Here is a 115,343-nt window from a genome sequence, read left to right as displayed (position 1 = left end):
GGCTCACTAGCCCTCTGCGGTTAGCTGTACGGTCTTTAATGTTATAAGGTTTATTGGCATCAAGATTAATGACTCCATCTTCAAAATAAGCGACATCTTGGTCGATGCCACAAATACTTTTTGATGGCCACGCATAAATAACATTGCGTAATTGCCCTTCGTTTTCAAGCAAAGGGCCAAGTTTCATTAGCTCTGCCTGCTGCCAAACCACCGCCATGCTTTTCCAAGCGTTGGTCGCATCAATATAGGCGGTATCGCGCTGATTTTGGCTTGTTTGAAAATCAGTTAGTTGCTGTTCAAGCGCACAATAGGTGGTGATTTTTTCAACTGCGCTACTTGTTTGTACCGAAAACTCAACAAATGTTGGGGTGATTACATTGTCAACTAGGTTTTTTAATAAAGCCTTTTCATCAAACGTGGTGTTTCCCTTGCCAGGATCAGGCAAATTAGGACCAAAATCTGGCCCTTGGGTACTTGAGCTTTGTTCACCACATCCGGTTAATACTAAGCCCAATGCACATACCAGTACGAGGGGTTTTAATTTAACTGAGAACAACATTGTTTTTCCTAAATATCAGTTCGTAATATACGATAAAAGGCTAGCCGTATTTATCGGCTAACCTTTTAATAAAATCAGATGGTTATGATGGTTTTACCAATTATTTGTAATCAGCTCATCAAACTCATATGCCTGTTGAAGTAAATTACGAGCAGTCGCTAAATCTGCTTTATAAGCTTCAATTTTTTCTGCGTTAAGTACCGGAGCATCTTGAAGTAAGGCATGTAACTGGGCAAATTGCGCTGCGCCTACGGTGTCTTTTTTCGGGTTTAACGCGCTGTCACTAAATGGTGAGTAAGGGCTAAATTGGAAATTAAGTGCAAACCCTTTCATTTCAGCCCAATGTTTAGCGTAATCTGAATAATTCATCGAGTCATTACCAAACTTAGCAATGTCAGCTGTTACATCATTAATATAATGGATCACCGTAGCTGCAATGGCTTTTTCCCATGCTAGAGAAGCCGCGGCAGCATGTACTTTTAGTTGCGCCATCTGCTCTGTCGTAAGGGCTGTACCAACAGTTTGAGCTAGTAATTGGCGACCTGCGATAAAGTGCGTCATTGCCTCTGCAGTAAAATCAGTTAAACCATTTGCGCCTAAATCACGTTTTGCTGCATTTGAAGAGTTACCCCAAACATATTCAGCAGTTAAGTCTACTTTGCCATCAAAATTGAGATCTGTACTGGCATTACCAGCTGCAATTTCACTATCGGTCATCTCGAGGTAATTTCTTGATGCACCGAAATAACCAAAACCTTCGTCAAATTGATGCTCTAATTTTGAATATGATTGGCTGCCATCTTGCGTATGTTCAGTATTGAGACCTTCTTCTAAGTAGTCATCAGTACCTTGAGAAAACATCACGGCACCTAAAGTATGTTTTTGCACTAGTTGAATTAAATCTAAGCCTTCTGGTGTTACATGTAGCGGTAATAAAGTATCACTACCTGCAAGCTGATTTAACTCACCATTATTACTTTTAGTAACTTGCGCAACAAATAAGTCAAAATAATGTTTAATTAAACCTTCAGGCGTTTTAGCTTGAGTGCCAAAATCAGTCCAGCCTACAAAGCTACCTTGCGCCTGCCAATCTTTGTACATTTTAGCGCCGTCATTACCTGCGATTTTTCCGCTTAACTCTTTACCTGAACTTGAAATATCAGCAAGTGTTGTTTGTAATGAAGGAAAATCAGCACCTAAAAAAGTTAAATCGCTGTCAGCCACAGCGGCATAGTCGCTCCACATTGCATTTAATTTTGCAGCAACATCAGCAGCTTGAATATTATTGAGCTCAGCATTTTTAGATACATCGGCCATGTAGGCTTTTATTTCTGCTGACAATGCATGACGAGCAATTTGCCCTGTATAAGAAACCGATGATTTACCTGCAATAAAGGCTGAGTCAAATTGGTAAATATTTACACCAGCTTGGTTTTCAATATCAGTCACTGCGATATCAAGATCTTGGCTAAAAGTTAATCCACCAGCATCGGTTACTTTAACGGCAACTTTGACACTGCTAGCCTCTTCATAGTTAAGAGCAAGATCAGCTTTTAATTTCAATTGGCCTGCAACAATCTCAAAACGTGCATCGTCGGTACTAAAAGTATGGCCTGTTGTAACATCATCAGTTGCTGATAATGAGCCAACTACCGCACCAAGTGAATCTTCTACAATTGCATTTGCACTTAATAAAATAGCTGTTGGTGCTTTATTTACAGGAGTTGTTGTTACAGGTGTATTTTTTTTATCGCTACCTGAACCACCACAGGCAGTTAAGCTTAATGTTGCAGTAATCACTGCTGTGGCTAATAAAGTTTTACGCATGTTTAACATCACAAACCCTTAAAAAATAAATAGTTGAAACTCTTTAATGGCGATGATTATATATAAGCACCAATGATAATCAATCTCATTAAGTTTACTTTTTAATTGATTTTGGGATATTTAAACTAATTTTCAACTTAAGTATATGATAAGTATTATTTTTATTTTTTATAAATATAAAAAAACAATCACACTAACCAATTGATAAAATTAAGTTTAAGATAAAGTAAATAAAGACTAAACTTAATTTAAACTTGGTTTTAGAGGAATGGTAATCATAAAAGAAGCCCCGACTAAGGGACCCTGCTGCACGATTATTTCACCTTGATGCCAATGAACTATTTTTTCTACTATGGCCAACCCTAGTCCAAAACCCCCCTTTTCTTTATCACGGCTTTTATCAAGGCGAATAAATGGCTTAAACACCTGAGGCCAATCTTGCTCTGCAATACCGATACCATCATCACTGATAGTCACTTGTAATAAAGAGCCAACAAGAGTAAAACGAACTTCAATGACTTGATCAGCGTATTTTATCGCGTTTCCAATTAAGTTTTGCAGCGCTCGCGTTATAAAATGGCTATCACACTGGCAAACTAACGCAGACTCCCCCATAAACTTAAACTTAGGTTTATCACCTTGTTGTAGTTTTTTTACTAATTGCTGAGTAAGTTCAACTAAATCAACACTGCTGTAATTAAGCTTTGGTGTTTCTCTGTCCATTTGAGCAAATTTAAGCATCTCTGAAACCAAAGCCTCAAGCTCGGTAATATCACGCTTCATACCATCAAGATAAGCATATTGTGCCTCGTGAAGATCATCTTCTTCTATCATTGCAATGGCAAATTTGAGTCGTGCTAACGGGGTGCGAAATTCATGAGATACTGCTGAAGTGAGCTCTTTTTGTGAGCTTAACAATTGTTTTATCCGTTGTTGCAGCGCCTGTAATAAATCGGTGATTGGTAATAACACAGAACTGTAACCGGTCACAAAATTAGCTTGCTCAGGCGCAGCCATGGTTTTACAGGCTTGCTGGAGCTGATTAAAGTCACGCAGCAGTAAAAAACTCCAAAGCCCAATTGGGACACTAATTAAAAGTAACATAATAAAATAGGGCCAGCTCGAATCAAAAGTCGCAGAAACCACATCAATCGGCCCCACGCGAACAATTTCATCACCAAGCAGAAACGACCAATAGGCTTGCTGTTGCTGATTAAACGAGATAACACCCTGCTGATTGGCTAATTGTTGATGCTGCTCTTGTAAAAATAACACATCAACCGCTGCAAATACCTCGGTCGGATAATGCGCTTTTACTTGAGCTAAACCATTGGGGGTATTTAATAATAACGCAATGCTTTGGCTGAACTCCTCTTGTAACAAAATGGCTTGTTCACCCTCTTTGTGTGGCCATAGCTTTTCAACCGCACCCGTTAAAATCAACAGTGATAAAATGATATAAATGTAAAGGCTGCCAAAAAGCTTACCCATTTAATCCCACCCGTGATCGTGCATGTTTAACCCCAAGCATCCGAAACAAATAAATATCCTTGGCCCCATACGGTTTTAATTCGATAAGGTTTATCTGTATTATCAAGTAGTTTTTTACGTAAACGTGAAATGCGCACATCAACTGTACGGTCGAGCCCATCGTATTCTCGGCCGATCATTTGCTGGTGTACATAATCACGATTGAGCACTTCACCCGCATTGGAGGCCAATAACCACAACAGCTCAAATTCATGAGACGTTAATGTGATTTCCTCTTGATTTAAAAAGACTAACCGGCTGGTTTTATCTATTTTTAACTGACCGAATACCAGTTCTTCGTGTTGGCGATGTGGTTTGTGTCGACGCAATATCGCATTTATTCGAGCAACTAAAACACGCGGCTCAACCGGTTTAACAACATAATCATCTGCACCAAACTCTAAACCCACCACTTGATCGAAATCTTCGCCCTTAGCGGTTAACATCAAAATAGGTAAGCTGTGTTTATCTCGTACTTCACGGCACACACTAAAACCATCTTTACCCGGCAACATTACATCTAGAATCATTAAATCAGGCTGTAACGATTGAACACTACTTAGCACCTCACTGCCATTGCCAAGTACAGATACGGTGAATCCATTATGAATTAAATACTCTTTGGTTAACTGCTGTAATACTAAATCGTCTTCAACTAACAATATATGCGCCATAACATTCCTTTAATGGGTTAAAAAAAGCTCCAAGGTGACCGTAATCGTCGCCGTGTTGGCTTTAAATCACTGGTCTGAACTTGCACATAAGTCTGTGCGAGTTTTTTCCCCTCATCGCTATGAGCGAGCCAATATAACGTATCAACCTGAATATGCGCTTTATAACGAAACGTAATCTCACTTTGCTGCCAACATTCTATTTTATTGTTATTTTCAAACAGGCACAGTGACTCACTGCTTGGTGAAACCCAGTGCAATTCCAAATTGATTTCACAATTTGGTTGCTCACGCTCAACCACACACACTTTAGGAGTCACTGTTAATAATGTTGCTGGTGTAGTTTTAGCATGGCCCAAATCAGGCAAGAGCAAAAACAACACCGCACCAAAGTACTTAAAAGATATACTTCATTCCTACAAAAAAGCTCATCGCCGCATTCTCTTTAAACAGTGGGCTGCGCCGAAGTGATGAATAATCATCGTAACTGGTTTTAATAAATAACGCGCTACTTTGCGTCAAAGGCCACGTTAACTGAAGTTTAAAATAGGGTGAAAGGCTCGAACCGCTTCGATAACCATCATAAAATAGGCTTTGTTGCTCCACGCCATAATAATACTGATTTAAACCTTGGCTTTGATAATGTAATCCAATCGCGGGGCTAATAATGATAGAACCAAACTGTGATTGACCTTCAAACTCAATGGCTGCACGGTCATCGTTATACACGCCTGAAATATCAAATAGCCAATTTAACTTTAGGGTGAAATTGTCGCTGAAATATTGATACTCGAGCCCTGCATCAAGCGCCCAGCGGCGCTTTTTTACCTGATTAACCGTTACCGATTCAGCAATTTTAGTTTCAGAGTTCAGTGCCATCGGTAAAAAAAAGTTACTTGGGTGCCAAAATACAAAAAAGCGTTTTTCAGGATTTAATTCGCTGATCATACTCAATGAATAATGAGAATCTTGCGATAGGCTATAACCCACTTGACCATTATCAAAATAAAAACGCTCACCGTAATAAGCGATATCAGGTAATACCACCAAGGGAATATCATCGCCACCATGCAGAGGATTACTCGCTTTACCAAGCCCAACCCCAACAGCAAGATGCCAAGTATTCACGTCTATTTGGTTGTCCTTTGCGTGCGCCGCCACAGCAAACAATGCCAAAATCATTAGCAAACGTTTTAACATGCCACACTCCAAAGTAATAATTTGGCGCTACTTTAACAAGTTATGATCTTGGCCGCATCCATCCGTTACAAACAATAACAAAATTGCTAAAGCGCTAATGCTTGCGCAGTTTGATACATGGCTTTAATGAGCGGGTCTTGTAAACGATTGCGCAATACACATAAGCCAATTTCAAATGCCTCTGGTTGAAAAGGTGCCGAAAGGATTTGTACTTTGTCGAGCAACGGGCTGTTATCAAGCACAATTTGTGGCACCAAAGCAACGCCAAAACCCAAGCTCACCATAGAAACAATGGCCTCATTACCCGCCACTTGCGCATAAATAGGTGGCTTGATTTGCATTTTCTTCCACCAGCTTTCCAAGCGTTTTCGGTTTAAACCCAGCTCAGGCACAATAAAAGGCAAGGTATGCCATTGGATTTCTTTATTATTGTTCGCACAATCGGCTAAATATGTCGCAATGTCACCATGACCAATCGGTGCAATAAACTGCAAACTTGAATAGCCAATCGAACAAAATGCTAAATTGGCTGCCAATTGATCAGGCCGCGCTGCAATCGCCATATCTTCATGCTGTTCAATGATGCGATCTAATGCAAGCGCAGGGTCACCCGTATGTAGCTTTATTTCAACCTGCTGATATTGCAACCGAAACTGCTCAAGCAACTTATACAAAAAACTATAAGATGCTGTCACCGAACAAAACAAGCTAATTTCACCCACCAATTGCTCTGATGACTGCTCAAAAGAAAGTTTTAATTTTTGCCATTGCTGTAATGAAGTATGGGCATACTCAATAAAAGCGAGGCCATGCTGAGTCAAGCGGACAGTGCGATTATCGCGTAAAAACAAACTCACACCTAAGGTATCTTCGAGTTGTTTAATATTACGACTTAAAGTAGGTGCACTAACATGGCAGCGCTCACTCGCCCTACCAAAGTGTAAGGTATCGGCTAATGCTAAAAAGACGTGTAAGGAGCGTTGATCTATCATGGCAAAAATACAGAGCGTTTCACAATATGAAATACTCTAGTGCAAATATATCATTTTACGCAAGAGAATTAATTCTTTACATTCAATTCATAGCGCAACTCATATCGAGTGTTGCCAAGATTTTCAAGGATTTAAACATGACGACTAATTATTTTAATACACTAAGTTTACGTGAGCAATTAGCGCAATTAGCGCAATGCGAATTTATGAGCCCATCTGAATTTACTGATGGCGTTAACGTACTACTTGGTAAAAAGCTCGTTATTGTTGGTTGTGGTGCACAAGGTTTAAATCAAGGCTTAAACTTACGTGATTCAGGATTAGATGTGAGTTATGCATTGCGTGAATCTGCAATTGCAGAAAAACGTCAATCATTTTTAAACGCATCTGATAATGGCTTTGTTGTTGGAACTTATGAGCAACTGATCCCAACGGCCGATTTAGTGTTAAACCTAACACCCGATAAACAACATACCTCAGTTGTAACCGCCATTATGCCACTGATGAAACAAGGTTCTACCCTTGCCTACTCACATGGCTTCAACATTGTTGAAGAAGGCATGCAAATTCGTAAAGACATTACCGTCATTATGGTGGCACCAAAATGCCCAGGTACTGAAGTACGCGAAGAATATAAACGCGGTTTTGGTGTGCCAACACTGATTGCAGTTCATCCAGAAAATGACCCACAAGGCAAAGGACTTGCACAAGCAAAAGCTTATGCCGCAGGTACTGGGGGGCATCGTGCAGGGGTTTTATTGTCATCGTTCATTGCTGAAGTTAAATCTGACCTAATGGGTGAACAAACTATTTTATGCGGCATGTTACAAACTGGCTCAATTTTATGTTTTAACAAAATGGTTGAAAAAGGTATTGATGCAGCTTATGCCTCTAAATTTATCCAATACGGTTGGGAAGTGATCACCGAAGCACTTAAATACGGCGGTGTAACCAATATGCTTGACCGGTTAACTAACCCTGCGAAAGTAAAAGCGTTTGAGCTAAGCGAAGAGCTAAAACAAATTATGCGCCCGCTTTATAACAAGCATATGGATGACATCATCAGCGGTGAGTTTTCATCGGGTATGATGGCTGATTGGGCAGAAGATGATGCTAAATTATTAGGCTGGCGCGCTGAAACAGCTCAAACAGCATTTGAGAAACAAACCAATACAGATGCAACAATCAGCGAACAAGACTTCTTTGATAAAGGCATTTTAATGATTGCGATGGTAAAAGCGGGTGTTGAACTTGCTTATGAAACCATGACAGCAGCAGGGATTAAAGCAGAATCTGCGTATTATGAATCGCTGCATGAAACGCCACTTATTGCTAATACCATTGCACGTAAAAAATTGTTTGAAATGAATCGTACTATTTCTGATACCGCTGAATACGGTTGTTATTTATATAACCATGCTTGTTTACCGTTATTAGCTAACTTTATGCAATCGATTGAAACAGATGTGATTGGTCAAGGTTTAGCGTCAACTTCAAACGCGGTTGATAACGCGACACTGATTAAAGTAAATAAAGCATTACGTGAACATCCAGTTGAAATCATTGGTGCGACACTGCGAAGCTACATGTCAGACATGAAACCCATCATCTAATTTTGTACATAAACTTTTAGTTTGTTAAGTCCTAAGCCTAATAGCTCCCTGATATTAGGCTTTTTTTATTAAAAAGCACAAACTCCCGACAAAATTGCAGTAAACACAACAAAACAAGCATGCTAAAGTAACAGTCTATACATTATTTTAGGTAGTATTGTTTTGCCGTTTAACTTCTCAATCAAACAAAAAGTCGCCACTGTGGCATCGGTTGTCGCTATTGTGGTTGCGCTGCTAATTGGCGCAAGCGCCATTTTCTCTGCTAAAGATATTATTGAACAACGTATGGTTAACTCTGAATTACCCAGTAAAGTTCAAGAAATTAACAATTATTTAAGTAAAGAAATTAACTCCTTACTCATGGCCAGCGAACAGTTAGCGAGCAACGAGTTTATAATCAATTGGGCCAAAAACAGCTCAGATAAAAACGATACCTTGCTGGTAAACGAATTAAACCGTGTTGTTACGCAATACGACTTAGCAACCGCTTCTTGGGCTAATCGCAATACGGCTGAATATTGGAATCAAAACGGTTTTTTACGCGTGCTTACCCCTGAGCAAGACGGTTGGTTTTTTGGCTTTACCCAAGCATCTGAAGAATCACTTATCAGCATTTACCAAGAAAGCCGTGGCGATGTGAAAATGTTTATTAATTATCAGCAACTCAATGGCATTGGCTTAGCCGGATTAGCTAAAAGTGTTGATGACATGCAATCGATTTTAGAAAAATTCACCATTGAAAAAACGGGCTTTGTATTTTTAGTCAATAAAGATGGGTTGGTGCAACTTCACAAAGATGATCAACTCGTCGCCAAAAAAAGCCTCGACCAGCTTTATCAGTCGGGTACTAGCCGCTCACTGCTAACGACCCAAGACTTTAGCCTAACGGAAGTCGTGTTAGCGGGTAAAACCTATCTGCTTGCAGCAAGCCCAATTAAAAATACTGATTTATACGTCATTGCCCAAGTACCAAAAGCAGAAGTATTTGCAGCCCTCGATAGCCTTACTTGGAAAATAATTTCAATTTCAATTGTTGTTGCTGTTTTAGCTAGTATTTTTGGTTTGATTTTAGCTACAACCATTAGCGCTCCTTTGAAAAAAATTACAGTACTTTTCACCGAATTAGGTGCAGGTGATGCAAGGCTCAATTATCGTTTACCACCCATCAATCAACCAGAGCTAAATACGCTAAGCGCAGGATTTAATTTGTTTTTAAACAAAATTGAAAACGCAATGAAACAGGTTTCTAACGAAAGCCATGATATTCGACGTGCCTCTGGTGAAGTACTGACACAATCTGAAATTAATGCCCAACAAATTGGACAACAAAAAGATCAAACCATGTCAGTGGCAGCTGCAATCAACGAAATGGGCGCCACAGTACAAGAAATTGCAGCCAGTGCAGCAAGCACCGCAAAATTAACCGAGCAAAGTAATCAGCAAGTCGGTGCAACCGCCAAACGAGTTGACCGCAGCCAAAGCGACTTGAAAGCTCTCGCATCTAACATTGAATTAGCCAGTGATAAAATACATGCCCTCGCTGAAAAAACTGCACAAATTGGCTCTGTGGTTGACGTTATTCGCAGTATTTCGGAGCAAACTAACTTACTTGCTCTTAACGCTGCCATTGAATCAGCTCGTGCTGGCGAGCATGGCAGAGGGTTTGCTGTCGTAGCAGATGAAGTACGTGAGCTTGCTAAACGCACCTCCCATTCAACTGACGAAATTCAAAAAACCATTGTTGAGCTTAATAACACGTCAAAAGAAGTGGTGAGTGATATTGCTCGCTCAAAAGAAACCGCCAGTATTAGTGTGCAATCAATGGCCGATTCAGTAGCAGAGCTCAATGCGATTGTTAGCACAGTGAACAAAATCAACGAAATGGCCACCATAATTGCAACTGCCACCGAAGAGCAAAATAAAGTAGTAGCCGAAGTCGGTGAAAATGTTGAGCGGATCAGCACACTTAACGAAGACGCTTTGACCAATCAACTGGGAGTTACAGGCGCGATTGCTTCATTAAGTGATTCAGCTCAATCGCTCGATATTCTGGTTGATTCGTTTAAACTTGAGAAAAAATAAGGACAATTATGACACATCCTCAAGCTGGTATTTTTGAAGCTAGCAGTAGCCAATTTCGCGTATTAGAATATAAGTTGACCGCTGATCAAGTGGTTGATAGCCTTATCAAAAAATTAGCCATTATCAAGAAGACAGTCACAGATGTTGAGCTTGTTATAGGCTTTGGCCCCGCTCTTTGGCAACAGATTGACCCGATTAAACCCGCATTACAATTTAGCCAATTTAATACAATAACCAGCCCAAAAGGTCATCAGGCAACAGCAAGTCAAACAGACCTTTTTATATGGCTTCATAGCCAGAATCACGATGCTATCATCGAAGCGCTCCTATTTGTCCAACAGCAACTTGAAGGCACTGCAACACTGGCATTAGCCTGTGATGGTTTTAAGTACCGTGATAACCGAGATTTAACTGGTTTTGTTGATGGCTCAGCCAACCCACAACAATTGGCTGGACAACATCAAGCTGCTTTACTTGCAAACGATCACAGTCATCACAATGGCAGCTTTATTATGGGCCAACAATGGGTGCACAAACTCGCTAAATTTCATCAGTTATCGACCCACCAACAAGAGCAAACGTTTGGCCGTACCAAAGCCGACTCAATTGAACTTGAAGGAGATGCCATGCCTGCTGATTCTCATGTTAGCCGCACCGATTTAAAAGTGAACGATATTGCACAAAAAATGTATCGCCGCAGCATGCCTTATGCAAATGCGAACCAACAAGGGCTCTACTTTTTAGCATTTTGTTGTGATTTAACGCGCTATCAAACGCTCTTAAACAGCATGTATGGTCTTTCAGATGATGGTCTTTGCGACCGCCTAATTGATTTCTCCGATGCAATAACAGGTTCTTTTTGGTTCGCCCCAAGCGAAGAGCTGCTGCAAACAGTCTTATCGACTGATTGAAATTTGGTGTAACACTTAAAAGCGGAAAAAAAACCCTTTTACTTTTATAGTTAAGATTGACTTGAGCAATCTTAACTATTGCTCGCTAGTAGTGACTAAAGCGAGGTCAACATGAAATATCATTTAATCATTAGCTTGCTAACTGTATTACTGTTATCAGGTTGCCAAACAACCTCAACGCCAAGCATACCACAACACCCCTTTGAGTTAGTTAATCAGCCCTCTTTTAAGGTCCTTACAGTCGAAAGCCAAGCTGAAATTTTTAGGCTCGATAACACCATTATCACCAAGTTAAACAAAAGCATCTCTCATTCAAACGACGCTAAATTAATAACCAAAGAATTGCTTCAGTTCATATTTAATTCTGCCGAAAACCAAATCAATTACCGCTCAGGCTCAACCCTCACGGCAAATCAAACCTTCTCACAACAAAATGCCAATTGCTTATCACTGTCGATTTTATCGTATGCGCTTGCATCTGAACTGCAATTACGCTCCGCATTTCAGCGTGTACATATTCCTGAATATTGGTCTTTAGAACAAGGCGTTAATATGTTGACCGGACATGTTAATCTTAAAATTGACTTTGAATCATTTGATCGACTCAATGGCGTTAACCGTTATTATAATTATGCCGATTCCGTTACTATTGACTTTGATCCTAATACCAGACAGCAGCCATTTAAAACTGAGTTCATTTCAAAAGAGGTGATCACAGCTATGTTTTATAATAACAAAGGTGCAATGGCGATGATCAATCAACAGTACGATTTAGCGTTTAGCTATTTTAAAGCCGCCATAGAGCTAATACCGAGTTATTCAGGTAGTTGGGGGAATTTAGGTATTTTATTAAAGATAAATCAGTTAACTCATGATGCAGAGCTAGCTTACTTACATGCAATTAAACTCGATGATAATAACAATACCGCTAAAGGAAATTTAGCAATCTTGTACAACCAAACAGGCCGAGAAATGCTTGCCCGCTCGATAGAGCAACAACTGCTTGAGAAACGTAAAGAAAACCCTTTTTATCACCTAGCCATTGGTAACGAAGCCTTTTTACATCGTGAATATCGTCAAGCAATTAATCATTATCGTAATGCGCTCAACTTAGATAAAAACAATCATGAGTCATATTTTGGCCTAGCTAAAAGCTATTTTGAATTAGGCGATAAAAAATTGGCAACGCGTTATTTAAAAAAGGCCCATAAAAATGCACAATTTAGTGCTGATTTAGAGCGTTATCAAAATAAACTGTCTCATTTAAATGCATTGGTGCAATATTGAAACTCCTTTTATTGTTATTGGTATTCGTAGGGACTCCTTGCATCGCAGAAGAATTGCTAAAAGACTTAGCCTATTTAGCCAGTGATGAACTGGCTGGGCGAAAAACGGGTTCTGAAGGTAATTTAAAAGCAGCACACTATATTAAAACACGCTTTGAGAATTTGGGCTTAGCGCCATTTGATACAAGGTTTGAGCAAGCATTTAGCTACAGTAGTGGCTTTGGTAGCCAAAAGAATGGCAAAAATATTGTCGGGTTAATCAAAGCGAAGCATGCTAATGCTCCCTACCTTGTCATTACGGCCCATTACGACCATTTAGGTAATCAGGGGCGGCGTATTTTTAATGGTGCTGACGACAATGCATCTGGCGTTGCCGCATTATTTGCTTTAGCAAAAACAGCCAAACAATACCCGCTTAATTACAACTGGCTGTTTGTCGCCACCGATGCTGAAGAAAATGGGTTATATGGCGCTAAAGCGCTCGTTTCATTATTGCAAAATAGCAATATTCCCATAATCCTAAATATTAATTTAGATATGCTGAGCGTGAAAGGCAGAAATAAGCGTGTTTTTGCATTCACCGATAAACGTTTAGCGCCCGCTAAATCGATCATTGAGCAATTTAATAACAATAAAAGCCCAAGCAAAATTCAGTACATCACCAGCAATTACCAAGCAAATCGTCGCCAAAACGAAAAAATAGATTGGCGTCGCGCCAGTGATCATGATGCTTTTCGTCGTGCAAACGTGCCTTATGTTTATTTTGGGGTCGGAATACACCCCAATTATCATACTGAAAATGATACCTTTGCCAATATAGACCCGGCATTTTACCAATCAGTGGTAGAGCAAATTAGTTTCATTACCTTGGCATTAGATCAACAAAAGGTACCGCAGTTACTGACTCAGTAACTAATTGCGTATTGACAGCTGCAAACTGCGCAACCCATTGCCTTTTGTTTATTTTTGAGAGGGATTTTATTTTTGCTTCGAGTTTACTGGCCTCACTTCGAGTTCCAACAGGAGTAGAGAAAACCAGTTTTAACGGTGTTTTTCCACGTAAGTTTTTAGCGCCCTTTCCCGATTGATGCTGTTTAAAACGGCGTTCAACATCCGTCGTTATGCCGGTGTACCAATGGCCAATTGGCGTTTCAATTAAGTAAATAAACCAAATTGCCATGCCACAAGTAGGATCAAGCTCAACAATCAGGGAACTTTTATTATTCGATTCTGTCAAATTTAGACTTTTCCGCAATGCCCGCAACAGGTATCATGCTACCAGCAAGCCAATAAGGATTAAAATAAAGAATGCAGTGGTTAAAATATTTATTCGTTTCGTTGTTACTCATATCAGCATCAGGTTGCTCTAATTGGGTTTATCGTATGAACATCCCCCAAGGTAACTTTTTAGAACAAAAAGATATTGATAAATTGAGAGTTGAAATGACTCGTGAACAAGTTATTTATGTCCTTGGTAAACCTGTTGCCGAAGATGCATTTAATAATGCAACTTGGCATTATATTTATTTGCTCAATCACGGTCGCGACAGCGAGCTTAGAAAAGCACTTCAGCTACACTTTGTTGATAACAAGTTAGTTAGCATTAGCGGTGACTACGAGCAACCGAAAGATTTTAATATTCCGCTTGAAGGTTAATACCGTTTAGCGTAAATAAAAAAAGCAGCTTCAGCTGCTTTTTTTATTTAAGTGGTTTTCCACCAGTTATTTTATTAGCCCGCCCTTCTTCTTTGGCTTTTTCTGCCCGTCGGCGCCTTGCATCTTTCGGATCTGCAATCAGTGGGCGATAAATCTCAATTCGGTCGCCGTCTTGTAATTGTTGATGTAATTTACATGTGCGGTTCCAAATGCCAACCGAAAGATTGTCTGCATCTATTTCTGGGCATTTTTCTAAAATACCTGACCCTGAAATAACCTCTTCAACGGTTGTATGCTCTGCGACTTGTAATTTTAAACTGGTTGCAGAGTCCGGCAAAGCAAATACAATTTCAATATTAATCATGTTCTTGGCCCATATACTTGCTTTGCACGCTGGGTGAAAGCGGTGATCATACTGTTTGCCACTTCATTGAATATTTTACCAAATGCAAGTTCAACCAGCCGATTGGTAAATTCAAATTCAAGTTCAAGTGAGACTTTACAAGCGTGATCATCAAGTTCTTTAAATTGCCACCCGCCAATTAACTGTTTAAATGGGCCATCTAGTAGTTGCATTTGCACTGCTTGGCCTTCAATTAAGGTGTTTTTTGTCGTAAACCACTTTTTTAGCCCCGCTTTTGATATTTCAAGCGCTGCTGTCATTTCACTTTGCGAATTAGACACTATTTTCGAATTTGAACAATGTGGCAAAAATTCAGGATATGCCGCAACATCATTTACTAAATCATACATTTCTTTTGCACTGTACATCACCAGCGCATGTCTACTAATTTGAGGCATAACATCTCCATTTCGGGAGATGCGATTCTAACAAGGTTTGCTCATAAACTAAATACGTTCTCTATCCTCTTAAAAAATGGATGTAAATAAAAAATCTTCACGTATAATATTGCCCACTATGGCAAATAAAAAATCAAAACCAGGTAGCAATACCATAGCGCTGAATAAAAAAGCGCGACACGAGTACTCCTTAGGTGACAAATTCGAAGCTGGCCTTGAACTTCAAGGTTGGGAAGTGAAAAGCATCCGAGCTGGGAAAGTGAATATTTCTGATACCTACATTCACTTAAAAAATGGTGAAGCCTTTTTATTGGGTAGTCAAATACAACCTCTTAACAGCGCTTCAACTCATGTTATTTGTGATCCTTATCGCTATCGTAAGTTGTTACTTAAAAAACGTGAAATTGACCGATTAGTTGGTTCAACAGAACGGGACGGTTTTACGCTGGTTGCAACTGCAATGTATTGGAAACAATGCTGGGTAAAACTAGAGTTCCACCTTGCTAAAGGTAAGAAACTTCACGATAAACGTGAAGACGGTAAAGAAAAAGATTGGGCGCGAGAGAAAGAGCGCACTATGAAACATTCAGCGAGATAATTCTCGCTGTTTTTATTTTTAACACTCTAATTTAGGTACATTTTCTGTTATAACTCCCCCTCCTTAAACCGCTTATATTTAGACTAATTCATTGATTTTTTCTTACAATTTAACCCTACGACTTTGTGGTATAACCTTGCAATAACAATTGTTTATAACTTGTTAAAATGATATTTGTATATATGAACGGAACGTTCGTCATGAGTTTACTTTAATCATGAAAAGATAAAAACAATATGACAACAAGGATTTTAAGATGAAAATATCAACACCGCGTAAGCTCAGTGCTGTATTTTGTGCGCTCGCAACAACTGGATTTACACTATCAACCCCAACATTTGCCCAAGATGGCGCTGATGTAGAACGTATCGAAGTGACTGGCTCTCGTATTAAACGTACTGATATGGAAGGCCCTTCACCAGTTCAATCTATTAGCAAAGACGATATTGCTAATATGGGTTATGACAATCTTCAACAATTATTAGAGCGTATGCCTGTAGCAGGTAATGGCACATTTTCTACACGTGGAAATAGCCAAGATTCTACGGCAAATGGCGCAGCAGCAGTTAGTTTACGTGGTTTAGGAGCTGATGCAACTTTAGTTCTTATTAACGGGCGCCGTGTTGCTATTAGTGCATTTGCTGAAAGCATTACCAACTCATTTGTTGATATCAATAGTATTCCTGTTTCTGCTATTGAACGTATCGACATTTTAAAAGATGGTGCATCAGCCATTTACGGCTCTGATGCGGTTGCCGGCGTAGTCAATATCATCATGAAAAAAGATATTGAAGGTATTGAAGTTAATTTAGGTTACGGTAGCGCACAAGGCCCAAGTTATGAAGAAACATCAGGCAGCCTAGTTTGGGGTACGGTTAGCGCAAAAAGTAGTGCGTCAATCATTCTTGATTACTACAAAAACACCCGTTTAAACTCAAATGAAATGGGCCGTTTAGGCACTGCAGATCAGAGACCATATGGTGGTGAAGATTTCCGCTCATCTCGCGGTTTCCCTGGTTATTTTAGAGTTGATGGCGTTAAAACCATTGATCCTAGCTGCCCTTCTGACAGAGCGGCTGACAATGGCAGTTGTTTATTTGATTATGGCCCTTATGGCTTTGTTGCTCCGGCATCAGAACGTATTGGTGCGATATCACAGTTTGAATACCGTTTTGATAACAATATCACAGGCTTTATGGAAATCGCTGTGCAGCATAATACCTCTGAAGCAGGTGGAGCCCCAACGCCGCTTGATGAAGATGCAGGCTTAACAGTACCTGCAAACCATCCTGATAATATCTGGAACAAAGACATTGAAATTGGTCGCTTTCGAACTGTAGATGCTGGCGCACGTCGCTGGGATATCGCTTCTGATTCACTGCGTTTTGTTGCCGGTTTAAAAGGTGAACTTAACGATTGGGCTTGGGAAACAGCGGTACAAAAAGGCCGTAGTCAATCACTTCAAACAGGTGGCCGAGATCAAGGCTGGGTAAGAACTGATTTCTTACAACAAGAAATCAATGCGGGTAATTACAGCCCATTTGGTGGTGTTTATAATGACCCTGCAGTGATTGATCGGATCACAACCAGCTTAGTACGTCGCGGCGAATCTCACATGACATCATTTGACGCCAATATTTCAGGCGAAGCGTTCAAGTTTGGCTCTGAGTCTGTGATGATGGCTGCAGGTGTCGAATACCGTGAAGAAGATGTCAACGATATACCAGATGATCAATTCCAACGCGGTTTGATTTTTGGTACTGAATCTGTATCAGCCCAAGCGTCACGAGACCAATTTGCCGCCTATGTTGAATTCTCAATTCCATTAGCTGAAAATCTAGAGTTACAACTTGCTGGTCGTTATGATGACTACAGTGACTTTGGCACCACGACTAATCCTAAGGTTGCATTCCGCTGGGCACCAGATGATACAGTGACTGTACGTGCATCTTGGGCACAAGGCTTTAGAGCGCCATCATTAGCACAAATTGGTTTAGGCCCATCTGAAAAAAATCTATTTTTTACTGATACTTATCGCTGCGCTGCAACAGGCCAAGATTGTGGAAAATTAGATTACGTTATTCGCTTTGCCGGCAATCAAGACTTAAAACCTGAAGAGTCAGAATCTTGGAATGTTGGTTTTATCTGGGCACCAATCGCTGAATTTGGTTTTGGCATTGATATTTGGAGCATCACTCAAGATAACAAGATTGCAGAGCAAGCCTTTGGCCCGGTTTATGATGCAGAGTGTAATAATCAAAGCAGTACAGTGTGTGTTCGCTTACCAGCACCGCCAGGTCAAAGCTTGGGTGTAATCAAAAAAATTCACAGCTCCTTTGAAAATATTTCTTCACAAGAAGTGGCTGGTATCGATGTGTCAGCCAACTATAACTATTCGCTAGAAGAATATGGTTTACTGAAGTTTAACCTTGAATGGGCTTATCAAAGCAAATTTGAGAAAGATGGCCGTGACTATTTAGGTGAATATAATTTCCCTGAGCATCGTTGGATTTTTTCTACCAATTGGGAAATGGGTAACTTTAATACTAATTTAAATGTGAGTTTTGTTGGTGAGTTTGAAGATACACCTGATATTGATTTTGATGGCACATTAGACTTTGATTCAAATACATCGCGCAAAGTAAAATCACAAGCGTTAGTTGATTTACAAACAGCTTATAATGTTTCTGATTCAACTAAAGTATCATTTGGTATCAATAACTTATTAGATGAAGAGCCACCATTTGCAATTGGTGATGGTGATGGTGACTTATATGGTTACGCATCTCAAGTGCATAATCCTCGAGGCCGTTATTTTTATACTAAAATAACTTACCGCTTCAATTAGTCGTAAAGTTCGTACGCTACTAACACAGCGTATGAGCGATACACGTCGAAAAATGAGCATAAAAAAACCGCCATATGGCGGTTTTTCTCACCGAGGTAAACCTAAAAAATTATAGGTCGCCTTCGTTTTGAGATAAGTACGCTGCAACACCTTCAGGGCTTGCATCCATACCTTTTTTACCTTCTGTCCAACCTGCTGGACACACTTCACCATGCTCACTGTGGAATGCTAATGCATCAACCATGCGAAGCATTTCGTCAATGTTACGCCCTAGTGGTAAATCATTCACTACTTGGTGACGCACGTTACCCGCTTCATCGATAAGGAATGAACCACGGAAAGCTACACCGGCTTCTGGATGCTCAACATCGTATGCTTGACAGATTTCGTGTTTAACATCTGCTACTAATGCATATTTAACCGGACCAATACCACCTTGGTTAACCGGTGTATTGCGCCATGCGTTGTGTGAGAATTGTGAATCAATTGAAACACCAATTACTTCAACACCACGTTTTTGGAATTCTTCAAAACGCTTATCAAAAGCAATTAACTCTGATGGACAAACAAATGTAAAATCTAACGGGTAAAAGAAAATAACTGCTTTTTTACCTTTAATTGTTTCGTGAAGATTGTAGCTATCAACAATTTCACCGTTACCAAGTACTGCTGCAGCTGTAAAATCAGGAGCCTGACGGCCAACTAATACACCCATTGTATTCTCCAATAAATTGAAATGATTATATCCAAATTGGGGATTTCCCCCGCTGAGTTTAATATAGTGGCAAAAAATCAAAACCCAAGCCAATTTCAATGATAAATGTCTTTTATGACATAAAAATCATCAACAATAATTCAAACTTTAGATTTAACTTGTTTTTGTTGATTAAGTGCAGCTAAAAAAAACTCTTGCAAGATGCTACAGAGATAGCTGAAAAAAAGATAATCAGTTTTTACGATGGGTTTGATTGAAAAAATAGAACCAAAAACTAAAACACCCTCGAAGAGGGCGTTTTTCAATCAACTAAAACGAGTATAGTTAATCCATAATATTTTCAGGAATTGAGTTTCGTAACTCATGCCAAATTTGGCCTGAATTTAAACCATATTTACGCATTAAGTAAACAGCTTCATCAAACTTGTTTGTTTGAGCTAGCACCATCAGATCGCGGTAAAATTGACGCGCTAATTCACGTGTTCGCGAGTCTGAAAAATAATGTTGCGCAATTTTAGAATACAAACCTCTAAAACCGTTTAACGTTAATACATAAATTGGATTGCCACATGCTGAAGCAAGCTCATGATGCATTCGGTAATCGTATTCAGCCAATGCTTGTGGAGTATCTTCGATTGTTTCGCTGCGCTGTAAAATCTCAATTACTTTTTCTGGGTTATTTTTTATCGCTGCACGAGTATATATTGCACTGATGTTAGTCCTTGCAGAAAGCAACTGATCAATTAAATCAGGCATTTTATCTTCATCAAGACGAGCTAGAGTTTCTAAAATATTTAAGCCAGACGTTTCCCAAAAATCATTAACTCGCGTTGGTTTACCATGTTGAATAGTAAGCCAACCATCGCGTGCTAGGCGCTGTAATACTTCTCTTAAAGTGGTACGAGTGACGCCAATTAGCTCAGAAAGCTCACGCTCAGCAGGTAGAATTGAACCAGGAGGGAACTCACCATTCCAAATCGATTCCACTATATATTCTTCTGCAAATCCAGCGGGGCTTTTCGCTTTGAAAATTCTCATTAAAATTCCACTTTAATAGTTACACTTTACTTCATCAAAGACTGATTGTACCAGATGATGCGCAACTAACAAGAAAATGTATTAAAGATCTAAAAGGATAAAAATTTTTAATAAAAGCAGGAACATGTCCCAGTTTTGAACTATAAATTAATAGATTTTAACGAAATTCTGACCTCCTTAATTCATTTAAGATAATTTTAGTTTACACATTCTATTGGCTAGATTAAGTTAAATATCATTCCGAATAATAAATTCGTTAAACAAAAAGGAACGCATATGCAGCAAACAGTTTTTACAGCTCTGGCCAAAAACTTTCTCGGTAATGCGCCAAATTGGTACAAACTAACTATTATTGCATTTCTTGCTATCAATCCTGTTATTTACTCTTTCAGCCCTTATCTAGCTGGGTGGGCTCTTGTTTTAGAGTTTATTTTTACGCTTGCTATGGCATTAAAATGTTATCCATTGCAACCTGGTGGTTTGCTGGCTATTGAAGCTGTGATGATGGGTATGACAAGTGCTGGTCAAGTGGAACATGAGATAGCTCAAAATCTTGATGTTATTTTACTGCTTATTTTCATGATTGCTGGTATTTATTTCATGAAAGATTTGCTGCTATTTATCTTTACTAAGTTAGTTATTCGGCTAAAGAGTAAAACGTACTTATCTCTCGCTTTTGCTTTAGCGGCCGCTTTTTTATCTGCATTTTTAGATGCGCTAACCGTTATGGCCGTTATAATTTCTGTCGCTATGGGTTTTTACAGCATTTATCATAAAGTGGCATCAGGTAAAGATTATGCTTCAAATCACGATGTAAATGATGATGAACAAGTCGCGATTTTAAAACGTGAAGAACTTGAAGAGTTTCGAGCTTTCTTGAGAAACTTGCTAATGCATGCATCAATCGGTACTGCACTAGGTGGAGTATGTACTATGGTAGGTGAGCCACAAAACCTCATTATCGCAGAACGTGCAGGTTGGGACTTTGGCGAATTCTTACTTCGAATGGCACCGATTACTGTTCCTGTTGTTTTATCAGGCTTACTCACTACGTTTTTTTTGGAGAAAACCAAAACTTTTGGTTATGGAGCAAAGCTTCCTCAAACGGTTCGTCAAATCCTTGTTGATTTTGATACCCACCAAGACAGTAAACGCTCAAAAAGAGAAAGCGTTAACTTAATTGTTCAAGGCTTTATTGCTGTTTGGCTTGTAATCGCTTTAGCTGGACATTTTGCAGCTGTGGGGCTGATTGGTCTTACCATTATCATCTTTACTACCGCTTCAGCAGGTATCATTGAAGAGCATCGCATCGGTAAAGCATTTGAAGAAGCCTTACCATTTACAGCATTACTTTGTGTCTTCTTTTCAATAGTTGCGGTAATTATTGATCAACATTTATTTACTCCGGTGATCACTTGGGTACTGACTTTTGAAGGAAATATGCAGCTAGTCATGTTCTTTATGGCAAACGGGATATTGTCTATGGTCAGCGATAATGTATTTGTTGGTACGGTGTATATCAATGAAGTTGCAGCAGCGTGGCAATCGGGTCAAATTACTCGTGATCAATTTGATTTACTCGCTGTAGCAATTAATACAGGAACAAACTTACCAAGTATCGCAACGCCTAATGGGCAAGCGGCATTCTTATTTTTATTAACTTCAACATTAGCACCAGTACTTCGCCTATCCTATGGGCGCATGGTTTATATGGCCCTACCTTATACAATTGTACTTACGCTTGTTGGTTTATTTTTCACCTATCAAAGCTTGGCTGATTGGACCAACATTTTATATCACTGGCATCTGATTGAGCATCATGTAGTGACCACAGTATCGGGTGTTACTACAGGACATTAATCTAACTCAATAAAAAAACCGTGCTTTTTAGCACGGTTTTTTTATACTCTCAAAATACGACTGTTCATATACTTTCCCTAAAGTATTAATCACACTGCGCATCTGCTTAATTGATACTAATTATCGTTAAATTAGCGCTTTTATATAAGGATTTAAATGAATTTTTTAGCAAACCTTCCAATGTCTCGATTAGCTTGGTTATCACTTGGCTTAAGTGCTGTTTTACTTGAGATCTGTGCATTATTTTTTCAGTACGCGCTTAATCTTGCACCTTGTATTATGTGTATTTACCAGCGGTGTGCTGTACTTGGACTAACTCTAACTCTAGTGACCGTAATAAATCCATCAAATCTTGTATTAAGATTATTTGGCTATCTCAGTTGGGGAATTTCATCATTTTGGGGATGGCAAATTGCTAACGAACACATTGCCATGCAAACGAATACTGATCCGTTTGCATTTAGTTGTGAAATCGTACCAAACTTTCCAAGTTTTATGCCGCTGCATGAATGGTTTCCTGCATTTTTTGCCGCAACGGGTGACTGTGGTGAAATTAGCTGGTCTTTTGTAGGCTTAAGTATGCCGGCTTGGATGCAGATTATTTTTGCTGCTTATAGCTGTTTGTTAGTCGGTATCATTGTTATTAGATTAATCAAAACCAAATCACTATAGAGAGCCCTAATAATGATTTATTTTACTTCTCGAAATATTCCAACTTTACAGGGGCTTAAATTTACCCAAAGAGCAGATATCATTAAGATTGCTTTGAGTTATTTATCAACACCGCAAAAAACAATTCTAAATATACTAAAACTTTTAATAATCACGCCGTTATTTTTAGTGCTCGCCTCTGTTGATAGTTGGTACGTTTTGCTCTATTTAATTGGTGTTGGGCTAAGTTATCCACTGATCACCAATCCTTTAAGTTACCACTTTATTCGAAACAACGTAGAAAAAGCAAAGGACGATTATTTTAAAAATAAATCATCCCTCTAAAAAAGGGGCTGAAAAAGCCCCTTTTGTTAAAAACTTATTTTGCCATCCAGTTTAGCAATCACCTTATCGCCAATCCCTTTTACATTTTTTAAATCAGCTAAAGAAGCAAATTCACCAAATTGCTCTCTATAAGCAATAATTGCAGCTGCTTTAGTCTTTCCAAGGCCTGGAAGTGACTGTAATGTTTTCAGATCTGCAGTATTAATATTGATAAGGTCTGACACCATCTTAACTGGCATATTTTCTGGTTGGGCAGGTTCATTGGCAAAAGTCATTGCTGGTAATGTTAATAATAAACTCAATACAAAACTTATTAATGTTATAAACTTCATTGTTCTTTCCTCCATGATGTCCATCTTGGACTAACGTTATATTAGCTCGGTTGCTAACATTTAAAATAAAGATCAAAGGAGTAAAAATGTCAAAAACTATCAGCATTGCACATACAGCAAAAATCAAAAAATCTAATTTATTAACAGTTCTAACTTGAAAGTAATGATAAAAGAGATTACTGTATATAAAAACAGTGACTCTTAGGAGAAATTTATGGCCGTTATAATAAAATATGTTGTAGAAAGAAATGGAGTTGAACGCATGACTTTTACCAGTAAAAAAGATGCCGATGCTTATGACAAAATGTTAGATATAGCCGAGTCACTTGAAGCGATTTTATCAACGATTAATGTACCACTTAGTGAGCAACAAGTTGAATCCTTAGCATTAGAAATGGCTAAAGATAAAGACAATATTATCAATGCACTAAAAGGTACTTTAAAAATAAATGATGAGAAGCCAGCTAAAAACGATAATAAGAAAACAGCAGGTGATGAATCTGATAATGTAGCAAAAATTAAAAAAGTAAGCTAAAAAAGCGGGTTAATAACCCGCTTTTTTAATGATTATTTTAATACCGAAGCAACCGCTTTTGAAAAATAATCAATATTAGCATGGCTAACACCTGCAACATTTACACGGCTAGAACCAACCATATAAATACCATATTCTTTTTGTAAACGATCAATTTGCTCTTTGTTAATGCCCAAAAATGAGAACATGCCAAATTGGTGTTTAATAAAAGAGAAATCTTGATCAATCCCTTGAGCATTCAAAGAATCAACGATTAAAGTACGAAGGCCATTAATACGGTCACGCATTTCAGCTAGCTCTTGATGCCAAAGCGCAGTCAACTCTGTACTGCCTAGGATGGTATCAACAATTGCGGCACCGTGTGCTGGCGGCATCGAATAAATACTACGGACAACACTTAATAAAACTGAGTTAGCCACATCAGCAACCTTTGCATCAGAAGATACAATAGAACATGCACCAATACGCTCACGATATAAACCAAAGTTTTTTGAACATGAAGAACAAATAATTAACTCATCTACATACTCAGCTAGTAAGCGTAAACCAGCGGCATCATCATCAAGCCCAGTGCCAAACCCTTGATATGCAATATCTACTAATGGCGTAAAACCAACTTCAACTGCCAGTTCTGCAACTATTTTCCATTGCTCAATGTTTAAATCCATACCACTTGGGTTATGACAACATGCATGTAATAAAACAACATCACCTTTTGGTACTTGTTTTAATGCTGTGATCATTTCATCAAATAATAACCCTTTATTTTCATAATCATAATATGGGTATTCTTTAACTGTTAGACCAGCTGCTTCGAATAAGCTGATATGGTTTGCCCAAGTTGGTGTTGTTACCCATACCGTTGCATTTGGATTGCAGCGCACAATAAATTCAGCCGCAACTCGTAAAGCACCTGTACCACCAGGTGTTTGTGCTGTTCGAACACGATTCGCAAGCAGTGCTTTATGCTCTCCTAATAATTGAATTTCCATTTTGTTACAGAAACCTAAATCACCCGCTAAACCAATATAAGATTTAGATGTTTCATTCTCTAAACGAAAAGCTTCGGCTTTCTTTACAGATTTAAGTACTGGTGTGTGGCCTGATTCATCTTTAAAAACACCGACACCTAAATCAATTTTATTTGGATTTGTATCTTGGCGGTAGGCTGCCATTAAGCCTAATATCGGGTCTGTTGGTAACGGTTTCAAAATAGAAAACATTGAACTTATCTCTTTTATTCGGGGTTAATAAAACGCTAACTTATCTGATGGAATTATAAAATAAGATAGCCTTGCATCGTATATATACTTATATTAAAAACTCGATTTAACTTGCTGGTAAACACTCAGTGATAACTAAACAAGCAGCAACTAGTAATGCTAATGTGTTTTGATCAAAAAAATCTAAGCTAAATGCTTCAGCATCAATAATACCGAGCAACTCACCTGTTTCAGTTAAGATAGGTAAGCATGCTTCTGATTGTACTTTAGGATCACAAGTATAATATTCACCACCTTGCACCAAATACTGTGGAATATCATTTATTATGCGACCTATTCTGGATAAGCCAACTTGAACATTATTACTGATTGCTGAAAATTGAGATGTAAGTGGGAATGTCGCACGACTGGGCTCACCAAAATAAGCAAGTTTAACCAATTCATGTTCTTGGTTTATTAAACGTTTTTGATAAATACCAAACCAATCAACTTTTGTTGTCGCAACAATATAGTTCACAATTGATTGTAATTTAGCGAGTGCCAAACTATTTTCAGGATTAGTCGCATCAATCAAGTTACTAAGCACAAAAGGCTTATCTTGTAATTGTCCAAATAAACTACAACTACCACCTTCGCCTAATTCAGGCACAAAATACTGCCAAATAACATCCGTTTTTTTACTATTAGCTTGTAAGTGGGAAAGTAACTTTTGTTTATGTTCTGCAACAGCAGTAGGATCACAATTAATTTGTGCAATATCTAAATAAGAAGCTGTCATTTAGCCGTCAATACATCTAAAAAATATTGTTTGATACTACCATGACCTAATTACGAAATGTAGTAACAGATAAGGTTAATTATTGTCTAAACAATAAATAATTGTTATTTCATTTCCTACTTCGTTATATTCTACCGAACTTGCAATTTCAGCAATTAAGTTAACTCCACGACCATGTTCATCATCACCCTCTTTAGTAGATTTACTAGGGTGTACTAAAAAACCATCACCTGAATCTTTAACTGAAAAAGTAATGCTGCGAGTTGAAGGGTCGTAGTTTACTCTAATAATAATTTCCCCCTCTGATAAATTATTGAGCAGGTTTAATCGTTGTTCGTAAAATAAACAAAAACCATCATCTTGATCTTTGATTTTCGAGTCAAGTTTCAAAACGCCATGATCTAACGCATTATTAAAAGCCTCAGATAAAAGCAAAAATAAATTTGAACGATGTTCCGAAGCGCCTTCAATCCCAGAAACTAAATTAACTAACTGTAAAACTGGATCAGTACTACGTAATAACTCAGCATCCAGTTGTAGCGAAAAATGCATCGGTACATCGCAATAAACTCGCTGAGATTGTTTGGTTAATGGACTAGGACGACAGCTTAATAGCACTAAGCTAAGATCATCTTGCTGTGCAATGTCGCCACTAAACTCTTTGACAGCAGAAACTAAATCGTTAATGCCTGCATCTGACGAGCTAGCAATCACAGCAAGCAAGCGCTCTTCACCAAAGTACTCATCATTTTTATCTGCAGCTTCAATGATGCCATCAGTAAATACTAATATTCTATCAGAATTATCAACTTCAAAATGTACGATATCGCGCTCAAATTCATGATCATCTAAAATACCCAGTGCCATATGTTGTGATTCGAGTGTTCTTTTTACCGAACCATCAGCCGCGAGGACATAACTATCAGGCAAACCACCAAGCCATGCTGAAAAGCTGCGCCCACTGCTACTAAGCTCAATAATTGTTGCAGCACAAAACATATGTTCAGGTAATAGTTGAGTCAATACACTGTTTAGCTCTGCGGCTATATCACCAACAGATAGACCTTTATGTGCCATTGAATAGAAAACTTTAGAAGTGGGTAATGCACCAATTGCAGCAGCAAGCCCATGACCAGTAAAATCACCTAATAAGACATAAATACCGCCAACGGGACTTGGGGCTACTAAAAACATATCACCATTAAACATCGAAGCAGGTGACATGTGATATTCGATTAAATCAGGAACAACTAAACGCTCTTGTAACGCGTTTGCAAAAATATGCTCAACTATCTCGTGTTCTCGTTCCGTTTCATTTTGATGATATTCTAATAATTGATTTTGCTGATAAGCCTTTTTACTGAGTTCGCGAGTACGGCTATGTGCTTTAATTTTAGCCGAGAGAATCACCTTATCAAAAGGCTTACTTAAGAAGTCATCGCCTCCAACTTCAAGGCAACGTTGTAAACTATTTTGATCATCAAGTGCGGTAATAAAAATAATAGGTAAATAAACGTCCTGAGACATTTCTTTTATTTTTGGTGCGACTTCATAGCCATTAAGTACAGGCATCAACACATCAAGTAGAATAATATCCGGTTGATAATCAGGGATTATATCTAGCGCTAACTGACCATTTTCAACACTTTCAACCTCATAACCTTCTGCTTTTAGCATAAAGGTTAATAAGGTTCTATTGAGCTGCTGATCGTCTACGACGAGAATACGCATATTCAATCAATATCGAACTTTTTATCAAATCGTGATATTTGCAGAATTTTTTTAATTTGTGGTCGACAATTAGCTATCTGAATAGATGTTACTGATTCGCCTAGAAATTTTTTCATATTTAACAACATGCCCAGAGCTGAGCTGTCCATGTAATCTGTTTCGCGCAAATCAACCACCACTTTTGGAGTTTCATTACCAACTTCAGAATATGCAGTACGAAAAGCTTGAACTAAATTAAAATCAAATTTCCCTTTAATCTGAATAGTAAATAACTTGCCATCGGGTGATAAACTTTTATTTAAGCTCATCCATATCTCCTTAATTTTTATGCGATCTATTGCACAACTCTCGAACAAAATTGCTCACTTAACTAAAGCTCTATATAGGAAATTTATCAATACGAATTGAGAAATTAATATTAATACCGCAAAATTATTTTGATTCACTGTTCCTTTTTAATCTCAAAAGACAAGAGCATTGCACCAATGGCACTAAGGGATTAATATCGAAGTAGTAATTTTTATTTCCAGTAAACTTCTGGGACTATAAGGTAGTAATTATGAGTGACTCACACTTAGTGTATTCAACCGACAGCGGGCGAATAACACCAGAACAAGAAAAAAAAACCAGTCCAGTCAAACTATATAGTGATGGATTCATCCGTATCGAACGTCAAACTAAAGGCCGTAAAGGCAAAGGTGTGATGTTGATTGTAGGAATAAACCCCGAAGAACATGACTTAAAAAGTATTTCTAAATCATTAAAAACTAAAATGGGTCAAGGTGGCGCATTAAAAGATAATATCATTGAAATACAAGGCGATGACCGCGAGAAATTAAAAGGGTTATTAGAACAAATTGGCTTTAAAATTAAATTAGCTGGAGGCTAAACATGATTGAATTATCACCTGCTGATTTAAATATCTTACTTGTTGAACCGTCTGCAACACAGCGTAAAGTAATTGCCCGTGAGTTATCCCAAGAAGGGATCACAAACATAGATTTTGCTGACACTATTTTTAATGCGTTAGAGCAAATCCAAGTGAGTGCGCCAGATCTTGTGATCAGTGCACTGCATTTAGCAGATGGCAGCGCGCTCGAATTATTAGAAAATATCAAAAATCACAGCACATTAGCTGCCTTACCTTTCATGTTAGTATCAAGTGAAACAAGAAAACCTCAGCTGGAGGAGTTCAAACAATCCGGAGTCATCGCGATTCTGCCTAAGCCATTTACTCGGGAGCATTTAGGTCGAGCGATTAATGCGACTCTTGATGTACTGAGCCCTCAAGAGCTTGAATTAGACTTTTACGATGTGCATGACATCCGTGTACTTGTTGTTGATGATTCTCGCTTAGCGCGTAATCACATTAAGCGTGTATTAAATAATTTAGGTGTTCAGCATTGTGTTGAAGCAGAAGATGGTCAAGCTGCCATAGAAATTTTATCGACACAAATGTTTGACTTGATCGTTACTGATTACAACATGCCACAAATTAATGGCAAAGAGTTAACAGAGTATATTCGTAACAGTAGCGAGCATTCGCACTTACCTGTATTAATGGTAACCTCTGAGGCGAATGATACTCACCTTTCGAATATTGCCCAATCTGGCGTTAATGCGATGTGTGATAAACCGTTTGAGCCTCAAACAGTGCGTAAATTACTTTATCAATTGCTTGATCAGAACTAACAAATCGCTTTTAGTGCAAGTTGCTTGTAAAGTTCAGGCACTTGCGCTTCAGCTAATGGCGGACTGAAAAAATATCCCTGCACAATGTAACAATTGTTATTCTTCAAAAATGTAATTTGCTCACTCGTTTCCACACCTTCCGCAACCACATTTAAATTAAGCTTTTGCGCCATTGCGATTATCGCGGCGGTAATTTCCATATCGTTAGAATCAGCTGGAATATCCTTCACAAACGAGCGGTCTACTTTTAAGATATCAACGGGGAAACGTTTTAAATAACTGAGTGACGAATAACCAGTACCGAAATCATCAATAGATAAAGATACGCCAAGCATTTTAAGCTCAAGCAGCTGATTGATCGCCACTTCAACATCGCCCATCAGCATACTTTCGGTCAGTTCCAAATGTAAGCTTTGAGCTGAAATCGATGTTTTGACCAAAATCCGAGAAAGCAATGCCTTTAAGTTGCTGTCTTTAAATTGACGTGCCGATAAGTTAATCGAAATATTATTTCCACGACCCTGCTCTTCTAAACGCTTTGCAAAACGACATGCTTCCCATAAAACCCACTCACCTATTTCAACAATAAGTCCGGTCGCCTCAGCAATAGGGATAAATTTAACTGGGGAGATCATTCCTTGAGTCGGGTGAAACCAGCGGATCAACGCTTCAAAACCAACTACCTCATTGGTACGGCAATCAACTTGAGGTTGATAGTAGAGCTCAAACTGCTGCTCTTTAATCGCAATACGCAGCTCATTTTCAATCATTAAGCGCTCTTTTGCAGCGGCGTTAAGCTCTTGGTTATAAAAGTGATAGGTATTACGGCCTTTAGCTTTAGCTTCATACATTGCTAAGTCGGCATGTTTAAGTAATTGGTCTTCTTCAGGGCTATCATCTGGCGCCATTGTGATACCGATACTCGCGCTAATTATAACCTCATTACTACCAAGTTTAATTGGTTGAGAAATGGTTTCTTGGATAATCATTGCCACTTCCGCGGCCTTGCTTTTATCATCGATACCACTGAGTAATACAGCAAATTCATCGCCACCAAGACGTGCAACGGTATCCTCCGCGCGCAACCTTTGCTTTAAACGATTAGCAACTTGTAGCAGTAATTGGTCGCCCGCATCATGCCCTAAAGTATCGTTAATACGTTTAAACTCATCTAAGTCAAAATAAAATAAAGCAAAAGCGTAATGACCACGTTCGGCTAAAGCCATAGATTTTCGCAATTGCATTCTGAAAAATGCGCGGTTAGCTAAACCAGTTAAGGTATCGAAATAAGCTAATTGCTCCATTTTTCGCTGGCTTTCTTTTACAAACGAAATATCCTGCGCGGAGGCGACATAACTTGAAATTGAATTATCTAACTCACGAATTGGCGAGACACTAAGCGAGACCCAAATTGGGTGATTTTCTTTATTTTTTAATACTGTATCACCGCGCCAATGGTGTCGAGAACGAATATCAAGATCAATATCATCAAGCAATATTTGCATATCACTAGAAATAATACTCAGTAGCGGTGCGCCCAAAAAGTGATCATTTTCAAAACCACTCATTTCAATCAATTTTGGATTAACATACTCAATTTCAAAATTGGCATTGGCAATCGCCACGCCACTTCCTGAGAACTCAACCGCTTTTGATAAACGATTTGCCGATTTTTCCGCTTGCTCTTTTTCAATAATGCGCTGGTTTAATCCATCAACTAATTTATTGATATCTAAAGCCATAACTTGGAATGCGCTATTAAGGGAACCTATTTCATCTTTGTTAACCTCTGGAAAAGGCGTATCAAGCTGCCCTTTACCAAAATGAGAAACAGCCTGAACCAAGGTATAAATCCGTTTCAATACAAGTTGAAACAATGCTTGGTGCAGTAATAATGCAACCAAAACAGCATACAAAATAAATAAACCAAAAAACTTTATTTCAAGTTCATCAAGGGCAGACAAAGCCGTAGAGCGTTTTTTGTAAACACCGACATACCAGTTAAGAGAGTTTATTTTTCGGATATTAACTAAATGTAATTCATCATCTTCTAAAAACTCATCAGCAAGTTCGTTTAATCCTGTGCTATTAACCGTTTTAACAAGTGCATCTAACTCTTCTGAAATTTTACCAGACGTTTTTAACAGTTCGTTCATCTTGCCTTCTTGCAGTAAAATCCCTTCATTTAATTTTGGATGTGCAAGAATTTGACCTCGCTGATCAAAAACAAAAAATTGCTGTTCGATATCAGATAATGGAAAACTTTTAATTAAATTACTTAGCTCTAAATCACTGCCAGTTACACCAACAAACTCGCCCTTGTGATAAACGGGCACAATTAAACTTGTTACCCATTTGTGCCAAATATCATCATAATAAACTGGAGTCCAAACAGCTTCACGCGCAGGGTTGTTATCTTCAGCTGCCAATGTAAAAAAAATATCATCAGCAAATTTATGATCAGCTTCTACTTGGAGCGCCCAATTAGGAGGTGAAATCCGAATGAAATTATCTACAGTGATAAGGTAAAAATTAAAAAATTCTTCTGTCAAGGTCGGTGAAACTTGCTGCCATAAAACTTCACTGTTGTGAAATAAGTTTTTGTAATGAGGGTTAAAGGAAACTTGCGGTAAAAATGCAGCTGATAGTCCATCAGGTGCAGCACTTCGGATACTGGAGTCGGAAGCAAATGAAAGTTCTGTTCTATCTCGTTCTTTATTTATAATTTCAAATTCAAAAAGTTGCTTCTTTACCACCTGATTGGCTTTTTGGGCAATTGCTTCTTTATTATGAATTACTCGGTTAAATTGGGTTATGAAGCTATTACTAGCATGTTTTAAGGCATCATGTTCTTCGTAGATGAGCTGCTTGCGTTCAGATTTTAGCATTAATACAGCAGCACTGATCCCTGCGATTAAGCAGATTGCAGAAATAAGTATCGACAACTTTATACTTAACGAATTTATGCCAAAACGCGATGGCAACCGACTGTATCCCAAAATAAAACCTTTACTAATTAAAAAACCGAGGTTGCACGAATGTTTTATTTAACGTTGTGAATATAAAAGAATATCACTCTAAACAACACCTTTTTTTAATTTTTATCTAACAAAACAAAAATAAAGATCATCGCGTTAACCATAATTTATTTAATTAACTTGAGTTCTGGATAAGAGATTTGTCAACATATTGAATTAAGCTTAGATTTCTTAGTTATGTTTCTCTAGCCAGAAATTCTCAACGGTAACAAGACAGAATGACGTTGCAATAACAGGCCTATTGCACATTAATCCAACCTAGTTAACCTAGAAAATAGCAGCCTAAGATAGATTTATTATCCAGTATTTAAGTTAATTAATAAAAAGAGTTGTTGACTTCTTTAGCTACTATTTTTACATTCTAGAGTATGAAACAAAATCACCGTATTTACTTTTTTAGCTTTTTTATGGACCACCTAAATTTGGGAGGCGATTCCGTCACGGCATAAAAAAGTCAAAACGAATTCAAGCCTCCCAACCGGGAGGCTTTTTTTTTGCACTATTGGGAATGAGGAAAAAACCATGGCAAATGATGTATTAGATACCTTACGTAAAGACATAAACGAAATTGATGCTGAGTTATTAGTGCTTTTAGCAAAACGTCGCCGAATTAGTCACTCAGTGGTTGAGTATAAAATTTCAAATAACAAACCAATCAGAGATGAACAGCGCGAGCTGATTTTATTAGAAAAACTTATTGCCTATGGTAAGTCACTAGGTCTTGATAGCTATTACGTTAACAATGTCTTTCAAACCATCATTGAGGACTCTGTACTGCATCAGCAAGCGATGTTGCAACAAAGCCTCAATCCTGACGCGCTAAATGAAACCAATCGCGTTGCTTATTTAGGCGGCCAAGGTTCGTATAGCCAACTAGCCTGTCATAAGTATTTTAGCCGCCGCGCTGGTAAACTGGTCGAACTTGGCTGTGATAGCTTTTCGAAAATCACTCATATGGTTGAGACAGGACAAGCAGATTATGGCCTACTACCAATTGAAAATACATGCTCTGGCAGTATCAATGAAGTATATGACTTATTACAACATGCTCAGGTATCTATCGTTGGTGAGCTGACTCAATCGGTTGAGCACTGCCTGATAGCACAACCTGGGGTAGAACTAAATGAAATTACTAAAGTCTTTGGTCATCCGCAACCTTTTGCACAATGTAGCCAATTCATTCAAACATTAGGTGAAATGCAATTAGCTTATTGTGACTCCACTTCTAGCGCCATTCAGGAAGCATTAAAAACCAAAAATAGTGCAGCGATTGCATCAGCACAGGCGGGTAAAAATGCAGGTCTAGAAGTCATCAAATCTGCCGTCGCCAATCAACCAGATAACCACAGTCGTTTTATTGTGGTAGCCCGTAAAGCGATGCAAGTATCAAAACAAATTCCAACAAAAACGACTTTGATTATGGCAACGGCACAAATTGCAGGTGCACTAGCTGACGCTTTAATGATTTTTAAGCAACAAAAAATCAACCTTGTTAAATTGGAGTCTCGTCCTGTTCCAGGTAACCCTTGGGAAGAAGTTTTTTATGTCGATTTAGAAGCTAACCTTGCGCAAAATAATGTCAAACGAGCATTAGAAGAACTCAAAGAAGTAACTGAGTATGTTCGTATTTTAGGTTGCTACCCAAGTGAATCAATGAAAGCTGTGCAAGTAATTAACAATGACTCATTAGTAGAAGAGTAAACGTTATTCCGACAGATTTTATATTTTAAAATCTGTCGGATATTACTTCGAAAAGAAACATCAAATATAATTAAATCCTTACAATCCTCTTTCGACATCCCTTATCACTACATTCCCAACTTATTAGGTGATTCTAAAGCTGTTACCTAAAACGTTTAAACCGTCACTATCACTCCACTTAAACAAGAAAGCGACACTACACTGATCGAAAATAGCTCTACTAACCCATCCTGCCCTTAACAATTAATTGTTGAGGGAACAATCAGTCCGTGATTCGAGCGAACATGTACAGCAGTTTATTGCCAAAAGTTATAAAATAGCATCAATAAAAAAGGCCCAATAAACTATTGGGCCTTTCGCTTTAAAAGATTAAATCGTAAGAATATTATTCAGTAACAGCTTCTACAGCAGCCGCTTTAACTTCTGCTTGTTGCTTTAAGGCATCAACAAAAACAAGGTAGTTACGATTGATTTGCTCAGCATTAATACTTTCTTTAGTACGGGCATCAAGCTCTGTGACAGGTGCGTTTTTCACCGCTAATAAAGAGACGAGCGCAACATCACCATTTGCTAACGTGATACGATTAACAACAGGCTTATCAACAGGATGAGCCATTTGGAATACGTCTTTGGCTAAACCTGGCACTAAATTATACGCATTGCGTTTAATATCGCGTGCTTGCTCAACCTGTAATGATTGCTCAGCAGCTAAGTCAGCTAGGCTAGTGCCTGAGCTTAATTTCGCATAAAGTTCATCACCACGTGTTGCATTAACTTCATTAGCTTTTTGCTTCACTAACACAGCTTTGATTTGATCTGATACTTCAGCTAATGCTTTAGTTGCTGCTGGTTTATGCTCTTTTACACGTAAAACCACAACATGTTCATTCCCAAGTTCAATCAATTCTGAATTTACTTTATCTTCTAACAACTCAACTGAGAATGCAGCATCAAGTACTTTTGCATCATTTAAAGGCGCTGGAGCATCAAAACGACTAAACAAAGCGGTTGATTTAACTTCTTGTTCCACTGCAGTCGCCGCTTCAGAAAGTGAATCGGCCACTTCAAAAGCAAGTTCAGCTAAGCGAGTTTGTAACTCATAAAAATGCTCTGTTTTATGGTCTTGTTCTAAACGAGCTGTTAGCTCATCTTTTACCATATCAAGTGTTTTAATTTGTTCAGCTTGAAGGTCGGTAAGTTTAATGATGTGAAAGCCAAATTCAGATTTAACGACATCAGAAATATCACCTTTCGCAGCTAGAGAAAATGCAGCCTCTTCAAATGCAGGATCCATCATATCACGATCAATCCAATCTAAATCACCACCGTTTTCAGCGCTTACAATATCGCTAGAATCTGATTGAGCTAATTGGGCAAAATCAGCACCTGCTTTAAGTTTTGCCAATAAATCTTGCGCTTTTGCTTCAGAAGCAGCTTCATCATCACCTAAGTCAACTAAGATATGGGCAACACGGCGACGCTCAGGCTCAACATATTGCGCTTTATTATCATTATAAAGAGCTAAAATCTCATCATCCGTAACGGCTTTAACTACAGGTAATGTTTCAGCATTGAGCTCAACATATTCAACTGAAACTTGTTCTTGTGATAAAAATTGACTTTGATTAAGCGTGTAATAGTCACTAATTTCTTGCTCTGTGACGGTAATGTCTTTGCTAACTTGATCAGCAGTCAATAATACATAATCTAAATCACGAACCTGAGTTTGTAGCTGTGAAATTGTAACCATTTCATTTGGTAAGGCAAAATCGCTTGCAGCAACTGCTGTTACTAATTGGCTACGAGTCATTTCTGTACGTAAGTAGTTACGGAAAGTGTCTGGTTGGAAATTCATTTGACGAATGACCTGTAAATAACGGTCATTACTGAATTGTCCACCTATATTGAAATAAGGCAAGGTGCGAATTTCTTCTTTAATTGCTTCATCACTAATACGAAGACCTAATTCATTCGCTAGCTGTGTTTGTAATTCTTGTTGCACTAAGCGGTCGATAACACCTTCACGAACACGTGCCATATAGGTGGGATCGCTGGCAATTTGGTTAAAATACTCACCAAATTGTTGCTCTAAACGGCTACGCTCATTTTCATAAGCACGCGCGAATGTTGTTTGACTGATTTTTTGACCATTCACTACAGCTACAGGTTTTTCAGTAGTTTGCCCTAAGTAGCTGCCAATTCCGGCCAAGGCAAATGACAAAATGACTAAACCAAGAATAATCTTGGCTGTAAGTCCCTGTGAGCCTTCTCTAATTTTCTCTAGCATTATTAATTCTCTTTAGTCTGTGCTGTACTGCAATGTAAAAAAAGCGCATCTTAACAGATGCGCCTTTTTACTTAAAGTTTTAGGCAAAATTACTTAGCCAAGGCTTTGTAATTGCCAGCTTTATGAAGCCAGCTTATACCATCAACTTACGCATAAACGTCTGATTAGTTTACTGCGTCTTTAAGTGCTTTACCTGCTTTAAAAGAAGGAATGTTAGCAGCTGCGATTTCAATTGTAGCACCAGTCTGTGGGTTGCGACCTGAACGAGCTGCGCGCTCACGTACAGAAAAAGAACCAAAACCTACTAGTGCAACAGAGTCACCGTCTTTTAATGCAGTTGTTACTGCATCAATGAATGAATCAAGTGCGCGGCCTGCCGCTGCTTTAGAAATATCAGCGCCTGCAGCGATTTCATCAATTAGTTGAGACTTGTTCACAATATCATCCCCTTACATTGTTATTGTAGCGAGCGTTTGATTTATTATTTTTTACAAACGCCACTTATTGTTTTAATAGAAGTTATGAGAACACAACTGTCTAATTACTAATTCTTCGTAAGCCTAGGCTCCACAAGGGCTAGGCTTAAAAACCAGTGCCTAACTTAGCATACATCATCGATTTGAAAAGCCCTTTACAGCACTTTTTTAACGATTTTTATGCTTTTTTTTCAGTTTCGATTGAAAAAGTATCAACTGGGTGCACTAACGCTAATTCAAGTACCTCATCAATCCACTTAACTGGATGGATTGAAAGGCCTTCAATTACATTTTGTGGGATTTCTTTTAAATCTCTTTCATTATCTTTTGGAATAATGACAGTTTTAATACCACCACGATGTGCTGCGAGTAGTTTCTCTTTTAGCCCACCGATTGGTAATACTTCACCACGCAAGGTTATTTCACCAGTCATAGCGACTTCAGAGCGTACAGGATTACCTGTTAAACTCGACACCAAACACGTTACCATTGCAATGCCCGCACTTGGACCATCTTTTGGCGTAGCACCTTCTGGCACATGAACGTGAATATCGCGTTTTTCATGAAAATCGGTATTAATACGTAATTTTTCAGCACGGCTTCTAACTACGGTCATCGCAGCTTGAATTGACTCTTGCATCACATCGCCCAAAGAGCCGGTGTAAGTCAATTTACCCTTACCAACCACTACGGCACTCTCGATGGTGAGTAAATCACCACCAACTTCAGTCCAAGCAAGTCCGGTAACTTGGCCAATACGATCATCACCTTCAGCTTTACCGTAATCAAAACGCTGAACACCTAGATAAGTCTCTAAGTTTTCTTGATTAATTGATACTTTTTTCAAATCTTTAGTCAGTAAAATCTCTTTCACTGCTTTTCGGCATAATTTTGAAATTTCACGTTCTAAACTACGTACACCGGCTTCGCGAGTATAATAGCGAATAATGCCAATAATGGCACTTTCATGAATATCAATTTCTTTCGCTTTAAGACCATTTCGAGATATCTGCTTTGGAACTAAATGCTTCATTGCAATATTTAGCTTTTCATCTTCGGTATAACCTGCAAGACGGATCACTTCCATCCGGTCTAACAACGGCCCTGGAATATTAAAGCTGTTAGAAGTAGCAACAAACATTACGTCAGAAAGGTCATAATCAACTTCAAGATAATGATCGTTAAATGCGGTATTTTGCTCTGGATCAAGTACTTCTAATAATGCTGAAGCAGGATCACCGCGCATATCTGATGACATTTTATCAATCTCATCAAGCAAGAAGAGTGGATTTTTCACTCCTACTTTTGACATATTTTGTACGATTTTTCCTGGCATAGCACCAATATAAGTACGGCGGTGACCTCTGATCTCAGCTTCATCACGCACACCACCCAGCGCCATACGAATGTACTTACGGCCTGTAGATTTAGCGATAGATTGGCCTAAAGAGGTTTTACCTACACCTGGTGGTCCAACCAAACATAAAATTGGCCCTTTGAGTTTATTTGTGCGTTGTTGTACGGCTAAATACTCAATAATACGCTCTTTTACTTTTTCAAGTCCGTAGTGATCAGCATCAAGCACTTCTTGCGCTGCTGCTAAATCTTTTTTGACTTTAGAGCGTTTTTTCCATGGAGCACCTATCATCCAGTCGATATAAGAGCGCACAACGGTCGCCTCGGCCGACATAGGAGACATCATTTTTAATTTATTGAGTTCTGTCCGAGTTTTAGCCGCTGCTTCGACCGGCATACCAGCTTCTTCAATTTTCTTATTCAGCGTTTCAAATTCATCAGGTACTTCATCAAGCTCACCGAGTTCTTTTTGAATGGCTTTCATTTGCTCATTCAAATAGTACTCACGCTGGCTTTTTTCCATTTGCTTTTTGACGCGTGAACGAATTTTTTTCTCAACTTGTAATAAGTCGATTTCACCTTCCATCACCGCCATTAAATACTCAAGGCGGTCGGTCACATTGGCAATCTCAAGTACTTTTTGCTTTTCAGGTACTTTTAGAGGCATATGAGCCGCCATAGTGTCAGCTAAACGAGCGGGCTCATCAATTGCTGAAACCGACGTTAGGACTTCTGGTGGGATTTTTTTATTGAGTTTAACGTATCCTTCGAACTGGCTAATCGCACTACGAACAAAGATATCTTGCTCTTGCTCTGGAATATCACTCGATACTAAAAACTGCACATCCGCCATAAAAAAGGCGTCTGTTTGGGTGAATTTATTAATTTTAGCGCGCTGAGTACCTTCCACTAACACCTTTACAGTACCGTCAGGTAACTTTAGTAACTGTAAAATGGTCGCTATAGTGCCGACATCAAACACGTCCTGACTTTCAGGCTCATCGATTGCTGCATCTTTTTGTGCAACTAAAAAAATCTGTTTGTCGTTTTCCATCGCTGCTTCAAGGCATTTGATGGATTTCTCGCGGCCAACAAATAACGGAATGACCATGTGTGGATATACCACTACATCCCGCAATGCTAACACTGGAATTTCGACACAATCCGTACGTTCAAGCGTCATTATTATTCTCTAGTACTTTGATTTAAAATTAAGACTACTGGAGTATATGGGGATATTTCCAGTAAAGATCAACGATTTTATTAAAAAAGGAGCCTTTGGGCTCCTTTTTGATTAATAATAAAACAATTTATTCGGAAACCGCTTTATCTTGATGACTATTTTCATAAATGAGAATTGGATCTGACTCACCTTTAATGACTGTTTCATCAATAACAACTTTTGAAACATCTTCCATTGAAGGTAACTCGTACATCGTTTCGAGTAAAACACCCTCAACTATTGAACGAAGTCCACGTGCGCCAGTTTTACGATCCATTGCTTTTTTAGCAATTGCTAACAGTGCATCATCTCTAAACTCAAGCTCCACATTTTCCATTTTGAAAAGGGCGCCATATTGTTTAGTAAGGGCATTTTTTGGTTCATTCAAAATCTGTACAAGTGCTGCTTCATCAAGCTCAGTAAGCGTTGCAACGACGGGTAAACGGCCAATAAATTCTGGAATTAAGCCGTATTTAACCAAATCTTCTGGTTCAACATCTTTGAATGATTCACTAATGCTTCGACCTGCTGCAGATGACTTAACATCAACACCAAATCCAATACCTGTATTTTTAGTGCTTCGTTGCTCGATAACTTTATCAAGACCTGCAAACGCACCACCACAAATAAACAAGATTTTAGAGGTATCAACCTGCAAAAACTCTTGTTGTGGATGTTTACGACCACCTTGAGGCGGTACTGATGCCACAGTGCCTTCAATCAGCTTTAATAATGCTTGTTGTACACCTTCACCAGAAACATCTCGGGTGATTGACGGGTTGTCTGATTTACGAGAAATTTTATCAATTTCATCGATATAAACAATTCCGCGCTGTGCTTTTTCAACGTCATAATCGCATTTTTGTAACAGCTTTTGGATAATGTTTTCTACATCTTCACCTACATAACCCGCTTCGGTTAATGTAGTGGCATCAGCCATTGTAAATGGAACATCAAGTAATTTAGCCATTGTTTCTGCAAGAAGGGTTTTACCACTTCCTGTAGGGCCAATCAGTAATATATTACTTTTTCCAAGTTCAATATTTGATGATTTATCTTGGTTTTTTAAACGCTTATAATGATTATAAACCGCAACCGATAACACTTTTTTGGCATGGTCTTGGCCAATTACATAATCATCTAAATGAGCGCGAATTTCTTTTGGTACCGGCAATTTTTCAGCCGCACTGGTTTTAGGTGCGATGTCTTTGATCTCTTCCCTGATGATGTCATTGCATAATTCAACACATTCATCACAAATATAGACCGAAGGGCCAGCGATTAATTTGCGTACCTCATGTTGGCTTTTACCACAGAAGGAGCAATATAACAGCTTGCTGCTCTTGTCGCCGTCAGTACGATTATCGGACATTAAGCTACCTCTTTCGTTACTATTTACTACTGCTATAGCAGTAAATAGTCTGGTTAACAAACTTACTTTAAATCACGTTGCGTTAATACAGCATCAACTATGCCATATTCAACTGCTTGTGCACCGCTCATGAAATTATCACGATCAGTATCGCGTGAAATAACTTCAATTGGTTGGCCTGTGTGCTCTGCAAGTAAACGATTTAATTTATCTTTGATTGATAAAATTTCACGTGCATGAATTTCAAAATCAGAAGCCTGACCTTGGAAGCCACCTAATGGTTGATGGATCATTACACGAGAATTAGGTAAACAGAAACGTTTGCCTTTTGTGCCACCTGATAACAAAAATGCGCCCATACTTGCAGCTTGGCCCATACACACTGTACTTACATTAGGTTTAATGAAGTTCATCGTATCATAAATTGCCATACCCGCAGTGACGGAGCCACCAGGTGAATTGATATAAATAAAGATATCTTTTTCAGGGTTTTCTGACTCTAAAAACAATAATTGCGCCACAATTAAGTTCGCCATGTGGTCTTCAACTTGCCCAGTCAAAAAGATGACGCGCTCTTTTAGTAGTCGCGAATAAATATCATATGAGCGCTCACCTTTAGCAGTTTGTTCAACGACCATAGGGACTAATGCGTTTAGGGGATCTGTCACACTATTAAACATTATTATAGATTTCCGTATTCGCTTAAAGGGTAATACCATTGATAGTAAAATGGCCCGGGTAACACTAACAATTTAGTGATACACGAGCCATTTAAACTTTTGCAGAGTTTTAAGTCAATGACTTATTGTGCTGCTTGCGGATTCATGATCTCATCAAATGCCGCGGTTACTTCTGCAACTGTTGCGTTTGCTAGGATAGCTTCGATTGCTTGCTCTTCCATTGCTACGTTTTGCATTTGTTGCATTAATTGTGCGTTTGATTTGTAGTACTCTACAACTTCAGTTGGATCTTCATAAGCAGAAGCCACAGTTGCAATTAACGCTTCAACTTTCGCATCATCAACTTTGATTTCATTTGCTTTGATTACTTGACCTAGCAATAAACCTGTTTTAACACGCTTAGCGGCTTGCTCATGGAACAATTCAGCCGGTAGCTCAGGCATGTTTTGTGCGTTGCCGCCAAAACGTTGTACTGCTTGTTGACGAAGTGCATCAATTTCTTGTGAAACAAGCGCTGATGGTGCATCAACTTGGTTAGTTTCAAGTAAACCAGCGATCACTTGCTCTTTCACTTTACCTTTGATTGCTTGCTCAAGTTCACGTGTCATATTACGTTTAACTTCAGCTTTAAGCGCATCAACACCGCCTTCAGCAACACCAAATAATGTAGCGAATTCATCATTAAGCTCAGGTAATTGTTGAACTTCAACTTTTTGAACTGTAATTGTGAATTGAGCAGCTTTACCTTTTAAATTTTCAGCATGGTATTCTTCAGGGAAAGTTACATCTGCAACTACAACTTCGCCCGCTTTTTTACCAAGGATGTTATCTTCAAAACCTGGGATCATACGACCTTGACCAAGTTCTAATGGGAAAGCTTCAGCTTTGCCACCTTCAAACTCTTCGCCATCGATAGTACCAACAAAATCGATTGTTACACGGTTGCCTTCAGCTGCCACAGCATCTGAATCAGCCCATGTAGCATGTTGCTTGCGTAATGTTTCTAACATTTTAGCAAGATCAGCGTCAGTCACTTCAACAACTGGCTTTTCAACATTGATTTTTTCTAAATCTTTTAATTCAACTTCTGGGAATACTTCAAAAGTTGCAACGAATTCTAAATCTTTACCAGCATCTAAAGCGCCTGGTGCGAAAGTTGGTGCACCTGCTGGGTTTAATTTCTCTGCGATTACTGCTTCGTAATATTTACGTTGCATTAATTCACCAGCAACTTCTTGACGAACTGCTGTGCCGTAACGCTTGTTAATGATTGACACTGGTACTTTACCAGGACGGAAACCATCAATGCGTTGAGTTCTTGATAGTTGTTGTAAGCGTTTTTTTACTTCAGAGTCAATGTTCGCAGCTGGAACAGTGATAGTCAGGCGGCGCTCAAGGCCCTGAGTCGTCTCAACAGAAACTTGCATGATTTACCTCAATCTTTGTATTTTTGGCGTTGTAACGCCTTCCTTAAGACACAATGACAAGCATTGTGCTCACGCCCTATGGACGCATTCTTATTAAACCTATAGACGCGGCATTATAACGCAATATTTTGTTTAGTCGAGTATAGGAATTAAATAATTACAGTGCTGAGGTATGGATATGAAAAATAAGAGTTTTATTTGAGGTGTTATAAGTAGTTTTGGCATTAAATTGATGGTCGGCGATGCAGGATTCGAACCTGCGACCCCTTGGTCCCAAACCAAGTGCGCTACCAAACTGCGCTAATCGCCGATGAGTGTATTGCTTTTTTAAGATGGTCGGCGATGCAGGATTCGAACCTGCGACCCCTTGGTCCCAAACCAAGTGCGCTACCAAACTGCGCTAATCGCCGATGAGTGTATTGCTTTTTTAAGATGGTCGGCGATGCAGGATTCGAACCTGCGACCCCTTGGTCCCAAACCAAGTGCGCTACCAAACTGCGCTAATCGCCGACTTAAAGAATGTGCAATAAAGAGTGGTCGGCGATGCAGGATTCGAACCTGCGACCCCTTGGTCCCAAACCAAGTGCGCTACCAAACTGCGCTAATCGCCGAAATCTTTATTTTTACACGTTGTGTGAATGGGGTGGCTGATGGGGATCGAACCCACGACAACCGGAATCACAATCCGGGGCTCTACCAACTGAGCTACAGTCACCGCTACACAAAAAAAAATGGCGCACCCGGAAGGATTCGAACCTTCGACCCACGCCTTAGAAGGGCGTTGCTCTATCCAGCTGAGCTACGGGCGCATCTTACTTCGCAAGTGCTAAGTGGTCGGCGATGCAGGATTCGAACCTGCGACCCCTTGGTCCCAAACCAAGTGCGCTACCAAACTGCGCTAATCGCCGATACTTCTATTGTTATCTAGAGGAGAACCTCGTTGACAACGGGGTGCATAATAGTGATTTGACCGATTGGCGTCAAACACTTTTTAAATAAAAACGTTCAAGTGCTTATTTTTACAGCGGCTTGTCGGTTTTTTATTGATTTTGTTGATTTTAACAACAAAACCTTCGATATCCCATAATGCTAACTTGGCGCTTCACTGGATTCGTGAGAAAATATAATTCGCTCTAGTATTAACCCCAAATCTAAAAGGTCAACCATGACGGCAAATATCATTGATGGTAAGGCAATTGCTAAACAGGTTCGAACATCTGTTGCACATCGAGTCGAACAACGTATCGCAGAGGGACTTCGTGCTCCAGGTTTAGCTGTAGTATTAGTCGGCGCAGATCCCGCGTCACAAGTTTATGTGGGTTCTAAACGTAAAGCGTGTGAAGAAGTTGGCTTTGTTTCAAAATCTTACGATTTACCAGGCGACACCTCTGAAACTGAATTACTCACCTTGGTTGATACGCTTAATAATGATCCTGAAGTAGATGGTATTTTAGTACAACTACCTTTACCTGCAGGATTAAACGCAGAGAAAATCTTAGAACGTATTACCCCTTTAAAAGATGTTGATGGCTTTCATCCTTATAATATTGGCCGTTTGGCACAACGAATGCCAGCACTTCGACCATGTACTCCAAAAGGGATTATCACTTTACTCGATTCAACGGGTGTGCGTTATAAAGGAATGGATGCGGTTGTTGTTGGTGCGTCAAATATTGTTGGTCGTCCAATGGCGCTTGAATTACTTCTTGCTGGCTGTACAACAACTATTTGTCATAAATTCACTCAAAATCTTGAGCAACATGTTCGTCGCGCAGATCTGGTTGTGGTTGCCGTCGGCAAGCCTGCTTTTATTCCAGGCGAGTGGATTAAAGAAGGTGCCATTGTGATTGATGTTGGGATTAATCGCCTTGAAGACGGTAAATTAGTAGGTGATGTGGCCTATGATGTCGCGGAGCAACGTGCAAGTTTTATTACTCCAGTGCCTGGTGGCGTAGGTCCTATGACTGTTGCTAGCTTGATTGAAAATACCCTCGAGGCCTGCGAAAAATACCACAGTTAATTCAATTTTAATTGAGCTTTTTTTGCAATAAAAAAACCGCATTTAAGCGGTTTTTTTATTGCTTTGACGCTGTATTACGCTTTGCGCCAAGTTGTTTTTCCAGCACTGTCTTCGAGTATGATATTCATCGCATTTAATTTATCGCGAGCATCGTCAGCAAGCGCCCAATTTTTATCGGCGCGCGCTTGGTTACGCTGTGCAATTAAGGCTTCGATTTGCGCCACTTCATCTTCGTCTTGATTACCTTGTAAAAAGCTCTCAGGTTCTTGCTGAGCAATCCCTAGTACTTCGGTAATTGCTTTAAGAACAAACGCTAACTCTGCAGCTTTCGAACTGTCGGAATCTTTAACTCGATTTATTTCTTTCGCTAACTCAAATACAACAGGTAACGCTTCTGGTGTATTAAAATCATCATTCATTGCTTGGCGAAATTTTGCCACATATTCGTTAGCAGCCAAATCGACAGGTGTAGGTGTCACACCACGTAAAGCCGTATAAATACGCTCTAATGACGAACGAGCTTGATCTAAATTTTCCTGTGAATAATTAAGCTGACTGCGGTAATGGCCATTAATTAAGAAAAAGCGCACTGTTTCACGGTCATATTGTTTTAATACTTCACGTACGGTAAAAAAGTTATTCAGTGACTTTGACATTTTTTCTTTATTAACTTGCACCATACCGGTGTGGATCCACGTATTTACATATTTTTGACCTGATGCACAGCATGATTGAGCAATTTCATTTTCATGATGGGGAAATTGTAAATCCGAGCCGCCACCATGAATATCAAAATGATCACCCAAATGTTTTGAACTCATGGCCGAGCATTCAATGTGCCAACCTGGGCGACCTGCTCCCCATGGCGATCCCCAACTTGGTTCTTCTGGTTTCGCTTTTTTCCACAAAACAAAATCAAGTGGATCATCTTTGCCCATATCCACTTCAACACGAGCACCCGCTTGGAGCATCGAGAGGTCTTGTTGTGACAATGCGCCATAAGCTGCAAAGGTTGACACATCAAATAATACATCGCCGTTACCAGCAATGTAAGCATGACCTTTTTCGATTAAACGCTCAACCATCGTAATAATTTCTGGTATGTGACCCGTTACTGTTGGCTCAATATCAGCCGGGAGCATGTTTAATGCATTAAAATCTTCATGCATTGCCTTAGTCATACGCACGGTTAAATCATTAATTTCTTCATTATTTTCATGGGCACGCTTAATAATTTTATCATCGACATCAGTAATATTTCGCACATAAGTCACGTCATACCCTAAATGGCGAAAATAGCGATTCATCACATCAAAAGAAACATAAGTGCGCGCATGGCCGACATGGCAATAATCATAAATGGTAATACCGCACACATACATGCTGATTTTACCAGCAACCATTGGTTTGAATTGTTCTTTTTGACGGGTAAGTGTGTTGTATATTTGTACCATTGATTAACTATCCTTTTTTTAGGCTAAGTAGTTATATTATCACCTCCCCCGCCGATGCTCTATACCTTTGTGAATTACTCTTAACTAAGATAAAATGATCGTCGACTTTTTATTATTGAATAGGAATAAGCATGGTTGTTTTACATACTAACTTTGGTGATATCAAACTTGCGATGCATCAAAATGAAGCTCCAAAGACTGTTGAAAACTTTTTAAACTACGCTAACTCAGGTTTTTACAACGGCACTATTTTTCACCGTGTAATTGATGGTTTTATGGTTCAAGGTGGTGGATTTGCACCGGGTATGGAACAAAAAGAAGTCGGTGAGCCAATAGAGAATGAAGCTAACAATGGGCTAACGAACAAAGTTGGTACCGTTGCAATGGCACGTACACCGGATCCTCATTCGGCAACAGCTCAATTCTTTATCAATGTAAATAACAATTCATTCTTAAACTTCTCAAGTGCAACATCACAAGGCTATGGCTACTGTGTATTTGCCGAAGTCGTTGAAGGCATGGATATTGTTGAAAAAATCAAATCAGTAGCAACTGGCAGCAACGGTTTTCACCAAGATGTTCCTCTTGAAGATGTGATCATCCAAAGCGTAACTGTAGACGCTTAATTGCTTTTTGCGCATTGGTCACAATGCGCATTTCCTCCTCATTTTTTATTCAACTAAGACCTCATGAGCAAAACATATTTTATTTCAGATCTTCATTTAAGTGAGGAGCGCCCTGATATCTCCGCTGCTTTTTTTACTTTTTTAAAACAGCATATTGATTGCGCAACTGACGCTCTTTATATTCTTGGGGATTTTTTTGAGGTTTGGGTGGGTGATGATTTTCAGACCCCGTTAACGCAACAAGTCGCCTCAGAATTAAACAAATTAGCTCAGCAAGGCACTGCTATTTATTTTGTTCATGGTAATCGAGATTTCTTGCTCGGGAAAAACTATGCCGCAACAGCAGGCATCCAACTACTGCCAGAACAATCACTGATTGACTTATACGGTGAAAAAGCGGTTATTCTACACGGCGACGAAATGTGCACTCAAGATGTTGAATACCAAAAATTTAGAAAAAAAAGTCGTGGTTGGTGGTGGCCCAAATTAATGCTTACACTACCACTTTGGTATCGTCAGTCCGTCGCTAAAAAAGCAAGAGCAAAAAGTAAACTGAGCCAGCAAGGCAAAACCCAACAAATACTTGATGTAACAGATGAAGCTGTACTGGCGATGTTTGAGCAATTCAAAGTAAATTTAATGATCCACGGCCATACCCACAGACCCAATATTCATCAATACTCAACCGCCCAAAACACATGTAAGCGAATTGTGCTAGGTGATTGGTATGATCAAGGGTCTTACTTACTGGTTACCGCAGAGGAAAAAAAATTAGTTTTTACCCCTTTTGAAGAAAAGGCGTAAATACTTATCACGCCAATGGTACACCCGAATGAAATTTGAAGTTAGCATCATCGGTTAAGATAAGTTGCGCTTCAACCTCTGCAAAAAAAGCAATTCGCTCTTCGACATTAAAGCGTATTGGATCAGTTTGAGCTGCAACATCACTTGCAAGTGCAATATAATCTTGATAATGCCTAGCTTCTGAGCGCAATAATGAAATGTAAAACTTTGCTAACTCTTCATTTAAAAAAGGAGCCAGTTTTGCAAAACGCTCACAAGAGCGAGCTTCAATAAATGCACCGATGATCAGTTTATCAATCAAGGCCGCGGGTTCATAAGTACGAACATGTTTAATCATACTAGCGGCATAGCGCGAAGCCGCCGATGGTTCAATGCTAAAATCTCGCTGCTGAATAATTGCCAATACTTGCTCAAAATGATGTAACTCTTCTTTAATCAAGCGCACCATTTTATCAAGAATATCCTGATTGAGGTCATCCCCTTCTTTGGCTTGCAGCTCACCTACTAATGCATTTTTACCCTCGCTAAACTGGCCATCGCCAACACCACGATAGACAAAATCTTCATAGGGTTTTAACCAAGCAAGTAAGCCACGGGCACTTTTATCATCTATTGCGTATTTACGGATCAAAAAGGCGGCAGATTGTGCTGCCTTTAACTCACAATGCATATGATCAAGGAGCAATAAGTGTAAATTTTCAGGCTTAATAGCCTCTGTAACCCATGCATCAGGAGTTTCACATTGAAGAAAATCATAAATAGGATTTAACAAGGTTTGGTATTTTTCTAACATAATTTCGACTGCAATAATTCAAACGCTTTTATTGTATCACAGCATTTAAATTGGATAAGCGCTTAAAGTAGGCTCTTTTATCGCAATACATGTAACGTTTATTGACAAGCTTGACAAAGGTTAACCTTTCGTTAATACCTTAATGGAGTGTATAAAAAAACAACACAGTTATTTTAGTTAGGGAAATAGGAATATATTTATGATATTGAATCACTTATGGGGTATTTATGCCCATCCAAAAGAAGAGTGGCATTCGATTGATGATCGCCATGAAAGTTTTAAATACAGTTTATCTCATATCTTACTGATTGCTTTAATCCCATCTTTAATGGGCTATTACTCGGCTGTTTACCTTGGCTGGAGCATCGGCTCTGGAAAAGATATTTTCTTAACCTCACAAAGTGCTTCCATGATAGCCGTGGCAATGTATTTTGCGCTCATTGCTGGTGTATTTGCTCTTGCTTATTTAGCCCTTTGGATGGCACAAACCTTTGGTGCAACACCAACTTATACTCAAACCCTTGAATTATCGGCATATACAGCAACCCCCATTTTTATGGCCGCGTTTGCTGCATTTTACCCTGAGCTTTGGTTTATTGTTTGTGTTGGGCTAGGAGCTTTAGCTTACTCCGTGTATTTACTTTATACCGGGGTGCCAATTTTAATGCATATCCCTGAGGAGCGCGGTTTTATTTACGCAAGTTCAGTTGTAACAAGCGGTTTAATATTATTGGTGATCATTTTAGCTGCAACCGCCATTATGTGGACCTCAGGCTATGCACCTGTATTTAATTAGTTTTCACTTTCCTTAAGTTAACAAAAAAGGAGCATTTGCTCCTTTTTTTATTAATCATAATGAGTCAATTATTCTGTTGAGTCCTGATTGTGTAACTCTAAACCCGATGACATTGCATCTTCACGATGAGATTTAGCTGCATCGTTACGCAGTGCTTCTATACGGTTTAAGTACTCTTGATCGATATCACCCGTCACATAATGACCGTCAAAAACCGATGTTTCAAAACGTTTAATTTCTGGGTTTTCTTTACCAACCGCTTCAATTAAATCTGGTAATGATTGGTATATCAGGCCATCAGAACCAATATAAGCATTAATATCTTCTACTTCACGACCATGAGCAATAAGCTCGGTTGCCGATGGCATATCAATACCATATACATTCGGGAAGCGTACTTCTGGTGCTGCTGATGCGAAATAAACGTGCTTAGCCCCTGCTTCACGCGCCATTTCTACTATTTGGGCAGATGTTGTACCACGAACAATCGAATCGTCAACAAGTAATACATTTTTACCTTTAAACTCACGTGCAATTGCATTAAGTTTACGGCGCACTGACTTTTTACGTTCCTCTTGGCCAGGCATAATAAATGTGCGTCCAATATAACGGTTTTTCACAAAACCTTGGCGATAAGGCACATTTAATACAGAGGCAATTTCAAGTGCAATATCACATGACGTTTCAGGAATTGGGATAACAACATCAATGTCTTTATCAGCCCATTCACGCGCAATTTTCTCACCTAATTTTGTGCCCATATTAACACGCGTTGCATAGACAGACATTTTATCTATGGTTGAATCAGGACGCGCAAAATATACAAATTCAAAAATACAAGGCGAATAAGTCGCATGCTCTGCACACTGCTGCGAATAGAGTTGACCTTCATTAGTAACAAAAATCGCTTCACCCGGGGCAACATCGCGTACAAAATTAAAGCCATCAGCATCTAGTGCGACACTTTCTGAGGCAAACATATATTCAATGCCTTTACTCGTTTCACGCTTACCAAATACCAACGGGCGAATGCCATTTGCATCACGAAATGCCAGCATGCCGTGTCCGATAATCATCGCTATTGCGGCATAACCACCAACCACTTTTTCATTCACTGTCGTGACAGCGGTAAAAATGTGCTCAGGAGATAAATGCAACGTATCTGGTTTAGATAATTCGTGCGCTAAAACATTTAATAATACTTCAGAATCTGATGTCGTATTAACATGACGTTTTGCAACAGAAAATAACTCCTCTTTTAACGCTTCCGCATTGGTTAAATTACCATTGTGCGCAAGTGAAATTCCAAATGGAGAGTTAACATAAAAAGGTTGCGCTTCAGCTGAACTTGAAGAACCTGCGGTAGGATAACGCACATGGCCAATACCCATGTTGCCTTGTAAACGCTTCATATGACGAGTATGGAACACGTCTTTCACTAATCCATTATCTTTACGTAAACTAAACGTATTGCGATCGATAGTGATGATGCCAGCTGCATCTTGTCCTCGATGCTGTAACACAGTTAAGCCATCATAGATCGCCTGATTAACAGGAGAAGTTCCGACTATACCAACAATACCACACATGTAATTATCCTCGCCGATTAACGGGTTACAGAAGTTAGAAAGCTTGAGTTATTTTCTAAATAGGTAAAAAACCATTCAATAACAAAGCCAAATTCAGGAATTAAAATTGAGCTAGTCCACCACTGCGTCTTGGGTGCAGCAGTAAAAGCATCGAGAAAAAACAATATTGAGCTGACAACCAATACGCCACGCAGACCACCAAAAACTAATCCAAAAATACGATCAGTGCCTGACAGCCCAGTACGCTGAACTAGTTGACCAAGAATATAATTTAAAATACCACCTACAATTAACGTGGCGATAAATAGAATCGCTACCGCAGCAGCATTACGAAGGAGTGGCTCAGATATTTGCGTTAAAAATGCAGCCAAACTTTGATAAAAAAAACTAGAGATAAAAAAGGCACTTGCCCAAACAGCAAGTGACATGGCTTCTTTGACAAAACCACGAAGCAAACTAACACATGTCGAAATCGCAATAATACCTAAGATGGTATAATCAACCCAGATCATAGAAAACCAGCCATAGTTAATTTCGGGCGCATTCTATAAGACCTAGTGCTAAATTGCCAGATCATTTTGTAACTTCGAACACTGTGACTTTACCGTTTAGCTTGGTTAGCTCTTTCAATTTAGGGAGTTTTTGCTCCAAAATTTCTTTTTTCAGTTCTGGTCCTACAAACACTTTAGTGAGTGTTCCTGAAGGGGTTTCTACTGGTCGAGTAAACGCCGTAAAGCCTGAACTTTTAAGTTTAGTAAGTAGATTTTGTACATTCTCTTGATCTGAAAAACTACCAAGCTGAATCACATAAGCAAATTGATTTAAATTCGATTCGGCCGGACGCTCAAATGTTTTAGGGGGGCTCAATGTGCTGATTTGCACATTTTTTTGCTCGGATGCACTTTCTGGAGTTTGAATTAAACTATCTGATGATTGATTGTTTTCATCAAGATTCAGTAAATCATCACTAGGTGATTCATCTTCAAGCACAACTTGAGTATCTGGCAGTTGTGCATTGATTTCGTCTTCAGTGGGTGGTTTTTGCAAATCAAACTTTTTAAATTCAGGCCTATCCGGTATCGTTTTAAAGCCTTCTTTTAGCTGTACTTTTTCACCATCCAAAATATTTGGAATGAATACAATTGCCGCAACAAGCACAATAACAGTACCCACAAGTCGATTTACAAAAACTGAGTTCACCTAAGCTTCCTCTTTATTTCGCCAGTATGAAATTGCATCGGCAACGGTATAAAACGAACCAAATACAATCAATAGCTGTTTATTAGTTGTTATTTGTTCATTATCCAACGCTATTGCAACAGAAGCAAACTTTTGCAGCGTTTGCACGCCTAGTTCAGTTAATATCTGCACCATAAAATCAGCATCTGCTCCACGAGGTCCAGTTAATGTTGCAACTCGCCACCCATCTACGATAGGTATTAAATGCTTAAGAGCAGCTGGCTGATCTTTATCTTTTAACATGCCAACTAACGCATTAATTTCATAACCTTGCTCTTTGTAAGCGTTGAGTTTTAACGCGAGATAAGCCGCTGATTCTGGATTATGAGCTACATCAACCACGACAAAAGGCGCTTGGCTCAAAATCTCAAAGCGCCCTTCTACCTTTAAGCGACTTAATTGTGCTTGTACAACAGATTCAGTGGGTAACAATCCTAACTGATTAAGGGTCGCAAGTGCAGTCGATACATTTTGAGCCGGGATAGCGGGCTGACTAAAGCGTATTTTGTTATCCCCACTTTGCCATAAATAACCACTCTCGTTTTGGCTCAAATTAAAGTCTTGCTGCGCCAAACAGAGATTAGCTCCAATTGCTTTCCCATGATTTAGAATACTCGCGGGAATAGCTAAATCGCCAACAATCGCAGGTGTTACTCCTCTAAAAATACCTGCTTTTTCGAAGCCTACAAGCTCACGCGTATCGCCTAAATATTCTTTGTGATCTAAATCGATAGTCGTGATCACAGAGGCTATTGGCGTCACAATATTAGTTGCGTCGAGTCTGCCCCCTAAACCAACTTCAAGCAAAATAAAATCTGGCTCAGTGTGGCGGAAGATTTCAAGCGCACCCAGAGTGCCAAACTCAAAATAAGTCATTGATATGTCGCCACGCCCCTTTTCCAATGCAGCAAAGGCAGCTACATGGTAATGATCATCAAGTTGTTGACCATTTAAACGAACACGTTCGTTATATTTTATAAGGTGTGGAGAGGCATAAGTGCCAACAGTAAAATTTTGCGCTAAAAGCAACGCTTCTAAACAGCGCGCAGTTGTGCCTTTACCATTAGTACCTGCAATTAGAATGATTTTACTTTTAAGTGAAAGGAGTCCCATTTTTTCGGCAACAGCTGTTACACGCGTTAAACCCATCTCAATATTGGTAGGATGTATGCCTTCTAAATAACAAAGCCAATCATCAAGGCTAGATGATTGGCTAGGAATATATTGTGTCATTAATAAATTTCAACAATTAAAATAATATTATGCAACTCTATGTTCTTGGTCCGGCGACGGTAAGCCCATAAACTTAGCGACTAGTCGGCCTAGTTTATCACGCATTTCACGGCGGTCGACTATCATATCTATCGCACCATGCTCAAGGAGGAACTCACTACGCTGGAAGCCTTCTGGTAGAGTTTCACGTACTGTTTGTTCAATAACACGCGGGCCTGCAAAACCAATTAAGGCTTTTGGTTCAGCAACGTTAATATCACCTAACATAGCTAATGATGCTGATACACCGCCCATAGTCGGATCTGTTAGTACTGAAATAAACGGCAAGCCTTTTTCACTCATTTTTGCCAGAGCCGCACTTGTTTTTGCCATTTGCATCAGTGACATAAGTGCCTCTTGCATCCGAGCGCCACCTGAAGCAGAAAAACATACCAGCGGCATATTGTGCTCTAAACACAAATTAACAGCATCAACAAAACGCGCACCGACAACCGATGCCATTGAACCACCCATAAATGAGAATTCAAATGCAACTGCTGCAACTGGTACACCTTTTAAACGGCCAGTCATTGCAATTAAAGCATCTTTTTCACCACTTGCTTTTTGCGCAGCAGTAATACGGTCGCTGTATTTTTTTGAATCTTTAAATTTTAAGATGTCTTTTGGTTCATGCTCAGTACCAATTTCAACTCGGTCGCCATCATCTAAGAAACATTCAAGGCGTTTACGAGCACTGATCCGCATATGGTGACCACATTTAGGGCATACACCAAGCTCTTTTTCTAGCTCAGCTTTATATAAAATAGCATCGCAGTCGGTACACTTGGCCCAAACACCTTCTGGGATTTCCTTACGGCCTGACGATTTTGTTTTAGGTAAGATCTTTTCTAACCAGCTCATTCGCAATTCTCTTAATGCTAATATTTTATCGCTCGCTGACTGCCATACTGCGCAGACAAATTTTCCCAATTAAACCATTATTTCTTAGACTAAGGTATAAAAAACTGGTCTAAACTGTCAGTCTTTGTACTTTAAGTAATTTAATTTATTAGTAATCTGGTAAAAATAATGGTCCCGGCTGAGTTTTTGGTATGCCCCATTGCTCAGGATAATCAACATCAACCAAATATAAACCCGCCGCTTTTGCTGTTGCACTGGCTTTAGTTCTATCTTTTAGCTCTAAAACGTCCTTCATCCAGCTTGCAGGATATTTACCAATCCCGATATCGATTAAGCAGCCAGTGATATTACGCACCATGTGATGTAAAAATGCATTCGCTTTGATATCAATCACAACATAATCGCCAAATCGGTCAACTCTCAAATGCATGATATTACGAAAAGGCGTATTCGATTGACAATGCACCGCCCGAAATGAGGTAAAATCATTTTCGCCCAATAAATAACTGCAAGCTTGGTTCATCGCATCGGCATCAAGTGGCAAATGATAATGACTAATGCCATTTTTTAAAATGCCCGGACGGTTATTCTGATTCAAAATGACATAACGATAACGGCGTGCTGTTGCACTAAAACGTGCATGAAAATCCAAAGAGACCTCTTGTGCCCAGCGTACTGCAACAGCATCAGGTAGAACAGAGTTCATCCCTAGATAAAAAGCACTGATATCACGGTTTGCATCGGTATCAAAATGCACCACTTGGCCTGTACCGTGCACTCCTGAATCTGTGCGCCCAGCACAAAATACTTCAACAGGATGATTACAGATCCGAGATAAAGCTTGTTCAACCTCTTGTTGTACACTTATGACGTTATTTTGTCTTTGCCAGCCAAAATAGTTAGAACCATCATATTCAATACCTAACGCAATCCGCATATTGTCCCACTGATATAAATAAAAATTAACACCTTATTATATAAAAATACCCAACAAACCAAAAGCCTTGATTATCAGTGCTACATTTCTCTGTTTCAAATAAAAAACCAGTGAGCAAAGTCACTGGCTTTTTGAAACATAGCAGTTCGTTTAAAGCTTATTTAAGTTGATTGAGTAAACGCCCGGCCTCTTGCTGAACATCGGCAGGACCATTATCAATTACGTCCTGCACTGTCTTAAGTGCGTTGTCGTAATCTTCAATTTCTAAATAAGCACGGGCCAAATCAAGTTTCGCTGAAAAACCACCACTTTCGCTGTCAACGTCCATACCTGGTTCACTTGCTAAAAGTTGATCAAACTCACTTAACCCTAAATCGATTTTAACTTTATCATAAGGTTCATCCTCAGGAACTTGGTCATCACTTTCCTCAAGTAATTGTTCAATATCTAAGTAATCCCCTTCTTCATCTAACTCGTCTGGCTCAGTGATGTCTAAAGGTTCCGCCGACAGTGACTCTTCGGCAAGTAGATTATCAAAATCTAACTCAAACTCTTGTAAGTCGTTAGAGTCTATCTCATCGTCACCTTCTAATTCACTCAATAAAGAATCAAAATCGGTGTGCTCAAGTGGGTCAAGTAGCGCTTCATCTAGCTCATCATCAGCATCGAGATCATCAAGCATAAAGCCTTCATCGCTCTCTTCTAATAATGAGTCAAACTTACTATCTAACTCACTAGTATCATCTTCGCTATGAATGTCTTGTTCTATGCTTTGTAAGTCAGCTTCTAAGTCAGCAATTGTTTTCCCAATTCCACTTTGAGCCAATTCACCAAATTCATCATCTAAACCATCAAGCTCAAAATCTTCGATAAAATCATCTTCAGAAATTTCTAAATCAGCATCAATATCTGAGCTACCTAAGCTTAGTGATTCTTGTAACTCTTTTTCAGTTTGCGATGGCTGAACTGTCGAGTGTCCAAAGTCGGCCATATTTAATTCAGCCAATGCTTCGTCTAATTCAAGTTCAGGGTATTCATCTAATTCAATACTCGGTGTATCAGCTCGCAATTGCTCAAGATCCGCAGTAAGCTCGTCTCCCTCTTCAGTATCGTCAGCCAAATCAATCTCATCAGTGATTAGCTCATCATCAATCAGACCTTCATCGATAAGATCTTCTTCAATTAACAGCTCATCATCTTCAGGTTCAACAAGTTCTTCGCTAACCTCAGGCTCTTGAACATCAGCTTCGTCCAATTCAGCCAATGGATCGTCACCAAGCTCAATTTCACCATCCAGCTCAGACTCATCGGAGTCAAAATTAGCTAAATTCTCATGATAAGGCTCAAGATCATCAAGTTGAGGATTACTCTCTTGTTCTGAGGATGGCTTTTGCGTCTCTAAGTCTGTTGCATCTAGCTCTTCTGTTTCAATGTCATTATCTGATACTTCTTGAGGGTTAGGGTCATCTAACGAATCGAGTAAATCCCTCATATCATCAGAGCTATCAGCCTGTTCTAACTCATCTAATGAATCAGAATCTAAATCAGATACCAGCTCATTTTCATCTTCAATCGATAAATCATTTGGTGTATCCAGCTCATCGCTAGTTTGAACGTCATCTAACAGAGGATCATCTAATGAATCGAGTAAATTATCGATGTCACTTAAATCATCAAGGCTATCTGAGTCATCATCTGCAGGTGCTTCTTCAACTGCAGATGCCTCTAAAGTCTCTAACTCTGTTTGACCCTCAATTTGCTCATCAGCATCGAGCTCATCTAACGTATCGAGTAAATCATCGTCAGGCGCTAACTCAGCGTTTTGAACAAAATCGCTCTCATCGTCCTGATCAGAAACTAAACTATCAAGACTCATCGAGTCATCTTCAGCGTCAATATCATCAGCCAGAGGCTTATCTAATGAATCGAGTAAATCATCAAGCTCGTCTAAATCACTTAACTCATCCTCTTGCTCAATAGGAGTTGTTTCATTTTGTGCAATCAGTTCATCTAGTTCTTGCGGTAGTTCTGTTAAGTCTTGAGTTAATGGCGTATCAGTGGCGCTGAGTAAATTATCGATATCATCTAAATCATCGACTATGTCGGTTAGTTCAGGGTCTGCAATAAGATCGTTATTGTCGTCTAATAAGCCATCAAGATCATCTAAGTCATCGACTAATGCATCATTAGTTGTATCAAGTAAGCTATCTAAATCCTCGAAGTCATCAGTTATGCCATTTACTTCATTATTGCTATCAATATTGATTTCAATATCAGACGAAACACTAGACGCCTCATCGGTAGAATCTAAAATATCATCTAACTCATCATTAGCTGTATCGAGTAAATTATCTAGGTCATCAGTTAAGTCATTGGTTTCATTATCGCCATCAATATTGATTTCAATATCAGGCTCAGAACTTGGTGCTTCATCAATAGCATCTAAAATACTATCAATATCGTCTAAGTCATCATTACTTAAATCTACCGATGGTACTGAGCTTGGCTTATTTTTTTCAGTATCATTTACAGCATCAAGTAAACTATCAATGTCATCAAAATCGCCACCGAGCTCATCTGCATCACTAGTGGGTAGGTCATTATCAAGTAACGTATCATCATCTGATGCAAGCAAATCATCAATTGCTTGCTCTGTCATCGGCTGACTGTCTAATAAGTCGTCAATATCAGCATTATCAAGCGCCTCATCCGCTTGAACTGAATTTAACAAATCGTCAATGTCATCTAAGTCACTGGTTAAGTCATCACTGTCATCTTGTTGATTACCTTCAAGTAATGAATCAATATCATCATCTTTTACTGGCGTATTTGATGCGCTGAGTTCATCCATAATGCCGTCAATATCAACATCATCAACCACATTATCATCAGGCTCTAACTCTTCAGGTATATCTATTTCTATATCGGTTTCAGGTAATAAATCATCATCACTGTCAAAATCTTGTTGCAGTAATGCATCGATATCATCTTCGTTTAAAATATTGTTTGGATCGATGGCATCTGATTCTAGATCAGGCACTAAATCATCGAGTTCATCCGAACCATCATCAAAAATTAAATCGTCGCTAAGTAAACCATCTAACTCATCTTGATTTAGCAGTGAGTCACCTTCAAAGTCATCTAAATCTAATTCAGGTTCATCCTCTTCATACAAGATATCATCAGGCTCTGGCAGCATGTCGTCATTATCGTGTACATCATCAAGCTGAATAGAGTCATTAAGTAGATCATCAAGCGTATCATCTGCAAGGCTGTCATCGATACTCATCAAATCAGGTGAATCTGTTTCAAATGGCGGAGGTGGTGGCGCAGGCGCTACGGCTGGTTTTGGTGTATCAAAAATATTTTCAGGCTCTTGCGCACCAGCTTTGCGATTGCGAATATATAAATACCCACCCACTAACATCATAATCGCAGGGACTGAACCCAAGAAAATCCAAGTGAGCGGATCTGAAATAAATTTTGACCAACTAAATCCAGCTTCTTTTTCTAACATCTCTGCTTTTTGCTGGGCTAATAACTCATTTTGCATCGACAGCATTTCACGCAACTGCTGCTGAATTAAACTATCGTTACCCAGTTGTTCTTTCACGCCGTCAAGCTCAGAAGAAATATTTTCAAGCTGCGATTTTAACTTATTATTTTCCGCTAAAATGGTTTCAACGTTATCGACAGATTCTTTAAATTTCTTTTGTAAATCAACAAGGCGAACGCTTTGATCTTGTTTTAGTTCATCTAGTTCTTTTTTTATTTCTTGCTTCGCATCTTCAACATCAGACTGACGCGCCTGTGTCATTTTTTTCTCAACCAAGTTAATTGTTGAGCTATCTAACGTGCCATTTTTCTTTTTTTCCCACATGGCATCGTCTTTATCCGATTTTTGACGGGCAAGTTCAGGTTCAATGCTGCGAATTTCAGCCAAAGATGGGATTTTTAAATAAGCACCATCACGAATGTGATTAATGTTTTTATCAAGAAAAGAATCTGGATTTTTTTCGTATAAGGCCTGCATAACTTGATAGATCGACACTGAATTATCAGGACGAATTTTCACTGCAATACGCCACAAAGTATCACTTTCTTTTACAGGGCCAAATGAGCGACCTTGTTCACCATAGTCAACACCTTTGGGGCCTTTTAATCGAGTGCCTTCACCACTAGCCAAATTTGGTGTTACCACCAGCACTGACATTAAAAGTAAAATTGAGGCTAAACCACGCATGCTATTCCTTTACTTTCTGAAAATATGTTCGACCAAACGACATTGATTAATCAAACAGGGTTATTTATAAATTTGCAAGCTTCGTTCCAATCTCAAACTATAAACCAGATGATCGCGAATATCCATTGAAAGACTTTAAGAATGAATGCCTTAGATGAGTAAAACTGAATTTCGTAACAAAAAAATGAAATAAACAATTAACTTTTCAGTTACAGGAACAGATAAATTGATAGATTTGAATCAAATCCAGCTATTTATCAACCAAATAGCGTGAACCTTATTTTAAAACTTAAGATTAGAGTTTTGGTACTCTTTACCCATGATGTTGTTTTGCGCCACACAATTGTATTTTCTGGCTGCTTTGTTATAGCAATAAGTGCATTGACTGACTGTAAGCGGCAATAATTGCCACCTTCGTTTAGCAATAAAAAAGCAGGTTTTCACCTGCTTTAATAAAAATACAAACCTAGCAATCTTTGGTTTTAATCACTCACTTATTGTTATAAGTACGATTCAATCAGTGCTTCTGCTATTTGCACGCTATTTGTTGCTGCGCCTTTACGCGTATTATCAGCCACAACCCACATATTTAAACCATGCGGATGACTAATATCTTGACGTAAACGACCGACATATACCGTATCATTACCACTTGCGTCAGATACTGGTGTTGGGAAGTCATCTGCAGCATCAATCAACTCAACGCCCGGTGCATCACGCAATAACTCTTTGATATGCTCAAGGTCGTATGGCATACGCGTTTCAAGATGAATTGCCTCAGCATGACCAAAAAAGACAGGGACACGTACCGCAGTTGGATTAATTGCAATTGTGCTATCGCCGAGAATTTTTTGCGTTTCATTAACGATTTTCATTTCTTCTTTGGTATAACCATTGTCCGTAAAATCATCAATTTGTGGGATAACATTAAAAGCGATTTGTTTTGGGAATACTTGATTATCCATCGGGCGCGCATTCATGAGATTAGCGGTTTGTTTTGCTAATTCATCGACCGCTTCTTTACCTGCCCCCGATACAGCTTGATATGTACAAATATTAATTCTATCAATGCCATATGCATCATAGACTGGCTTAATTGCTAATAACATTTGAATGGTTGAACAATTTGGATTGGCGATAATATTACGGTTACGATAGTCTTCTAGACTGCTTAAATTGACTTCTGGTACCACAAGTGGAATATCAAAATCATTACGAAATGCTGATGTATTATCAATCACAATACAACCTGCTTCTGCCGCTTTTTCTGCGTACTGTAATGATACTTCACTGCCCGCTGAAAAAATTGCAATATGCGCAAGGCTAAAATCAAAATTAGCTACATCTTGCACTTCAATGTCTTGACCATCAAAACGAATATCTTCCCCAGCGCTGCGGCTACTTGCTAACAAATACAAGGTATCAACAGGAAATTTACGATCAGATAATGTTTCAATGATTTGACGACCCACTAAACCGGTCGCCCCTAAAATAGCAATATTATATTTTTGTGACATGAAGTTACCTTAAATCAAATTTTTACGAGTGCCGATATTAAAACCGAGCTGTTCAAGCATCTGTGCTTGCGAAGTTGTTGCACATTCGATTGTCAGAGCACTGAACTCTCTGCGCGTCGGATAATGCTTTCTGAGATAATCGAAACCTTTTAGGTCTAATAATTGAGTCATTAAACCGTGATCGCGGCGCACATCATACACACTATGAACCAAGTTAATAATATCTGATGCGCAAAATGTCTCAGTTATTTTGATATGGCTGATTGCAGGCGTCGGCAAAAAGTCACTTAACTGGTAACGGGGTAAATCTCCCGTTAGCTGGCATAATGCATGATAGAGCATTTCGGTACCACGAGCCTTCCCTTCAAGAGTATGACCTGCAATATGGACTGAACCAAATTTAACTAGTTGTAAGAGCGACTTGGCAATATTAGGTTCATTTTCCCACACATCTAATACTGCAGTTAGAGTATTCTCTTGTTCAAGATGTGCCAATAATGCTTGGTTATCAATTACATCCCCCCGACTTGCGTTGATGACAATTGCATTGTCTTTAATACTTTTTAACGTTGTTTCATTGAGCAAATGACGTGTAGAAAAAGGGCCATCTTTGACAAGCGGTACATGAAAGCTAATCACATCAGCTTGCGCTAAAAGGGTTTCATAACTGACAAACGGATACTCGGACTCCGTTTGTGCCACAAAAGGGTCACACAGCAATGTTTTGATCCCCAAAGCGGTTAATTTTTTATGTAAACGACTGCCAATATTTCCGACACCAACAATGCCTACCACTTTATCAGCCAAAGCAAAATGTTGCTGCTGAGCCAATGCACATAAGGTACTTATGACATATTCAGCCACTGCCACCGCATTGCAGCCTGGCGCATTGGTAAAGCGAATGTTTCGTGCCTCAAGGCATGCCTCATCAACATGATCCATACCAATTGTTGCCGTGCCAATAAACTTTAATTTATTGGCCTTCGCTAAAACAGCATCATTGATAGTAGTCACTGAGCGAATTAATAATGCATCAACATCATGGAGTTGTTCTGGCTTCAAATGACGGCCATCAAAACGCTCAACGTCGCCTAAATGGGAAAAATAGGCTTCGACCAAAGGCATATTTTGATCCGCAAGAATTTTCATTCACTCTACCTTTTGAGTTGTAATGCTCGCTATTGTAACTGAGATAAGCGAGCCAATCAGTAATCATCAGTAACAAAAAAGCCGCTTTACAGCGGCTTTTAATGTTAATTAGCAAAATAAAGGCATTAACCTTTGTATTTTTGCATCACTAACGTGGCATTAGTACCACCAAAACCAAAGCTATTAGACATTACGGTAGTTAACGCAACATCACGCTTTTGCGTCACAATGTCTAAACCAACCGCTTGCTCATCTAAAGTATCAATATTAATTGATGGCGCAACAAAACCATGCTCAAGCATTAATAATGAATAAATAGCTTCATGCACACCAGCAGCACCTAACGCATGACCAGTCATCGCTTTAGTTGCACTGATAGCGGGTGATTTACCACCAAAGACTTCTTGAATTGCACCTAACTCTTTAACATCACCAACGGGTGTAGATGTACCATGTGTATTCAAATAATCAATTGGGCCTTCAACGGTTGCCATTGCTTGTTGCATACAACGCACTGCGCCTTCGCCTGATGGAGCAACCATGTCGTAACCATCTGATGTAGCACCATAACCAACAATTTCAGCATAAATATGGGCACCACGCGCAAGCGCATGCTCTAACTCTTCAACAACAACGATACCGCCACCGCCAGAGATAACAAAACCATCACGGTTTGCATCATAAGTACGTGATGCTTTTTCAGGTGTTTCATTATATTTAGTTGATAATGCACCCATAGCATCAAATTCCATTGCAAGCGTCCAATGTAATTCTTCACCACCACCTGCAAATACTACATCTTGTTTACCAAGTTGAATTTGCTCAACTGCATTGCCGATACAATGAGCTGATGTTGCACAAGCTGAACTAATTGAATAGTTCACACCTTTGATTTTAAACGGTGTTGCTAAACATGCAGAAGCCGTGCTTGCCATTGTACGAGGTACCATATATGGCCCGACACGTTTAACGCCTTTTTCACGTAAAATATCGGCTGCTTCAACTTGGTTCTTTGATGAACCACCGCCAGAGCCAACGACTAAACCAGTACGAGGATTTGAAACTTGATCTTCTGTTAGACCAGAATCGGCAATCGCTTGTGCCATTGCAATATAAGAAAATGCTGCTGCATCACCCATAAAGCGAAGTGCTTTACGATCAACATGTTCAGCAATATCAATTTCTATCGCACCGCAAACGTGACTACGTAATTTATATTCAGCGAATTCTTCATTGTATTTAATACCTGAACGACCGGTCTGGAGAGATTCTAATACTTGTTGTTTATCATTACCGATACTAGATACAATACCGATCCCCGTAATTACGGCTCTTTTCATGGGAGTTCCCTTAGTTACAAACTCTATTGCACGCTATTTTACGTGTAAAAATATATAAAACTGGTCAGCTTTCATTGCTTGTTGACCATAATATGTAAAAAATATTGCAAGTAAGCGACAAATCAAACGCTGACTTTTTGTTATTAGGCCAAAAAACTATCTTAGAATAAAAGCACTTAGAAAAATAATCGTCTAATAAGTCAAAGTAAAGTGAATACGCTCAATCGACGAATATATTTATTTTCACCAAAATTAAAAGCCTATAACTCACGCTTTAACGTGCAAAAAACAACCAAAAACGCCTTTTTTGCTACTTTATTTATCTGTGCGCAGTTAATGCACTCACTTTACAAAAAACGTATCATAATACCATCTTATTTCGCTGTAATGTTTGTCGATGATTGATAACGCCCCTATTCATTTAAATCCACAAGGCACACCTGTTTCTGACAACTTTGGTGATGTTTATTTCTCAAATGATGATGGATTACTAGAATCCAACTATGTTTTTTTTACCCAAAACAATATTGCCGAGCGCTTACTCAATGGCAACGCGCCGTTTGTGATTGCTGAAACAGGATTTGGCACTGGACTTAATTTTCTCAATACTTGGGCACAATTCAATACCATTGCAAAAACAGAACAAACACTGCATTTTATTTCATTCGAAAAATTCCCTATCGATAAAAAGGCGCTTAGCCAAATTCATGCAAGATGGCCTCAACTAAAAGAGTTAACCGATCAATTAGTCCAAAAATACCCAATTAATTTAACCGGTTGCCACCGATTAGAGTTCCTTAATGGCCGAGTTATTCTCGATTTATGGTTTGGCGATGTACACGACTCATTAGCGCAAATGCCTTATCACGCCAATGGATGGGTAGATGCATGGTATCTAGATGGTTTTGCTCCGAGTAAAAATCCTCAAATGTGGCAACAGAGTTTATTTAATGCGATGGCTAACTTAGCAAAAGAGCACTGCACTTTTGCCACTTTTACCGCGGCAGGCGATGTGAGGCGTGGTTTAATTAAAGCGGGTTTTGACGTTAAAAAGCACAAAGGTTACGGCAAAAAAAGAGAAATGCTCGTCGGGAAATTCGCCTCCATAACACCAAAGCATAATCAAACCTTGTATTTACCCCGTATTACCCAACAAATAAAAAAAATTGCTATTATCGGAGGCGGTATTGCAGCTGCCAACATGGCGGTTGCATTAGCAAAAAAAAGAGTGCCTTTTACGATTTACTGTAAAGATCCGGCCCCAGCAATGGGTGCCTCACACAATCAACAAGGTGCACTCTACCCGCATATTCAGGTTGACTTTAGTAACAGCAGTGAGTTTTTTGCTCATGGATTTTATTATGCCCGCAGACTTTACGATGAGTTAAATCTTGCAGGGTTTTCGTTTGATCACAGTTGGTGTGGCGTGCTTTTACAAGCCGTTAAACCGTCAAAAATGGAGTTTCAACAAAATTTTTTGACCAAAAACCAATGGCCAAAAGCACTTATTCACCCTCTAACTGCAGAACAAAGCACAAAAATCAGTGGTGTAGAAACACCTTACAGCGGCTTATTTATTCCTGATGGTGGTTGGATAAATCCGCCATCATTAGTCAAGGCGCTTTTTGCTTATGCCCAATCTTTGCAAGCATTTGAGTGTCATTTTAATAGCCCTGTAACAGATCTAATTAAGCAAAATGAACTGTGGCAACTTAAAATAAATAGCCATCTTACAGAACCATACAGCCAAGTAATTATTGCTTGTGCAGAACACAGCAATACGTTTCATCAAAGCAACAATGTGCCCTTAGTACCCGTTAGAGGTCAGGTATCTCATATTAAATCAACACCTGCATCAACAACATTAAAAACTGTGTTATGCCATAAAGGGTATTTTACCCCACATTACCAAGGTCAACACTGCATGGGGGCAACCTTTAACAAAGGCGATGCCGATACCGCATTAAGAGCAAGTGATGATGAGAAGAACCTTGAACAATTTCAGTCATTTTACCAAAGCAGCCATTTTGCAACTGAGCTTAATAATATTGAAAGTGCAAAAGCAGGCATTAGATGCACTGTCATTGATCACTTACCTTTAGCTGGTCAATTGATTGATGCTGCAGCCTATAATGTGAGTTTTGCTCCGATAAAAAAAGGGCAGTACCATAGCTTTTTATCATATAAGCCAACTACAAAAGGGCTTTATTTATTAACCGCGCTCGGTGCAAGAGGACTTTGCAGCGCACCATTATTAGCCGAGCTAATTAGCTGTGAATTAACCGGACACCCACTACCTGTCAGTAAACGCGTGGCCGATGCAGTTCATCCCGCTCGATTTAATTTTCGTAATTTAAAAAAAGAACATTAGTTTGTGCCAGCGCAAATTCGTCCTTTTAACACTGACGTAAAATTGACTTTTAGAGCTATGCTTATTGTAAGCCACACGTTTATTTTTAAAGGAAAATAACATGGATAAATCAATTAACGATATCATGTCTTGTAATGTAATTAGCTTATCAAGCACTGCCAGTATGTATGAGTTACATAAACTGATGAAGGAGCATAATATTCGCCATGTCCCTATCGTTGATGATAATAAATTTGCAGGTGTCGTAACTCAAAAGTCGGTATTAGCTAAAGTAATGTATTTACTTGATATTCATGGTTCTTCACACTTGAGCCAAGAAGAAAAATCAATTAATGTGATGAGCTTAGTGGATAAAAATGTCGTTTTTGCGAACGCATCGATGCCTTTAAAAGATGCGGCTGAATTTTTTGTCACTAACCGTCATGGTTGCTTACCAGTTGTAAATGATGAAAATCAATTACTTGGCATTGTGACATCATCAGATTTTGTGCGTTTAGCACTTAAATTATTACAATAGGAATAAGCTATGTTGAGCAAATATGTATCTGCCCTTGCAATGTGTGGATTGCTGGTTTTAAGCCCGTTTACATATGCCGATTTATCATCTGTTCCAAAACCTGACAATCTTGATATTCGCATGCAGCTTGATGATGAATACCCAATGATCCTCACTGGTTTTGTTCGCTTAAATGCCCAGCAAGTACTGAACTTCTATTTTGATAAACTGGGCGACCCAACCAACATGGTGGAAGAAATTGGTCGCCAAACCTTATTTTTCAAACAAAGCAATGAAACGATTAAGATTAGTGTTTATCAACAAAATGACTGGACTGAAATTAGCATCATGGTGACACAATAGCATTATTGTTTTGCTATTTGGATCACCACCCTACGGTTAAGTTGACGCCCTAAAATAGTTGTATTCGGTGCGATATGTCGTTTTTCGCCAAACCCCTCAACTTCAACACGCTTATCTTCAACGCCTAACTCTGTCATATAGGTTTTAATCGTTAAAGCGCGTTTTTTTGACAGCTCATCGTTAGTATAACGCCCACCATAACTGTCGGTATAAGCAGAGATAAGTACAGACTCAATATTGGGATCGTTTTTTAAATATTCACCTATTTTATCAAGTCGTTTTTTTGATTCTTTAGTCAATTCACTCGAGTTTTTTTGATAACCTAATACCGTAAACTCAATATCTTCAAAATTGTAACCAAGCATGGCATCACGGCATTGCAAAAACTGGGTATATTTATCACGAAAATTAACGCCAGATAACCCTACTTTTATTTTATCTGCATCGTTATACCAATCTTGATAATACAAGGTTGGCATATTGCCTTTTTCTAGTTCGGTTAGCATCAGCCATGCTGTTTTGTTTTCGGCCTCAGCATCAAACTGTTGTAATAACTTTAAAGACGCGAGCTCTTTGGCTGGATGACTTGGTTTCCAAACCGGAGGGATTGATTTAATCGCAGCTATATCATAACCCTCGGGCTGAATAAGCATATCAACCGTAAAGTTCAGTGGTTTAGATTTACTTGCCGCCGTTTTAAAAATAACCTGACCGTAATTCGGAATTGGATGACTAAGTTCACAACTTAGCCGAGAAACCTTATCGACTTGCCAAAAGGAGTTATCAACTGTGGCATTATAAGCGCGAATTGCCGCCTCACTATGCCAAGGCGCGGCAAAAAAAACCAACAATGATAAATGTGAGATACGATACATAGTTAACTCAGTTCCTAATAAATTCTAACATCACAACAGTACAAGCATGATGGTGGCAAATTTATCATGCAATTACTTTGCCGATTTTATAAAAGTATAGAATGATTAATAAAAAGGTCTTTATCATTTCGTCTACTCCACTTTGCTTAATTAACCTAATTAAATTTTTTCTTTAGGTGGTAATCAATGCTAGTTTTTTGACATAATACCCGCCCTTTATTCGATTGACAGTTTATTATGGCTCAAATACAGCAAACTCTTCTCGCCAAACGCTTTCGTGGCTTTTTCCCTGTTGTCATCGATGTTGAAACAGCTGGTTTTAATAATCAAACCGATGCATTACTCGAAATCGCTGTCACAACTTTAAAAATGGACGATGAAGGAGTATTATCCCTAGATAAAACGTTGCATTTCCATATTACTCCATTTGAAGGAGCGAATATTGAGCAAGCAGCTATCGAATTTAATGGCATTGATCCATTTAGTGCTTTACGCGGTGCTGTTGAAGAAAGTATTGCTTTTAAAGAGATTTGTAAATTTGTGAGTAAATCTCAAAAAGATGCAGGTTGCCAACGTTCGGTAATTGTGGCGCATAATGCGGCTTTTGATCAAGGCTTTGTAAATGCTGCCGTTGAGCGCTGCAAAATAAAGCGTACGCCATTTCATCCCTTTGTAAGCTTTGATACAACCTCACTGGCAGGTCTAGCGCTTGGTCAAACTGTACTGGCAAAAGCCTGTATTGCTGCGGGTATTGAGTTTGATAACAGCCAAGCACATAGTGCAGTGTATGATACTGAACGCACCGCTGAATTATTCTGTTTTATTGTTAATAAATGGCAGGCTTTAGGTGGATGGCCCATCATCAATGAGCAAGAAGAAACAAGTGATGAGGACGTCAATTAACCTCAATTTAGGATAATTAAAACGTCTGTGTAATTTTCCCTTCACTCATACGTAATAAATGTGGCGGATAAATTCTGCTAAACGTTTTATTGTCGCGGGCAATTTGCAATTCAACACCTGGGTGCATCAATTCATTGATTGTCACCCTGCTATTTTTAAGTAAACCGTTAAGCTTATTTTTTAAAATTTCTTTATTACGATAAACATGTTTGAGTTTTAATAACAATTGCTCATCGCTGGCAGCAATTTTACTTAAATAAAGTTGCTTCTGTTGTTTAGATGGTATTTTTTCGGCTTTTTTTCGTGCTTGACGAAGTGCTGCCGATTTAGCATTAAGCGCTTTTTCAAGCTCAGATAACTGGCTCTGTTTTTCCCTTAGCTCATGCCAATATTGACCGATAAAAACTTGAGTACGCGTACCTGATGGCGCACCTAACTCACCCGTTTCAACTCGCAAGGCATTTAGAATTTTACCCCCGATAATTTTACCTCTAGGCTTATCACCTTTGCCAACTCGAATTAAACGCCCCGCAGACAACTCACAATGAAGTACTTGCTTATCAATCATTAAGTCTTGCTCACTAAAGACTTGGCTATATTGAGCATAACCTAAAGAAATAGAGCCTTTACCTTTAATAACACAGGTAAAATCATCATCTTCTTCACGTTTTCGACCAATTGCGCCATTTACAATGGTAATGACCGAATCCGACTGCACAATAGCTGATTCAACAAACCCCATTACCGTAATATCGCCTGTTGCTTTGACTTTCATGCCATCTTTAATATCACCCGAAACAATCACACTGCCATCAAATTCAACATGCCCTGTGGTCACATCTATGTTGTCATAACAGATAACGTCATCAACTCGCATACCTCGAGATAACGCAACAGGTACCCCCACAGCAGCAGCAACTAATACATTAGGGTTATTAGGGTCGATTGCAGTCCCATCCATTACCATCAGGCTAAAATCACGCCCTGGTTTTGCAATCAATTCATCACCAAAGACAGTAAAGCCATCTTCTCCTTTGGTTGGTGGAATACGCTGCATAAGTGGCGCTCCCGGATTGACCGTGATGATAGCACCTAAATCACGCATATCGACTTTACCATCGGCCTGTACTTGTGGGCTTAATATTCGATCTTGGGCTGTAGCACATAAACGGACAAAACGGGTATCATCACCATCTTTTGCTCTGCGACCATGGGCAATAATAGCGCTGTAGCTTTCGCCTGCGCTGGCTTCAAATTGTCGACCTAGAAAATCTTCAATTGCACGCCCGCTTACCCCTTTTTGAACTCCAGCATTAATTATTGCTTCTTTTACCGTTTCAAACGTAGCGATTTGCCCACCTTGGGCTGCAATAAATGTAGCTTGTGCACTCATATTGGTTTCATCAACTCGCACAGAAACTGTAGCGTCGATGGCTTTGGCAATTATAAAAGGAGGTTTGAGGGTTAGTTTTGAGTCGGTAAAAAGGGTGCGAATTAACGCTAAGTCGATTTGAAACTCGCAATAAGGGGAAGCTTCAATTGCTTCTAACAGTTGCGCTGCGGAGGCTGGAAAACCAGACTCTATAGGATGCTGTAATAATTCAACCGTTTTCGATTGCTCATTAAATTCAAACAAAGACATTAGCGACCTACTTCTATACTCAAGGGCTAAATTGTTTTAACAATTCATTCAGTCATCATTTGAGCATAAGTTTAATAAAATGTTAAGCGTTACTTTTACACAAAAGATCAAATGTAAAGGTGAGTTTAAACAATTAGTTACAACTCACCCAAAAGTAGTAAAGCTATTTTTATTGGCTAATTACAGTTCAAATTTTGATGTTGCGTCAAGTAAGTTATCAGATAGATTATGCAAATTTGTTGCAACTTGACGCACTTGTGCAAGTGATTGCAAAGTATCTTCAAATGAACGATGCATGTTTGATACATTATCAACGACCATCGCAGCCACTGAAGTTTGCTCTTCCGTTGCGGCGGCAATCTGCGCATTCATACCATTAATAGCCAAAATTTGTTCTGATATTTTCTTAATTGAACCACCCGTTTGTTGCGCTGCGTTTGCATTATTTTTTGCCATATCACGCGCTGTATTCATTGCATTAACAGAGACATTGGCCGCTCCTGTTAATGCTGTGAGTAATTCTCTAATTTCATTGGTTGATTTAGCTGTGCGCGAAGCAAGTTCGCGAACTTCATCGGCTACCACAGCAAAACCGCGCCCTTGTTCACCAGCACGAGCAGCTTCAATCGCGGCATTTAAAGCGAGTAAATTAGTTTGTTCTGCAATCGCTGTAATTACATTTAAGATTTGACTCACATTTTGCGTATCATTGGCTAACTTATCGATAGTTGCTGAAGCGCTATCAATTTCATTACTTAGGGCCTGAGAGGTTTCGACTGATAATTTAATTTGACGCAAACTTTGTTCAACTTCTTTTTCAGCCGTTTGCGCTGCATGGGCTGCACTTGCTGCTGAAGAAGAGATATCGCCAACACTTTGCTTCATTTCTTCCATGGATTGACGTACGACTTCGGCATCGCTAGTTTGCTGATTAGTCGCATTCTCTGCTTTCTCCATCCCTTGAACAAGTCGAGTTGAGTTCTCCATCAAAGGCTCAACTACAGCCATAATATTTAAAACTGAACCTTTCAGTAACGACATAAAACCATTAAAGTTAATTGATACTTGGCCAATTTCATCATGAGAACGCACCGCCAACTGAGAACTTAAACTACCACCACCATTAGCTAATAGCTCAAGCGATCTGGCTGCATCACTGGCTGAATGACCAATCCCCCTAGCAATAAATACAGCCAAAATAACCAAACCGAGCAACATAACACTACTGATTGCTAGCATCATAAAAAGCGCATCTTGAGAGCGATTTTGTGTTGCTTGAATAAGCTCAATAAAACGAGCATCGGCTTTTGAGTTAATTGTTTTAAAGCTATCGAGCAAGGCTTCATATTTTTTTGTTTTTTCTTGTGCATCTTGTTGGATTTTTGAAAAGTCAGCACTGCCATCAATCATGCCATTAGCTATTTTCCCCGAAATAGCCGCATATTCTTGAAGTTGCCGAGCTTCTTGACCTTGATATACACTATCTAGGCGAGCCAACTCCGTTAAGTTATCTTTTATTTTTGTCGCCGTTTCTTGCGCTTTGGTTACTAAATCAGCATCACCAAAGGTCACTGCTTGGGTATATAACTCGTCGAGTTTTTCGAGTAAAAATTTATTAGCAGTGGCTAGTTGCACCACTTTAAATGTTGATGATTCAAGCTCCTTCAACGATTTTTCGTTATCTCTTATCGCGTTATAATTAATTACTGACGAAATTAAAAAAACTAAAACAGCGATACTTGTAATGGCATGTATTTTTTTTGTGATGCTTAAATTATTAAAGCCAAACCCTGCAGACATAGACGCAATCCTCAAATTAACATTTCGTAGCTAAAGTCCTAATACATTTAAATGTAGTTTATTAGCCCACTATTACTATAATAATTCTAATATTTTTATCAATTTACTCGATTTTTACCAATAATGACTATACTTCAAAATGCGTAAAGCAAGCCATATTATCTAAATCGGGGATAAAATATGAAGACAACTCTCGCACTCGCAGTGCTTGCAGCCCTTTCTACATCGCTGCATGCTGAAGTCAATATCACAGGTTTTGCCAGCGTTAACGCCGGTAAAGTGTTAAGTGGAGATGGTGTACCACAATACGATGTACCACCTACATTTTTAGCAGATTACCCAATTGTTAGCGCCTATACAGATGAATTTAGCTTCGAACCAGAATCCCTTTTTGGGCTTCAAGTTAAAGCAGATTTATCAGATGGTCTTTCGGCTACCGCTCAAATCGTGGCTCGTGGGGCCGAAAATTTTGATGCTACTTTCGAATGGGCTTATATTTCTTACGAAATAAATGATAGTTGGACAGTACAAGCAGGTAAAAAACGTTTACCGCTGTTTTACTATTCTGATTTTTATGATGTTGGTTATGCTTATGTGTGGATGCGACCACCTGCAGATAACTATACATGGCAAATATTTAACTACAACGGCATAAACTTACTCTACAACGGCTCAATTGGTGATTGGTCTTTATCAGCTAATATTTATGGTGGTCGTGAAGACGATGAAAATAATAAATTACTTTCTGAGTTTTTCTTTAAAGAACAAACTCGCGAGATCTGGAAAGATATTTTAGGTGGAGTAGTCACGGTCAGTAACGATTGGCTCGAAATCCGTGCCACGCACATGATGTACACAAACGAACGTTATAATGCAGCAGGTGAAAAAGTCATTTGGGACGGTAAAGATTACCGCGATGGTAAATTTTATGGTCTAGCAATGAATGCTGATTTTGGCAATTTGTTTATTTTGTCTGAACTCAATCGCCTTGATCTAGGTGGCAATCTCGATACTTGGATGTTGAGCATGGGTTATCGATTTGATGGCATTACACCTTACATTTCTTATGCTGATTTTAGTCAAGACGGTGAAGATGGCGAAGATCACAATACCACATCAATTGGTTTACGTTGGGACTTTCATTCATCAGCCGCATTCAAAATTCAATACGATATTGTGAAAGACAACTCATATAGTCTTGCGGTAGCTGGCGACAGTAAATCACTGACATTTGGCGTAGATCTTGTCTTTTAATGGGAGCTTCAACATGAATATTAAACAACTGACACTTGCGGTTAGCTTAACATGCACTTCAATGCTCACATTTGCTGATGTAGCGGTAATCGTCCACCCATCAAACAACAATGCTCTTGACGCAGATGCAATTGCGAAAATATATACCGGCAAAGTTAAATCTTTTGATGACGGTAGTAAAATTATTGCAATTGCGCTTGATTCAGGTAATCCAATTGCCGACGAGTTTAACGAAAAAGCGTTGAAAAAATCTTCAAGTCAACTCAAAGCCTATTGGTCCAAACTCGTTTTTACCGGTAAAGGCACACCACCTAAAGAAGTCGCTAACGATGCTGAAGTCATTAGTTTGGTTGCGTCAAATCCAAGTACGATTGGATTTATTTCTGCAGGGGCAGCAGATGGTAGCGTCAAAGTAGTGCAATCATTTTAATACTCCTTAAAAAAGCAGCTAAATAGCTGCTTTCTTCCCTTATTGAATAACCCAGTAACCAGATAGCCTGTTTTTTCGACATTTAATCATTTTTATTTCCGTTAAAGTGGTTTGCATCACTTAATTACTTGTGTGCTAAAGAAATTGTGCGTTATACTTGCGCCGTCGAGTCACATTAATAGTTTAATAAAAAATGTGACAACATCTAACTGAATTTATTCAGGGGCTGATTAGGATTCGACGGAATTCAAGAAGCCTTAGGTGCATGTCGAGGTGCGGTTTGCCTCGTAAAAAAGCCGCATTTAAAGTAATCGCAAACGACGATTCTTACTCTCTAGCAGCTTAGGCCGCTAGCGCTCCTCCCATGTATTCTTGTGGACTGGATTTTGGAGTGTCACCCTAACACCTGATCGCGACGGAAACCCTGGCCGGGGTTGAAGCGTTAAAACTAAGCGGCCTCGCCTTTGCTTATCGTGTTCGTCCGAGATTCAAAGGTTAACTAATAGACGATACTAAACATGTAGGACCGAAGGTCGACGCTTTCCGGACGGGGGTTCAAATCCCCCCAGCTCCACCACATACAGGTTTTTTACAAACCTACAAAGGCCCGCAACGCTAGAGAAATCAAGCCTTGCGGGTTTTTTTATGTCTTTTTAAATCCTATAACGTTAACTAATAGCCAGTGTTTTTAGTACCATGCTTGGTACCACATGCACCTATCGACAAAATATTGTGGTACCAAAATCAACTCAGCCCTTATATCTAAAGGCTTCTAAAGCATGGTACTAAGAAAATATGGCTAAAACAGTAAAACCATTAAACGACAAGCAAATTAAACAAGCTAAAGCGCTCGAAAAGGAATACAGCCTTTCTGATGGCGCAGGCCTCCAATTGGTAATTAGGCCACTACCCAATACTTTCGGTTGCTGAAGCTAAAAATATGGCATTCGAATTAGAAAAAACGTATTACCAAAAACATGCCGAAGGCATCGAACTAAACCAACTCAGTAGTATCAGAGCAAAAACAGTCACGGAATTATTAACATGGTTTTTAAAACATAAACAGCAACAATACGGCTTAAGCCAAGCGACTAAAACCAGTATTCGCAACAGCGTGCAGACTCACCTGTTACCCTGTTTAGCGTCGCAATCAGTCAAAGAGCTTAACCGTGCTCATATCAATCAACTATTAATAACACCACTACTTGGCAAACTTTCACCAAGTACGGTACACAAAATATTTCAACATTTAAAACAAGCATGCCAACTCGCCTTTAGCGCTGGGGTTATTAACCACCCTGTGCTCGAAGGGGTGCAATTTGCCAACTTCACCACCAGCAAAATAAAGGCAAAACTAAGTCGCTTAAGCACAAACCAGCTTGAACAAGTGCTCGCAGATATTCATGCCGCCCCACACACTATCCAGCAAATAATGTTGACCATGTTACTGTTTGGTACGCGCTTAGGTGAGACCTGCAAAATGCGTTGGCACGATGTAAAAATCCGCAATAAAAAATGGTATATCCCTGCTGAACACACCAAAACCAAGCAAGCCCACCAGCTACCAATCACCGATATCGCCGAAGAAGTATTTGAAAGCTACCGCCTACATTACAAATACCGCAAACAACAAAAACTATGGTGCTTTGCAAGTTCAAGCCATGCAAAAGACCATATCGATATTAACTTAGCTGGCAAGCAAGTGAGCTATCACGCCAAACAAGGCTACTCATCCCATGATTTACGCAAACTCATGCGTACTAACTTAACTGAGCTTGGCATCGACCACTTTATTGGCGAACAACTGATTAACCATAAGCTGTCAGCGCTTAATTCTGCGTACATTTTTACCCATGCAGAGCAGCAAAAATACCAAGCACTTTTGAAATGGCACCAGCATTTATTACCACTAGGATTAGAAGCCATTTTAAAAGATAGACGCAAGTTAGTTCGTTACCTTGCAGATAAAAATAATGCTTAATCAATTCAATGTGTTAATTAAAAAATCGCACTTTCTTTTAAAGAGTATGATAAATGCGGCCAATATTCGCCTTACATGGCCGTGTTTTAGCGGAAAATCTACTAATAAACAGGTTGGCAAAACAGCCTGAGTAACCCAGTTTAAATAAAATCGTACATTCTCATTTTCCAAAGCCGCAATTACGCACACATCAACACATTGAATTAAATAAGATAAGTTTAAACAATGCGTTTAAATGTCAAATGCGAGTGAGCGGCACTTGCGTACACGCATTATTCTTCAACTTGATCTGCCGCTTTGGCGGCTTGCGCCAACATTTGCGTCCATGCCTGCTTGCGCTCTTCACTATCGCGCCCTGCTTCTAGTTCTCTTAAGTAAATTTGAGCGGGTGTTAGCGCTGCGTTTTGCGTAATAGTTTTTGGGTTATCACCCTGCTCGTGTGAACTTTTATTGTGATCAGTCATTACATATTCCTTGTAGTTAGAGTTAAAGTTAAAATTAATACATCACGCCATGCTTGTTGCTTGCACAGCCTTGGCAAATATCAGCGTCATGCATGTGGCCTACTACATGCCTAAAACCGCACTCAATACACACCAAAAAATAACGTTTTCTTTTTAATGCGTTAAGCCGAGCAGCAATAATTTGGTGGGCGTTACTATCAATTGAAATATGCGTAACAGGCTGCCAAACAGTCACTGGTCTTTCTTTTTCCTTTGGTTTTTGCTTGTTTTAAATACGACAACACTAATTATATCAATGAGATATTTATGAGTGTCCGGTTTTTACCGCAGCAACCGCGCCCATTGGCTCACTCAGATCATTAAATTTATCAGCAATGGCCGCCAGTACCTCAGCGGCATTGCCTTGGGTAAGGATCTCAATTTGAGTGGTCATATTGCAATCACCTTGGTTGTGGGCAATAATTAGTCAGGCGGTGGTGTACCCCGATTGGTAAGGGGCTGTTTAACAGTGATGTGAGTTCGATTCTCGCCCTACCGCCATACTTCATACAAGCCTCCATTTATACCGCTCTCGATGGTTTTGGTTTTGACTTTCAGCGCATTGATTAATAAGTCCAGATCAACCCTTTTCCCTTGATAACGCACAACAACCTTGATTGATCCCTCACCGAGTCGTTTTACAAACAACAGCTCGCTGCGCTCAAACTCCCACAGCACTTGCGTAGCGGGGTCGTTTATCCACTCGCTTAACTTGGCGTACTCATTCAACTGCAATGCAGTGTGGTTGGCTTGGTGCTTTTCGCTATGGGCATGGGCTAAAGCACGTTCCGATAAAATTAATTTCTAAGCTGCCTGTGTGGCAGTGAACAGTCTAAAAGCATTGCGCGTAAAGCGTTAAAATTTCTGAGCTGCCTGTGTGGCAGTGAACGCCAGTCCATCACGCCATAATTAGCACCTTCTTTTCTGAGCTGCCTGTGTGGCAGTGAACCAGCTAAAGCCACTTTCTCTATGTTAGCATCATTTCTGAGCTGCCTGTGCGGCAGTGAACATAACACTAGAGAGCCAAGACTTGATACCTACATTTCTGAGCTGCCTGTGCGGCAGTGAACCTTAGAGAATTTCGGTGATCGCTATGAAACAATTTCTGAGCTGCCTGTGCGGCAGTGAACACGGTCAAACATCAATTAAAGTGAAGTTGAACTTTCTGAGCTGCCTGTGCGGCAGTGAACCAGATAGATACAAACACAACCAGCCTTGTTGATTTCTGAGCTGCCTGTGCGGCAGTGAACGCTTAAGCGTGGCCGTGCACTAATAACGAAAATTTCTGAGCTGCCTGTGCGGCAGTGAACGGATTATTGCCTTTAGAACTGGCTTCAATAACTTTCTGAGCTGCCTGTGCGGCAGTGAACCGTACTGAAACATTAACCAGCATTAATACTGATTTCTGAGCTGCCTGTGCGGCAGTGAACACACCTACCATCTGAACTAACAGAGTTAATCATTTCTGAGCTGCCTGTGCGGCAGTGAACTCAAGAAGTTAAACGGCCAGACAGAACTTACATTTCTGAGCTGCCTGTGCGGCAGTGAACTTCGCTAGCGGCGCGGCTATGATTGGGATCATTTTCTGAGCTGCCTGTGCGGCAGTGAACAATGTATCAGCACCTCTCTCTGAGAGAAATAATTTCTGAGCTGCCTGTGCGGCAGTGAACAAAGGTCAATAAAGCTGCGTTATCCGGTTTACTTTCTGAGCTGCCTGTGCGGCAGTGAACGAAAAGATGGTTATGCTAGATGTATTCATTGTTTTCTGAGCTGCCTGTGCGGCAGTGAACTCGTCTTAATCGTCATAGCCTAGCCCTTTAACTTTCTGAGCTGCCTGTGCGGCAGTGAACTTGTGTTTATCAAGCAAAACGAATTAACAAATTTTCTGAGCTGCCTGTGCGGCAGTGAACTGGTCGATAAATCGACCTGGCTCAACAATTCCTTTCTGAGCTGCCTGTGCGGCAGTGAACCCTCACCATTGATAGGTGGACGGCATGGAACATTTCTGAGCTGCCTGTGCGGCAGTGAACGTGGCCCTATGGCTGATCCCAATAAATTTTTATTTCTGAGCTGCCTGTGCGGCAGTGAACGTGGCCCTATGGCTGATCCCAATAAATTTTTATTTCTGAGCTGCCTGTGCGGCAGTGAACGTGGCCCTATGGCTGATCCCAATAAATTTTTATTTCTGAGCTGCCTGTGCGGCAGTGAACGTGGCCCTATGGCTGATCCCAATAAATTTTTATTTCTGAGCTGCCTGTGCGGCAGTGAACAAACGAAACAACGTTTTATAACTTACAATTAATTTCTGAGCTGCCTGTGCGGCAGTGAACGGCCATCGTTTATGTACACCTGCTGATTTATCTTTCTGAGCTGCCTGTGCGGCAGTGAACGAAATGATTACAGAGTTAGTAATGGCTGTTACTTTCTGAGCTGCCTGTGCGGCAGTGAACCAGGCGTTTTGGTATAACGCATCGATAGCGCATTTCTGAGCTGCCTGTGCGGCAGTGAACCTATTTTAACATCCATTGCAACTACGCCTGACTTTCTGAGCTGCCTGTGCGGCAGTGAACATAACAGCTCGAATTTAGCAATGTCGGTTATCTTTCTGAGCTGCCTGTGCGGCAGTGAACCCGCAGCAACATTGTTTTTTATGGCTAAAAATTTTCTGAGCTGCCTGTGCGGCAGTGAACCGAGTATTTGATGGTTTTAATATTGTTATTCATTTCTGAGCTGCCTGTGCGGCAGTGAACTTGCCCCTGCTGAGTTGGTGAGGCCAGTTATCTTTCTGAGCTGCCTGTGCGGCAGTGAACCCTCTTTGGTTTCGGCGGTGCCGAGCCTAGGCTTTCTGAGCTGCCTGTGCGGCAGTGAACATTTCAACAGATTCAGAGCCTTTTCTGATTGATTTCTGAGCTGCCTGTGCGGCAGTGAACATGTAATTGTTCGATTGAGTGTTTATTGTAGCTTTCTGAGCTGCCTGTGCGGCAGTGAACAATACCCCCTATACCAAGGGCAACAGTTGTTATTTCTGAGCTGCCTGTGCGGCAGTGAACCTAGACGAAAATGAAACCCTCGAAAATCTCAATTTCTGAGCTGCCTGTGCGGCAGTGAACCTGTTTACGTTGATTATCTTGGCGCACTTGGTTTTCTGAGCTGCCTGTGCGGCAGTGAACATCAGTCAAAATTAGTTAAGATTGACGCTCTTTTTCTGAGCTGCCTGTGCGGCAGTGAACAGGATGAAGAAGGGGCAGAACAAGTGTTTATATTTCTGAGCTGCCTGTGCGGCAGTGAACAGCGGGCCACTTTATACCCGATAATGCCGTTATTTCTGAGCTGCCTGTGCGGCAGTGAACGAACTGAATGGATTCAATGTTTATTTAAGCATTTTCTGAGCTGCCTGCGCGGCAGTGAACGCTCATACATATAAAAGACAGGCTGATTTTTCTTTCTGAGCTGCCTGTGCGGCAGTGAACAAAACCGTCTCTACGAGTTAAACCCGACTGAATTTCTGAGCTGCCTGTGCGGCAGTGAACAATAACCTTACTTTTGACTTTGACTTTATACCTTTCTGAGCTGCCTGTGCGGCAGTGAACTGTTCGCGCCGACAACAGTGTCGATTGTTGACTTTCTGAGCTGCCTGTGCGGCAGTGAACCGCCCCTTTTTCGATCTAAGAGGTGCTTATGTTTTCTGAGCTGCCTGTGCGGCAGTGAACTGCTGAAAAAATCGTAAATTTCATCGGGGAGATTTCTGAGCTGCCTGTGCGGCAGTGAACACAACAGCAGAGGCGCTTTAACTATTTTTAGTTTTCTGAGCTGCCTGTGCGGCAGTGAACGCGCACTTTGTACGGCTTTAGCTGATAAAACATTTCTGAGCTGCCTGTGCGGCAGTGAACGAGACCTAGCAACACAACGTAAGATTATGACATTTCTGAGCTGCCTGTGCGGCAGTGAACAACAATTGCTGGCGTCCTTTTCAGCAGCCACATTTCTGAGCTGCCTGTGCGGCAGTGAACAAGTTGCGTCAGATTTAAAAAAATCATCGAGTTTTCTGAGCTGCCTGTGCGGCAGTGAACTTTGTCGTAGTTTGCTTGTGCTTTGTTGATTTTTTCTGAGCTGCCTGTGCGGCAGTGAACGTGGCCCTATGGCTGATCCCAATAAATTTTTATTTCTGAGCTGCCTGTGCGGCAGTGAACCATGACAGCGAACAATAACTCTATTACTTATTTTTCTGAGCTGCCTGTGCGGCAGTGAACATTAGAGTCAGATCCAAATGGTTGGGGTTTAATTTCTGAGCTGCCTGTGCGGCAGTGAACTCACATAAATAAGCCCCAACGTTTTACGGTTATTTCTGAGCTGCCTGTGCGGCAGTGAACACCAACCTGTTACTAACGGTCGCGAGCGCATATTTCTGAGCTGCCTGTGCGGCAGTGAACGAGCATCAAAAAGCTAAGTACGAGCAAGAAAATTTCTGAGCTGCCTGTGCGGCAGTGAACTATCACATGAACAAAACAATGTTATTCACAATTTTCTGAGCTGCCTGTGCGGCAGTGAACACGCGGAACGCGTAATGCTCGCCGCCGTTCATTTTCTGAGCTGCCTGTGCGGCAGTGAACACGCGGAACGCGTAATGCTCGCCGCCGTTCATTTTCTGAGCTGCCTGTGCGGCAGTGAACGTACAACGCACTCATAACTTTTGCCACTGCCCTTTCTGAGCTGCCTGTGCGGCAGTGAACGTACAACGCACTCATAACTTTTGCCACTGCCCTTTCTGAGCTGCCTGTGCGGCAGTGAACGTACAACGCACTCATAACTTTTGCCACTGCCCTTTCTGAGCTGCCTGTGCGGCAGTGAACACGCGGAACGCGTAATGCTCGCCGCCGTTCATTTTCTGAGCTGCCTGTGCGGCAGTGAACCTAATTGATAACTATCTAAAAGATGCGGTGAATTTCTGAGCTGCCTGTGCGGCAGTGAACTGGAGATTCCGCAATGCGTGCGGTTGTTAGTGTTTCTGAGCTGCCTGTGCGGCAGTGAACAATCTGATGATATGCTCGGATTTACTTTTACATTTCTGAGCTGCCTGTGCGGCAGTGAACGGTTTTTGTGTTTTTAGCTAAAGCTCTTTTTATTTCTGAGCTGCCTGTGCGGCAGTGAACTGAAAACAACACGTGTTTTACCCAGTTTCCAATTTCTGAGCTGCCTGTGCGGCAGTGAACTCATATAAACGTTAACGTTACTTAGCACGACGTTTCTGAGCTGCCTGTGCGGCAGTGAACTCAGTATACTTGTCAGCTGGTCGATTATAAAATTTCTGAGCTGCCTGTGCGGCAGTGAACTACGTAGCACCATCGGTACTAGTGAAACTGATTTTCTGAGCTGCCTGTGCGGCAGTGAACTGACAGGTAAGGCGCTTAAATTCTCTCCTGTTTTTCTGAGCTGCCTGTGCGGCAGTGAACCTAATGGAGGAGGTGATATATTATTTAATTCTTTTCTGAGCTGCCTGTGCGGCAGTGAACTAAACGACCGCTTACCACTTCGTTATTAGTGCTTTCTGAGCTGCCTGTGCGGCAGTGAACCCAATAAATACGTCAAGCTAATATCTGACAGATTTCTGAGCTGCCTGTGCGGCAGTGAACTTAAAATTTTAGTTGATGGTCAGTGGGTTGAATTTCTGAGCTGCCTGTGCGGCAGTGAACTCACAGATTCGGTCATCGAGCGGTAAGTAAATTTTCTGAGCTGCCTGTGCGGCAGTGAACGTATTTTTTTCATGAATTCTACTGTTGAATTTTTTCTGAGCTGCCTGTGCGGCAGTGAACGCGCTTGGGATATTGAAGCGGATTGTGACCGTTTTCTGAGCTGCCTGTGCGGCAGTGAACTAGCAGCGGCCGAGCAAGACGGGTATGAGTACTTTCTGAGCTGCCTGTGCGGCAGTGAACTATTTAGAGTTGGGTATGGTAGTAGAAGAAGATTTCTGAGCTGCCTGTGCGGCAGTGAACACATAACTGAGTTTGCACAAACCAAAGATAGTTTTCTGAGCTGCCTGTGCGGCAGTGAACAAAATCTTGTTGGGTCTTATAATCCATTTCGATTTCTGAGCTGCCTGTGCGGCAGTGAACCTGTTTTTAGTCTTATTCCTTAGTTTTATTTTTTTCTGAGCTGCCTGTGCGGCAGTGAACTGAATCAGGCCTTGCGAATTTATCAAAAGCAATTTCTGAGCTGCCTGTGCGGCAGTGAACAAGCAAGCGCGGTTCTTTGGGACAGGGACGGCTTTCTGAGCTGCCTGTGCGGCAGTGAACTTATACGGCTACGACGTCGACGGTTTTGCCGTTTTCTGAGCTGCCTGTGCGGCAGTGAACTATTCATTATGATTGCAAAAGCGTATTAAAATTTTCTGAGCTGCCTGTGCGGCAGTGAACTATTTAGATTTAAACCTGATTTTGATCCGTTTTTTCTGAGCTGCCTGTGCGGCAGTGAACTTAGCGCTAGTAATTTATGCTCATCTTGGAAATTTCTGAGCTGCCTGTGCGGCAGTGAACGTACAACGCACTCATAACTTTTGCCACTGCCCTTTCTGAGCTGCCTGTGCGGCAGTGAACGATTTTGTGCTTGCTCATAATCAACTCCAAAATTTCTGAGCTGCCTGTGCGGCAGTGAACAATAGAATATCAGGCAAAAAGTAAGTTACAACAGGTAATTAGATTAAAAATTTAAATTTAACCTAATAAAATTTGACCTGCTGTAACTCACTGTTTTTATGTCATATTTTTAAAGAGCAAAATTAAAAGGTTAAAACCAAGGTATAGTAGCTACTTTACTTAACCCATAAGAATCGAATGTACCATTAACAGGTTCAGATTTGAGTTCACTAAACTCAAAGAATTTGCGGTGTATTTGCTCTGTTGAGCTGCTAAACAAATCTAAGTAAGGATTATTAAAACCTTGACTTAACATCTTTACCTTGTAACGTTTTTCACCTTCTTTATCGATACTACCTCTGACAATTAAGCGCCTTAGTTTTGCCTTACTTAAATTACTTCTTTTTTCAGAAACAATACGATGTTGAGTATTTTCTGGAACAGTTAAAATATCGCTTAGTTTGCAATAACCATTTAGCGGGCCTAACCAATTCAATCCTTGAAGATCATTAAGCAAACTTGCATCACCATGAATACGAAATACCCTACCAAGCTTTAGATTTACTTGGGGAAAACTAATACCTATTTGATTCGTTTTTAGTCCTACCAATGCTTTATGAAACTTGGTAAATACTTTACTGCTAAGTTCTGCTTCACGCATTTCTGCATCAGGTTTTAGTTGTATTTCAATATAAGAATCCATACTTTCTCCTAAACTCGAATACTTGAAACATAGGCAAGGCCTTTTTTACCGAGGTAAAAACTTGATACACCAGCGCATTCGATAAGGTTTTTAATTTCTAGCCCTTTCTCTCGATCTACATCAATGATAATTTCAAGTTGTCCGCTAGCTTTGGTCATCATAGAAGTGACTTCCCCTTGCCCTTTTATTTTTTCCTTTTTAATAAAAGGATTTCCCCAAATAGTTTTTTTAGGTCCAGTTGTATAACGATCCATGAAGTCCTTTTTAGTGAATCCTCGCTTAGAAATTCCACTTATCCCACCCACTTTAGTTTTCGCTGAGGACATATCATATTGCTTTTCTAAACGCGACAATTGTAGATACAAAGCTGAACAGTAAAGACTAATAGTAACTACTTGCCCTTTTTTATTGAAGTATTCGATATCAGGGTAAACAGATCTAAGAGTTTCGACAATCTTCTCAACCGAACCTTCATTTTCAAGAGGTTTCTCTTTATTCAAAGATTCAAGGCGACTGATAATACTCAATGGATCAAGTTGAATGCTTTCTTCTTCCATTACATCATCAACTATAAAGTTGCATAGTGTAGATAGATCTAAACTTAATACCCCCCAAAATTTTGATGAGTAATTGGACGTAAAAACAGGATCAGTCACTTTAATCATTCCTGTAAACGAGTTTTGATCTGTACTGCCGTTCATATTACGAATAAACGTCATTTCATTAGTCAGCTGTGGTTTATCTATAAAAGTTACATTACTTTCTAGATCTTCAAAGTAGTAAGTGCCTTCGTACATTTTACTGCGTGCTTGATAGAGCTTTCGTTGATCTCCAATTAACCGATTTAATAATCCCATGACTGTATCTAATGTGTTTTCACAGACTTTGAAGTTTCCCTCTGTTTTAAGACTGGTCATAGATCCTAAAAATTCTCTGCCTTTTTTAGGCAATGGTTCATTATTAGAACCGCCTAAAAACGAATTACGCCAGCATGAATCATAATCAATGGTGATTCTCATATTGCCACCTATTTTGCGTAAAAATATTGAGCGAATTGATATTTTGGCTTGGTTACAATTTCGGATTCATCACGCTTAATGCGCATCATTTTATGACTATCATTATAATCAACAGTGATTTCATCAACATACATATAACCTTTGGCTTGGCGGATACTTAAATCGGCTATGCGGGATAGAGTATGCTCAACGATTGCTTGAACTGCATCGTCATTGAGTAAAATTCCGCACTCTCCTTCTTCGAAAATAGTGCCTTTACGGACATAGTTGCTATGAAAAGTAGCTACTGGGTTTAATGATGGGTTTAATTCTTTGATAAAACCTTGAACGGTAGCTGCAACTTCTTCACCTTGACCTTCTTTAATAATCATACTTGCACGGTCAAACTTTTTATCTAGCGAGATAAACTGTAATTGTTCAATGCTGATTGAACCATAAGATAAATATTCGGTATCCCCAAACGTTGTTTTAGAAAAGAATGATGAGCTATCACGTTCACCCGCTTGACCAAATTGTTCAAAGTTGCCATTCCCTAACTGGTCAACAAAATCCTCCATTAACAATGGACTTGTTCTTTTGCATTGGCTTGAAGGTACGACGTAACCTCGTACAAGACCAGTAATGGATGCCAACACTTTTTCTAAATTTTTTTCACCGGCAAAATGCAAATCAAAGGCTTGTTCTTTGAATAAATGATGGCGAATACAGTTTTGACTAATATATAAAGGCGTTTTTTTAAAATCGATATCAGTTGCCTCTTTTTTATATTTATAACCTGTCTCGTCTTTTATTTTCCCCGTTAAATTTGAATATCCTCTTAGTTTTGGCAGTGTGTGATTATCTACTGTTTTTCCGCTATCACCCGTTAAAGTCGTTGGTCCATTCCAATTCACAACGCCATGACCTACTGCTTTAATTTTGAAATCAACACTTTTAATTCCAGTTACTTTTTCCATAATTTATTCCTCATCTTCTGTGGTTTGATTAATTTGTTTAATTGACATTGCGCCTATGGGTTGTTTATCACAGACTGCGTAATAAATAGCATGAGGGTGGCGTGCACTCTCACCGCCCACTGGTAGCAAATCGTTAGTGGTATAACTTAAATAAATAGGTGATTCAGGGTCACGCGCTTCATTTAATAATGCATTATCGTTATACGACTTAGTGCCCCCCATAATGTTGTGATGTTTTTTGAACATGTGTGAAAGTAAGTCTTTATCACTTTGTCCATACCCCAAAATAGCATTCGTAGAATAGGTTAAATTATCAATATCGCTTTCGTCATCAAGCGGCATTGTATAAGCATACTGTTCAATGTATTGATACTCCGACTGACTGAGGTCAACAACTGCCATTTGCACAAAACGGTTATCACCGCGCAATGAGCCTTTACTAATTTTACTGCGCTTTTTCTCTTTGTTCTTTTTAGGTGGTACAACAATCGGGTCGATGATCTTCCCGTTTATCTTCATGACACTGGCTTTTAGTGCAGCCACTAGATCACTTTCGATATATTTTTTTGTATTTTCTAAATGATGAAAGTCTTTATAAAGCCTGTAAATTTCAGGTAAGTTGAATGGTTTATCCTGTAATGAATTTAATAAAAACTGATACCATTCGCGCACAGACTTAAGCACATACAACTTAGCTAAAAATCGTGATGCAGGGCTATTGCCTTTTGATGCGGCGATAGATTCTGGCACTGCTAAGGTGTAAATATTTACCTTTTCGTTTTCACCAAATCTATCTAGTCGCCCTAAACGTTGAAGGCAATCTTCAGCATTTGTTATTTCAGCGATCATGTAATCACAACTGATGTTTAATGACGCCTGAACAATAGGGCCGCTTCGTAGCACTTCAAATTTACGTGTGCCACCTCGTCTGTATGATTCAAATACTTCTTCAAACCATTTTTGCTTGTCACTTTTGATAAATTTAGAGTGCAGTAATACCGCATTTTCAATATGTTGATTTGTGATAAAACCATTTTGTGCGGTGAGTGCCATATTACTAATAACAAAAGTACAGTCACTTTGCGGAGTAAATAATGGGTTGCTGTTATCAAGTTTGGTATCGTCAAATATTTTAAAATTGAGTTGATAATTGCTTTGATTAAACGATGGCATTTCTATGATGTCATCGGGGTGAATGCCCAGTAAGTCTTCAACAAACGCATAGTGCGGAGTTGCTGAGACCAATAGCGTATTCGCTTGTTGCTCTTTTACTTTTTTAGCTGCAATCAACTCGGCAAATAGCAAGTTAAACGCGGGCATGTTTACGTATTCGTGGAACTCATCGAAGACCACATGATTGTTTAAAAAATCAATAAGGGTATTCGCATTGGTGTGGCTGATCACAGAGCCTAAAATTTGATCTATGGTGGTTATTACAACATCACCAGAGAAGTTTTCACCTTCTGGGATCGGGTTATCCCAATGGTTGTGAAATTTAAACTCGCCGGTATTTATTTCGATGGTGCTATTCGGTAAGTATTGCTCTGAGGTTAATTCATAAAACAAGCCTTGGCAGACTTGCACTCGTGGACAGACCCAAATAATTCGTTTTGCGCCTTGCAGTTTTGCCCACTCCAACGCAATTTTGGTTTTACCACAACCTGCAGTACCCGCTAACACAGCAACATCTTCAGCGTTAGTTAACTGTTTGGCAATATCACTTTGCTTAATGCTGCGTTCACTGTTGGGATAAAATGCACTCAAACAAGCCTCAATATTTGAACTAAGAGTAGATTCAACCTCAAGAAGCTCTCTCACTTTTTCATCAAGAGTTTGCTGCATTATAGCTTCGTGTAATTCTGCCGCACTCATTGTAGAAATGATTCTATCGGCCGTGATCACGCATGCTCGGGCAATATTATTTAATGCGTTTATTTTCACATTAGCACGATTAGCAGAAACAGACTCTTCTAGCTCATATTCTTTATAACTGGGCGTGTGCAATGAACTTGAAATAGTAAATTCGTGTTCTAAAACTATTTCATTATTTACAGCTTTACTCAAAATTGAGCTCGTTGCTGAGCGATATTTTTTGTCTATCCCCATCACTTGGTTTAGTAAGGCATGTACTTGGCCTAAAATATCATTCAGTAACAGACCTTTTTGGTTAGCGATTAGTTTTTTGCCAATGTCTTTATAGGTGCTAAAACTGCTTTTATCTTTACGATATGGCTTCGCATGATGCCAATAAATAGCATGTTTAATGGATTCTTTATTGCTTGGGTTGATTATTTTTAATTCTACGCTATCTAAAAGATGATAAAGCAATAGCGACACTTCATTGTGGCGTGGATGTTTTTCAAAACTAAATTTTGAATCATCAATATGTTGACCATCATCAGCAATAAAACTTTTCTTTTTGGGATTAGTAACCCACTCTTGAAATTTTGGATCTATCTTACCTACATCATGTAAACACCCCGCAACAAAATTCACCATCGAAAATTGTGGGCTATCAGGAAATAAATTTTTATGTAATTGCTCGGCAAAATAACCTACCGCAAACAAATGCTCTGCCAAGGGCTGTAACTTTGTATTGGCATAAAGTACGCCAGATTTAGGTTTGTCGGTTATGACATCCATATAAACCTCTTTTTCTGTTCTATTCACTGGCACTATGCCTTGTTCATTAAATTTCAATCTGTTTCCTACAACCCACAATAACTGACTACGTGAGCGACTTCTGATCCAATGGCAACTGACAGCAGTGCTGCGGCTGGCGGTTTTACGGAGCATTTTTTTAACGGTGAGTAAGCCATCTTCGGTGATTAATGTTTGCCATGTGTTATCGCCAATTCGGTTGGCAAAGGCATCGAGTACCCTGCGGGTTTTCGAAAGTGCGTTTTTTTCGCATTGTGAGACAAACGTGACCATCATAGGTTTTGTGCCTCAATGTCATGTGTTGAATAATCTTGTAAGGCAATTCCCTTTACTGTATCGAACATAAAGTCGAGTGCTTTATGGTCGGTAAAGGCTTGCAATACTTGCTGGCGAAATTCTTGTTCGGTGGCATTTTCTTTGGCGCAAATAAACGCCCAAGGCAGCACGATGGCGTCTTTAATTAAATCGGCAACATCAAACACTAACGCTCCGCGCCGTGTTTTACCGTGCATAACCGCAAAGCCATGAGGGATGCCCAGTACCCATAAACAACTAGCGGCTAAGCCATACGCTAAGTAGTTGCCATGATTTAAAAAGTCATTGGCTTTATTGATATTATTTTTATCAGGTTGGTGTTGGCGCTTAAACTCTGCTGCATTGGTATTATTGGCAGCATATTTATAAAGCACTTTGGTGAGCTGGGCTTCGGTCAATAGCAAGTCTGATTGTTTACTTGCCGCATCAGTGCGGATATGAAAGGTATTTAATGCACTTTGTATTTGTTCGCTATTAAACTCAAATCCTTCATTTTTTAAATCGCGGTCTTTTTGCCAGACTTTTTGTAAATAATGAATCCGCGCTTGTTGAAACGTTTTTGCGGCCTTGAGGCGTTTTTCATCATCAAACCAAAACTGTAACCAACCGTGAAGATATTCGGTTGGGCGATATTCACTTTGAGGCGTAAACCATTCGACTTCACATGCCATATGTAATGGCGTGCCTCCGCCACCAGCAAAACCGACTAATACACCCGCTTGAGCCAGCATTCTCATTGCCGCTTGGGTTATTGATGTACCATTACCTAAAAGTAATACCGTGGTATTGGCAATTGGGATATTAAAGTACTGGTTTTCGTTTTTGGCTTCAGTTAAATAAAGGACTCGGCCATCTTTTTGCATTACCCGACAATATTCGAGGTAATACATGTTGGCACGCTTGGAGTGTAAAATTGTTTTTAAATCTGAAGGCGAAAAGTCATCCATTACTGTTCTCTAAAATCCGTTTAGGCTTCGACTATATCAAAAAAATAACATAATGAAATCACTATAAATTTTGATATGTAAAAGATCTTTACATACTCAAAAGAAAACGAGTTTGATCTGGATTATTTAATTGACACTTTGTTATTTTTTAGATTTGTATTCTACAAGCAGGGGGAAATGATATTGCACTAATTAGACTATGGACTCTATTACACTTCATTACACATAGGCTCAAAAAAAAGCCATTTGTTTAAATAAGCAGATGGCTATCGGCTTTTGTTTAAACTGACTTATGCCACTTTAATCCATTCTATGTTGTTTTGCTGGTGGAGGTAATTTATGTAGTACTGCTCAGCAGCATCAACACTGCCGTAAATCGAGACCATTTTTTCTTTGAAGCTTGGTTGTAGTTTGTGAAGCTCGTGCATGCTGTAAATATCAAGCCATGTTTTAAGTAATACTGGAGGTACTTGTTGAGGTGTCATAATAAAGTCCTTTTTATTAAACTTGGATTAAATATAGAAGGTGATGAACCATCCTTCAAAAAATATTAACTTTTTAATTTCAGATTAATACTTACGCACTTTACGCAACAACCTTTAGTACCACACAAAGTACCAACACAAAAATTAAAATGTAAATTTAACCTTTAATATCAAAACATTAAAATCTAGATTCAACCTCCCCCAGCTCCACCACATACTGATAAGCCGTTGCTTTTAAAGCAACGGCTTATTTTTTTGGCGTTTAATATATCTGTCATTAATCAAACCCTCTTATTTCCCACTCTTCCTTTCTAATCCAAATTATTTGAATATATATTGGTGTTTAAATTGGTTTAATGCTGAAAAAATAAATACTGTTTAGCTGGTTTTTAGTGTCGGTAAAATCTGATACTGAATAGCGTCAGATTGCTGTATTATTACGTCCAGACTTTTTAAGCTAGTTAAGAACCACTATGGCAATGCAACAATTCGATAATCAGATTTCAGTAACACAGATAAACCCGGCAGAGCACTACTCCCCTGCGCCGTTAAAAAAAACATCATCACTTAATCACGAAAACGTGGCAAGCGACGCTAAAATAGTGCTGGCAACCATTAATGCGAAGTATATTCATGCTAGTTTGGGCCTGCGTTATCTGTACGCGAATTTAAAAGAATTACAAAGTTGCTGTGAAATTAAAGAGTTTGTTATTCAAACTCGTGCCATCGATATTGTTGAACAAATCTTGGAAGCAAAGCCTGATATTGTTGGTTTTGGTGTGTACATCTGGAACATTATTGAAACCACTAATGTAGTTAGCTTATTAAAAGTAGTCGCGCCAGAAATCAAAATTGTTTTAGGTGGGCCTGAAGTAAGTTATGAAGCTGAGCAACAAGACATTGTCGCCTCCGCTGATTTTGTCTTAACGGGCGCGGCTGACATTAGTTTTTACCAGTTGTGTAAAGATATTATCAACAAAACTGAGCCGGAACAAAAAATTCTCAAATCAACCCCCGTTGAATTAAAAGACCTTGAATTACCTTATCAATATTACAGTGATGAAGATTTAAAAAATCGCTTATTGTATGTTGAAGCGTCACGTGGTTGCCCGTTTAAGTGTGAATTTTGTTTGTCATCGTTAGACACGGCATCAAACCCGTTTGAACTTGAGTTATTTCTAGATCAAATGGATATTCTTTATCAGCGCGGAGCACGAAACTTTAAATTTATCGATAGAACTTTTAATTTAAATATTGCCACGACCATGCAAATTATGCAGTTTTTCTTAGATAGGATGACTGACGATTTATTTCTTCACTTTGAAGTGGTGCCCGACCATTTACCGCGTAAATTAAAAGAATTATTAACGCTATTCCCCGATGGCAGTTTGCAGTTTGAGGTAGGGATTCAAACCTTTAACCCTGAAGTACAAACTAATATTAGCCGCAAACAAAATAACCCTAAATCAAAAGAAAATTTAATATGGCTTAAAGATAATACTAGCGCGCATATTCATGCCGACCTTATTTTTGGTTTGCCTGGTGAAACCTTTGAGACCTTTAGAGAAAGCTTTAACGAACTGTATCAGTGTCGCCCGCATGAAATTCAATTGGGTATTTTAAAGCGTCTTAAAGGCAGCCCGATAATTAGGCATACCGAGACGTTTGATTTGCGCTTTAATCCATTACCACCATTTAATATTTTAAGTACTGATCGAGTTGATTTTGCGACTATGCAACTTATCAATCGTTTTGCTCGCTACTGGGATATGATAGGTAATTCTGGACGCTTCAAACATTCTTTGGCTCATATCTTATCCGATAACCCGTTTGATGAATTTATGGCGTTGACCAATTGGCTATTTGAAAAAACAGGGCAAACTCATCAAATTAACTTAAAACGTTTGTATGAACTGGTATCACAAGCTGTTGAAGCCCTCTTTCCTGAAAAACATGCGCTTATTATTTCGATCATTGAACTCGATTACGCCGCATCGAAGTTAAAAAGTCATTTTGGTACGCTGCATCTTTATGCCGGTGAACAAACCAAATCAAGTGGGCAAAATAAGTTAGCTCAACGCCAACAACGTCATAAGCTTTAGCATTATTGAGCGCTCAAAGCAAAGATCTGCTGCTTTAAATACAAAGTAAAAGCCCAAATAGTGTCGGCTATTTGGGCTTTATTGTGGGTATTGAAATCGATTGTTATTTAGTAATTTTGTGAATGTTTTTTAACCGTCACGTATTGACTACCCAGTGCACCACCCGTTATTTCAACTGATTCAAAAGCAAAACGCATTTCGCCTGTTCGGCGCTCTACCGCTTGTGGTAAACACGATGATTTAGGCAGCATACTGATCAACTGTTTTCTAAAACGATGAATTTGGATATTTAAATGCGCTTCGCTTTGACCAATCATTTTGCTAACTAAATCTTTATCAAGCCAACCTTGCTCAGATTCAATAACTCCGGCATTTTTATCTTCTAACCGTTTGCGCGCTAAAACCAATAGCAAATAATGGTGGCTTCGTTGCCCTAAATCATATTCAAAGTTATCAACTAAAAACTTCAATCCTACATGCTCTTCATTTTGGCTAACGTCAAAATAGATACCAACTTGTGGCGACGAAGGCATGTCAATGGCCTCAACCTTTGCGGTTTCATCACTTATTTTAGCTTCGATATAACGCCACTTTTGGTATTGAGTATTAATCACATCACCAGATTGTAATACCGAAATACCTGAATTAGTTTCGCAGACCCAGTGCCCATTCGGTGATAAATATAAGGTAACTTCAGGCGCATCTTCAGAAGGTAAAACAATGAGTCTATCGAGCTCAATGACGTTTAAACCTGAATTAATTGGCACTAATATGTCTTTTGGTTCAGAGGTATCTGTTACTTCCCAACCTTCAGATTCCAAAGTGGCAAAATGAATAACATCTCCTAAATGTAAGCGATGCTTAGTATTAGGCTGCAAGCGTATTTCATTAATAAAACAGCCATTTGTACTTGCGTCTTGTAACAACCACTCCACACCATCCCAAAAAATAGTGGCATGATTTCGAGATATTCGAATATCTTTGATAACGGTATGTGAAGTACTAGGATGTCGCCCAAAAATATGCTGCGATAATAAAATAACATTTTGTAATGTCACTTGATTTTGAAGATTTGCCATGTTTAATCCATTTTAACTGTCACTATCTGCACAGAATGATAATTTACTATTAAACGCAGGTACATTACCAATTATTACAGTTAAGAGATAAACGAAGTTCGCGAGGAAATGAGCCCATCGAGTTGTGATAAGCATCACTTTGAATTTTAAATATTGAATTTCACTTCCTATCGATTCAGTGAATGACAGCACAGCAAAAAGTAAAACGCCATCATACGACAGCGTTTTACTCAATTCTATGTTATGCGAAAATTAACGACAACCTGGTGTATCAAAATCAACCACGATGGCTACACCTTGTGCCGCACCCGATACCTTGAGATAACCCCAATAATTGGCTTGAGCATTCAAAGTAATACATTCACTATTACCCACATTGTTAGATGAACCATGATGGTTCACACCATTTGGCCAGGTTGCATTACTGTACTCCAACGTTAAGTCTCCAGTACCATTGGCAGATGTAATAGACATGGTGCTATGGCCGTTAACATCTGCAATGCTAAACCACATCGGCTCCTGTTGAGCTAAACAAATGACTTTACCCGCTTCTAATTGCCCACCCGATACCGGTGCTTGAGTGGCACAGACGTTAGGTAAACGAGTATTTGGCGAGGCTGTAAAACTTGCAGTCAAGGTTGTTTCATACGCGTTATAACCTCGAACCATTACATGGTAAGTACCCGCCTGAGCATTCTCGATAGTACATGTTTCATTGTTGCCTCCAATATAAGGACGACAGTCATAGACATCAACTGTTGCTTGCTCTGCAAATTTAACATACAAATCTGCATCACCTTGGCCACCTGCAAGCTTAAAGTTCAGCTCCGACGCCCCTGCTGGTACTGCAAAAGTAAAGTTACTTTGCTGATCTTGTGCGCCACTAATATTCAAAGGCTGCTTATTTTGTAAGGCATTGCCAACTGGCGGTTCAATCACATCACTGCTGATCGATGCTTGTGATGTCGCTGTTGCTACAGCTCCTTTGTCATCTTTAACTGTGAGCGTAACAGTATAATCACCGGCTTGAGCATAACTATGGCTCGGTTGCGCTTCAGAACTGGTAGAGTTATCACCAAAGTCCCATAAATAGCTCACTATTGTGCCATCTTGATCGTAAGAACCACTGCCATCAAATTGGATACTGACATTTTCATCAGCTGCATAAGGACCATTATGTACTGCAAATGGTACTTTATTTTCAACCGGTGGATTAGTGTCATCTGTTAACGTTAGCGTCCAGCTAGTAAATTCCGCGCCATAGCTACTGCCCCACGTATTCACTCTCGCTTTATATGCAGTCCAATCGCCTTTACGGGTATCGGCCAGCATTAAATTCACCTCATCACGGTGTTTTTCAAACATAAAACGTACCGCTAAATAACCCCAGCGATAGATACGGTCTTGATCAAAACCATCGTAGGTCGTTTCAAAAACGGTTGATAATGAGTACGTCGAACCGTCGTTAATTGTCGCAATAGCGGCAGGATTATTATTTTGATTGGCTACATATTCAGCCACCCCTTCTGTCCACCATACTGTGCGCTCAGTTGGGTTATTAAAATCACCGTATAAGTCAAAACGGCCATCTAAATAATGCACATACTCATGCTCTAGATTCCAAACAAAATGATCGGCATTGGCATAACTTGCCTCATATGCAATAAAATTAGGCACATTAGTTTGATCTGCCGGATTTCCTTCTAAATACATCCCGCCATTGTTGGTATCGATGCCAAAAATAGCGCCACCGTATTTACCGTAATCATCACTTGAATTAAAAATATTAACTTGCAGCTGGCTATTGTAATCATCAGCTACAGAAATTTGATTCGTTTGTAATTGAGTATGAAAAAATGTTTCTTCATATCCCATTTTATTACATGCGGCAGTAAGCTGAATCGCACTCATATCTTGTGAGCGAATGCGAATAGTCGAACTACATTGATGATTTTGAGGGAAAACCTTGGCAATAAGTTGCGCGCCGTAACCACAAATATTGAACTCACTACAATCAGCATAATAAGTTGCGGTATCAGCTGCGCCTAACCAGACCACATCACCATAACCAAACATTTCATAAGTGGTAAATATGTGCTTGAGGGCAGCATCAACATCCGCCTGAATGGCTGTGCCTGAATACGTTTTTAACCGCCCTAACTCACGTGCAGCATTAGCCACCATAAATTCAGCGTCGGTGCCAAGCATATAGCTGCTCATAGCGAAGTTTTTCAAAATAGCCACTAGCTCTTTATCTGAGCCTATATTGGCTACAAAATTACTATTCCATTGCCCGCGGAAAATAAGTGTAAAAAAGCCATTAATCGCACCACGCATATTCCAACCAGCGGCATAGGTCTCATTCCAACGGCTTAACCAAGCTTTTGCAATGGGTAAATAAACATCTTGTTGCTCAGAGCTATCCATAGTAGTGATGACTTCCGTCATCGTTTTAGCATGGCCTTCGTTATTATCATAAAAATGACTGTTGTTAACAAAAGCATCAATAGCCCCTTTCACCGCAGGTTTAACCCAAGTGGCAAAGCTTACGCCATCATTATAAAACTCTACAAAGTAACCGGCACGAAGATATAAAAATAGCGCTTCAATATCACTATCACCGCCACCGTTATAATTGTGTGCGAGTGACTTAACATGATTTGCTACTGCAAACATATGGTTTGAAGTAAATGCACTTGCTTGAATATTAGATGAAGCACTAAATAAATCATTAACGCAGCTAGCACCTTGAGCTTTGATTGTATTAATTAAACTTGTACTGTTCGTGGTATTAAATGCATTCAAATCACACGTTGCCGCCAAAGCTTGCTCTGAAACAGCCGTTTGAAGATTCAAATCATGTAACCGATGAGAGTACTCTAAAGGGTTTGAACGGGTTTGAGTTTGAGCGGTTGGTACATTTAACTGGCGCTTTTTTTCAATACCATGATGGTGAGCTTGGTTCTCTAATTGACTTTTTGGTGCATTACTCGCCATTGCAGGCTGTACCAACAAAGCTGTTGTAACTGCTAAAACTAATTTATTAATTTTCATAATTTTCTTCTTTCTAGTTGTGTGAGAGAGTGCAAATAGGCATTTTTGAGTAGCCAAAAAGCATGACCACCAAAACAAAATGCAACATAGTTTTAACAACTAAAAACACAAAACGCAACAAATTGCATACAATATATTTAATTCAGTATTAAAACAGGGACGATATAATAACAGATAAATAAACTAATTCAGTGGGTTAAAATAAGGATGAGACTAAAAATATAATGTGAAGAATTGTAAATGGCGTTATTTCTGCAGAAATAAGATAAGGTTTGTAATAAAAATACCAGCTCTAAAATTAAAAACTAATCACAAATTTGGTCGCGCCCATTGTTTTTAGCTTGATAAAGGGCGGTATCGGCTCGTTGGATCAAAGACTCTACTTTTTCGTCGGCTTTGCTCAATATACTGATACCAAAGCTGCCCGATACGGTTAAATGGCCACTCTCGTCATTATCGATAGCAATAGTATGAAGTGCATTTCTAATCGATTCGCAAACGGTTCGCGCTTGTTGTTGCGTGGTATTAGGCAGCACAAACAAAAACTCTTCCCCACCTAAGCGACCCATTAAGTCGTGTTTTCGCAGGCAAGATTGAGCCACTTGCGCAACTTCAACCAATACTAAGTCACCCGCAAGATGACCAAAATTATCATTAATTTTTTTAAAATAATCGATATCTAACATCGCAATACACAATGGCTGCTTGGTTTTATTTGCGCCTTTAATAAGCCGGTTTAAACAATTCAAAATGTGACGGCGATTAGCGATTTGGGTTAACTCATCGGTGGTTGCACGCAAATGATTAATTTTAGATACTTTTCGGGCATATAAGGCTAATACCACAGTAATTACTAAGCAAAGACTCACGATAGACGACAACCATATCAGCCAAGTGTTTTTATCTGATATTTCATTTAGATACGTTTGCTTTAGTTCATTTTCAACTCGCAGTCTTTGGTTTTCTAACTCCTGCACTTGGGTTTCCATCAAAGCGCGACTTTGCTCTGCGGCTTTTGCGGCTGTTGCGGTATATTTTTGCCCTATTGCATCAATTGCTTGAAAAAATAACATCAAACTTGTTTCATAGTCTTTTTGATGATGCTTAATAACGGCTTCTAATTCAAATAAATAACTGCTTAAACCTAATTTTTCCTTATGCTCAATCATTTTCGCTTGTTCTAAATATTCAACAGCTTGATCTATTTTTCCTAAATGTAATAAGGGATAAATCGAATCGGCATAATTAGCAAAAATATAGTCTCTGACACCCTCTTGCTTTGCAAGCTCTAGAGACTGCCAAAACCAATCAAGCGCTTTTTCATTTTGGCCTTGAGACTTTTCAATTCGGCCCAATAACGTTTTTATTAAGACTTCAACGTAGCGATTATCTTCTAACGCAGCTTGACTAAGCGCAATACTTGCATAATGACGAGCATTTTCTAATTGGCCCAAATTAAAATAGTTATAAGCAATATTGGCATAAACTACTGCATGATAGACTCCTAGTTGCTTTTTATATTGAAGCGATTTCTTAAAGGCTGCTAATGCTTGCTCAAAGTGGCCATGTTCTGATAGAGCCAAACCTCGGCTATTTTCAAGAGAAGACCAAAAATCGTTATTATCAAGCGATATGGCTAACTGATTAGCTAAAGTAAAATAGTGCCACCCCTCCTCATCTTGCATCAACCTTAGGGCAATACTGGCGGCATCTAGCAATAAATATCCATACCCTATCTGCTGGATATTTTCAGGGGCTTGCGCTAGTAAATCTTTAATTTCTTGATAATATTCAACTTGATTTTCTGCTCGAGAACTTAAAAAAAAGAGCTGTGTTTTTAAATCAAAGACTAATCCTTGATCTGTTACCTTTGGTATTAATTGTTTGATCTGGTCAATTAGTTCAGGGTAGAGAGTTGTATTGTGCGCATTTAATGCGATGGCACTGTCGATAATCGCGCGCTTAGCACTAAGTTCTACCGATAACTGTTTGGGAAAGTTCGCCTGCAATTGCTGATAAGTAGCAAAAAATGCATCGCTCGAATAATCGCTTTTTTCTATTAAGGCATCCATTTGCTGCGACAAAATAGGATCATTCAGCTCAGCTTCAGCCCGAATACAGACAATGATGCAAAGAAATAATAACCCAAGCTGATAGTTCAAATAGATATACCTCAATGCAATGGATCCTATGCTTTATCTTCAACTTATTAGTATAGCGCCTATTTTAATCGTGAATAGATTGACCACAGGGATTGGGCTAAAGATAATCTATGTCGCCTAAATTAAAGAGAATCATCGATGAAAAAACTAAGTTTAGTATTAATGTTCAGTGCCATAACTTTGATGGGATGTGAGCAACAAGCCGAAATTAAAAACGAAGCCAATGAAGTAAAAAAAGAAGTATCAAGCGCATTAACTAACGCTTGGAATGATGTGAAAGAAAGCGCATTAGAACTCAAAGATGACTCATTAAATGATTTAGTTAAAGAAAGTGAGGCTTTAGCAAAAACATTAGCGGGCGAAGGCCAAGATATCAGTAAAGATTTACTTGCACAAAGTAAAGATCTGATTGAACAAAGCAAATCAATGGCAAAAGAAAGCTGGTTAGAAGGTAAAGAGAACGCTAACGAATTAAGTGACGAGGCACATCAAGCCATTGAAAAATTGGCTGAAAAAATTAAAGCGCAACGAGAAGCTATCGAACAAGCAAAATAGCCAATTGTTATAAAACAAGAGTATCAAAAGCCAGCCTCAACAGAAGCTGGCTTTTTATCAATAAAACAAAAGCCTACCAGACTACATGTTGCTCAAGCAGCATCATCCGGCTTTGATCAACCAAGCTTACGTTGGTCAATAAAAGTTTCGATCCAGATTTTGACGGAGCATTAGCTGTAAAAGGTAATATTATACTGTTGTCACCTTGCAACCAATTGGCCACCTCTATTGTTTGCAAATGAGTGATTTTACCTTTAGTAGATTGCAGAGCTAACGTTGCTTTAACAGCATAGCGCCCAGGATGAGCCACTTTAATTGGCAGTGAAAATTGTACCGCAGCTTGATTTTCAACTTGTATTGCTTGACCGAGTTCAGCAGTACTCACAACTTGAGCAAATGGTACTTTAATACTGCGTTTGACGCTAATGCCCGCCAAAACTTTCATTGATGTGAGCTCTAACTCATAAAAGCCTTGATAAGCACCAACCATATCTAAGTTGTCAGGTAATAATATTTTACCCCCATCATAGCTTAGCTGCGTCGCTTCACCATGTGAGTTTATTAATCGTAGTTGCGTATTTTTTTCATCCAAATCTTGTCCTGCTATCTTTGCCGATAAACTAAATACCGCCTCTTCTTCAGGTTGGTAAATATTAGCAGCCGATACTTGCAGCAATTGATTGGAAAACTTCTCTTTAACGTGCACTAAATAGCGACTGTTACGCTGTAAATTTTGATTACTTCGCAACGTTAACTGTCCAACTAAATTCGATGCATTTGTTTTTAATGCAACACTGCCATCTTCAAAGCCAGCCAAAGCCATTTCTTGTTGTGAAATAGTTTGCTCAACCGCTTCAAAGGTAGATGATAAGCGCGGCTTTATCATTAATTGACTGGCATCAAGTGCGGGTGATTTAATTGCTTCACCTTCGCTAAACTGTGTTTTTGGCGCAATGCGAACAAATGCCTCTGTTGATGTTGTAAAAAGCATAATACCCGCATTAAGTTCTTGTGCACTCACCTCCTGCCAATATTCGTTGCTTTGCAGCGTTTGTAATTGTGATACTGCGTCAAATTTACTATGAGTATTAGGCCATACATATACCACTGCATCCTGATTGTTTTGATGAGGATCAGCCAGTTTATTATTCGTGGTCGCTGTCACTTTAAAATCATGTTTTGGAGTATAATCAATTTCACTAAAAGTGGGGTTTGCATTGGCAAAAAAACTTAATACCAAGCACAGCGGTAATGTTTTGTTTAAATAAGTCATTATTAGTCCTTAGATTTAAATACGATTTTTCAATAAAGAGCCTAAATTAAAACAATCTCGGCGACTTTGTTGATGACTAAGGGGCTCTTGACCACGCGTTTTCTGTTTATCAGTAAACCACACCTGCCCTGCGGCCTTTTGTGAGCTGCAATTTAAAAAACCATCGGAGCAACTGTCTAACCAATTTTGGGTCACTTCCAATGCCACTTGATATTGATAACCAGCGCAATAACTATCGCCATCCCAAATCGCCGAATCAACATCACTACCGACTACGACCTCAAATCGGCTCGGTAATTGTGGTCGATTAGCCGTACCAAATAACCAACTCGAATTGTAATTAGCCATCCAAGCAACTTGCTGTTGTTTTACTGCATCGGTTTTAAACCCAAGTAACCAACCTAAAGATGATTCAAAACTGTTGCCTGAAATCACCGCATCTGCCAATGGCGTTCCACCACTTGATGGAGCAATTGCAATAGCATGGCTGATTTTGCTAATTAGCGGTGCAAAGCGGCTATCCCATGTCGGATTAGATAAAATCCATCGTAAAACATTGGCACCATTGGAATGGGTTATTACTTTAAGCTCAGTTATGTTTTGTTGGTTAACAAAATTCGTAAGTTGCTGCGCTAAACAGCCCGAAGCCTCTGCACTCCACATGTACTGATCAAAGTCACAATTTATCACTGTGTATAAACTTTGGTCACTCAACCCTTGTTTTACGGTATTGATAAAATCACCCGTCCAATAATCATTATAAGCATCACTCTGATTACCAGTGCCATGTACAAATGCCAACCCAGTTTTTGCGTGGCTTTGCCAGCTCAAGCAACCGAGCAATACGCAAAATGCTATTTTTTTTGTTGTCATAATATTGTCTCAATGTGTGTTGAAATTATGTCGAGGTAAGTCCTCAGACCTCTTATCTATGGCAGACTAAAAAACAAACAGCAAATAAAATTTACATATAATTCACAATAATTCTAAAAACAGGTACTTCTATAGCACTTTTAACAACAAACCTAACTGACTAAAACACACAGCCGTTTTGAGGCATTTATATTGGTGCAATTAGGAATGAGTGCTTGACTCTCATGGGGGATCAGCTACACTGAGTTCTGTTTGAAAGTACGACCTTATTTATGCATACCATTTCGAAGTTTCGTTTAGTACCTCGTCCTGTTTTTTATAAGTAATTGCAATACTTCCAGATCAACGGCAGTGTTCATACTGAGCCTGTTTAAATTACTCAAAAAATTAGGATATTATTATGTCTACTACAACTACTGGTACAGTTAAATGGTTCAACGAAGCTAAAGGTTTTGGTTTCATCGCTCAAGAAAATGGTCCAGACGTTTTTGCTCATTTTGGTAACATCGTTGGTGAAGGTTTCAAAACTTTAACTGAAGGCCAAAAAGTTGAGTTCATCGTAACTCAAGGTCAAAAAGGTCCTCAAGCTGAGAAAATCGTAGCTCTTTAATAGCAACGGTTTGGTTAATCAGTTAACCACCTTCTAGTTCTTAATTGAGCTAAAAAAGGCTAAATCTTACGATTTGGCCTTTTTTAATGACTTAAATTTATATTCAAATCCAGTGCGTTTAATCTCCCTCAAACTCCAATAATATCAAAGCAATAAAAAAGCGACCGAAGCCGCTTTTAATTAATTTTTTTAAGTTAACGTCCACGCATTTCTAAACGATGCGCAAACTCATTCATAATATGCATATAAAGTTCATTGCCTAAATACAAGTCTTCAACTTTATGATCAATACTTGGGTTGTCATTAACTTCAATAACGTAAACTTGATTCCCTTTTTGCTTAATATCAACACCGTACAAACCTTTTCCGATAATTGAGCAGGCTTTAATTGCCGCATCTAGCACCTTTTTTGGTACTTCAAAGGTTGGCAAAGTTTCAAAACCACCTGACGAAAAACGTTTTGAGCCATGATTATAAATTTGCCAATGATTTCTAGCCATATGATAACGACATGCAAAAATTGCTCGGCCATTTAAAACCCCAATGCGCCAATCAAAATCGGTAAATAAATACTCTTGCACTAAGACCAAAGCGGTATCAGCTAACAATAGGTCAAGTTTCTCTTTAAGCTCATCGCGCGTTGCAACTTTAAACACACCTTTAGAGAAAGCACCTTCAGGCAATTTTAATACAATCGGATAATCAAAATGCGCTTCGATATTATCAAGCTCAACATCACTGGTGCCAAGGACCACATGCGTTTTTGGTGCTGGTACTTTGTTATAGCTAAATGCATCGTGTAAAAAAGCTTTATTACAGCATCGCATAATCGAGGTTGGATCATCTATCACTACTAAACCTTCTTGTTCGGCTTTACGCGCAATACGGTAAGTATGATGGTCGATTGCTGTCGTTTCACGAATGAAAAGTGCATCATACTGGGCAATATGATTCGCTTGTTTAGCTGTAATTGTTTGTGCGTGAATACCAACCTTAGCTGCGGCCTTTATAAAACGAGCGATTGCATCTTTATCGCTAGGTGGATGAGTTTCATCAGGATTAACTAAAATAGCCATATCCCAGCGTAACTTTCGCTCAGCAGCAGATTGACGCCAGACCACATGAGTAAAAATATTTAAGCGATTTAAAAATTCAGCTTTTTGTACCTCATCTAATAATGAATAAGTACAGCGCACCACGTTAAAATTAATACCATTTTCATCGCGAAATAAACTTAGTTTCAGAATCGGATCTGGGTATTTTTCATAAACACGACGAGCTAATTTTTTCAGCTGCTCATTCTCAACATGGCCAAAAAAAGCAAATAACTCTATTGGTTGATCTAAATCTAACCCTAATAAATCTGAATTAAACAACAAAGAGCTATCTGCATAATTGGCTAAATTACGCAGATCATTAATGGTACTAACACTGGGTAAAACCTTATGTTTACGTGCTTCAGCTAATAATGAACAGTAATACCCGCGACTGAGGTAATGTTCTGTATCACATAGATTAATAACTCGAGTCTTCGTTTCGTTACGCTTAGGATAATCTTGTAAATATTGCTCAAAAGTAATGACATCAATACCATCACCTAACGAAAGATTATCACTGCTTTGTGCAACAACGAGGGTTTTATACATTATTAAAATAATTCCTTTAGTTTTTTACTTTAAATTAGAAAGAGCCATCAACACCGCAATAAATCCTTGCACCGACTGAAGTGGCGCAGATTCTTCCATTGTGTGATAACCCGAAGTCGGTATTTGTAGCGTGGTGCCATCCACCAAACCACTAGAGGCCGCAATAATTCGCCCCATTTCGGTTGAACCAAGTGAAGAAGGTTCATCACCTCTTGCAACACGCTGCTCATTAAGTGATTCAACATACTCATCTTTAAACTGTACATTGAGTTTATGTTTTTTACACACTTGTGCGAGTTTCTTTGTTAATGCCACGTTAAAACTAGCATTAGCATCTTTATTACGTAATACCAAATGCTGTAATTGAGCCGTTGGTAAATCTGGATACGGGCTAGTATCAACCACAATAAGCTGATTAGTAGAGCCACCGAAACGACGGAACCATTCAAGTAAATAACGCCAACTTTTACCCGCCTCTTCTTGCGCGGTGAAAAAAGCAGTGCCTTGAAAGCCAAGTTCAAATAAATAAACCAACGCCGCAGCAGTCAATACGTTATCTAATTGCCCAACTAAGGCTTCCTCGGTGACTTTAAGTTTATCTAAAAATGCCACAGGCGTACCGGCGACTAAATGCTCAAGTCCCGCAACTTCAAAAATTAAATTATTACGATGCTCACAAACATAAGTGCCAGTGATTTCGCCTTTGCCACGATACGCACCCGACCAAGGTTCATAAGCATATAAATCGCCTGATGAAAAACGCTCGACGATTTTTTTCATCAACTGCTCGCTAACAGAATTACCGAGTAAATCAGAGCGGGCACCGGACACAAATGCAGCATATTGAAACTCATTTGGACCAGTACAGACTAAACCATGGCGGTCGATATGTGCAGAAAACATAATACTATGTGGATCTGAACCTTGCGCAACCAATACCCCTTCGTACCAAGTAACGTTTGCGCCACGTTCTTCTAACTCTCGTTGTAATACTCGAAAAAAAGAATGCTCGGAACCCACCACACTTGGGCTTCGCAGTAATAAGTTTAACAGATTAATAAACGAACTCGGTAAGCCGTGCGCTATCGCTTCTTGCTCTAATTGTTTTGGTAAAATACCCATAAATCGTCCTATTAAGAGCTATCAGAGCAAGTGCAAATCTCATTTAAACAAACGAGCACACCAGCTAAGCCATTCATTCTAAAACAGCTATATAGCGTGATTTTTATCTTTAATCAATTTAAATAACTCATTTATTTTATTGAATAAATTATTTTTTCTTAAGCATAAGATTTGATCATGACTGTGAATTAAAATCACCTTTACAAGCTAAAAACTCCAGCGCACACTAGCAAATGCTATGCTATTTATTTATATTTTTTTCGTTAGGAAAATCAGTCCATATGTCGCTTCGCCCCGCCACGCTTGAAGACTTAGATGCGCTAGTCAAGTTAGAAAATGCCAGTTTTAACGCCGACAAAATTAGTCGACGAAGTTTTAACCGCTGGTTAAAGTCGGGCCACAGTTTAATTTATGTTATTAAAGGTCAAACGCAGCTCGATGCATACGGTTTAGTACTGCTACATAAAGGTACTCGACTGGCAAGGCTCTATTCTCTTGCTGTTGCCCCCCATGCCAGAGGCCAAGGGCTAGCTAAACAATTATTGCTGGCACTCGAAGAAGCGGCTGCTGAATCTGGTCGTTTATTTATGCGTCTTGAAGTTGCAAAACCAAATGCCGCGGCGATTGCCCTTTATCAGCAGCTCGGTTACAAAAAGTTTGGTGAATACAGTCATTATTATCATGACCAAAGTGATGCGCTGCGAATGCAAAAGCGGATCCGTAACTTAGCGCCAGCCAAACAACCCAAACCTGTTCCTTGGTATCAACAAACAACCGAGTTTACCTGTGGTCCATCATCTTTAATGATGGCAATGGCCAGTTTATTACCAGAACTTGCGCCTTCACAACCGTTAGAACTCGATATTTGGCGTGAGGCCACGACTATTTTCATGACCTCCGGTCACGGTGGCTGCCACCCTCTTGGCTTGGCTATTGCGGCAAAATTAAGAGGCTTTGACGTAACCACCTATATTAATCATGAGCGCCCTCTTTTCATTGACGGTGTTCGCACCCAAAACAAAAAAGATATCATGACCGTGGTTGAAGTACAGTTTAGAACAAAAGCAGCAGCATTAAATATTACAACGCAATATCAAGATTTTAGCCAACAACAAGTTGAACTTTGGCTGCAGCAAGGGTGTGCGATTATTATTTTAATCAGTACCTATCGAATGGATGGTCGTAAAGTCCCTCACTGGGTTGCAGTCACAGCTATTGATGATGTGTGTTTATATGTTCATGATCCCGATCCCGATGAAGCACGTCCAGATCCGCTCGATTGCCAACATTTACCCATCGCCCGCACTGACTTCGATAAAATGTCGCAGTTTGGAAATGATAAGTTGCGCACTTGTGTCGTACTTCATCCAATAAAATAAAAATTAGCCCTGCTAGTGTGCAGGGCACTCCCAAAAAAAACGGCAACTTTTATATTCACGTTCTGCTCTCACACCAAAGTCAAAACATTCTTTGTAGCTGAAATATTGATTTGATTAAATAAAAAACAAAATCTGCGCGGTAGTCTAAACTCCTTACTAGAGCGTTTATTGACAGGGAAAGTGCATTGATAGAAACACTAAATGGTTTTTTTAATCCCAATTACATGCCGCATGGCCATTGCTATTTATGGCACCCCGCCATTTTATGGACCAATGTCATTTCCGATTTACTGATTGCTTCTGCGTACTTTTCAATCCCGATAGCTTTGTTTATTTTTGTACGCAAACGTGTAGATCTAAAATTTAAACGTATTTTTGTGCTTTTTGCGCTTTTTATCTTATGTTGTGGCATTACCCATTTATTTGGTATTTATACAATTTGGCATGGCAGCTATGGGCTTCATGGCATTGCAAAAGCAATTACCGCAATCGTTTCTGTGATCACCGCCTTTGTTTTATTTAAAAATATTAATACCTTAATTGCTATTCCATCCCCAAAACAATTAGAACAAGCAATTAGCAAGGCAGAGCATGAAAAATCACGCCGTTCTCAACTTGAGCAAGCCCAAAAAGCCGAAGCGATTTTCAAATTTTCATTAGAGCTTCAACCTGCAGGTCTGTTAGTTGTTGATGCAAATCATATTATTCGTGTTGCAAATAAAGCCTTCGAGCAATTATTTAAATACGACACAGACGAACTTATAGGTAAACCACTGCATTGTTTATTACTTGATGAACAAGCAAAATTCCATCATGTATTAACCGATAGTTATTTTAAAAAGCCAATCCAAGGCCATGCCATGGCACAAGGGCGAACTGTGCGTGGTAAAACAAAAAATGGGGATGAAATTTGGGTTGAAATCAATTTATCTGTGCATAATTTTGAGAATGAAAAACACGCTTTTGCATCAGTAAATTCGGTTAGTACTCCGAATAATGAACATAATTTTGTATTCGAAAAGTCCAATCGATTACAACGAGTAATTGATGCAACCGAAGATGGTATTTGGGAGTGGAATGTGCAAACCAACGATGTCTGGTACTCAAATCGCTCAATGCGCATGCTAGGCTACGATCCTGATGTTATTAAACCTGACTTCAGCCTATGGCAAGCTCATGTTCATCCTGATGATAAAGCCCGAGTATTTGAAGCGTTAGATCGGCATTTAAAATATCAAGAGAAATACGATGTGACCTACCGAGGTTTATCTGAAAATCAGCAATACCAATGGATCAGAACCCGAGGGAAAACAATCTATGATACTGATAATAAACCATTATTAATGTCGGGAACCCTAACCAATATTAATCAACTCAAAGAACTTGAGTTGCAATTTAGTCAAAAAAGTCATTTTTTGAAGGCCGTCTTAAACAAATCATTGTGCGCGATATTTATTTACAACATTCATAATCAAAAAATCACTTTTATCAACGAACAATACAGTGAAATAACAGGGTATAGTTTTGAGCAACTGAACCAAATTCAATATCAACATCACCTTTTTACCCTGTTCCACCCAGATGATCAAACCAAACTGAGCTCACATTACAACACCCTGACAGTCAATAAAAACAAAGAGGCTCAAGGCTTAGAATTTAGAATAAAACACGCGCAAGGCCAATGGATTTGGTGCTTATCAAAAGACTCCCCGTACTCCTTTGATGAACAAGGACAAGTAAGTGAAATTATTGGTACTTTTTTTGATGTCAGCGAGCAAAAACAGCAGCGGGACAAAATAAAAGCTCTCGCGCAGGATTTTTATACTACTTTTGAGCAAGCAGCAGTAGGAATCGCTCATGTTGGCCTCGACGGTACTTGGCTAAAAGCAAATCGAAAATTATGCGAAATTTTAGGTTACAGCCACGATGAGCTACTCTCTTTTAACTTTCAAAATATCACTTATCCCGAAGACCTAAATATAGATTTGGAATTAGTAGCACAATTGCTCGCCGATGAATTTGCCCAGTACTCAATGGAAAAGCGCTATATTTGTAAAAATGGCAAAATTATATGGGCTTTTTTAACTGTATCTGTGGTGCGCGATGAGTACCACAATCCAAGCCACTTTATTTCTGTGGTGGAGGATATTTCAGAGCGTAAAGCTGTCGAACAAGCTTTGGCAGAATCGAATCTAGCATTAGAAAAGTTTGCCTACTCTGCATCCCATGATTTACAGGAACCGCTTCGTAAAATTAGTGCATTTTCAGATAGTTTAAGCGAACGTCTCAAGGGAAAATTAGATGATGAAGATGCTGAGTATGAACTAAGTCGCTTGACCGATGCAGCATCAAGAATGCGCGGTATGATCCATAGCCTATTGCAGTTATCGCGCTACTCTAAGCATCAGCTTAATAAAGAGCCAATTCGCTTTTCTGATTTACTCGCCATCATAAGAGAAGACTTGTCAGAGCTAATTATGGAGTCTGACTGTAACTTAATTTTAGAACAAGACTTTACTATTTATGCTGACTTAAATAGCTTTTTGCAAGTACTTCGTAATCTCATTACCAACAGCATTCGCTATAAACAGGCTGAGCTCCAGCCAATAGTCAAATTTAGCCATGAGCTGAGTGAGCAGGAACTAACAATTCGCGTCTCGGATAATGGAACTGGTTTTGATGAGAAATATGCGAGTGAGATTTTTCAACCTTTCAAACGCTTAGCATCAGCTAAAGTGAAAGGATACGGAATGGGGTTGGCTATTTGTAAGCAAATAATCAAAGCCCATGGAGGTGAAATTAAGGTTGAGAGTCACTGTAACCAAGGGACAACATTCACAGTTATATTGCCCATAGAAGAGAAAATATGAAACATTCTCCAATTATATTTTTCATTGATGATGACCCTGATGATCAATATTTAGTACGAAGAGCAATGCAACAGCTTGATTTTAATGTTGAGCTAGTTGGTTTTGAATCAAGTGAGCGCTTATTTAGCCACTTAAATCATTCGGACCCTATTTTACCGGACTTTATTTTACTCGATCTCAATATGCCGATGATAAGTGGTAAAGATGTTTTAAAAAAACTCAAAGGATCTACTACATTAAGCACTATCCCTTGCATTATATTCACGACCTCTCACTCCGATCGCGATGTGGAGGAGTCTTATTTACTTGGGGCAAACTCGTTTATCATTAAGCCAGGAACTTTTGCACAAACAGTAAAAATTATGCAACAGCTATGTGAATACTGGCTCAACACCGTTACGTTAAAAGCAAAGGATTGAACGATGTATTTCATAAGTTCATTTACAACGAATATAAGGACGATTTGATGTTAACAGCACCGAAAATAACGCTCAAAAATCATGATGCTGATTCAACAATTTTAGTAATTGAAGACAACTATGATGACTTTTACCTTGTTAAACAGATGCTTGCGAAAGATTTACGTAAAACTTATTTATTGCTCCACGCAGAAACACTTGAAGAAGCATTTATAACGATAGCGCATGAGAGTGTAAACTTAATTCTACTCGACTTAGGTCTTGCACAAACACAGGGCCTTGAGACTTTAACTCACTTTCGCCATCAAATTGCTGATATTCCCGTAATTGTATTTACAGGGGTGCACGATGAAGACATAGGTGAAAAAGCAATAAAACTCGGCGCCGAAGACTACATCCCAAAATCACAAGCCAATAGTGCTATTTTGTCACGGGCCATTTCATATGCGATTGAGCGACATACCTTACTGACCAAAATCCAACAACAAGTGTGGCTCGACGCACTTACAGGGCTACCAAACCGTTCTGCATTATTTCAATATTTAACAACTCAGATTAATAACGCTCAGCGCAAAAGACTCTCTATCAATGTGGTCATGCTCGATCTTGATGGTTTTAAGGAAATTAATGATGATTTTGGTCATCAAGCAGGAGATGACGTCTTAATCGCTGTTGCTAATCGATTAAACCAAAATAAACGGGCATCTGATTTTATCGCTCGCCTTGGCGGGGATGAATTTATTTGGGTTTTAGTCGAATGCCATCCTGATGAAAAAGTATTGGAGTTACTTGAAGAAAAACTCAGTTTAATTAATGAGCCTATCGTCATTTCGGTCAATGATACGCCACACAATGTTCATGTCGGGGCCAGTATTGGAGTTACAACTTGGCACGGAGAACAAAATCCTCAAATGCTGATTAGTACAGCAGACAAGGCCATGTATATAAGCAAGAATAAAGGTAAAAATAAAATAAGTCTTATTTAATTTTTGTATTGCTAACACATATAACATTGAGCATAACTCTTTGATAGATTTAAGCTATAAAGCACATTTAAATCAGCTTTACTATTTTATACAATTACTGGATTGGTAATTAAAATCTTATAAACTAAAAAAAATAAATAATAAAATATCGTATTTTTCCAAAATCAGAGCCCTCAGCCTAGTTACAAGCTCAGTTTAATTTTGCTCCCTCCCAGGTTAAATAACCTAAATTCTGGATAATAAATCTATCACAGGCAGGTATTATCAATCCTAACAGCCTCAATTCAGATACAACTGAGTCCTATTAACACCTCTATCTAGCTTGGCCTAAAAATCTCTGATAAATGAAGAATAACTTAGATATTTGATTTTAATTAAAAATGTTGGTTAATCTATTATCAAGAACCCAGATTAAGTAAACATTGATAAAATTACGCTTAGCTGGTTATAAAAAACGCCTGTCACTGACAAGCGTTCAAATTGGTTGGGGAGGGAGAAATAAAAAGCTTAATTAACGTTTTCTAATAATTTACTTGCGCCAATCTCTATCTTACGCGGCTTAAGTGCTTCTGGTATTTCTCTTTCTAGGTCGATGTATAACAGCCCATTTTCTAAATTAGCCGACATCACTTTAACATGGTCACCGAGTTGGAACTTACGTTCAAAATTGCGCTCAGCTAAACCTTGGTGAATAAAACGACGCTCTACTTTCTCTGCATCTTTATCTACTTTGACACCAGAAACTTTGAGCGTATTTTGCTCAGTTTCAATACTTAATTCACTTTCAACAAAACCAGCTACAGCCATAGTGATCAAATATTTATCTTCAGCAAGTAATTCGATGTTGTAAGGAGGAAAACTTGGTTGCTTGTCGGTACGAGCCGCCGCATCCATTAATGATGCTAAATGATCAAAACCAATAAAAGAACGATAAAGTGGTGATAAGTCTACTGTACGCATAATGATATCCTCATATAAAGCGATATAAATTTGTGCCATTCATAATGAACTGACGAATAATAAGACCATAACAGGTCGGGTATTTAAGAGCCCCTTAGGCACTCTTAACTAACTAAATAAGGTCAACAAAATTGAATTCAAGGGAATAAATAAAAAATATTTAAAAAATTTACAGTTATGATTAGGCTATCAAACTTAAAAAAACGTAATGTTTATTACGCAACACATAGCTTTAAATAGGAATAAAATGCCAAGGCAGCAAAATTTTTACCAAGACTTAAAAAGCTTTCAACTATTTGAAGAATTTACCAATAGCCAGCATTATAAAGCCCTGCCTGATGAGTGGTTTGTAGTCGTTGCTGATGTCGCTAACTCTACTGAAGCCATTAAACAAGGTCGTTATAAAGAAGTAAATGCGCTAGGGGTGATGACCATAGTGGCCCTGATCAACACCCTAAAAAAGTTTGATATTCCTTATGTTTTTGGCGGTGATGGTTCAACTGCATGTATTCCAAAATATCATTATGATGAAACCTGCCAAGCGCTAGCGGCGTGTCAGGTTTTAGCAAAGCAACAATTTAAGCTATCACTAAGGATTGGATTAGTTTCAATTGCCGAGCTTAGAACCCATGGCTGCGATGTTTTTATTGCCAAATACCAGCCTCATGCTGACTTTAAACAAGCAATGTTTAAAGGCACAGGATTGGCATTTGCCGAAAAGTTAATTAAAGACCCTTCACCTGATAATCCTTACTTAGTTCGCGCTGATGCCACTCAAAATAGTAATCTATTTGAAGGCTTTGAATGTCGCTGGAATGAAGTGCCAAGCCCACATCAACACAATGTGAGCTTGCTCGTACAAACATTAAGCACCAATGAGCATGATAAAGAACAACTCTATAAAGAGATCATTGAGCACATTAAACGCATTTATGGTGACTGGCAGCAATATCATCCTTTACAAGAAAACCAATTATCACTCACCGCTTCGGTAAAACTGCTATCTATCGAAAGTAAAATTCGTAATTACTTACACTCACGTTGGCAAATGCTCAAATACCTTGCACGACTAGAGGTTTTACGATTAGTCGGAATTTGGGTGATGTCACGAAATGTTCAAACCGATAAAACAGATTGGGGGGCTTACAAACAAAACTTAGTTTTAAACAGCGACTTTCAAAAATTTGATGAAGTCTTACGCATGGTTATTTCTGGCACCGAGCAGCAATATCAAAGGCTACGAGATCTGCTGGAAATGTATCATCAACAAGGAAAAATCGTATTTGGTATGCACACCAGTCAACATAGTTTAATCACTTGTATCGTTACAGATTACAATAAAAATCATACTCACTTTTTAGATGGCTCTAATGGTGGATATGCACTGGCAGCTGTTGAAATGAAAGCGCAATTAAAAAATAAGGCTATCTAAGCCCAATTGAGTGCTTTTAATCCCTTCTAACATAACAAAACGGGCAATTAAGTTTAAAACAATCTTATTTTAAACTTGATGCTTCATAAAAAAGTATCAAAATTTCACTTTAAGAATGTCAATATTTAACAAGCTAAAATATATCAACATATTACAAATTAAGCACTTTTTAAGATTTCATCTATCATAAAATTTGGAGGTGTCTATGGCACATATATTATTAGTAGATGATGAGCCTGAAGTACTCATTGCCTTAAGTCGCATTTTGCGAAAGCAGTATGAATTAAGCACAGCTAACAATGCGCATGAAGCATTAGATTTACTAAATCAAACACACGTTGACCTAGTAATCTCAGACATTCGCATGCCCACAATGAGTGGAATAGAATTACTAAAAAAAATTCGTGAACTTTATCCCCATATGGGCCGAATTTTATTATCCGGCTATGCCGATATGGAGCAATGCCAACAAGCTATCAGCGATGAGGTTGCGAGAATAATTTTGTCTAAGCCTTGGGATAACTTTGAACTTAAAGACATCATAGCGCTAATAGTCGAATTAACTGAACTAAAAAGTGAAAACACCCAATTGAGATTACAACTTGATGAACAAAGGAATACTGTATGAAAGGAATAATCTTTACTAATTTTGCAGATTTTATCGGTGAAGCATTTGGTTTAGTTGTGTGGCAAAATGTGCTTGACGCAACAGCTTTAGAAGCAGATGGCAGTTATGTTGGCACTATGACCTATTCTGATAGTGAATTTATGACGCTCTTTAGCTCAGCATGCGAGCATTGCCAGCGTGACCCGATACAAATGCAGCTTGAATTTGGCCGCTGGCTTTTCCCAACCTTATTTTCCAAAAGCCCTGCTGCGGTTAAGCTAATTGATAATCTAAAAGAGTTCTTATTTTCCATCGATACTATTGTTCATGTTGAAGTTAAAAAACTCGATCCTGAAGCAAAAACGCCCTCTCTTAATTGTGTTGAAATTGATGAGAACACCCTCTGTATAGATTATTTATCATCTCGTGGTATGGGCTATTTAGCCAAAGGGTTAATTGAAGGAGCAGCAAATCACTTTGAGCAAAAAGCTAATGTGATTATTACACCGAGCGACAATCCTGAGAAATTTAAACTAGTAGTGACTTTACATGACTAATCACGACCTTCAAGCTCAACTAGTTGCAACCGAAAAGGCGCTTCTTAGAGAAAAGCGTTCTCGAATGCAAGTTGAACTGCAACTTGAAGAATTTAGCCATCGCGCCTATGAGTCAAAAGTATTATTAATGGAGGCTTATGAGCAAGCCTCAAGTAAGCAAGTTCACTTACAATTTTTGTCCTATCTGACTTCTGACATTTTGTCAGAAAAATCTCTGGATGAACTGCTCATAGCCTTTATTGAACATGTTTTGAAGCTGATTGATTATAAATATGCATTTCATATTAAATATCACCATGAACAACCGGAACTATCGAGTGCTTTGCTCAAAGTAGAGCAAAATGCATGGAACGAATTTAAGCTCAATGATGCAATGCTGTCTTATATTATCCAGTTTAAAAACACAAATCATGATGAATGGCAGTTTACAGAATACGAAAATTGTTTTTTTTACTCCATGAAACAGCTTGCAGTCAGTAAAGAACTATTAAGTGTCGTTTATCCTCTTTCAACCACTGAATCAGGCTTAATTGCCATCGCTTTAGATAAAATTGAAAACAAAACTGAATTTTTTCAAACTATTAATACCGCTATTAAGCAGCTAACTTCTGCAATATTTCGCCGTAAAACCGAAGAAAAACTCCAGAGAAATTACGCAAAACTAAAAACAACCTATGACGAACTCCACAAAACACAAAAACAGCTACTACAAAGTGAAAAAATGGCATCATTGGGTCAACTCGCTGCAGGAGTAGCCCATGAAATAAACAATCCTTTAGCCTACATCAAAAGCAATTTAACAACCTTGCTCGATTATATAGATGAATATAACGGTTTACTTCATGCTATTGAGACTCTAATCCCTGAAGAGCAACACGATAAAATCAATCAAATTAAAATAGAACGTGATTTTGAATTTATTGAACAAGATTTAAATCAACTTGTCCCGACCACTTTACAAGGTGTCAACCGAGTTAAAGAAATTGTCGATAGCTTAAAGTCATTTTCACGAGCTGACGATGGCGGTGACGCACAAAAAATGTCTCTCGCTAAATGTATCGATGACTCTCTTAAAGTGGTGTGGAACTCATTAAAATACGATCATAAAGTTGAAATGCTTATCCCTGAAGATCCGCCTTTAATAATTTTAGGTTTCTACGGTAAATTACAGCAGGTTTTTGTTAACTTTTTCGTTAATGCAGCCCAAGCAATGCCAAATGGAGGGCAGTTAACAATTGCAGCTTCAAGTAATGTCCTGCAACATACAATCACTATCACCGATACTGGATGCGGTATGGATGAAGCAACTCAACGGCAGATTTTTAATCCTTTTTTTACCACAAAACCTGTCAACGTTGGCACTGGTTTAGGCCTCTCGGTTAGTTTTGCAATTCTACAGTCGCACAATGTTGATATTCAAATTGAATCGACCGTTGGAGTTGGCACCACATTTACTCTTATTTTTCCTCGAACATAAATGACACCTTCTATTATTGATTTTTTAAGCCATCTATTTTTTAGTGCGGTGACATCGATTTAATTGAGTTTATTTTGAACATCATTTCAATAATACTCTCCACATCAAAACGAAAGAGGATATTCAATGTTTACTGTAATTTTTGGCCGTGATGGCTGCCCATATTGTGTTCGC

The 115,343-nt window shown here is 39.2% G+C and carries 95 protein-coding genes, 7 tRNA genes, 1 other RNA gene, 1 CRISPR repeat array and 1 other annotated feature (2 of these 105 running past the window's edge); of the genes, 39 read left to right on the top strand and 64 right to left on the bottom strand.

The genetic code is table 11. From position 1 onward, the window contains the following. The 7 genes from PTUN_RS05730 to ilvY form a co-directional block, all read right to left on the bottom strand. Positions 1-559: the 5' end (the start) of an imelysin family protein gene (locus PTUN_RS05730; protein ID WP_009838760.1), read on the bottom strand. The gene continues 716 nt to the left of window position 1, outside the view; only the first 559 of its 1,275 coding nucleotides appear in the window; it begins with the start codon at positions 557-559; the stop codon falls past the left edge of the window. A gap of 93 nt (positions 560-652) precedes the next feature. After that, positions 653-2,395, bottom strand: a complete 1,743-nt coding sequence (locus PTUN_RS05725; protein WP_009838759.1) for a DUF4856 domain-containing protein — start codon at positions 2,393-2,395, stop codon at positions 653-655. Positions 2,396-2,629: 234 nt separating this feature from the next. Continuing rightward, positions 2,630-3,877 carry a sensor histidine kinase gene (locus PTUN_RS05720; protein WP_009838758.1) on the bottom strand — a complete coding sequence of 416 codons (1,248 nt, stop codon included), beginning with the start codon at positions 3,875-3,877 and terminating at the stop codon, positions 2,630-2,632. A 26-nt stretch (positions 3,878-3,903) separates the two neighbouring features. Then, a complete protein-coding gene (locus PTUN_RS05715; RefSeq protein WP_009838757.1) occupies positions 3,904-4,590 on the bottom strand; it encodes a response regulator in 687 nt (228 codons plus the stop codon). Between the two features lie 17 nt (positions 4,591-4,607). After that, positions 4,608-4,970, bottom strand: coding sequence for a DUF3019 domain-containing protein (locus PTUN_RS05710; RefSeq protein WP_009838756.1), 363 nt, complete (start codon positions 4,968-4,970; stop codon positions 4,608-4,610). 13 nt (positions 4,971-4,983) lie between these two features. Then, a complete protein-coding gene (locus PTUN_RS05705) occupies positions 4,984-5,787 on the bottom strand; it encodes a MipA/OmpV family protein (protein ID WP_009838755.1) in 804 nt (267 codons plus the stop codon). Between the two features lie 86 nt (positions 5,788-5,873). Then, complete coding sequence (gene ilvY / locus PTUN_RS05700) at positions 5,874-6,776, bottom strand: HTH-type transcriptional activator IlvY (protein WP_040643973.1); 903 nt, start codon at positions 6,774-6,776, stop codon at positions 5,874-5,876. 140 nt (positions 6,777-6,916) lie between these two features. Between ilvY and ilvC the strand changes: the two genes are divergently transcribed. From ilvC to PTUN_RS05675, 5 genes are all read left to right on the top strand, one after another. Continuing rightward, positions 6,917-8,392 (top strand): ketol-acid reductoisomerase, encoded by a 1,476-nt coding sequence (ilvC, locus tag PTUN_RS05695; protein ID WP_009838753.1) that lies wholly within the window; start codon positions 6,917-6,919, stop codon positions 8,390-8,392. A gap of 162 nt (positions 8,393-8,554) precedes the next feature. Continuing rightward, positions 8,555-10,474 carry a methyl-accepting chemotaxis protein gene (locus PTUN_RS05690; RefSeq protein WP_009838752.1) on the top strand — a complete coding sequence of 640 codons (1,920 nt, stop codon included), beginning with the start codon at positions 8,555-8,557 and terminating at the stop codon, positions 10,472-10,474. 8 nt (positions 10,475-10,482) lie between these two features. Continuing rightward, entirely contained in the window at positions 10,483-11,385 is a 903-nt protein-coding gene (locus tag PTUN_RS05685; protein WP_009838751.1) for a Dyp-type peroxidase, read from the top strand. A gap of 111 nt (positions 11,386-11,496) precedes the next feature. Beyond that, complete coding sequence (locus tag PTUN_RS05680; RefSeq protein WP_009838750.1) at positions 11,497-12,672, top strand: tetratricopeptide repeat protein; 1,176 nt, start codon at positions 11,497-11,499, stop codon at positions 12,670-12,672. Beyond that, the gene (locus PTUN_RS05675) at positions 12,669-13,583 is read left to right on the top strand and encodes a M28 family peptidase (RefSeq protein WP_009838749.1); all 915 of its coding nucleotides are present in this window, start codon (positions 12,669-12,671) and stop codon (positions 13,581-13,583) included. The genes PTUN_RS05680 and PTUN_RS05675 overlap by 4 nt, the downstream gene beginning before the upstream one ends. Here PTUN_RS05675 and PTUN_RS05670 read toward each other — a convergent pair. Beyond that, entirely contained in the window at positions 13,534-13,908 is a 375-nt protein-coding gene (locus tag PTUN_RS05670; RefSeq protein ID WP_269725464.1) for a GIY-YIG nuclease family protein, read from the bottom strand. The genes PTUN_RS05675 and PTUN_RS05670 overlap by 50 nt on opposite strands. 71 nt (positions 13,909-13,979) lie before the next feature. Between PTUN_RS05670 and PTUN_RS05665 the strand changes: the two genes are divergently transcribed. Then, on the top strand, positions 13,980-14,327 hold the full coding sequence (locus tag PTUN_RS05665) for an outer membrane protein assembly factor BamE (RefSeq protein WP_009838747.1): 348 nt from the start codon (positions 13,980-13,982) through the stop codon (positions 14,325-14,327). A gap of 43 nt (positions 14,328-14,370) precedes the next feature. Here PTUN_RS05665 and PTUN_RS05660 read toward each other — a convergent pair whose 3' ends face one another. Beyond that, positions 14,371-14,691: an RnfH family protein gene (locus tag PTUN_RS05660; protein WP_009838746.1), complete on the bottom strand. Its 321-nt coding sequence runs from the start codon at positions 14,689-14,691 to the stop codon at positions 14,371-14,373. Next, complete coding sequence (locus tag PTUN_RS05655) at positions 14,688-15,128, bottom strand: SRPBCC family protein (RefSeq protein ID WP_009838745.1); 441 nt, start codon at positions 15,126-15,128, stop codon at positions 14,688-14,690. The genes PTUN_RS05660 and PTUN_RS05655 overlap by 4 nt, the downstream gene beginning before the upstream one ends. Before the next feature lie 118 nt (positions 15,129-15,246). Between PTUN_RS05655 and smpB the strand changes: the two genes are divergently transcribed. Further along, positions 15,247-15,726: an SsrA-binding protein SmpB gene (gene smpB, locus PTUN_RS05650; protein ID WP_009838744.1), complete on the top strand. Its 480-nt coding sequence runs from the start codon at positions 15,247-15,249 to the stop codon at positions 15,724-15,726. A gap of 256 nt (positions 15,727-15,982) precedes the next feature. Next, a complete protein-coding gene (locus tag PTUN_RS05645) occupies positions 15,983-18,574 on the top strand; it encodes a TonB-dependent receptor (RefSeq protein ID WP_232521789.1) in 2,592 nt (863 codons plus the stop codon). 109 nt (positions 18,575-18,683) lie between these two features. Here PTUN_RS05645 and PTUN_RS05640 read toward each other — a convergent pair whose 3' ends face one another. Both PTUN_RS05640 and fadR read right to left on the bottom strand, forming a co-directional pair. Then, positions 18,684-19,289 carry a peroxiredoxin C gene (locus PTUN_RS05640; RefSeq protein WP_009838742.1) on the bottom strand — a complete coding sequence of 202 codons (606 nt, stop codon included), beginning with the start codon at positions 19,287-19,289 and terminating at the stop codon, positions 18,684-18,686. A 324-nt stretch (positions 19,290-19,613) separates the two neighbouring features. Beyond that, positions 19,614-20,327 carry a fatty acid metabolism transcriptional regulator FadR gene (gene fadR, locus PTUN_RS05635; RefSeq protein WP_009838740.1) on the bottom strand — a complete coding sequence of 238 codons (714 nt, stop codon included), beginning with the start codon at positions 20,325-20,327 and terminating at the stop codon, positions 19,614-19,616. Positions 20,328-20,603: 276 nt separating this feature from the next. On the opposite strand from fadR, the gene nhaB reads away from it, so the two are divergent. From nhaB to PTUN_RS05620, 3 genes are all read left to right on the top strand, one after another. Next, positions 20,604-22,187, top strand: a complete 1,584-nt coding sequence (nhaB, locus tag PTUN_RS05630; protein WP_009838739.1) for a sodium/proton antiporter NhaB — start codon at positions 20,604-20,606, stop codon at positions 22,185-22,187. 156 nt (positions 22,188-22,343) lie between these two features. Continuing rightward, positions 22,344-22,859 carry a disulfide bond formation protein DsbB gene (dsbB, locus tag PTUN_RS05625; protein WP_009838738.1) on the top strand — a complete coding sequence of 172 codons (516 nt, stop codon included), beginning with the start codon at positions 22,344-22,346 and terminating at the stop codon, positions 22,857-22,859. A 12-nt stretch (positions 22,860-22,871) separates the two neighbouring features. Next, entirely contained in the window at positions 22,872-23,183 is a 312-nt protein-coding gene (locus PTUN_RS05620) for a DUF6170 family protein (RefSeq protein WP_009838737.1), read from the top strand. 26 nt (positions 23,184-23,209) lie between these two features. Here the strand turns inward: PTUN_RS05620 and PTUN_RS05615 are convergent, their stop codons facing one another. Next, a complete protein-coding gene (locus tag PTUN_RS05615; protein WP_009838736.1) occupies positions 23,210-23,515 on the bottom strand; it encodes a ComEA family DNA-binding protein in 306 nt (101 codons plus the stop codon). A gap of 214 nt (positions 23,516-23,729) precedes the next feature. Between PTUN_RS05615 and PTUN_RS05610 the strand changes: the two genes are divergently transcribed. Continuing rightward, positions 23,730-24,050 (top strand): YebG family protein, encoded by a 321-nt coding sequence (locus PTUN_RS05610; protein WP_040643942.1) that lies wholly within the window; start codon positions 23,730-23,732, stop codon positions 24,048-24,050. Positions 24,051-24,082: 32 nt separating this feature from the next. On the opposite strand, the gene PTUN_RS05605 is transcribed toward PTUN_RS05610, so the two are convergent. The 4 genes from PTUN_RS05605 to PTUN_RS05590 form a co-directional block, all read right to left on the bottom strand. Beyond that, positions 24,083-25,273, bottom strand: a complete 1,191-nt coding sequence (locus tag PTUN_RS05605) for an amino acid aminotransferase (RefSeq protein ID WP_009838734.1) — start codon at positions 25,271-25,273, stop codon at positions 24,083-24,085. Between the two features lie 106 nt (positions 25,274-25,379). After that, entirely contained in the window at positions 25,380-26,051 is a 672-nt protein-coding gene (locus tag PTUN_RS05600) for a GAF domain-containing protein (RefSeq protein WP_009838733.1), read from the bottom strand. A gap of 75 nt (positions 26,052-26,126) precedes the next feature. Next, entirely contained in the window at positions 26,127-27,782 is a 1,656-nt protein-coding gene (locus PTUN_RS05595; RefSeq protein WP_009838732.1) for a fused response regulator/phosphatase, read from the bottom strand. Between the two features lie 2 nt (positions 27,783-27,784). Next, complete coding sequence (locus PTUN_RS05590; protein WP_009838731.1) at positions 27,785-28,090, bottom strand: STAS domain-containing protein; 306 nt, start codon at positions 28,088-28,090, stop codon at positions 27,785-27,787. 251 nt (positions 28,091-28,341) lie between these two features. Here PTUN_RS05590 and PTUN_RS05585 point away from each other — a divergent pair, with 251 nt between their 5' ends. Together PTUN_RS05585 and PTUN_RS05580 are read left to right on the top strand one after the other, a co-directional pair. Continuing rightward, positions 28,342-28,671: an SUI1 family translation initiation factor gene (locus tag PTUN_RS05585; protein ID WP_009838730.1), complete on the top strand. Its 330-nt coding sequence runs from the start codon at positions 28,342-28,344 to the stop codon at positions 28,669-28,671. 2 nt (positions 28,672-28,673) lie between these two features. After that, a complete protein-coding gene (locus PTUN_RS05580; protein WP_009838729.1) occupies positions 28,674-29,474 on the top strand; it encodes a response regulator in 801 nt (266 codons plus the stop codon). Here PTUN_RS05580 and PTUN_RS05575 read toward each other — a convergent pair. Then, the gene (locus PTUN_RS05575; protein ID WP_040643941.1) at positions 29,471-32,473 is read right to left on the bottom strand and encodes a bifunctional diguanylate cyclase/phosphodiesterase; all 3,003 of its coding nucleotides are present in this window, start codon (positions 32,471-32,473) and stop codon (positions 29,471-29,473) included. The two genes, PTUN_RS05580 and PTUN_RS05575, sit on opposite strands and share 4 nt — an antisense overlap. Positions 32,474-32,886: 413 nt before the next feature. Beyond that, positions 32,887-33,008 (top strand) — a sequence feature (Phe leader region). A 26-nt stretch (positions 33,009-33,034) separates the two neighbouring features. Here PTUN_RS05575 and pheA point away from each other — a divergent pair. Continuing rightward, a complete protein-coding gene (pheA, locus tag PTUN_RS05570) occupies positions 33,035-34,213 on the top strand; it encodes a prephenate dehydratase (RefSeq protein WP_009838727.1) in 1,179 nt (392 codons plus the stop codon). Positions 34,214-34,598: 385 nt separating this feature from the next. Here the strand turns inward: pheA and PTUN_RS05565 are convergent, their stop codons facing one another. The 13 genes from PTUN_RS05565 to PTUN_RS05505 form a co-directional block, all read right to left on the bottom strand. After that, the gene (locus tag PTUN_RS05565; protein ID WP_009838726.1) at positions 34,599-36,500 is read right to left on the bottom strand and encodes a SurA N-terminal domain-containing protein; all 1,902 of its coding nucleotides are present in this window, start codon (positions 36,498-36,500) and stop codon (positions 34,599-34,601) included. Positions 36,501-36,664: 164 nt separating this feature from the next. Then, a complete protein-coding gene (locus PTUN_RS05560; RefSeq protein WP_009838725.1) occupies positions 36,665-36,937 on the bottom strand; it encodes an HU family DNA-binding protein in 273 nt (90 codons plus the stop codon). 217 nt (positions 36,938-37,154) lie between these two features. Further along, positions 37,155-39,515, bottom strand: a complete 2,361-nt coding sequence (lon, locus tag PTUN_RS05555; RefSeq protein ID WP_096035239.1) for an endopeptidase La — start codon at positions 39,513-39,515, stop codon at positions 37,155-37,157. A 127-nt stretch (positions 39,516-39,642) separates the two neighbouring features. Then, positions 39,643-40,926: an ATP-dependent protease ATP-binding subunit ClpX gene (clpX, locus tag PTUN_RS05550; RefSeq protein ID WP_009838722.1), complete on the bottom strand. Its 1,284-nt coding sequence runs from the start codon at positions 40,924-40,926 to the stop codon at positions 39,643-39,645. Positions 40,927-40,988: 62 nt separating this feature from the next. Then, on the bottom strand, positions 40,989-41,606 hold the full coding sequence (gene clpP / locus PTUN_RS05545) for an ATP-dependent Clp endopeptidase proteolytic subunit ClpP (protein ID WP_009838721.1): 618 nt from the start codon (positions 41,604-41,606) through the stop codon (positions 40,989-40,991). 122 nt (positions 41,607-41,728) lie between these two features. Beyond that, a complete protein-coding gene (gene tig, locus PTUN_RS05540; RefSeq protein ID WP_009838720.1) occupies positions 41,729-43,033 on the bottom strand; it encodes a trigger factor in 1,305 nt (434 codons plus the stop codon). Between the two features lie 233 nt (positions 43,034-43,266). Continuing rightward, positions 43,267-43,343: transfer RNA gene (locus PTUN_RS05535), tRNA-Pro, on the bottom strand. A 23-nt stretch (positions 43,344-43,366) separates the two neighbouring features. Continuing rightward, positions 43,367-43,443, bottom strand: a tRNA-Pro gene (locus tag PTUN_RS05530). 23 nt (positions 43,444-43,466) lie between these two features. Then, positions 43,467-43,543 (bottom strand) — tRNA-Pro (locus tag PTUN_RS05525). 24 nt (positions 43,544-43,567) lie between these two features. Beyond that, positions 43,568-43,644, bottom strand: a tRNA-Pro gene (locus tag PTUN_RS05520). 28 nt (positions 43,645-43,672) lie between these two features. After that, positions 43,673-43,748, bottom strand: a tRNA-His gene (locus PTUN_RS05515). A gap of 17 nt (positions 43,749-43,765) precedes the next feature. Beyond that, positions 43,766-43,842: transfer RNA gene (locus tag PTUN_RS05510), tRNA-Arg, on the bottom strand. A 22-nt stretch (positions 43,843-43,864) separates the two neighbouring features. Further along, positions 43,865-43,941: transfer RNA gene (locus tag PTUN_RS05505), tRNA-Pro, on the bottom strand. Positions 43,942-44,198: 257 nt separating this feature from the next. On the opposite strand from PTUN_RS05505, the gene folD reads away from it, so the two are divergent. After that, positions 44,199-45,053 (top strand): bifunctional methylenetetrahydrofolate dehydrogenase/methenyltetrahydrofolate cyclohydrolase FolD, encoded by an 855-nt coding sequence (gene folD, locus PTUN_RS05500; RefSeq protein ID WP_009838719.1) that lies wholly within the window; start codon positions 44,199-44,201, stop codon positions 45,051-45,053. Positions 45,054-45,127: 74 nt separating this feature from the next. Here folD and cysS read toward each other — a convergent pair whose 3' ends face one another. Then, positions 45,128-46,507: a cysteine--tRNA ligase gene (cysS, locus tag PTUN_RS05495; protein ID WP_009838718.1), complete on the bottom strand. Its 1,380-nt coding sequence runs from the start codon at positions 46,505-46,507 to the stop codon at positions 45,128-45,130. 131 nt (positions 46,508-46,638) lie between these two features. Here cysS and PTUN_RS05490 point away from each other — a divergent pair, with 131 nt between their 5' ends. Both PTUN_RS05490 and PTUN_RS05485 read left to right on the top strand, forming a co-directional pair. Continuing rightward, the gene (locus tag PTUN_RS05490) at positions 46,639-47,133 is read left to right on the top strand and encodes a peptidylprolyl isomerase (protein WP_009838717.1); all 495 of its coding nucleotides are present in this window, start codon (positions 46,639-46,641) and stop codon (positions 47,131-47,133) included. Positions 47,134-47,196: 63 nt separating this feature from the next. Beyond that, positions 47,197-47,937, top strand: coding sequence for a UDP-2,3-diacylglucosamine diphosphatase (locus tag PTUN_RS05485; RefSeq protein ID WP_009838716.1), 741 nt, complete (start codon positions 47,197-47,199; stop codon positions 47,935-47,937). Between the two features lie 7 nt (positions 47,938-47,944). On the opposite strand, the gene miaE is transcribed toward PTUN_RS05485, so the two are convergent. After that, a complete protein-coding gene (gene miaE, locus PTUN_RS05480; protein WP_009838715.1) occupies positions 47,945-48,730 on the bottom strand; it encodes a tRNA isopentenyl-2-thiomethyl-A-37 hydroxylase MiaE in 786 nt (261 codons plus the stop codon). Between the two features lie 199 nt (positions 48,731-48,929). On the opposite strand from miaE, the gene PTUN_RS05475 reads away from it, so the two are divergent. Then, on the top strand, positions 48,930-49,526 hold the full coding sequence (locus tag PTUN_RS05475) for a Yip1 family protein (RefSeq protein ID WP_009838714.1): 597 nt from the start codon (positions 48,930-48,932) through the stop codon (positions 49,524-49,526). A 68-nt stretch (positions 49,527-49,594) separates the two neighbouring features. Here the strand turns inward: PTUN_RS05475 and purF are convergent, their stop codons facing one another. From purF to fabB, 10 genes are all read right to left on the bottom strand, one after another. Beyond that, positions 49,595-51,115, bottom strand: coding sequence for an amidophosphoribosyltransferase (gene purF / locus PTUN_RS05470; protein ID WP_009838713.1), 1,521 nt, complete (start codon positions 51,113-51,115; stop codon positions 49,595-49,597). Positions 51,116-51,132: 17 nt separating this feature from the next. Continuing rightward, complete coding sequence (locus tag PTUN_RS05465) at positions 51,133-51,627, bottom strand: CvpA family protein (RefSeq protein ID WP_009838712.1); 495 nt, start codon at positions 51,625-51,627, stop codon at positions 51,133-51,135. Positions 51,628-51,688: 61 nt separating this feature from the next. Further along, positions 51,689-52,315, bottom strand: a complete 627-nt coding sequence (locus PTUN_RS05460; protein ID WP_009838711.1) for an SPOR domain-containing protein — start codon at positions 52,313-52,315, stop codon at positions 51,689-51,691. Further along, positions 52,316-53,587, bottom strand: coding sequence for a bifunctional tetrahydrofolate synthase/dihydrofolate synthase (folC, locus tag PTUN_RS05455; RefSeq protein WP_009838710.1), 1,272 nt, complete (start codon positions 53,585-53,587; stop codon positions 52,316-52,318). A gap of 27 nt (positions 53,588-53,614) precedes the next feature. Further along, on the bottom strand, positions 53,615-54,487 hold the full coding sequence (gene accD, locus PTUN_RS05450) for an acetyl-CoA carboxylase, carboxyltransferase subunit beta (protein WP_009838709.1): 873 nt from the start codon (positions 54,485-54,487) through the stop codon (positions 53,615-53,617). A 148-nt stretch (positions 54,488-54,635) separates the two neighbouring features. After that, positions 54,636-55,424: a tRNA pseudouridine(38-40) synthase TruA gene (gene truA, locus PTUN_RS05445; RefSeq protein WP_009838708.1), complete on the bottom strand. Its 789-nt coding sequence runs from the start codon at positions 55,422-55,424 to the stop codon at positions 54,636-54,638. A gap of 157 nt (positions 55,425-55,581) precedes the next feature. Continuing rightward, on the bottom strand, positions 55,582-59,667 hold the full coding sequence (locus PTUN_RS05440; protein ID WP_009838707.1) for a FimV/HubP family polar landmark protein: 4,086 nt from the start codon (positions 59,665-59,667) through the stop codon (positions 55,582-55,584). A gap of 500 nt (positions 59,668-60,167) precedes the next feature. Then, a complete protein-coding gene (locus PTUN_RS05435; RefSeq protein ID WP_009838706.1) occupies positions 60,168-61,184 on the bottom strand; it encodes an aspartate-semialdehyde dehydrogenase in 1,017 nt (338 codons plus the stop codon). Between the two features lie 9 nt (positions 61,185-61,193). Continuing rightward, positions 61,194-62,333 (bottom strand): 4-phosphoerythronate dehydrogenase, encoded by a 1,140-nt coding sequence (locus tag PTUN_RS05430; RefSeq protein ID WP_009838705.1) that lies wholly within the window; start codon positions 62,331-62,333, stop codon positions 61,194-61,196. Positions 62,334-62,458: 125 nt separating this feature from the next. Next, complete coding sequence (fabB, locus tag PTUN_RS05425; protein ID WP_009838704.1) at positions 62,459-63,673, bottom strand: beta-ketoacyl-ACP synthase I; 1,215 nt, start codon at positions 63,671-63,673, stop codon at positions 62,459-62,461. A 397-nt stretch (positions 63,674-64,070) separates the two neighbouring features. Between fabB and mnmC the strand changes: the two genes are divergently transcribed. From mnmC to PTUN_RS05405, 3 genes are all read left to right on the top strand, one after another. Continuing rightward, the gene (mnmC, locus tag PTUN_RS05415; RefSeq protein WP_009838702.1) at positions 64,071-66,044 is read left to right on the top strand and encodes a bifunctional tRNA (5-methylaminomethyl-2-thiouridine)(34)-methyltransferase MnmC2/FAD-dependent 5-carboxymethylaminomethyl-2-thiouridine(34) oxidoreductase MnmC1; all 1,974 of its coding nucleotides are present in this window, start codon (positions 64,071-64,073) and stop codon (positions 66,042-66,044) included. A gap of 100 nt (positions 66,045-66,144) precedes the next feature. Further along, positions 66,145-66,561 carry a CBS domain-containing protein gene (locus PTUN_RS05410; protein ID WP_009838701.1) on the top strand — a complete coding sequence of 139 codons (417 nt, stop codon included), beginning with the start codon at positions 66,145-66,147 and terminating at the stop codon, positions 66,559-66,561. A 9-nt stretch (positions 66,562-66,570) separates the two neighbouring features. Continuing rightward, complete coding sequence (locus tag PTUN_RS05405; protein WP_009838700.1) at positions 66,571-66,903, top strand: hypothetical protein; 333 nt, start codon at positions 66,571-66,573, stop codon at positions 66,901-66,903. Positions 66,904-66,905: 2 nt separating this feature from the next. Here the strand turns inward: PTUN_RS05405 and PTUN_RS05400 are convergent, their stop codons facing one another. Then, positions 66,906-67,778 (bottom strand): flagellar protein MotY, encoded by an 873-nt coding sequence (locus PTUN_RS05400; protein ID WP_009838699.1) that lies wholly within the window; start codon positions 67,776-67,778, stop codon positions 66,906-66,908. A gap of 237 nt (positions 67,779-68,015) precedes the next feature. Here PTUN_RS05400 and rnt point away from each other — a divergent pair, with 237 nt between their 5' ends. Beyond that, positions 68,016-68,681 carry a ribonuclease T gene (gene rnt, locus PTUN_RS05395; RefSeq protein WP_009838698.1) on the top strand — a complete coding sequence of 222 codons (666 nt, stop codon included), beginning with the start codon at positions 68,016-68,018 and terminating at the stop codon, positions 68,679-68,681. A 16-nt stretch (positions 68,682-68,697) separates the two neighbouring features. On the opposite strand, the gene PTUN_RS05390 is transcribed toward rnt, so the two are convergent. Continuing rightward, positions 68,698-70,323, bottom strand: coding sequence for a DUF342 domain-containing protein (locus tag PTUN_RS05390; RefSeq protein ID WP_009838697.1), 1,626 nt, complete (start codon positions 70,321-70,323; stop codon positions 68,698-68,700). 180 nt (positions 70,324-70,503) lie between these two features. Beyond that, positions 70,504-72,123, bottom strand: coding sequence for a methyl-accepting chemotaxis protein (locus PTUN_RS05385; RefSeq protein ID WP_009838696.1), 1,620 nt, complete (start codon positions 72,121-72,123; stop codon positions 70,504-70,506). A 180-nt stretch (positions 72,124-72,303) separates the two neighbouring features. On the opposite strand from PTUN_RS05385, the gene PTUN_RS05380 reads away from it, so the two are divergent. From PTUN_RS05380 to PTUN_RS05360, 4 genes are all read left to right on the top strand, one after another. Continuing rightward, positions 72,304-73,377, top strand: coding sequence for a porin (locus PTUN_RS05380; protein ID WP_009838695.1), 1,074 nt, complete (start codon positions 72,304-72,306; stop codon positions 73,375-73,377). A 13-nt stretch (positions 73,378-73,390) separates the two neighbouring features. Next, the gene (locus tag PTUN_RS05375; protein WP_009838694.1) at positions 73,391-73,807 is read left to right on the top strand and encodes a type 2 periplasmic-binding domain-containing protein; all 417 of its coding nucleotides are present in this window, start codon (positions 73,391-73,393) and stop codon (positions 73,805-73,807) included. Positions 73,808-74,029: 222 nt separating this feature from the next. Further along, positions 74,030-74,384: a transfer-messenger RNA gene (ssrA, locus tag PTUN_RS05370) on the top strand. 363 nt (positions 74,385-74,747) lie between these two features. Next, a complete protein-coding gene (locus PTUN_RS05360) occupies positions 74,748-75,788 on the top strand; it encodes a site-specific integrase (RefSeq protein ID WP_009838692.1) in 1,041 nt (346 codons plus the stop codon). A 272-nt stretch (positions 75,789-76,060) separates the two neighbouring features. Here the strand turns inward: PTUN_RS05360 and PTUN_RS05355 are convergent, their stop codons facing one another. The 10 genes from PTUN_RS05355 to PTUN_RS05320 form a co-directional block, all read right to left on the bottom strand. Beyond that, a complete protein-coding gene (locus PTUN_RS05355) occupies positions 76,061-76,252 on the bottom strand; it encodes a hypothetical protein (RefSeq protein WP_009838690.1) in 192 nt (63 codons plus the stop codon). Positions 76,253-76,286: 34 nt separating this feature from the next. Continuing rightward, complete coding sequence (locus PTUN_RS05350) at positions 76,287-76,487, bottom strand: hypothetical protein (protein WP_009838689.1); 201 nt, start codon at positions 76,485-76,487, stop codon at positions 76,287-76,289. A gap of 69 nt (positions 76,488-76,556) precedes the next feature. Beyond that, positions 76,557-76,685, bottom strand: a complete 129-nt coding sequence (locus PTUN_RS22395) for a hypothetical protein (RefSeq protein WP_009838688.1) — start codon at positions 76,683-76,685, stop codon at positions 76,557-76,559. Between the two features lie 98 nt (positions 76,686-76,783). Next, positions 76,784-77,020, bottom strand: a complete 237-nt coding sequence (locus PTUN_RS21710) for a hypothetical protein (RefSeq protein ID WP_069358440.1) — start codon at positions 77,018-77,020, stop codon at positions 76,784-76,786. A 72-nt stretch (positions 77,021-77,092) separates the two neighbouring features. Next, positions 77,093-82,941: a CRISPR direct-repeat array (repeat unit 28 nt; unit sequence TTTCTGAGCTGCCTGTGCGGCAGTGAAC). A 130-nt stretch (positions 82,942-83,071) separates the two neighbouring features. Further along, positions 83,072-83,623 (bottom strand): type I-F CRISPR-associated endoribonuclease Cas6/Csy4, encoded by a 552-nt coding sequence (gene cas6f, locus PTUN_RS05345; protein ID WP_009838678.1) that lies wholly within the window; start codon positions 83,621-83,623, stop codon positions 83,072-83,074. An 8-nt stretch (positions 83,624-83,631) separates the two neighbouring features. Further along, on the bottom strand, positions 83,632-84,642 hold the full coding sequence (cas5fv, locus tag PTUN_RS05340) for a type I-Fv CRISPR-associated protein Cas5fv (protein WP_009838677.1): 1,011 nt from the start codon (positions 84,640-84,642) through the stop codon (positions 83,632-83,634). 8 nt (positions 84,643-84,650) lie between these two features. Beyond that, entirely contained in the window at positions 84,651-85,598 is a 948-nt protein-coding gene (gene cas7fv, locus PTUN_RS05335; protein ID WP_009838676.1) for a type I-Fv CRISPR-associated protein Cas7fv, read from the bottom strand. A gap of 3 nt (positions 85,599-85,601) precedes the next feature. After that, complete coding sequence (locus tag PTUN_RS05330; protein WP_009838675.1) at positions 85,602-88,535, bottom strand: CRISPR-associated endonuclease Cas3''; 2,934 nt, start codon at positions 88,533-88,535, stop codon at positions 85,602-85,604. Beyond that, positions 88,532-89,521 carry a type I-F CRISPR-associated endonuclease Cas1f gene (gene cas1f / locus PTUN_RS05325; protein WP_009838674.1) on the bottom strand — a complete coding sequence of 330 codons (990 nt, stop codon included), beginning with the start codon at positions 89,519-89,521 and terminating at the stop codon, positions 88,532-88,534. Before cas1f ends, PTUN_RS05330 begins: the two co-directional genes overlap by 4 nt. Positions 89,522-89,811: 290 nt before the next feature. Next, the gene (locus PTUN_RS05320; protein ID WP_009838673.1) at positions 89,812-90,006 is read right to left on the bottom strand and encodes a hypothetical protein; all 195 of its coding nucleotides are present in this window, start codon (positions 90,004-90,006) and stop codon (positions 89,812-89,814) included. Positions 90,007-90,479: 473 nt separating this feature from the next. Here PTUN_RS05320 and PTUN_RS05315 point away from each other — a divergent pair, with 473 nt between their 5' ends. Then, positions 90,480-92,108 carry a B12-binding domain-containing radical SAM protein gene (locus PTUN_RS05315; RefSeq protein WP_009838672.1) on the top strand — a complete coding sequence of 543 codons (1,629 nt, stop codon included), beginning with the start codon at positions 90,480-90,482 and terminating at the stop codon, positions 92,106-92,108. Between the two features lie 107 nt (positions 92,109-92,215). On the opposite strand, the gene PTUN_RS05310 is transcribed toward PTUN_RS05315, so the two are convergent. From PTUN_RS05310 to PTUN_RS05300, 3 genes are all read right to left on the bottom strand, one after another. Continuing rightward, positions 92,216-93,187: an FHA domain-containing protein gene (locus tag PTUN_RS05310; RefSeq protein WP_009838671.1), complete on the bottom strand. Its 972-nt coding sequence runs from the start codon at positions 93,185-93,187 to the stop codon at positions 92,216-92,218. A gap of 252 nt (positions 93,188-93,439) precedes the next feature. Further along, on the bottom strand, positions 93,440-96,241 hold the full coding sequence (locus PTUN_RS05305) for a collagenase (protein WP_009838670.1): 2,802 nt from the start codon (positions 96,239-96,241) through the stop codon (positions 93,440-93,442). Positions 96,242-96,546: 305 nt separating this feature from the next. After that, a complete protein-coding gene (locus PTUN_RS05300) occupies positions 96,547-98,403 on the bottom strand; it encodes a GGDEF domain-containing protein (RefSeq protein WP_009838669.1) in 1,857 nt (618 codons plus the stop codon). 138 nt (positions 98,404-98,541) lie between these two features. On the opposite strand from PTUN_RS05300, the gene PTUN_RS05295 reads away from it, so the two are divergent. After that, positions 98,542-98,958, top strand: a complete 417-nt coding sequence (locus PTUN_RS05295) for a hypothetical protein (protein WP_009838668.1) — start codon at positions 98,542-98,544, stop codon at positions 98,956-98,958. 73 nt (positions 98,959-99,031) lie between these two features. Here PTUN_RS05295 and PTUN_RS05290 read toward each other — a convergent pair whose 3' ends face one another. Further along, a complete protein-coding gene (locus PTUN_RS05290) occupies positions 99,032-100,231 on the bottom strand; it encodes a DUF4785 domain-containing protein (protein WP_009838667.1) in 1,200 nt (399 codons plus the stop codon). A gap of 15 nt (positions 100,232-100,246) precedes the next feature. Then, the gene (locus PTUN_RS05285) at positions 100,247-101,104 is read right to left on the bottom strand and encodes a hypothetical protein (protein ID WP_009838666.1); all 858 of its coding nucleotides are present in this window, start codon (positions 101,102-101,104) and stop codon (positions 100,247-100,249) included. A 400-nt stretch (positions 101,105-101,504) separates the two neighbouring features. Here PTUN_RS05285 and PTUN_RS05280 point away from each other — a divergent pair, with 400 nt between their 5' ends. Beyond that, positions 101,505-101,714, top strand: coding sequence for a cold-shock protein (locus PTUN_RS05280; protein ID WP_009838665.1), 210 nt, complete (start codon positions 101,505-101,507; stop codon positions 101,712-101,714). A gap of 194 nt (positions 101,715-101,908) precedes the next feature. Here the strand turns inward: PTUN_RS05280 and PTUN_RS05275 are convergent, their stop codons facing one another. Both PTUN_RS05275 and PTUN_RS05270 read right to left on the bottom strand, forming a co-directional pair. Next, positions 101,909-103,360, bottom strand: coding sequence for a RimK family protein (locus tag PTUN_RS05275; protein ID WP_009838664.1), 1,452 nt, complete (start codon positions 103,358-103,360; stop codon positions 101,909-101,911). A gap of 24 nt (positions 103,361-103,384) precedes the next feature. After that, the gene (locus PTUN_RS05270) at positions 103,385-104,482 is read right to left on the bottom strand and encodes a hypothetical protein (protein ID WP_009838663.1); all 1,098 of its coding nucleotides are present in this window, start codon (positions 104,480-104,482) and stop codon (positions 103,385-103,387) included. 281 nt (positions 104,483-104,763) lie between these two features. Between PTUN_RS05270 and PTUN_RS05265 the strand changes: the two genes are divergently transcribed. The 4 genes from PTUN_RS05265 (at position 104,764) to PTUN_RS05250 (ending at position 110,136) form a co-directional block, all read left to right on the top strand. Then, the gene (locus PTUN_RS05265) at positions 104,764-105,861 is read left to right on the top strand and encodes a GNAT family N-acetyltransferase/peptidase C39 family protein (RefSeq protein WP_009838662.1); all 1,098 of its coding nucleotides are present in this window, start codon (positions 104,764-104,766) and stop codon (positions 105,859-105,861) included. A gap of 185 nt (positions 105,862-106,046) precedes the next feature. After that, entirely contained in the window at positions 106,047-108,731 is a 2,685-nt protein-coding gene (locus PTUN_RS05260) for a PAS domain-containing sensor histidine kinase (protein WP_040643939.1), read from the top strand. Further along, positions 108,728-109,150 (top strand): response regulator, encoded by a 423-nt coding sequence (locus tag PTUN_RS05255; protein WP_009838660.1) that lies wholly within the window; start codon positions 108,728-108,730, stop codon positions 109,148-109,150. Before PTUN_RS05260 ends, PTUN_RS05255 begins: the two co-directional genes overlap by 4 nt. A gap of 47 nt (positions 109,151-109,197) precedes the next feature. Then, a complete protein-coding gene (locus PTUN_RS05250; protein WP_009838659.1) occupies positions 109,198-110,136 on the top strand; it encodes a GGDEF domain-containing protein in 939 nt (312 codons plus the stop codon). A 507-nt stretch (positions 110,137-110,643) separates the two neighbouring features. Here PTUN_RS05250 and PTUN_RS05245 read toward each other — a convergent pair. Next, entirely contained in the window at positions 110,644-111,096 is a 453-nt protein-coding gene (locus tag PTUN_RS05245; protein ID WP_040643965.1) for an Hsp20 family protein, read from the bottom strand. A gap of 247 nt (positions 111,097-111,343) precedes the next feature. Between PTUN_RS05245 and PTUN_RS05240 the strand changes: the two genes are divergently transcribed. From PTUN_RS05240 to PTUN_RS05220, 5 genes are all read left to right on the top strand, one after another. Beyond that, positions 111,344-112,528 (top strand): DUF3095 domain-containing protein, encoded by a 1,185-nt coding sequence (locus PTUN_RS05240; protein WP_009838657.1) that lies wholly within the window; start codon positions 111,344-111,346, stop codon positions 112,526-112,528. 205 nt (positions 112,529-112,733) lie between these two features. After that, a complete protein-coding gene (locus tag PTUN_RS05235) occupies positions 112,734-113,156 on the top strand; it encodes a response regulator (RefSeq protein WP_009838656.1) in 423 nt (140 codons plus the stop codon). Next, on the top strand, positions 113,153-113,692 hold the full coding sequence (locus PTUN_RS05230; RefSeq protein ID WP_009838655.1) for a heme NO-binding domain-containing protein: 540 nt from the start codon (positions 113,153-113,155) through the stop codon (positions 113,690-113,692). The genes PTUN_RS05235 and PTUN_RS05230 overlap by 4 nt, the downstream gene beginning before the upstream one ends. Then, positions 113,685-115,169 carry a sensor histidine kinase gene (locus PTUN_RS05225; protein ID WP_009838654.1) on the top strand — a complete coding sequence of 495 codons (1,485 nt, stop codon included), beginning with the start codon at positions 113,685-113,687 and terminating at the stop codon, positions 115,167-115,169. The genes PTUN_RS05230 and PTUN_RS05225 overlap by 8 nt, the downstream gene beginning before the upstream one ends. Positions 115,170-115,295: 126 nt before the next feature. After that, a protein-coding gene (locus PTUN_RS05220) for a GrxA family glutaredoxin (RefSeq protein ID WP_009838653.1) crosses the window boundary here: on the top strand, positions 115,296-115,343 show its 5' portion. Its footprint extends 216 nt past the window's final position; 48 of the gene's 264 nt are visible here — the first part of the coding sequence; the start codon lies at positions 115,296-115,298; the stop codon falls past the right edge of the window.

This window comes from Pseudoalteromonas tunicata, assembly GCF_002310815.1.
GTDB lineage: Bacteria > Pseudomonadota > Gammaproteobacteria > Enterobacterales > Alteromonadaceae > Pseudoalteromonas > Pseudoalteromonas tunicata.
Note: the sequence above shows the minus strand (reverse complement) of the source record. Positions and strands in the feature narration are given on the sequence as shown.

Coding starts and splice junctions, on each gene's coding strand:
- nhaB (WP_009838739.1), top strand. CDS start 20,604: ATGCAGCAAACAGTTTTTACAGCTCTGGCCAAAAACTTTCTCGGTAAT.
- PTUN_RS05280 (WP_009838665.1), top strand. CDS start 101,505: ATGTCTACTACAACTACTGGTACAGTTAAATGGTTCAACGAAGCTAAA.
- PTUN_RS05665 (WP_009838747.1), top strand. CDS start 13,980: ATGCAGTGGTTAAAATATTTATTCGTTTCGTTGTTACTCATATCAGCA.
- PTUN_RS05620 (WP_009838737.1), top strand. CDS start 22,872: ATGATTTATTTTACTTCTCGAAATATTCCAACTTTACAGGGGCTTAAA.
- PTUN_RS05405 (WP_009838700.1), top strand. CDS start 66,571: ATGTTGAGCAAATATGTATCTGCCCTTGCAATGTGTGGATTGCTGGTT.
- PTUN_RS05640 (WP_009838742.1), bottom strand. CDS start 19,289: ATGGGTGTATTAGTTGGCCGTCAGGCTCCTGATTTTACAGCTGCAGCA.
- PTUN_RS05655 (WP_009838745.1), bottom strand. CDS start 15,128: ATGCCTCAAATTAGTAGACATGCGCTGGTGATGTACAGTGCAAAAGAA.
- PTUN_RS05440 (WP_009838707.1), bottom strand. CDS start 59,667: ATGCGTGGTTTAGCCTCAATTTTACTTTTAATGTCAGTGCTGGTGGTA.
- PTUN_RS05585 (WP_009838730.1), top strand. CDS start 28,342: ATGAGTGACTCACACTTAGTGTATTCAACCGACAGCGGGCGAATAACA.
- PTUN_RS05295 (WP_009838668.1), top strand. CDS start 98,542: ATGAAAAAACTAAGTTTAGTATTAATGTTCAGTGCCATAACTTTGATG.
- PTUN_RS05270 (WP_009838663.1), bottom strand. CDS start 104,482: ATGGGTATTTTACCAAAACAATTAGAGCAAGAAGCGATAGCGCACGGC.
- PTUN_RS05430 (WP_009838705.1), bottom strand. CDS start 62,333: ATGAAAATTCTTGCGGATCAAAATATGCCTTTGGTCGAAGCCTATTTT.
- fadR (WP_009838740.1), bottom strand. CDS start 20,327: ATGAGAATTTTCAAAGCGAAAAGCCCCGCTGGATTTGCAGAAGAATAT.
- rnt (WP_009838698.1), top strand. CDS start 68,016: ATGGCTCAAATACAGCAAACTCTTCTCGCCAAACGCTTTCGTGGCTTT.
- cas5fv (WP_009838677.1), bottom strand. CDS start 84,642: ATGAGAATCACCATTGATTATGATTCATGCTGGCGTAATTCGTTTTTA.
- PTUN_RS05410 (WP_009838701.1), top strand. CDS start 66,145: ATGGATAAATCAATTAACGATATCATGTCTTGTAATGTAATTAGCTTA.
- clpX (WP_009838722.1), bottom strand. CDS start 40,926: ATGTCCGATAATCGTACTGACGGCGACAAGAGCAGCAAGCTGTTATAT.
- miaE (WP_009838715.1), bottom strand. CDS start 48,730: ATGTTAGAAAAATACCAAACCTTGTTAAATCCTATTTATGATTTTCTT.
- PTUN_RS05380 (WP_009838695.1), top strand. CDS start 72,304: ATGAAGACAACTCTCGCACTCGCAGTGCTTGCAGCCCTTTCTACATCG.
- PTUN_RS05305 (WP_009838670.1), bottom strand. CDS start 96,241: ATGAAAATTAATAAATTAGTTTTAGCAGTTACAACAGCTTTGTTGGTA.
- PTUN_RS05490 (WP_009838717.1), top strand. CDS start 46,639: ATGGTTGTTTTACATACTAACTTTGGTGATATCAAACTTGCGATGCAT.
- lon (WP_096035239.1), bottom strand. CDS start 39,515: ATGACGCTTGAACGTACGGATTGTGTCGAAATTCCAGTGTTAGCATTG.
- PTUN_RS05565 (WP_009838726.1), bottom strand. CDS start 36,500: ATGCTAGAGAAAATTAGAGAAGGCTCACAGGGACTTACAGCCAAGATT.
- cas7fv (WP_009838676.1), bottom strand. CDS start 85,598: ATGGAAAAAGTAACTGGAATTAAAAGTGTTGATTTCAAAATTAAAGCA.
- fabB (WP_009838704.1), bottom strand. CDS start 63,673: ATGAAAAGAGCCGTAATTACGGGGATCGGTATTGTATCTAGTATCGGT.
- PTUN_RS05465 (WP_009838712.1), bottom strand. CDS start 51,627: ATGATCTGGGTTGATTATACCATCTTAGGTATTATTGCGATTTCGACA.
- PTUN_RS05225 (WP_009838654.1), top strand. CDS start 113,685: ATGACTAATCACGACCTTCAAGCTCAACTAGTTGCAACCGAAAAGGCG.
- PTUN_RS05290 (WP_009838667.1), bottom strand. CDS start 100,231: ATGACTTATTTAAACAAAACATTACCGCTGTGCTTGGTATTAAGTTTT.
- tig (WP_009838720.1), bottom strand. CDS start 43,033: ATGCAAGTTTCTGTTGAGACGACTCAGGGCCTTGAGCGCCGCCTGACT.
- PTUN_RS05310 (WP_009838671.1), bottom strand. CDS start 93,187: ATGGCAAATCTTCAAAATCAAGTGACATTACAAAATGTTATTTTATTA.
- smpB (WP_009838744.1), top strand. CDS start 15,247: ATGGCAAATAAAAAATCAAAACCAGGTAGCAATACCATAGCGCTGAAT.
- PTUN_RS05715 (WP_009838757.1), bottom strand. CDS start 4,590: ATGGCGCATATATTGTTAGTTGAAGACGATTTAGTATTACAGCAGTTA.
- dsbB (WP_009838738.1), top strand. CDS start 22,344: ATGAATTTTTTAGCAAACCTTCCAATGTCTCGATTAGCTTGGTTATCA.
- PTUN_RS05725 (WP_009838759.1), bottom strand. CDS start 2,395: ATGTTAAACATGCGTAAAACTTTATTAGCCACAGCAGTGATTACTGCA.
- PTUN_RS05285 (WP_009838666.1), bottom strand. CDS start 101,104: ATGACAACAAAAAAAATAGCATTTTGCGTATTGCTCGGTTGCTTGAGC.
- PTUN_RS05680 (WP_009838750.1), top strand. CDS start 11,497: ATGAAATATCATTTAATCATTAGCTTGCTAACTGTATTACTGTTATCA.
- PTUN_RS05360 (WP_009838692.1), top strand. CDS start 74,748: ATGGCATTCGAATTAGAAAAAACGTATTACCAAAAACATGCCGAAGGC.
- PTUN_RS05355 (WP_009838690.1), bottom strand. CDS start 76,252: ATGACTGATCACAATAAAAGTTCACACGAGCAGGGTGATAACCCAAAA.
- PTUN_RS05390 (WP_009838697.1), bottom strand. CDS start 70,323: ATGTCTTTGTTTGAATTTAATGAGCAATCGAAAACGGTTGAATTATTA.
- PTUN_RS05245 (WP_040643965.1), bottom strand. CDS start 111,096: ATGCGTACAGTAGACTTATCACCACTTTATCGTTCTTTTATTGGTTTT.
- PTUN_RS05240 (WP_009838657.1), top strand. CDS start 111,344: ATGCCAAGGCAGCAAAATTTTTACCAAGACTTAAAAAGCTTTCAACTA.
- PTUN_RS05660 (WP_009838746.1), bottom strand. CDS start 14,691: ATGATTAATATTGAAATTGTATTTGCTTTGCCGGACTCTGCAACCAGT.
- ilvC (WP_009838753.1), top strand. CDS start 6,917: ATGACGACTAATTATTTTAATACACTAAGTTTACGTGAGCAATTAGCG.
- PTUN_RS22395 (WP_009838688.1), bottom strand. CDS start 76,685: ATGACCACTCAAATTGAGATCCTTACCCAAGGCAATGCCGCTGAGGTA.
- PTUN_RS05685 (WP_009838751.1), top strand. CDS start 10,483: ATGACACATCCTCAAGCTGGTATTTTTGAAGCTAGCAGTAGCCAATTT.
- PTUN_RS05315 (WP_009838672.1), top strand. CDS start 90,480: ATGGCAATGCAACAATTCGATAATCAGATTTCAGTAACACAGATAAAC.
- PTUN_RS05475 (WP_009838714.1), top strand. CDS start 48,930: ATGATATTGAATCACTTATGGGGTATTTATGCCCATCCAAAAGAAGAG.
- PTUN_RS05265 (WP_009838662.1), top strand. CDS start 104,764: ATGTCGCTTCGCCCCGCCACGCTTGAAGACTTAGATGCGCTAGTCAAG.
- PTUN_RS05330 (WP_009838675.1), bottom strand. CDS start 88,535: ATGATGGTCACGTTTGTCTCACAATGCGAAAAAAACGCACTTTCGAAA.
- cas6f (WP_009838678.1), bottom strand. CDS start 83,623: ATGGATTCTTATATTGAAATACAACTAAAACCTGATGCAGAAATGCGT.
- PTUN_RS05320 (WP_009838673.1), bottom strand. CDS start 90,006: ATGACACCTCAACAAGTACCTCCAGTATTACTTAAAACATGGCTTGAT.
- purF (WP_009838713.1), bottom strand. CDS start 51,115: ATGTGTGGTATTGTTGGTATAGTCGGAACTTCTCCTGTTAATCAGGCG.
- PTUN_RS05385 (WP_009838696.1), bottom strand. CDS start 72,123: ATGTCTGCAGGGTTTGGCTTTAATAATTTAAGCATCACAAAAAAAATA.
- cysS (WP_009838718.1), bottom strand. CDS start 46,507: ATGGTACAAATATACAACACACTTACCCGTCAAAAAGAACAATTCAAA.
- cas1f (WP_009838674.1), bottom strand. CDS start 89,521: ATGGATGACTTTTCGCCTTCAGATTTAAAAACAATTTTACACTCCAAG.
- folC (WP_009838710.1), bottom strand. CDS start 53,587: ATGACACAATATATTCCTAGCCAATCATCTAGCCTTGATGATTGGCTT.
- pheA (WP_009838727.1), top strand. CDS start 33,035: ATGGCAAATGATGTATTAGATACCTTACGTAAAGACATAAACGAAATT.
- PTUN_RS05705 (WP_009838755.1), bottom strand. CDS start 5,787: ATGTTAAAACGTTTGCTAATGATTTTGGCATTGTTTGCTGTGGCGGCG.
- PTUN_RS05235 (WP_009838656.1), top strand. CDS start 112,734: ATGGCACATATATTATTAGTAGATGATGAGCCTGAAGTACTCATTGCC.
- PTUN_RS05375 (WP_009838694.1), top strand. CDS start 73,391: ATGAATATTAAACAACTGACACTTGCGGTTAGCTTAACATGCACTTCA.
- PTUN_RS05230 (WP_009838655.1), top strand. CDS start 113,153: ATGAAAGGAATAATCTTTACTAATTTTGCAGATTTTATCGGTGAAGCA.
- PTUN_RS05605 (WP_009838734.1), bottom strand. CDS start 25,273: ATGTTTTCTATTTTGAAACCGTTACCAACAGACCCGATATTAGGCTTA.
- mnmC (WP_009838702.1), top strand. CDS start 64,071: ATGATTGATAACGCCCCTATTCATTTAAATCCACAAGGCACACCTGTT.
- PTUN_RS05400 (WP_009838699.1), bottom strand. CDS start 67,778: ATGTATCGTATCTCACATTTATCATTGTTGGTTTTTTTTGCCGCGCCT.
- PTUN_RS05580 (WP_009838729.1), top strand. CDS start 28,674: ATGATTGAATTATCACCTGCTGATTTAAATATCTTACTTGTTGAACCG.
- PTUN_RS05610 (WP_040643942.1), top strand. CDS start 23,730: ATGGCCGTTATAATAAAATATGTTGTAGAAAGAAATGGAGTTGAACGC.
- PTUN_RS05615 (WP_009838736.1), bottom strand. CDS start 23,515: ATGAAGTTTATAACATTAATAAGTTTTGTATTGAGTTTATTATTAACA.
- PTUN_RS05435 (WP_009838706.1), bottom strand. CDS start 61,184: ATGTCACAAAAATATAATATTGCTATTTTAGGGGCGACCGGTTTAGTG.
- PTUN_RS05590 (WP_009838731.1), bottom strand. CDS start 28,090: ATGAGCTTAAATAAAAGTTTATCACCCGATGGCAAGTTATTTACTATT.
- accD (WP_009838709.1), bottom strand. CDS start 54,487: ATGAGCTGGTTAGAAAAGATCTTACCTAAAACAAAATCGTCAGGCCGT.
- PTUN_RS05275 (WP_009838664.1), bottom strand. CDS start 103,360: ATGTATAAAACCCTCGTTGTTGCACAAAGCAGTGATAATCTTTCGTTA.
- truA (WP_009838708.1), bottom strand. CDS start 55,424: ATGCGGATTGCGTTAGGTATTGAATATGATGGTTCTAACTATTTTGGC.
- PTUN_RS05645 (WP_232521789.1), top strand. CDS start 15,983: ATGAAAATATCAACACCGCGTAAGCTCAGTGCTGTATTTTGTGCGCTC.
- clpP (WP_009838721.1), bottom strand. CDS start 41,606: ATGTTTAATAGTGTGACAGATCCCCTAAACGCATTAGTCCCTATGGTC.
- PTUN_RS05255 (WP_009838660.1), top strand. CDS start 108,728: ATGAAACATTCTCCAATTATATTTTTCATTGATGATGACCCTGATGAT.
- folD (WP_009838719.1), top strand. CDS start 44,199: ATGACGGCAAATATCATTGATGGTAAGGCAATTGCTAAACAGGTTCGA.
- PTUN_RS05485 (WP_009838716.1), top strand. CDS start 47,197: ATGAGCAAAACATATTTTATTTCAGATCTTCATTTAAGTGAGGAGCGC.
- PTUN_RS05720 (WP_009838758.1), bottom strand. CDS start 3,877: ATGGGTAAGCTTTTTGGCAGCCTTTACATTTATATCATTTTATCACTG.
- PTUN_RS05600 (WP_009838733.1), bottom strand. CDS start 26,051: ATGACAGCTTCTTATTTAGATATTGCACAAATTAATTGTGATCCTACT.
- PTUN_RS05595 (WP_009838732.1), bottom strand. CDS start 27,782: ATGCGTATTCTCGTCGTAGACGATCAGCAGCTCAATAGAACCTTATTA.
- PTUN_RS05250 (WP_009838659.1), top strand. CDS start 109,198: ATGTTAACAGCACCGAAAATAACGCTCAAAAATCATGATGCTGATTCA.